Below are 111,556 nucleotides of genomic sequence, written 5' to 3'. Positions count from 1 at the left end.
GTTCCACGAGGTCGCCGACCAGACGTCCGCCCTGACGTTCCACTCCTCGGCGAGGAGCCGCTGGGCCTCCAGCGCCCACGGCACCGCGACACCGGACGCCATGATCTGCGCCGGGACCGAGCCGCCGGTGCCCTCGCTCAGCTTGTACACGCCCTTGACGATGCCCTCGACGTCCACGTTCGCCGGCTCGGCCGGGTGCTGGATGGGCTCGTTGTAGACGGTGAGGTAGTAGAAGACGTCCTCGCCGTGCGGGTGCTCGGCGTCGCCGCCGTACATCCGGCGCAGGCCGTCCTGCACGATGTGCGCGATCTCGTAGGCGTAGGCGGGGTCGTAGGCGACGCACGCCGGGTTGGTCGAGGCGAGGAGCTGCGAGTGGCCGTCCGCGTGCTGCAGACCCTCACCGGTCAGGGTCGTACGCCCCGCGGTCGCGCCCAGTACGAATCCGCGCGCGAGCTGGTCGGCCATCTGCCAGAACTGGTCGCCGGTGCGCTGGAAACCGAACATCGAGTAGAAGACGTACACCGGGATCAGCGGCTCGCCGTGCGTGGCGTAGGCGGAGCCGGCCGCGATCAGGGAGGCCGTGCAGCCCGCCTCGGAGATGCCGTCGTGCAGCATCTGGCCGGTCGGCGACTCCTTGTACGCGAGCAGCAGATCACGGTCGACCGCCTCGTACTGCTGGCCGAGCGGGTTGTAGATCTTCGCGCTCGGGAAGAACGAGTCCATGCCGAACGTGCGGTACTCGTCCGGCGCGATCAGCACGAACCGCTTGCCGATCTCCTTGTCCCGCATGAGGTCCTTCAGCAGCCGCACGAACGCCATGGTCGTCGCGATGGACTGCTGACCGGTGCCCTTCTTCACGGTCGCGTACGCCTTGTCGTCCGGCAGTGCCAGCGGCTTCGAGCGGACGACCCGGGTCGGCACGTATCCGCCGCACTGCTGGCGCCGGTCGTGCATGTACTGGATCTCCTCGGAGTCCCGCCCCGGGTGGTAGTACGGCGGCGCGCCGGACTCCAGCTCCTTGTCGGAGATCGGCAGGTGCAGCCGGTCGCGGAAGCGCTTGAGGTCGTCGACCGTCAGCTTCTTCATCTGGTGCGTGGCGTTGCGGCCCTCGAAGTTCGGGCCCAGCGTCCACCCCTTGACCGTCTTGGCCAGGATGACCGTCGGCTGGCCCTTGTGCTCCACGGCCGCCTTGAACGCCGCGTAGATCTTCCGGTGGTCGTGACCGCCGCGGCCCAGCATCAGGATCTGGTGGTCGCTCATGTTCTCGACCATCGCGCGCAGCCGGTGGTCGTCACCGAAGAAGTGATCCCGGATGTACGCGCCGGTCTCGGTCGCGTACGTCTGGAACTGGCCGTCCGGCGTGGTGTTCATCCTGTTGACCAGCACGCCGTCCCGGTCCTGCGCGAGCAGTGGGTCCCAGGAGCGGTCCCAGATCAGCTTGATCACGTTCCAGCCGGCGCCCCGGAAGACCGACTCCAGCTCCTGGATGATCTTCCCGTTGCCGCGCACCGGGCCGTCCAGGCGCTGGAGGTTGCAGTTGACCACGAAGGTCAGGTTGTCCAGGCCCTCGCGCGCGGCGATGCTCAGCTGGCCGAGCGACTCGGGCTCGTCCATCTCGCCGTCGCCGAGGAACGCCCACACCTGCGACTTGGAGGTGTCGGCGATGCCGCGCGCCTCCATGTAGCGGTTCATCCGCGCCTGGTAGATCGCGCCGAGCGGGCCGAGGCCCATGGAGACCGTCGGGAACTCCCAGAAGTCCGGCATGGAGCGCGGGTGCGGGTAGCTGGACAGCCCGTCGGGGTACTTCGACTTCTCCTGCCGGAAGCCGTCCAGCTGCTTCTCGGTGAGGCGGTCGAGCAGGTACGCGCGCGCGTAGATGCCGGGGGAGGCGTGGCCCTGGAAGAAGACCTGGTCGCCGCCGTCGCCCTCGTCCTTGCCGCGGAAGAAGTGGTTGAAGCCCACGTCGTACAGCGAGGCGGAGGAGGCGAAGGTGGCGATGTGGCCGCCGACGCCGATACCGGGGCGCTGGGCGCGCGAGACCATCACGGCCGCGTTCCAGCGGGTCGCGTTGAGGATCCTGCGCTCGATCTCCTCGTTGCCCGGGAAGAACGGCTCGGCCCTGGTGGGGATCGTGTTGACGTAGTCCGTGCTGCGCATCTCGGGCACGGCCACGCGCCGCTCGCGGGCCCGCTCGATCAGGCGGAGCATGAGATACCGGGCCCGCTCCCGGCCGCGCTCGTCGACCGCGGCGTCGAGGGAGTCGAGCCACTCCTGGGTCTCTTCGGGATCGAAGTCAGGAACCTGACTCGGAAGGCCGCCAATGATGATCGGATTGCGATCGGATCCGGAAGCCACGCTGTTCCTTACCTGTCGGAGGGCCACTTTTTCACTCGTGCCTACACCGTTCCCCATCGTGTACCTCGGGAAGACGTACGTCATCTCTACCGTGGGGTAACCGGCACACAGGGTCGGTCAAAACGCAACGATACGCCCGGGGTGTGACAGGCTTGCCAAACTTGTTCGAGAGCCGTTCGGCCGGATGATTCCGAATGGAACAAAGCGGGCACAAGCGTGTGATGTGGGTCTCGACGAATCGGGATACGGTGCCAGGAGTTGCGCCGACACGGCCGGGATCGTCACCGTTTCGGCGGTCCGTACGGCCGGGTACTTGCGCGATCCGTCCCGCCCGTGTGGACTACGGCCAATGCTTCGCGCACGCGCGTGGCTGAGATATTCACCAAGACTGATCAGGAGGCAAACCGTGAGCGCGACCGCGGACCACGCGGAGGAGCGGACGAACCCTGCCGCCAGGCTGGGGTTCCAGCCCGGGCAGGTGGTCCAGGAGATCGGCTACGACGACGACGTCGATCAGGAGCTCCGCGAGGCCATCGAGGAAGCCGTCGAGGGCGACCTGATGGACGAGGAATATGACGACGTGGCCGACGCCGTCGTGCTGTGGCATCGCGAGGAGGACGGTGACCTCACCGACGCGCTCGTCGACGCCACGACGTACATCGAGGAGGGCGGCACCATCCTGCTGCTCACGCCGAAGACCGGCCGCAGCGGGTACGTGGAGCCGAGCGACATCTCGGAGGCCGCGACGACCGCCGGCCTGACCGCGTCGAAGAGCGTCAGCGTCGGCAAGGACTGGAGCGGCAGCCGTCTGGCGACGCCGAAGGCCGCCAAGTCGAAGAAGTGACCGTCGCCGGACCGGGCCCGAGGGCCCGGTCCGGCCGCCGCGTGCCCCCCGGTGATCGCTGCGTAGGGTGGAACCGAGCGCTTGCCGCGCTCTGACCCGAACGGCCCACCGAAGGGATGCACGACGATGGCGATCCAGGTCGGCGACAAGGCGCCCGATTTCGAGCTCAAGGACAACCACGGCCGCACCGTGAACCTCGCCGACTTCCGCGGCGAGAAGAACGTGGTGCTGCTCTTCTACCCCTTCGCCTTCACCGGCGTCTGCACCGGCGAGCTGTGCGAGCTGCGCGACAACCTGCCGAAGTTCGCCGACCGCGACACCCAGCTCCTCGCCGTCTCCAACGACTCCATCCACACCCTGCGCGTCTTCGCCGAGCAGGAGGGCCTGGAGTACCCGCTGCTGAGCGACTTCTGGCCGCACGGCAACGTCTCGCGCGCCTACGGCGTCTTCGACGAGGACAAGGGCTGCGCCGTCCGGGGCACCTTCGTCATCGACAAGGAGGGCGTCGTGCGGTGGACCGTGGTCAACGGCCTGCCGGACGCCCGGGACCTGAACGAGTACGTGAAGGCGCTCGACACCCTGTGATCCTCCGGGTCCAGGGCCTGCGGAGAGCGGGAACCCGTCACTAGGATCGGCACGTTGATCCCATATCCGAAGCACGACGGGGCTTCCCGCCCCCGAACACCACATGGAGGACCCGTGGGAGTCAGCCTCAGCAAGGGCGGCAACGTATCGCTGACGAAGGAGGCCCCGGGCCTGACCGCCGTCATCGTCGGTCTGGGGTGGGACGTGCGCACCACGACCGGCACGGACTTCGACCTCGACGCCAGCGCGCTGCTGCTGAACAACGCCGGCAAGGTCGCGAGCGACCAGCACTTCGTCTTCTTCAACAACCTCAAGAGCCCCGACGGCTCCGTCGAGCACACCGGTGACAACATCACCGGTGAGGGCGAGGGCGACGACGAGCAGATCAAGATCAACCTGGCGGGCGTCCCGGCCGACGTCGAGAAGATCGTCTTCCCGGTGTCGATCTACGACGCCGAGAACCGCCAGCAGTCCTTCGGTCAGGTCCGCAACGCGTTCATCCGCGTGGTGAACCAGGCGGGCGAGCAGGAGATCGCGCGCTACGACCTCAGCGAGGACGCCTCCACCGAGACCGCGATGGTCTTCGGCGAGCTCTACCGGCACGGCGCGGAGTGGAAGTTCCGCGCCATCGGCCAGGGGTACGCCTCCGGCCTGCGCGGCATCGCGCAGGACTTCGGCGTCAACGTCTGACACGTACGACAGCACCGGCGTCAGGCGCCGCACGGTTCCCGTGCGGCGCCCGGGGGTGCCCCCTTTGGGGGAGTGCACGACAACCAAAGAAGCACCACTAGGGGAGGACCAGCATCATGGGCGTCACGCTCGCCAAGGGAGGCAACGTCTCCCTCTCCAAGGCCGCACCGAACCTCACCAACGTCATGATCGGGCTCGGCTGGGACGCGCGCTCCACCACCGGCGCCCCCTTCGACCTGGACGCCAGCGCCCTGCTGTGCGGCGCCGGGAACCGGGTGCTGGGCGACGACTGGTTCGTGTTCTACAACCAGCTCACGAGCCCCGACGGCTCGGTGGAGCACACCGGCGACAACCTCACCGGTGAGGGCGAGGGTGACGACGAGTCGATCCTGGTGGACCTGACCAAGGTCCCCCTCCAGTGCGAGAAGATCATCTTCCCCGTCTCGATCCACGCCGCCGACGAGCGCGGCCAGACCTTCGGCCAGGTCTCCAACGCGTTCATCCGCGTGGTCAACCAGGCCGACGGCCAGGAACTGGCCCGCTACGACCTGAGCGAGGACGCCTCCACCGAGACCGCCATGATCTTCGGCGAGCTGTACCGCTACCAGAGCGAGTGGAAGTTCCGGGCCGTGGGCCAGGGGTACGCGTCGGGGCTGCGGGGCATCGCCCTGGACTTCGGAGTCAACGTCTCCTGAAGCCGGACGCGGCGCGTGCGCACAAGGCTTCCGGGTTCACCTCTCCCGCGCCCGTGATCTTCGAGGGGTCAAGGTGCGCTGACGGCACGAGGCGGGGACCTGCGGTGTTGTGACGGAGGTCCCCTCACCGCCCCTGATGGCGCAGTGCCCCTCTAGACTCGTGGTCAACATTTAGCAAAGCCGAGTACGGCGCGGGGGAAACTCTCCCCCCAGACATCGTCTGGGAGGTGCCCCCACAACACGATGGGGTAGCCAGTGCTTCTGAAAACCTTCGGCTGGTCGTTCGCGGTCACCGCGCTCGGCCTGGTCGCGGCCGCGTTCTACGGGGGGTGGACCGCCTTCGGGATCGTGGCGATCCTCGCCATCCTCGAGATCTCGCTGTCGTTCGACAACGCGGTGGTCAACGCCGGAATCCTGAAGAAGATGAACGCCTTCTGGCAGAAGATCTTCCTCACCGTGGGCGTCCTCATCGCGGTGTTCGGCATGCGGCTGGTCTTCCCCGTCGTCATCGTCGCGATCAGCGCCAAGATGGGCCCGATCGAGGCCGTCGACCTCGCGCTCAACAACAAGGACCGCTACCAGGAGCTCGTCACCGACGCCCACCCGGCGATCGCCGCGTTCGGTGGCATGTTCCTGCTGATGATCTTCCTCGACTTCATCTTCGAGGACCGGGACATCCAGTGGCTGCGCTGGATCGAGCGCCCGCTCGCCAAGCTCGGCAAGGTCGACATGCTGTCGGTCTGCATCGCGCTGATCGTCCTGCTCATCACCGCCTTCACCTTCGCCACCCACGCCCACCAGCACGGCGGCGCCCACGTCGACAAGGCGCAGACGGTCCTGATCGCCGGCATCGCCGGCCTGATCACCTACATGATCGTCGGCGGACTCTCCGGCTTCTTCGAGGACCGTCTCGAGGAGCAGGAGGAGCGTGAGCACGAGGAGGAGGAAGAGGCCGCGCGCGCCGGCAAGAAGCGCTCGCCGGTCGTCCTGGCCGGCCAGGCCGCGTTCTTCATGTTCCTCTACCTCGAGGTCCTGGACGCGTCCTTCTCCTTCGACGGTGTGATCGGCGCCTTCGCCATCACCAACGACATCGTCCTCATGGCGCTCGGCCTCGGCATCGGCGCGATGTACGTCCGGTCCCTGACCGTGTACCTGGTCCGCCAGGGCACCCTCGACGACTACGTCTACCTGGAGCACGGCGCCCACTACGCCATCGGCGCCCTGGCCGTGATCCTCATGGTCACCATCCAGTACGAGATCAACGAGGTCATCACCGGCCTCGTCGGCGTCGTCCTGATCGCCTGGTCCTTCTGGTCCTCCGTCCGCCGCAACCGCGCCCTCGCGGCCGCGGGCGAGGGCACCGACGAGAAGGCGGAGGTCTCCTCCGGGGTCTGACGGCCCTGGTGAGCCCCTGGGGGCCCGCGTCCGGATCGGACCGGTGGGCGCCCCCTACGGGCAAGATCAGGGACGTGACGGGGTGTGACGCCCCGCGCCGTGAGGAACGCTCTGATCGGGGCGGCCGACGTGGTCGGCCGCCCCGACGGCGTTCGAGACGAGTACCTGGGGGCGGGAATGGGATTCTTCGACGGGCTGCGCGGCGGGCGCACCGCCGAGTTCGACTCGGGCAGCGCCGCGAGCAACGCGATCGAACTGACCAGGCGGCACCAGCAGGTGTCCCTCACCAAACAGGACGCGGCCACCGGCCACCTGCGCGTCAACCTGACCTGGCGGATGCGGACCTCCGACTTCGACGTCAACCAGCGCACCAGCCTCTTCCGGCACCCCTTCCGGGCACTGAAACCACCGGAGGTGCTCGGCCACGGGGAGAGCATGGTCAACGTCGACCTCGACCTGGGCTGCCTGTACGAGCTGATGGACGGCACCAAGGGGGTCGTCCAGCCCCTCGGCGGCTACCTCGGCGACGTCAACGCACCGCCGTACATCAAGCTCAGCGGCGACGACCGGTTCGGCTCGGCGTCCGGCGAGACCATGTACGTCAACCTGGACCATCGGGACGCCATCAAGCGGCTGCTGGTGTTCGTGTACATCTACGACCGCACACCGGCCTTCGACCGCACGCACGCCATCGTCACGCTCTACCCCAGCAACGGCCCCCGCATCGAGATAGGCCTCGACGAACGCCACCCCCAGGCCCGGTCCTGCGCGGTCGTCATGATCGAGAACGTGAAGGGGGAACTGGTCGTCCGGCGCGAGGTCAAGTTCGTCTACGGCTTCCAGGGCGAACTCGACCGGCTGTACGGCTGGGGACTGACCTGGGGACGGGGCTACAAGTCGAAGGTGGAGCAGTAGCCCCTACCGGCCGATGAACTGCGGCCCCTGGGGCGGCAGCCGGAAGTCGGGGTCCAGCGGAGCCGCCGAAACCGGCTGCGGCTGGGCCTGCGGATAACCGTAGGCGGGCAGCCCCGAGGTCGGCTGCGGATAGCCGTACGCCGGCTGCTGGGGCGACGCCGTCTGCGGATAGCCGTACGCCGGCTGGGACGGCACCGCCGTCGTCGGCTGCTCCGGCGGAAGCGGCTGGGACGTCGTCTCCGGCGGAGCCTGCCGAGGCTCGTCCACCTCCGACTCGTCCACCGAGATGCCGAAGTCCGTGGCCAGGCCGCGCAGACCGTTGGAATAGCCCTCACCCAGCGCGCGGAACTTCCAGCCCTCGCCGCGCCGGTACAGCTCACCGCAGATCAGGGCGGTCTCCGCACCCGTCTCCGGCTTGATCTCGAAATGGGCCAGCGGCTCGCCGTCGGCGACGGCGGCGTCGTACAGCAGGATGCACAGCGCCGGCACCTGGTCGAAGGAGACACCGTCCGCCGAAGCGACCAGCAGCACCCGCCCCACACCCGGCTCCACACCGGCGAGATCGGACTGGATGGTGTCGGTCAGGCCCTCCGGGGCCCGCTTCTTGCCCAGCCGCCAGACCTTCCCCGAGGGGTGCCGGGGCTGGTTGTAGAACACGAAGTCCTCGTCGGAGCGCACACGGCCGTCCTGGCCCAGCAGCAGCGCCGAGGCGTCCACGTCCGGAACCCCCTGCCCGGGCGTCCAGCGCAGCACGGCGCGCACCGTGGTGGCCTCGAGCGGGACGTTGGACCCCTTCAGCATCGCGTGCGTCATGCGGTCATCCTGCCTTCTGGGTCCTGGCCACGACAATGCGGGGTGTGGTGGCGCCGATGCGGGCCGGTTACCGGAAGTTCATGCCCGGTGGGAACCCCCGACATCGATCCCTACGTACTATTACCGGCCACCCTTTACCGAATCCAGAGGTCCGACCCGGACCCCTAAGGAGCCGTATGCGTCATTTCGGGCACATCGCCCCCGAGGTGCGGAAGCGTCTCTTCCATCAGGAGCCGTGCGAGTTCACCGCCGACTCCCCGGCCCGGCTGCTCTCCGCGGCCCTGGGCGCCACGCTGTACAGCCCGGCCACCCGGCCGCAGCTGGCCGACGACATCGTCAAACAAGCCGGCAACGGCGTGGTCTCGATGGTGCTGTGCCTGGAGGACTCCATCAGCGACGCGGACGTCGCCGCAGGCGAGGAGAACCTCGTCCGGCAGTTCGCCGACCTCGACTCCCGTACGGGAACCGAACCGCCCCTGCTGTTCATCCGGGTGCGGGCCCCCGAACAGATCCCCGACCTCGTACGGCGTCTCGGACCGACCGTGCGGCTGCTATCCGGCTTCGTCCTGCCCAAGTTCACCGAGGAGAGCGGCAACCCCTTCCTGGAGGCCCTCGCCCGCGCCGAGAGCGAGAGCGGACGCCGGCTCTTCGCCATGCCCGTCCTCGAATCGCCCGAGCTGCTCTACCGCGAGAGCCGCGTCGACACCCTGGAGGGCATCGCCCGCGCCGTCGGCAGGTACCGCGACCGGGTCCTCGCCCTGCGCCTCGGCGTCACCGACTTCTGCTCCTCCTACGGCCTGCGCCGGGCCCCCGACATGACCGCCTACGACGTCCAGATCGTCGCCTCCGTGATCGCCGACGTGGTCAACATGCTGGGCCGCGCCGACGGCAGCGGCTTCACCGTCACCGGCCCCGTCTGGGAGTACTTCCGGGTCCCCGAGCGCATGTTCAAGCCACAGCTGCGGCAGAGCCCCTTCCTCGAGGTGCAGGCCGTCGACCTGCGCGAGAAGCTCATCGAACACGCGATGGACGGACTGCTCCGGGAGATCTCCCTCGACCAGGCCAACGGCCTGCTCGGCAAGACCTGCATCCACCCCTCCCACGTCCTGCCCGTGCACGCGCTGTCAGTCGTCAGCCACGAGGAGTTCAGCGACGCCGCGGACATCCTCCGGCCGGAACGCGGCGGCGGGGGTGTACTCCGGTCGGCCTACACGAACAAGATGAACGAAGTGAAACCGCACCGCGCCTGGGCCGAACGCACCCTGCTGCGCGCCGAGGTGTTCGGCGTGGCCGGCGAGGACGTCGGCTTCGTCGAACTGCTCACCGCCGGAATAACCGGCTGACCCCTCCCAACCCAAGGAACGCATGAACAACGCAGTGAACGACGGGGTCTGGTCCGGCAGCTGGGTCGCCGAGCGACTCGGAGTCGGACTGGAGGGCGACGACGGGCTGCCGGACCTGCTCGGACTCGCGCTGCGCCGCAACCCCAAGCGGGCCCACCTGCTGGTCTCCAACGTGCTCGGCAAACACGTACCCCAGTCACCCTCCGTGGTCTACGGCCACGGATTCCGGCTGGGCCGCCGGGTCCGCGCGCTGCTCGGCGAGACGGCGGCCGCCTCCGCCGTCGTCCTCGGCTACGCGGAGACCGCCACCGGCCTCGGCCACGCCGTCGCCGACGGCCTGGGCCTCGCCCCGTACCTGCACTCCACCCGCCGCCCCGTGACCGGCATCGCCCCCGCCGGCGGCTTCGAGGAGTCCCACTCCCACGCCACCTCCCACCTGCTGCTCCCCGCGGACCCCGCCCTGCTCGCCGGCGACGGCCCGCTGGTCCTGGTCGACGACGAGTTCTCCACCGGCAACACGGTCCTCAACACCATCACCGACCTGCACACCCGCCACCCCCGGGAGCGGTACGTGGTGGTCGCCCTGGTCGACATGCGCTCACCCGAGGACACAGCCCGCCTGCAGCGGTTCGCGGACGACATCGGCGCCCGCGTCGACCTGGTCGCCGCCGCCTCCGGCACCGTACGGCTGCCCGACGACGTCCTCGCCAAGGGCCAGGAACTGGTCGCACGGCACGAGACCGCCCGGCCCGACGAGACACCCGGACCGCCCCGCGGCCGCATCACCCGCGTCGACCTCGACTGGCCCCACGGCCTGCCCGACGGCGGCCGCCACGGCTTCACCCCCGCGCACCGCGCCCGCCTGGAAGCCGCCCTGCCCGCCATGGCGGCCCGGCTCGCCGAAGCACTGCCCACCGGCGCCCGGCACGTCCTCGTACTCGGCTTCGAGGAACTGATGTACGCCCCGCTGCGCCTCGCCCGCGAACTCGAACAGATCGCCCCCGAAACCCGGGTGCGCTTCTCCACCACCACCCGCTCACCCGTCCTCGCCGTCGACGACCCCGGCTACGCGATCCGCACCCGCCTCGTCTTCCCGGCCCACGACGACCCCGCCGACGGCTCCGGCGAGCGCTACGCCTACAACGTCGCGGGCGCCGGCTTCGACGCCGTCGTCGCCGTGGTCGACTCGGCCGCCGACACCCCCGCACTGCACGCCCCCGACGGCCTGACGGCCCGCCTCGCCGCCCACACCCCGCACGTCCTGCTCGCCGTCGTCCCCTCCCACGTCCCCGCGCCCGCCTCCACCACCCCCGAAAGGCCGGACATGCTGCCCGAGCCCCTCCGCGGCCCCGCCTTCTCCTCGTACCCGCCCGACGAGGTCGGCTGGCTGCTGCGGGACCTCTCGGACGTCACCCTCGAAGCACCGACCGAGGAGCGGGAGGAGGCCATCCAGAGCGGCGGCGCCCACTACGCCGAGTCGCTCCCCGTCGAGTACCAGCCCAGCGAGCAGTACCAGCAGCTCTTCCACGCCGCCCTGGACGCCTCGGCCACCCGCATCGCACACGCCGTCGGAGTCGTCACCGAGACCGTCCTCGACGAGCACTCACCCCGGCCCGTACTGGTCTCCCTCGCCCGCGCGGGCACCCCCGTCGGCATCCTGATGCGCCGCTGGGCCCGGTTCCGGCACGGCCTCGACCTCCCGCACTACGCCGTCTCCATCGTCCGCGGCCGCGGCATCGACGCCAACGCCCTGCGCTGGCTGGCCGCCCACCACGACCCCCGCGACGTCGTCTTCGTCGACGGCTGGACCGGAAAGGGCGCCATCACCCGCGAACTCGCCGAAGCGATAGAGGAGTTCGAGAAGACCGAGGGCATCACCGGCTTCAACCCCGAGATCGCCGTCCTCGCCGACCCCGGCTCCTGCGTACGCACCTACGGCACCCGAGAGGACTTCCTCATCCCCTCCGCCTGCCTCAACTCCACCGTCTCCGGCCTGATCTCCCGCACCGTCCTGCGCGCCGACCTGGTCGGCGCGCACGACTTCCACGGCGCGAAGTACTACCGCGAACTCGCCGGCGCCGACGTCTCCATGGCCTTCCTCGACACCGTCAGCGACCGCTTCCAGAACGTCACCGACACCGTCGACAGCGCCGTCAAGGAACTCAAGACCGAGGACCGCACCCCCACCTGGGCCGGCTGGCGGGCCGTCGAGCGGATCAGCGAGGAGTACGGCATCCACGACGTCAACCTCGTCAAACCCGGCGTCGGCGAGACCACCCGCGTACTGCTGCGCCGCGTGCCCTGGAAGATCCTCGCCAAAGCCGGCGCCGGCCCCGACCTCGACCACGTACGCCTGCTCGCCGGACAACGCGGCGTCCCCGTCGAGGAGGTCGCCGAACTGCCCTACACCTGCGTCGGACTCATCCACCCCAAGTACACCCGGGGCGCCACCGGCGCCGACGGCCGGGCGGTGAACGTCTGATGCCGGTACTCGTCGCCAGCGACCTCGACCGCACACTGATCTACTCCGCCGCGGCCCTCGCCCTGACCATGCCCGACGCACGGGCCCCCCGGCTGCTCTGCGTGGAGGTCCACGAGAGCAGACCGCTGTCCTACATGACCGAGACCGCCGCCCGGCTGCTCACCGACCTCGGCGACACGGCCGTCTTCGTACCCACCACGACCCGCACCCGCAAGCAGTACCAGCGCATCAACCTGCCCGGACCCCAGCCGGCCTACGCGATCTGCGCCAACGGCGGACACCTGCTGGTCGACGGGGCCACCGACCACGACTGGCACGCGCGCGTACTGGCACGCCTCGCCGACGAGTGCGCGCCGCTCGACGAGATCCGCGACCACCTCATGCGGACCGCCGACCCCGTCTGGGTGCGCAAGCACCGGATCGCCGAGGACCTCTTCGCCTACCTCGTCGTCGAACGCGAACTGCTCCCCGACGACTGGATGAAGGAACTGGCCGCCTGGGCGGAGAACCGCGGCTGGACGGTCTCCCTCCAGGGCCGCAAGATCTACGCCGTCCCCAAGCCGCTCACCAAGAGCGCGGCCGTACGCGAGGTCGCCCGCCGCACCGGAGCCGAGCTGACCCTCGCCGCCGGGGACTCCCTCCTCGACGCCGACCTGCTCCTCGCCGCCGACCGGGGCTGGCGCCCCGGACACGGCGAACTGGCCGACAGCCAGTGGACCGCGCCGGCCATCACCGCCCTGCCGGAACGGGGCGTGCTCGCCGGCGAACGGATCACCCGGGAGTTCCTGCGGGCCGCCCGGGGCGAAACACCGGCCGGCCCGTCCCGCTGATCAGCCGCAGCAGCCCCCGCCGCAGCAGCCGCCACCCCCGCCGCCGGCGTTCGGCGCCGCGGCCGGGGCGCCGGCCGTGCCGCCCACGGCCACCGTCGACAGCAGCTTCACCGTGTCGTCATGGCCCGCCGGGCAGGCGGCGGGGGCGGCGGACTCCGCCATCGGACGGCTCAGTTCGAAGGTGTCACCGCAGGTACGGCAACGGTACTCATAGCGAGGCATGCGCCCAGAGTAACCGGCACCCGCCCCGGAATCACCGCAGACCGGGACGGTCGGACCCGCCCTCCTCCTTGCCCGGCAGCGACTTCGCCACCGGCGTGCCACCCGCCCCGCGCTCACGCTCCGCGAATCCGGCGGCCGATTCGGGATGGCGCGCCCGGTAGTACGGATTGTCCGGCGGCAAGGTGGAACCGACCCGGCCGTACATCCCGAAGGTCATCAGCAGCAGCCCCACGATGAAACTGAAGAACACGTTCTGGATCCGGAACGCCAGGAAGTTGTACTCACCGTCCAGCAGGGCCAGGTTCAGAAAGCCGTTCAGCAGGAACAGCACCCCGAACACCATGTTCAGCGTCGACGCCACGTTCCCGCCGATCACCATGCCCGCCAGCAGGATCACCCCGACGACGATGGACAGCACACTCAGCGTGCCGTTGGTGTTCAGCCCGATGACCCTGTCACCGCCGGTGTTGAAGAAACCGATCTGGTCGATCAGCCCCAGAATGCCGAAGACGAGCAGGAACGCGCCGATCAGGGCCGCCCCGACGCGGTAGACCGTGTTCAGACGGTGATCGACGGGCAGATGCTCGTCGAACCGGATCCGCCGCTTCGTGTTGACTGCGTGTGTGGCCATGTCCGCTCCCTCCGGGCGCTAACGGAGGCCATCCATCCATCCAGCATCCGCCCGCCCACCCCGAACCGCCACCACACGAACCGGCACCCCGGAGCCACACCGAACACCCGGCACCTCGGCGACCCGCGGCCACACCGGGGACCCGCCTCAGCGGCCCGCGCCGCCCCCGCGCTCCTCACGGATCCGCGACACCACCCCGGCCACCGCCTGCCGCACCGCCTCCAACTCCGTCAGGAAGTGCCAGTAGTCCGGGTGCCGACCCTCCAGCGACCCCACCGCCCGCTCCAGGCGGCCCACCGCCTCGTCCAGCGGACGCGCATGCCGCAGCTCGGGCGTCGTACGCCCCGTCATGGCCAGCCGCTGGGCATCCCGGATCGCGAACCGGGTCCGCTCCGTCTCCGCCTGCGGATCCTTCTGCACCGCGTTCAGCCGGGCGAGCCGGTCACCGGCGGCCGACACCGCCTCGTCCGTACCGTTCAGCAGCGCCCGCACCGTCGAGAGCAGCGACGTGGCGTCCGCCCACCGCTGCGCCTCCCGCGCCGTCTGCGCCTCGCGCAGCTTCAGCTCGGCCTGCCGCACGTTCTCCGCGGCCTGCGCCGGCACCTGCTGCAGATCCTGCCAGCACGCCGCCGCGAACCGCCGCCGCAGCTCACTGAGGACCGGATCGACCTGCCCCGCCCGGGTGGTCAGCGCCTGCGCACGGGTGCGCAGACTGACCAGCCGGTGATCGATCTCCGCCGCCCGCTCCGGCAGCCGCTCCGCCTCGGCCCGGATCGCGGCGGCCTCCCGCTGCACCCGCTCGGCCCGCTCCAGCGTCGGCGCCACCCCGTGCTGCCCGGCCCCCTGATTCAGCCTCGTCAGCTCCGGGGACAGCGCCGCGAGCCGGGCGGCGAGATCGTCCGCCGCCAGCCCCTTCCCCCGTACGGTGTCCAGCGCGTTGCTCGCCCCCAGCAGCGCCTGCCGGGCCCGCTCCACGGCCGGCGCGAGGCGGGCCAACTGGGTCTCGGCCTTGCCCAGCAAAGGCCCCAGCGAGCTGCCGAAACGGTCCAGCTCCTGCTTGACCCGCACCAGCTCGTCCTTGGCGGCGGTCAGCTCGCTCCGCGCTCGGGCGGCCGTGGCGGCCTCCAGACCGTCGCGGTCCAGGTCGTGGGCGTCGACGGCCTGGATGTACCGCTGACTGACCTCGTCGATCCGCGCGCCCAGCGCGGCGAAGTCGGCGACCGCGCGCCGGGCGGCGGGGGAGTCGTCCACGGCCGTGATGGTCTCCACCGAGATCCGCAGATCCCGCTGGGCGGTGTCCAGTTCGTAGAACGCCGCGGCCGCGGCGTCCTTCGCGGCCTGCGCCTCGGCCCGCTGACTCTCCGCCCGCCCGCCGAACCACCGCCGGGTGCCGCCCCCGGCGAACGCGGCCGGCAGCACCAGCGCGACCATCACCGGCACACTCATCAGCGTCAGGACGTCATGCGCCCCCGCGAACCCACGCCGGGTCCGTCCGGTCGGCGACGGCGGGTACGACTGCGTGGATGGCGTGCCCGGTGTCGCCGTCACATCCCTCTCCCGTGCTGTGGTCCGCCCTACCTGGTGTCATTCTCCCACCTGTTGAAGACGAACACACGAGCCCGTCAGTTCGCCGGACGGTCCACGACTTTCAGTGGGAGGGCACGGGTTCCCGTTTCGAACGAGTGACCTTTCCGGCGAGCCGTCGTTGAAGGCGACAGGGGATTCTTCGAGGCCGGTCTTCTCAGGGGGGCGAGTGGGAGAGCTGCGGACGCCGGCGCGCCCGTTCGTCGTACCCGGCCCCACCGGCGTCTCGATCCGGACGCGGCTGCGGGTGACGCGGGCGGACGCCGCCGTGCTCACCGAGGTGGGCATGTTCCTGGGCTCGCTCGCGTCGAGGGACCTGGCGGAGAGGTCGCGGCGGGGATTGGGACGGGACGCCGCCGACCGGGCCGGGCGCAAGCGGGCGCTGACGGGGGACACCTCCGCGCGCTGGGCGGGCACCATCACCGGGGCGACGCACGATCAGTGGGCGCTGGCCCGGCGTGGGCAGGCCGAGGAGATGGCATGGCTGCGGGGTGAGATCAAGCGGATCGGGAGCCGGCTGGCCCGGCCGCTGGGTGCCGGGGCCGACAGACGGACCGGGGCCGTACGCGGATACGCCGGCCGTGCGGAGTGGCATGCGAAGTCCCGCCGTCTTCACGCTCTCAGGGACCGGCTGGGATCGCTGGAAGGGGATTGGACGGATGGCCGGGTGCGTGTGGTGCGCGGTGGCAAGAACCTCGCCCGCCTGCGTCACCACCTGGACCGGGCGGGCCTGAGCCGGCCGGCCTGGGGTGAGCGGTGGCGGGCCGCCCGTATGTTCCTGACGGCGGACGGGGAGTCCGGCAAGCGCTGCGGCAACGAGACCATCCGCGTCACCGGGACCGGGCAGCTCTCGATCAGGCTGCCCGCCGCCCTGAGTCACCTGGCCAACGCCCCGCACGGACGGTACGTGCTGGACGCCGCCGTGGCGTTCACGCACCGGGCCGGGGAATGGCGGGACCGCATCACCGTGCACCGCGCGGTCGCCTACCGCGTTCACCACGACGCCGCACGCGGCCGCTGGTACCTGACCGCCTCGTGGCAGCGCGCGGCAGCTCCGCGGTTGCCGCTCTCGGCAGCCCTCGCCCGTGGTGTGGTAGCGGTGGACATGAACGATGACCATCTCGCCGTCTGGCGACTCGACACCCGGGGCAACCCGGTGGGCGGACCCCGGCGCTTCCCCTACGACATGTCGGGTGGCGCGTCGCACCGGGACGCCCAGCTCCGGCATGCGCTGACCCGGTTGCTGCATTTCACCCGGCGTTGCGGAGCGGCGGCGATCGCGGTCGAGGACCTGCACTTCACCGACGGCGCGGGCCGGGAGCGGTACGGCGCGAACAAGCGGTTCCGGCGTCTCGTGTCGCGCTTCCCGACCGCGCGACTCAGGGCGCGCCTCGTATCCATGGCCGCCGAGCAGGACATCGCGATCGTCGCGGTGGACCCGGCGTACACCTCGAAGTGGGGAGCCCGGCACTGGCAGCGGCCGCTCACGACGGCTACCCGCAGAACGACTCGTCACGACGCCGCGGCCGTGGCGATCGGACGGCGCGCCCTCGGGCATCCGATCCGGCGACGGACGGCACCGCCCCCGCACGACCGGTGTGATCGTGCGGGGCATCGGACCGCCCAGGCCGGAGCGGAGTCCGGGAGTCGCGAGGGACCCCGCCCCCGTTCCCCCGGACCCCGGACAGGATCCGCGTGGCCCGGGAACGGAGCGAACGCGGGAGACCAGCGTGCCCAGGACCGCTCGGGGCACGCGGTTGAGCATGCGCCCTGGCCACAGGGGCCATGACCGCTCAACTTCCAGGAATGGCTGCGTGCTGTCTGCCCGCCCGCGCGGGCTTGCAGGGCAGGCGTCGGGACAATGTAGGCTGTCGAACTGTCCCGGGTGCGTAGCTCAGCGGTAGAGCGCCTGCCTTACAAGCAGGATGTCGGCGGTTCGAAACCGTCCGCGCCCACCACGAGGATGTGAGAAGGCCCAGTCCCCTCCGCGGAGGGGACTGGGCCTTCCGTCTTGGGTGGGGCTGTCGCCCGGGCGGGCCTCGGTGATCACCTGCGCGGGTCAATCGGCGCCTCGCCGGGGTGCGGGGGCCGCGCGGTGGAAGTGCGATGGGCCTGCGGGCCGTTCTGCAGTGCTCCCCAGATCTCCCCCCTCATGCTTCGCGACAGCTGTGGGCCCGCCGCGGGGAAGGATGACAACACGTGAACGGTCCGAACGTCACTGCCCGGCGGTCCGGTGTCCGCTGCCGGGTCCTTTTCGGCTCCGCCGCGACCGCGGCCGCGCTCGCCGGTCAGGTGCTGACCCTCTCGCCCGCCGCGCACGCGGCCGGCGGTCCGACGCCGAGTGCCGGCCCGGTGCTGCCCGAGGTCATCCACGGGGTGCGGGAGTACACCGTGAACGGCACCTTCACGCCGCCCCGGGGGGTGACCCAGATCCACGTCCAGGCCTGGGGGGCCGGTGGTGGCGGGGGAGGCGGAGGCGGTGCCGTCGGGACGCGGGCGGGCGGCGGTGGCGGGGGAGGCGGTGCCGGTGGGTTCACCTGGTGCGTCCTCAACGTCAACCCCGGTCAGCAGTACCGGGTGACCCTGGGCGTCGGCGGCACCCGCGGCAACGGTGGCGGCGCCGCGCAGGGCGGTACCAACGGCACCACCGGCGGCGCGACGACCTTCACCTCCACGAGCCACACCACGCTGCTGACCGCCACCGGCGGTGGGGGCGGCGGCGCCGGCGGGGCCGGCCTGACCGGCCCCGGCACACCGGGTGCCGGCGGCCCCGGTGGCAACGGTTACTGCACCAGCGCCGTGGCGGTGAACCGGACCGGCGCGAACGGGCGGTCCGGCTCCGGTTCGACCGGCGGCGCGGGCGGGGCCGCGGTCGACGGCATCGTCGCGCCTCCCGGGAGGGACGGCAGCGGCGGTGACGGCGGCAACGGCGGTGTCCCGGCGAGCAGCGCCGGCGTCAATGGCGTCAACGGCGGCAACGGCTACCTCGTGGTGTTCGCCTAGGCGGCCCGCTGACCCGGCTCGGCCCGGCCCTCCCGGGCCGTGACGTGGTGGGCCCCGGCGGTACACCCGCCGGGGCCCACCTGTGCGCACCGGCTGCCCGGGGCGCGTCAGCTCTGCTCCGTCCGCTCCTTCTCGGGCGTCTCGGGTGCGTGCTTCAGCCTGCTGCGGGCGTCCACCCGGTCCGGGCCGGAGAGGTCCGACCAGTAGCGGTGGGTGCTGACGAACACCGCGAGCTCGTGCTCTCGCTGCCGCATCTTCTCCACCTCCGCCTGCTCGTCCTCCGTCCACCCGGGGGACGCGGACCGCTCGATCCTGCGCCACCCGCTGTCGTCGCTGAAGCCGTCCAACGGCTCGACGGACCAGGGGAGCCGCTTCAGCAGGGCCGACAGCTCGGCCCGTATCTGGTGCAGCTCCTCCTGACCGGCGAGCAGGTCACTCGGAAAGTCATAGGACGTACCCACGCGGCAATGCTACGTCTGTTCGATTTTGAATGGCGAGGCCGTTCCCGAGGTTCAGTCGAACGGGTGATCGGCTCAGTGGCCGCTCTCGCGCAGCTTTGCGACGAGCCGCGCCGCCACCGGCACCGCCACGCCGTGCCGGTCCGCCGCGCGCAGCAGTGCTCCGCCGATGGCGTCGAGTTCGAGCGGGCGGCCCGCCTCGGCGTCGCGTTGCATGGAGGACCTGGTGGTGGCCGGGAAGGCGGCGTAGCGGGCCAGGGCCGCGGCCGGGTCGGCGGGGGCGCCGCAGGCGCGGCTGACGGCGGCCGTCTCGCCGACCAGTGAGCGCAGTTCGTCCTCGTGCCGGGTGCGCACCTCGCCGAGAGGGACGCCGTACCGCGTGGTGAGCAGGGCGAGGGGCGCGAGGAAGGCCATCTTGGCCCACAGTGCCGCCGTCTCGTCCTCGACGACCCCGGTGGTGGGGCCGGCGCCGGACAGGATCGCGGCGAGGGCGTTCAGGCGGGGCCGGGGCGCGGTGTCGCTCGCCAGGTCGATCTCGGTGAAGGGGCTGTCGTGCTCCAGCACGCCCGGCGCGGTCCGGGTCGCCTCCACCCGGATCACCGCCGGGGCCACGAGGCCGGGCTGGTAGCGGGCGCGCAGGGCCGCGGGGTGTTCGACACCGTTGAGGAGCGGTACGAGGAGGGCGTCGCCGAGCGCGGCGGGCGGGACCCGGGTGAGGGCGTCGTCCAGACCGGTGTGCTTGACGGTGATCAGGCAGGCGTCCACCGGTTCACGCAGTTCGGTGTCGGCCTCCACGGGTGCGGTGAAGTCGCCGAACTGGCGGCTGCGGACCCGGATTCCGCCGGTGCGCAGGGTGTCGGCCGTGTCCTCGCGGGCCAGGCAGACGACGCGGTGGCCGGAGCGGGACAGGAGGGCGGCGAGGAGGCCGCCGACGCCGCCGGGGCCCAGTACGGCCACGGTCCGCCTCGTGCGCTCCGGCTGCTCCGTCCGCTCGGCCTGTGCGGTCCTCGGGGTCTGCTTCGTCGTCATGAGGGAGTTCCTCTCGTCGGTCGGCCCCGGGGTTCGGTGGCCGCCTTCGGCGTGATCCTCGCAGGGGTGTGCGCGTTGCGTGAGACTGGGGGCATGTGCCGGAGTATCAAGACGCTGCGCCCGCCAGTACTGCCCGACGAGGCCACCGAGGACGACATTCACGCCGCCGCGCTGCAGTACGTGCGGAAGGTCTCGGGGTTCCGGGCGCCCGCCGCTCACAACCGCGAGGTGTTCGAGCGGGCCGTGGAGGCCGTGGCTGCGGCCACGGCGGAGCTGCTCGATGGGCTGGAGGTGCGGGGGCGGGCCGTGCGGACGGCGGCGGAGTAGGGCCCGCTCCCCGGGTGCCGGGGTGCCCCGGGCGGCAGGCGGGTCGCCGCTCGGGCGGGTCGTGCTGTCCCGTGCCGGTGCCGCGCCGCCTCTGCCGGGATGGGGTCGATGCCGTCGGTCTCGGGTCCGACAGAGATCTGATGGTTCGTCACATGACGCTGATCGCAAGGTAGTTGGCGCGGAGTTTGCCGTGTCCGGCGTGAGTCGAGTGGCGGCGACGGGTAGCTGTGCAAGGAGTGGATTCGGTCACACTTTCGGTCCGCGTCGCGGCGGCGAGGGCCCCGCTACGTGCGCTCGCGCCCGGAAGGGGGCCGTGAGCGGACGCGAAACCATGGCCAAATGTTGAACTTGCAAGCATCAATTAGGTTCACCTAACCTGGGTCTCCATTCGGTACCGCCGCCCCCACGACCGGCCCGTCCCCGGCCGGCCCGACCGAACCGAAGAGGAGACCCCCCTCATGTCCGCTCGTCTCAACTCCGCCCAGCCGTACGCCATCGGGCTGTTCCGCATGGTCGTCGGCCTGCTGTTCACCGTGCACGGCGCCGCCTCGCTGTTCGGCGTCCTCGGTGGCGCCATGGGCACCCACGGCGGAACCGTCGAGGCCGGCACCTGGCCCGGCTGGTACGCGGCCGTGATCCAGCTCGTCGCCGGCGGTCTGGTCCTGCTCGGCCTCGGCACCCGCGGCGCCGCGCTGGTCGCCTCGGGCTCGATGGCGTTCGCGTACTTCGACGTCCACCAGCAGGCCGCCCTGTGGCCCATCCAGAACGGCGGCGAGCTGTCGGTCCTGTTCTGCTGGTCGTTCCTGCTGCTGGTCTTCACCGGCTCCGGTGCCTTCGGCCTCGACCGGCTGGTGACCCGGCGTACGGCCACGACGCGCCGGCCCGCCGCCGAGCAGGCTCCGATAGCCGCCTGATCCGCTCGCCCGGGCCCTGCATCAAGGTGTCCTGGCAGGGCATACGGACACGGCGCCCCACCCCGCTCCCGAGCGGGGCGGGGCGCTGTCGGGCCCGCCGGGTGTGAAGGGCGTGAAAAACGGGGTGACGATCACGTGCGCCCCCTGAGAGCCTCCTGTCACACCCGCGGCGTACGCTGTATGGCTGTCATCGGGGGGAGTCACGGGGGAACGGGGAGCAGTCGTGTGGGAGAGCCTGGGGTCGCTGGCCGCCGGCCCATGGATCTACGTCATGGTGGCCCTGTCGGTGCTGCTCGACGTCTTCCTGCCGGTGCTGCCGAGCGGTGTCCTCGTCATCACGGCGGCCACGGCGGCGGCCGCGGGCTCGGGTGCCGCGACGGGGCAGGTCCCGCACGAGGTGCCGGACATCCTCGCCCTGATCCTCTCCGCCGCGACCGCCTCGCTCCTCGGTGACTTCGCCGCCTACCGGCTGGCCTGGCGCGGCGGGGACCGTCTGGACCGGGCGATCAGCCGCTCCCGCCGGCTGACCGTGGCGCAGGAACGTCTCGGCGAGGCGCTGTCCCGGGGCGGCGGGGCGCTCGTGGTGCTGGCCCGGTTCGCGCCGGCCGGCCGCTCGGTGGTGTCCTTCTGCGCGGGCGCGGCGCACCGCCGGGCCCGTGACTTCGTGCCCTGGTCCGCACTGGCCGGCCTGTCCTGGGCCGCCTACAGCGTCGCCCTCGGCTACTTCGGGGCCCGCTGGCTGGGTGCCACCTGGCTGGCCACCGGGGTTTCGGTGGCCGCACTGGTCGGCGCTGGTGCCGCGGCCGGGTTCCTGGTGCGGCGTCGGCCGGCGTAGCGGTCCGGGCACGCGGGCGCGGCCCCGGGGCGTGCGCTGACCGCCGCCCTCCCCGGCCGCCTGTTCGTGGCGGCCGGAGAGGGCTGTGGGGGGCCGGCGGTCAGCAGCTCGCCAGGTAGTTCGTCAGGGCGGACTTCTCCGCCGAGTCGACCGACAGGTCGTAGTAGTACTTCACCTGCACCCAGGCGCGGACGTACGTGCAGCGGTACGCGGTCCGGGACGGCATCCAGGTGGCCGGGTCCTGGTCACCCTTGGCCTGGTTGACGTTGTCGGTGACGGCGAGGAGCTGCGGGCGGGTCAGGTCGTTGGCGAAGGCCTGCCGCTGGGCGGTGGTCCACTTGCTCGCGCCGGAGTCCCAGGCCTCGGCCAGCGGCACGAGGTGGTCGATGTCGAGGTCGGAGGCGGCGGTCCAGGTGGCGCCGTCGTACGGGGAGTACCAGCTGCCGCTGGTGGCGGCGCAGGAGGAGTCGGTGACGACGTTCGAGCCGTCCCGCTTCAGGACCGTCTCGCGGGTGTTGCAGCTGCCGCTGATGGTGATCCAGAGCGGGAACAGGTCGCGGCTGTAGCCGGTGCGGTTCTCGGTGGCCACGGTCAGCTGGGAGAGGTAGCTGCGGGCCGTGGCGCCGCTGACCGGCGTGGGCAGGGCCGCGGAGGCGCTCGGCGCGTTGAGGAGGGCGACGGAGGCTACCAGTGCGCTGAGGCCTGCGAGTATGCTCAGTCGTCGACGCGCGTAGAACCGGGGCATGCGAACTCCCTTGTGGGGTGGGGGTGTTGGAGCGCGGGCGTGGGAATGCTCGCGCTGCCGTATTGCCGGTTGGTGAGCGCTCGGTTAGAAGTTAGTGTCGTGCGCATGACACGACAAGGTTCGGGGCTGAACTTTCGGTCCCGTACGATGGACGGTGCAGAAGGGGAGTAGCTCTTCGCCGGACCGTCGACATACTGCTCAGCGAGCCTGAGCCGGCGCCCGGAGGCGGATCCCGCGTGGACCGCCCAGCGAGACCTTCGGCAAGCAGTGCACGCCCGTGCCCCCGAGGCGCGGGCGCCGAGTGCGCTGCCGTGCCGAGGTGTCCTTTGTGAGGTACAGCACTCTCGGTGGGGCAGCCCCGACCGATTGAGGAACCTTGATCAGCATCACCGTGACGGCGATCGTCTTCGGCATCGTCTTCCTCGCCGAACTGCCGGACAAGACCGCGCTCGCCGGCCTCGTCCTCGGCACCCGCTACCGCGCCTCGTACGTCTTCGCGGGCGTCGCAGCCGCCTTCCTGGTGCACGTCGTGCTCGCCGTCGCGGCCGGCAGCGTGCTGACCCTGCTCCCGCAGCAGATCGTGCACGCGCTCACCGGCGTGCTCTTCCTCGGTGGAGCGGCGGTGCTGCTGCTGAAGAAGGACGAGGGCGAGGAGGAGATCAAGAAGCCCGCCGACCAGTCCTTCTGGAAGGTCGCCGGTACCGGTTTCATGCTCATCCTGGTCGCCGAGTTCGGCGATCTCACCCAGATCATGACCGCCAACCTCGCCGCCCGCTACGACGATCCGCTCTCCGTCGGCATCGGTGCGGTCCTCGGCCTGTGGGCCGTGGCCGGGCTCGGCATCGTCGGCGGAAAGGCCCTGATGAAGCGGGTGCCGCTGCGGCTGATCACGCAGATCGCGGCGCTGCTGATGCTGGGCCTCGGCGTGTGGAGCCTGTACGAGGCCGTCGCCGGCTGAGCGAACGGACGGTGAAGCCTCGCCGGCGGTGGTGGCGGTACCGCGACATGTTTTGTACCGTGGAGAAACAAAGTGGCTCCCGCCTGTTTTCCCTGACCGGCGGGCGGGGCCGTTTTGTCTTCCGCCCCCACCCGGTCCGGCCCCTTCACGCCTTTCCCGGGGAGCCCCAAGGAGGAGTCGCCGATGCCGGCCACCGACACGCCCACCGTCCTCACCGCCGGCGCCCTCCTGCTCGACATGGACGGCACCCTCGTCAACTCGGACGCCGTGGTCGAGCGCATCTGGCGGCGCTGGGCCGAGGAGCACGGGCTGGACGGGGACGAGGTCATGAAGGTCGTGCACGGGCGGCAGGGTCACGCCTCGATGGCGGTGCTGCTGCCCGGGCGGCCGGTGGAGCGGAATCTCGCCGACAACGCCCGGATGCTCGCCGAGGAGACCGCCGACATGGACGGCGTGGTCGAGGTGCCCGGAGCCGGTGCCTTCCTCGCCTCCCTGAGCGGGGTCCCGCACGCCCTGGTGACGTCCGCCGACGTCGCCCTCTCCACCGCCCGCATGGCGGCGGCGGGGCTGCCGCTGCCCGACGTGCGCGTCACCGCCGAGTCGGTGGGGGCGAGCAAGCCCGATCCCGAGGGGTTCCTCAAGGGCGCGGCGGAGCTGGGTGTCGACCCGGCGGACTGCGTCGTGTTCGAGGACTCCGGGGCCGGTATCGCGGCCGGACGGGCCGCGGGGATGCGGGTCGTCGGCGTCGGGCCGCGCGCGGCCTCGCACGGGCCTGACGTCGTGGTGCCGGACCTGACCCGGGTCCGGGTGGAGCCCGCCGGGAACGGAACGATCCGGCTCCACCTGACCTGAGCCGCCGCACCGGCTCGTCCCCCGAGGCTCCGATCGCTCGGCGTCGCACGCGTCCTGGGGCCGCAGCCGAGCGCTGCCGCACGTGCCCCGGGGCCACAGCCGCGCGGGGCCGTACGTGCCCCGTGCCTCCCGTCGCGAGGGCCCGGCCCTCGGAGCCCGCACCCCGCCCGAGGTGTACGTCCTCAGTGAAGGCGGGCCCGGCGCAGGGCGTCGCGGCTACCAGGTCTCCGACTCCAGCTTCGCCCGGGTGGCCGCGCCGTAGACCCCGAGTGTGTCGCCGCTGATGCCGCGGGCCAGCTGGTAGGTGCGTACGGCGTCCTCGACCGGGCGCGTGAACACGCCGTCGATGTGGTCGGGGTAGAGGTTCAGCGCGCTCAGCCTGGTCTGCAGGTCGATGACCTCCAGGCCCTGGTCGCCGCGGCGCAGGACCAGGGCCGTGGCGGCAGGGCCTGGGCTCCGCGTCGCCGTGCCCGAGGGGGCCGGACGGGAGGCGCGGGACGTCGAGGGGGTCGCCCGGGCGGGCGTGGAGGGCGAAGGGGCCGGGAGACGGGCGGCCGACGGAGACGCGGGCTCCGGCGAGAAGGCGGAACCCGGTGACGTCGGTGCCTCCTCCGGCACGCTCTCGCGCACCTGCGGCGCCGACCGGTCCCGGGTCGGTTCCTGGTAGGAGAACAGTCCGCCCGCGAGACCCACGGCGGCCACCGCCACACCGGCGCCCGCCACGCACAGCAGGGCCGTACGGCGCCGGCGGCCAGGGCCGGCGGGTCTGGACGGGGCCGGATACGGCTCCCCGCCGGAGTCCGCGAACGGCTGTAACTCCCTCGTACCGGGTCCGTACGACGCGACGCCCGCCTCCACCGCCGGTCCGCTCACCGGCGTGACCTTCGCCGAGGTCTCCTCGCCCGTGGGGGCCGTCCTGTCCGCGGGGGCCCTCAGGCCCGCCGCGGTCTCCTCTTCAGCGGTGACCGCCCTGTCCGCAGAGGCCCCCGGGCCCGCGGAGGTCGCCTCGCCCGCCGAGACCGGCCTGCCTGCCGAGGCACTCCGGCCCGCAGAGCGCCCCTCGTCGGCGGAGACCGTCCCGTCCGCGGAGCCCCCCGGGCCCGCCGATGCCTCCCCACTCGCCGGGGCCATCCCACCCGCCGGGGCCTCCGAGTCCGCCGAAGCCCTCCCTCTCCGCGAGGCCTCGTCCGGCGGGGTCTCCTCCTCCGACGGCTCGGCGGCCGAGCCGTCGGAGCCCCCCACCTCCACGTACGGCCGTATGCGCAGCGGGTCGAAGTCCTCCGCCGCGGCCGCCTCGGCCGTGCGCGTCTCGCGCAGTGCCTCGGACGCCCGCAGCGTGCAGTCGCACGACGGTGTGTGGTCCGGTCCTCTGGGCGCGCCGCACTCCGGGCAGGTGTGGCCGCTCGACTCCGTCATGTGTTCGCCCCGTCCCCTCGCGAGCTTCAGAGGATATGCAGACTTTCTCCACAACCACAGGAGTCAACGGGACAACCACGGGGCTCAACGGGCCATAAGTGGTGACACCGCTCAGGATGGATGGAGGCGCATCGAGCCCCGGGAGGTCTCCATGGCCCTGGACACGCACGGCACGGCGAAGGACGCGACGGCCGCCGAGCACGTCTCCGGCAACGCGCTCGTCTCGATCGGCGCGCTCCTGCTCGGGCTGCTGCTGGCCGCTCTCGACCAGACCATCGTGGCGACCGCGCTGCCCACGATCGTCAGCGACCTGGGCGGGCTCGAGCACCTGTCGTGGGTCGTCACCGCCTATCTGCTGGCCTCCACGGCCGCGACCCCGCTGTGGGGCAAACTCGGCGACCAGTACGGGCGCAAGAAGCTGTTCCAGGCCGCGATCGTCATCTTCCTCATCGGGTCCGCGCTGTGCGGAATGGCCCAGGACATGCCGCAGCTCATCGCGTTCCGGGCGCTGCAGGGGCTGGGCGGCGGCGGGCTGATGGTGCTGTCGATGGCGATCGTCGGCGACATCGTGCCGCCACGGGATCGTGGGCGGTACCAGGGTCTGTTCGGCGCCGTGTTCGGCGCCACGAGTGTGCTCGGACCGCTGCTCGGCGGGCTGTTCACCGAGCACCTGAGCTGGCGCTGGGTGTTCTACGTCAACCTGCCCGTCGGGATCGTCGCCCTCGTCGTGATCGCCACCGCCCTGCACATCCCGCGCCGGGCCGCCCAGCACGTCATCGACTACCTCGGCACCGTCCTGATCGCCTCGGTCGCCACCTGCCTGGTGCTGGTCGCCTCGCTCGGCGGGACGACGTGGGGCTGGAGCTCGCCGCAGACCATCGGGCTCGCGGTGCTCGGTGTCGTGCTCGCCGTCGCCTTCGTCGCGGTGGAACGCCGGGCCGCCGAACCGGTGCTGCCGCTCAAGCTGTTCGGCCTGCGCACCTTCACCCTGGCCGCCGTCATCAGCTTCATCGTCGGCTTCGCCATGTTCGGCGCGATGACCTACCTGCCGACCTTCCTCCAGGTCGTGCACGGCATCTCCCCGACCTTGTCCGGTGTCCACATGCTGCCGATGGTGGTCGGCCTGCTGCTGTCGTCCACCGTCTCCGGGCAGATCGTCAGCCGCACCGGCCGCTGGAAGGTGTTCCCGGTCGCCGGCACCGCCGTGACCGCCATCGGCCTGCTCCTGCTGCACCGGCTCGACGAGCACAGCTCGACCGCCGAGATGAGCTCCTACTTCTTCGTCTTCGGCCTGGGCCTCGGCCTGGTCATGCAGGTCCTGGTCCTCATCGTGCAGAACGCGGTGTCGTACGAGGACCTGGGCGTCGCCACCTCCGGTGTCACCTTCTTCCGGTCCATCGGCGCCTCCTTCGGCGTCGCCATCTTCGGCACCGTGTTCGCGAGCCGCCTCGCCGACAAGCTCGCCGACGCCTTCCGCGGCGTCCGGCTGCCGCCCGGTGCCACGCCCGACGCCCTGAAGGCCGACCCGCGCGGCATCGCCGCCCTGCCGGCCCCGCTGCGCCCGGCGGCCCTGCACGCGTACGCGTCAGCGATCACCGACGTGTTCCTGTACGCCGCCCCGGTCGCCGCCCTGGGATTCCTCCTGGCGTGGTTCCTCAAGGAGGACCGGCTGCGCGGCTCGGTCACCGCGCCGGACGCCTCCGAGACCATCCCGCCGAACCCGGTCGAACGCTCCTCCCACGACGAGGTGAGCCGCGCGCTGTCCGTGCTCGGCACCCGGGAGGGCCGCCATGAGGTCTACCGCCACATCACCGAGCGGGCCGGTTACGACCTGCTGCCCGCCGCGAGCTGGCTGCTGCTGCGCATCCGCAGGTACGGCTCGGTGGAGCCCGGTGTGCTCGCCGAGCGCTGTCCCGTGCCGCTGCAGGCCGTCCTGGCCGCCGCCCGGCAGGTCGAGGAGCGGCGCCTGGCCGAGCGGGAGGGACTGGACCTGGTGCTGACCGCGTCCGGCCGCGAGGTCGCCGAACGGCTCGCCGCGGCCCGCGAGCAGTCCCTGGCCGAACTGCTCGGCGACTGGTGGGCACCAGGCCGGTCCACCGACCTCACCCGGCTGGTGAAGGAGCTGACCGGCGAACTGTGCGGCTCGGAACGCGAGCGGCCGCACAACGGCTCCGTGCTCAACCCCGGTTGACGGGTTCCGGCAGTTCCTTGCGGAACCAGTGCTCGGCGTACCGGTCGTCGTTGTGCGGTGCCGTCTCCGCGTAGCCGAGCCGGGCGTACAGGGCGCGGGCCTCGACCAGGTCGCCGCGGGTGTCGAGGACCAGCGCCGTGGCGCCGAGGGCGCGGGCGGCCTCCTCGGCGGCGGCCACCAGGAGCGCCGCGCCGCCCCGGCCGCGCATCCCCTCCAGCACGAACACCCGGGTGAGTTCGGCGGTGTCCGGGCCGAGCAGCCGTACGCCCGCCGAACCGGCCGGCTCGCCGTCGTACCGGCCGAGCAGCAACTGCCCGGTGGGCGCGGCGAGTTCAGCTCCGGTGTGGGCCGCGATCTCCCGTTCCAGCTCGTCCGGAGCGGTGCGCCGCCCCTCGTGCAGCAGGTACCAGCGGTCGCTGACCTCCGTGTAGTACGCCCGCCACAGGGCGGCGGCGGCCGGGGAGTCGTACGGTTCCGGGGCGATCGTCCACGTCATGCCGGCGATTGTGCGCCGTCGGCGGAGGGAGGCCGCAACCTGATATGCGTGCGCGGCTTCGCCGTTGACCCACCGTTTGTGCGCTGACTTCCGGGTCACACGGAAGGAGAGCCGGCCAGCGGGGCCGGTCCGATTCCGGAAGGCAACCATGTCAACAGGCATGATCATTGCAGTGATCGTGGTCGTGGCGGCCCTGGTCCTCGCCGCCACCTTGATAATGCGCGGCCGCGGCCGGCAGGGCGGACCGGACCTGAAGCGGCGCTTCGGGCCCGAGTACCAGCGGACCGTGGCCCGGCACAACGGCGACGCCAAGGCCGCCGAGCGAGAGCTGACAGAGCGTCTGGAGCGCCACGGCAAGCTGCGTGAACGCCCCCTGGAGCCCGCCGAGCGCGAGCAGTACAGCGCTCGCTGGACGGCCGTGCAGGAGCGGTTCGTTGAGGCGCCCCGGGAGGCGGTTGCCGAGGCCGACCGGCTGCTGTCGGACCTCGCCGCCTTCCGCGGCTACCCGGAGGGCGGGCGCTACGAGGAGCAGCTCGCCGCGCTGTCCGTGCACCACGCCCACCACGTCGAGGGCTACCGGCGGGTGCACCGGGTGAGCCAGGCCGGACCGGGCGGCGGCGCGGGCGAGTCCGCCGCCGGAACCGAGGAGCTGCGTACCGCTCTGATGGACGCGCGTGCCCTCTTCGACGACCTGATGAACGACTCCGCCCGGGCGACCGGCCACCACTCCGAGGTCGCCACCGGTACCGGCGACGACACCCGGCACCAGCCGTCCGGCAAGCCGGGCATGTTCGGCAAGAGCCACCCGAGGGGAGTCTGACCATGGCGCGGAACAGCGATGCGGCGGCGGGTGCCGAGGGGTACCCGGCCGAAGGCGACGTCACCGGTGCCGGACGGCGCCCCGACGAACAGCGCCGGGTCGGTGAGCGGCTCACGGACGAGCCCGCGCGGGGAGAGTCGGTGCACCGCCCCGAGGGCGGAGCGGGCCTGCTCCGCGGCGAGGCCGGCGGCCGGGAGGGGCTGACGGGAGACGATCGCCTGCCGCGGGACGGCGCGGAGGCCCACCCGGGCGCGACCGCCGCCGGGACGGCGGGGGCCGCCGGCACGGGCGCGGCGGGCGTCGGCCGTACCGGGACCGGAACCCCGGGACCCGGAACCCCCGGGACGGGCACCCCTGACAGGGGCACCGTCGAGGCCGGTACCCCCGCCATGGACACCTCCAAGGCCGGTACCCCCGCGATGGGCACCACCGAGTCCGGCACCCCTGGAACCGGCACCCTCGGCACCGGCACCCTCGGCACCGGCACCCCCGGCACCGGCACCCCCGGCACCGGCACCCCCGGCACCGGCACCCCCGGCACCGGTACCCCCGGCACCGGCGCCGCCGAAGGCGCGGGCGTGGCGGGGCGGCGGGAGTTCGGGACGGGTACGCGCGGCGAGGGGGCGCTCGGCGCCTCCGGGGCGGGCGACCGGACGACCGGCGACAGGCACGCGGCACCGGCTCCGGGCGGGATCACGGGAGACGACGCGGCGACGGGCGGAGGCCTGACGGCCGGCACGGGTCACTCGGGGGCCGTCACTCCCCGTACGGACGACACCGGCCGGTCCCGGAACGAGGGCAGGGACTCCGGTGGTCACGCCCCGCTTCTCGCGGCCGAGGAGGCGGAGAAGTGGGAGGCGCAGCTGCGTCAGACGCTCGCCGGGTTCGTGGAGGAACCGCGCTCGGCCGTCGAGGAGGCCGACCGGACGCTGGAGGAGATCGCCGCGCGGTTCGGCGAGGCCGTGAACCGGCGCCGCAGGACGCTGCGCACGTCCTGGCAGAACGGCGAGGAGAACGTCCCGGGCCACGGGACGGACACCGAGCAACTGCGTCTGGCCCTGCGGGACTACCGCGAGCTGGCCGACCGCCTGCTCCACCTCTAGTGCTGCGACCGGAGAGGTTCACCGGCTCGCGACGCCCGGCCCGGCACCTCGCCGCGTTGTCGCATCACCCGAGTACATCCAGTACGCGGGCAATGCTCCGCCTTGCGATGCACCGCACCGGACGCCGCGAGCTTCCCGGCAAACCTTTCCGGCCACAGCACTGGGGGCCTTCGGTGTGATCCGCCGGACGGCCCGGAACCGGGCGCGGACCCCGGGCCCGGTTCAGCCCGCCGGGCCCGGTTCCGCGCGGGTGGTGGCGTTCCTGCGCTGCCGCCACTCGCGCACGACCTCCTCGACGTCGTACGGCTTCTTGCCCAGGAACGGCCCCGGCGGCGGCTTGAACATCATGTCGCGGATCTTCACGTTGACATCGTCGATGATCTTCCGGACCATCCGCTCCGTGGGCGCCGCGTAGGCCGCGACGAGCGCGTCCTCCGCCTCCTTGCGCAGGGCCAGCGCCGGCGGCAGTACCGCGAGACCCTCACGGGCCATCTTCCGCTTGACCCACCACAGTTCGTCGTACGTGGAGTCGAGGTCGGCGGGCAGCGGCTCCCCCGCGCCCGGCAGCCGTTCGAACTCACCGCGCCCCTGCGCGTCCCGGATCTGCTTGTCGACCCAGGACTCGAACGGAACACCCGGTGGCTTTCGCTCGGTCATGAACCCATTGTGCCGGACGCGGCCAGGCCGGGCGTTTTATCATGCGGCGGCGGTGCGGCAAACGGCCACCGCGCATGAACGTCTCCGACGTCGCCGCTCCTTCGACGTCGCAGCATCTCCAGGGGGAACGCACGTGCTCGAACTGACCATGGCCACCGTCTCCGGTGCCGACACGGGCGCCACCGCCGGCATGACGATGGCCGACGCGCCCAGCGAGCCGGGCGCCGTGCTGCGGGTGGGCCGGGACGCGTCCGTGTGCCGGCTGGTCACCCCCGAGGACTGGCTGTTCGTCTCCCGCGTCCACCTGGAGTTCCGGTGCGGCCCCGACGGCGCCTGGCAGCTCTCCTGGCTGCGCGGCTCGCAGACCGAGCCGTCCGCCGAAGTACGGCTGATCGTGGGCGAGTACGCGCAGACCGTCTCCTACGGCGCCGCCGTCACGCTGCCGCGCGGCGGCTCCGGCGAGGTCGTCGTCCAGGACCGCACCGCGCCGCGCAGCGTCAACGTCGGCTTCTACCACGAGGTCTGAGCCCCCGGGCGGGGCATCCGGCGGGCTCAGCCCAGGACCCGGGCCACCGCGAATCCGTCGTACCCCTTGCTGCCCACCGTCTGCACCGCCGTCCCGCTCAGCCTGGGGTGGGCGGCGATCAGCTCGACGGCCTCGCGCGTGCCGACCACGTCCGGCTCCCTGCTGTCGGCGTCGACGACCCGGCCGCCGCGCACCACGTTGTCCACCACGATGAGGCTGCCCGTCCGGCACAGCCGCAGCGCCCACTCCACGTAGTGGGCGTTGTTGGCCTTGTCGGCGTCGATGAAGACCAGGTCGAAGGGGGCGGGGTTCTCGTCGGCGAGCTTGGGCAGCGACTCCAGCGCCGGACCCACCCGCACCTCCGCGATCCGTTCGAGGCCGGCCCGGGCGATGTTGCGGGTCGCCACCTCGGCGTGCTTCGCGCTGTACTCCAGCGAGATCAGTCTGCCGTCGGCCGGCAGTGCGCGGGCCAGCCAGATGGTGCTGTAACCGCCGAGCGTCCCGATCTCCAGGACGGTCCGGGCGCCCTGGATCTCCGCGAGCAGCTGGAGGAACTTGCCCTGGGTGGCCGTCACGCTGATGTGTGGCAGCCCGGCGACCTCGCTGTCGCGCAGGGCCGCCTGGAGCGCATCGTCCTCCGGTGCGAGATGGCTGCTGAAGTAGAAGTCGACGTCGTCCCAGAGCTGCGAGCTCATGCGTCTGCTGCCTTTCCCGAGTGTCCGCCCGAGTCTCCGCCCGGGGCTCCTTGGGCCTTCCCCCGCATCGTCTCAGCCGAGGGGCTCGGACGGGGGGAGCGGCGGCGGGGCGGTCACCGGCGGCGGGGCGGTCACCGGCCGCCGGGAGTGGCGTACGACGAGCAGCGCGGCGGCCGCGAGGGCCGGCAGCAGTCCGCCGCCCACGGTCAGCAGCCACGCCGGGACGCCGGCCACCTCGCGCAGCCGGTCCTCGTAGAACACCTGCTGGACGGGGGTGTCGGCGGCCGCGCGGCGCAGCTCGTGGTCGCCGGAGATCCGGGCGGGCTCGGGGAACCGCTGGTCGAGGGCCGTCAGGTACGGGGTCCCGGCCGCTGGCCCGCCCAGCGCGCCGGACGGCCTGGCGAGGCGGCCGGCGAAGACCACCCGGGGCGGCGCGCCGCCGACCGCCGTGCGCGGTTCAGGGCCGGCAGCGGAGTCGAAGTCCGGGCGCGTCTCACGGGGCTGCAGACGGGGCCGGTGGGGGAACGGTTCCGGGACGCGGCCCGGCGCGGCGGCCGTGAGGGCCCCGGGTCCCGCCGGCCCCGGCGTCCGCGCGGCCCGGGACGCGAGCGGCCCCCGGGGCGCTCAACGCTCCGGGGGCCGCTCGAAGGTGACCGACGTCTACCGCTCCACCGAGGGGGCCGAGCCCGGCAGCGGGCGGCCCGCCGACTCGGACATCCGCCAGACGGCGAACCCGCCCACGACGGCCGCGGCCATCATGTAGTACGCGGGCATCATCATGTTCCCGGTGGCGCCGATCAGCGCCGTGACCACCAGCGGGGTCGTACCGCCGAACAGGGACACCGACACGTTGAAGCCGATGGACAGGGAGCCGTAGCGGACCCGGGTCGGGAAGAGCGCGGGCAGCGCGGCCGGCATGGCGGCGGTGAAGCAGACCAGCAGCAGGCCCAGCGCGCCCATGCCCAGGGCCACCGCGAGCAGGCTGCCCTGGCGGATCAGCAGCAGGGCCGGGACGGACAGCAGCAGGAAGCCCGCGCAGCCCGCGGCGATCACCGGACGGCGGCCGACCCGGTCGGTCAGCGCACCGGCGAACGGCTGGACGATCATCATCAGGGCCATCACGCCGAGCACGACCAGCAGCCCGTGGGTCTCGTCGTACTTCAGCTCACTGGTCAGGTAGCTCGGCATGTACGACAGCAGCATGTAGTCGGTGACGTTGAAGACCAGCACCAGGCCCATGCACAGCAGCAGCGCCTTCCACTGGCCCGCGACCATCTCGCGCAGCGGCACCTTCGGCCGGGTGGCCTCCGCCTTCTCGACCTCGGCGGCGAACGCCGGCGTCTCCTCCAGGCGCATCCGCAGGTACAGGCCGATGATGCCCATCGGGCCCGCGATCAGGAACGGGATGCGCCAGCCCCAGGCCAGCAGGTCGTGCGTGGACAGCAGGGCCGTCATGAGGGTGACCAGGCCCGCACCGCCGATGTAGCCGGCCAGCGTGCCGAACTCCAGCCAGCTCCCGAAGAAGCCGCGCTTCTTGTCCGGCGCGTACTCCGCGATGAACGTCGAGGCGCCGGCGTACTCGCCGCCGGTGGAGAAGCCCTGCACCAGGCGGGCGGCCAGGAGCAGCAGCGGCGCACCGACGCCGATCGAGGCGTACGACGGGATCAGGCCGATCGCGAACGTGCCCGCCGCCATCATGATCATGGTGAGGGCGAGGACCTTCTGGCGGCCCACGCGGTCGCCCAGCGGGCCGAAGACCATGCCGCCCAGCGGGCGGACCAGGAAGGCCGCGGCGAAGGCGCCGAACGTCGAGAGCAGCTGCGCGGTCGGGTTGCCCGACGGGAAGAAGACCTTGCCCAGGGTGACCGCGATGTAGCTGTAGACACCGAAGTCGAACCATTCCATGGCGTTGCCGAGCGCGGCCGCCTTCACGGCGCGCTTCACCATGGCGGAGTCGGTGACGGTGACGTCGGCGTGGGCCTTGGTGGCCCGCGAGGTCTTCAGATGCGGGGGGACTGCAGTGGCGGTCGCCAAAACGGAGCTCGCCTACCTTTCGACGGGGACAGGGACAGGGCCCGGGCGACGGCGGTGTCGGACAGCAGGCCGAAAAACGACGATAAGCGGACTTCGCCTGCTTACGTCACGTACGCGAGTCGATGCATAGTGCAGCTAAAGGGCGCGTATGCAGGTACTCCTGCCCGATCGGAGCGGGTCATGCCGGCCCGGCGCTGTGATCCTTCTCGCGCCCGATCGGGGCAACCGGAGCCCGTTCGCCGGTTCGCCGCTCGCACGAAAGAGGGGGGTATGTGACATTTGAGGTCTTTGCGTTCTGGTGTCGGTGCCGGTGCCGGTGCCGGTGCCGGTGCCGGTGTCAGTGCGGTCGTGAGTGCTCACTCCCGTCCCGAGGTCACCGCCGCCAGCACCCCCGAGACCGCCGCCGCGATCAGCAGGGGGACGCCCAGGCCGTGGTGGAGGACCAGCCAGGCGCCCAGGCAGGCGCCCGCGACCATGGCGACCACCGCCGCCGTGCGGCGCGGCGAGCGGCGGCCGGTGGCGTCGCCGAGCCGGGACTCGGAGGCCAGGCCGGTCAGGGTCATCGTGAGGACCGTGGTGGTGAGATCGGGGATGCCCAGCTTGCGGACGGTCGCGTTGCGCAGGCCCAGCGCGAAGGCGGTCAGGGCGATCAGCGCGTACCGGGTGGCGGTCGTGCCCGGCCAGGCGAAGGCGACCGCGGCCGATCCGCCGAGCAGCACCGCCTCCGTCGCCAGGATGCGGCGGGCCCACCCGCGCCGGGAGCCGCCGCCGAAGCGTGCCGCCGCCCGGCCGCCGGCCACCGCGCCCAGCAGGAAACAGGCCAGGGAGGTCGCCGTGAGCGGGACCGAGAAGCCGGGGGCGCCCGCGGCCGCGAAGCCCAGGACCACCACGTTGCCCGTCATGTTGGCCGTGAAGACCCGGCCAAGGCCCAGGTAGCTCACCGCGTCGATCAGGCCGCTCACCACGGTCAGCGCCAGCAGTACGGTCACCAGCCGCACCCCTCGCGTCTCCGGCTCCGGCGCGTGGGGCGAGGGCGCGGTCATGCTTCCTCCGGTCGGCCGGACTGATGTCAGGCCCACCATGGTCACCCGGTCGGCGGGCGCCTTCCGTGAGGCGCCGCGGGAGGTGCGGACACGCGCGCGCACCCTCGCCGGGCGGGGCGAGGGTGCGCGCGTGCGGTGCGGGTGCCGCGGGTGGCTCAGTACCAGCCGTTGGCCTGCCAGAAGCTCCAGGCCTGGGCCGGGCTGCCGTAGCGGGAGTTCATGTAGTCCAGGCCCCACTTGATCTGGGTGGCCGGGTTGGTCTTCCAGTCGGAACCGGCGGAGGCCATCTTCGAACCGGGCAGGGCCTGCACCAGGCCGTAGGCGCCGGAGGAGCTGTTGGTGGCGCTGGGGTTCCAGCCGCTCTCGTGCTCGACGATCTTGCTGAAGGCGTTGTACTGCGTCGCGTCCGGGATCATCTTGTGCGCGATCGTCTGGGCGGAGGAGACCGAGTCGGTGGCGGCCTGGGCGGGCGCCGCGGACAGTGCCATACCGGCGGTGGCGGCGGCCACGGCGACGGTCGTGAGGGCCTTCTTCGGGGAGGCGATGCGGCGGATGAAGGAGACGGACACGGAGAACCTCTTGCGTCGGGGACGGGGGATCGCCCGTATGCCGGGGCCACCCGCCGGGCGGGAGGCCGCGTACGTCGGCGCCCCTGCCCTTTCGGGCTGTGGCGCCTGGCGACGTCGTCCAGAGAAACAGCCGCGAGGGGTGTCCGCAATGACCCCTTTTACTAGTTGTGGCCGGAACGGCGGGGTCGCGCGCCCCTGTGGTCCACGCCGCAAAGTGCAGGTCGGAAGGGGTGCACGAGGGGACGTATCGGACAAATGACCGTACTACCCCGGATCGTAGGTGACCTGCGTCATGTGGGGTGCTTCACCGGAGGCCTGACGGTCCGGATACGTGTCCTCACCCAGCGGGAGCGTCGAACGTGACCGCGGTCTCGAAAGCGGCGCGCCGCGTGGCCCGGCGCAGCGCCCGCAGCAGCACCGGACCGAGCGCGAGGGTCAGTACGACCGTGCACAGCGCCCGTCCCAGGTCCCAGCCGAGCGAGGTGGCCAGGCAGTAGGCGGCGAACCGGGCCAGGTTGGCGGCGACCGAGGCATGCGCGTCGAAGGCGATGTTCGAGGTGCCGGAACCCATGAAGGGCCAGCCGGCCAGGTTCATGACCGTGCCGTAGGCGAACGCCGCGCAGAAGCCGTAGGCGGCGAGCAGCAGAAGTTCGGCCCGGCCGCGCAGCCGGGTCTGCCCCGGCAGCAGCCCGGCTCCCATGGTGAACCAGCCCATCGCCAGCATCTGGAACGGCAGCCACGGGCCGACCCCGCCGGTGAGCAGCGCGGAGGCGAACATCGTCACCGAGCCGAGGACGAAACCGAAGCCGGGGCCGAGCACCCGGCCGCTGAGCACCATCAGGAAGAACATCGGCTCGATACCCGCCGTCCCCGCGCCCACCGGGCGAAGGGCCGCGCCGGTCGCGGCCAGCACGCCCAGCATCGCGACCGCCTTGGGGCCGAGGCCGGACTCGGAGATCGTCGCGGCCACGACCGCGATCATCAGCAGCAGCAGACCGGCGAACAGCCAGGGGGCGTCCTCGGCGTGCGCGCTCAGCCGTGAGGCGGGCGGAGCGAGGAACGGCCAGAAGAAGGCCACCACACCGACCGCGCTGACCAGGCCCAGTGCGGCGACGGACCGCGGTCCGAGCCGCACGGCCCGGACCGGGCGGGGAGCGGGAGAGGGGGTCATACGAGGGCCTCCCGGACCTCGGACACCGTCAGCCATCGCTGCGGGGCGAGGATCTTGGTCACCTGCGGGGCGAAGGACGGCGACGAGACCACGATCTCCGCGGTGGGGCCGTCGGCGATCACCTCACCGTCGGCGAGCAGCACCACCCGGTGCGCGATCTCCGCGGCCAGTTCCACGTCGTGCGTGGCCAGGACGATGGCGTGCCCGTCGGCGGCCAGTGCGCGCAGTACGGCGACCAGCCGGGCCTTGGCCGCGTAGTCCAGGCCGCGCGTCGGCTCGTCGAGCAGGAGCAGCGGAGGGCGGGCGGCCAGCACGACCGCCAGGGCCAGGGCCAGGCGCTGCCCCTCGGACAGGTCCCGGGGGTGGGTGTCGTCGCTGATGCCGGGCAGCAGTTCGGACACCAGCGCCCGGCAGGTGCCCGGCTCGGCGCCCGCGTCCCGGTCGGCGGCCGCGCACTCGGCGGCGACCGTGTCCGCGTACAGCAGGTCCCGCGGCTCCTGCGGGACCAGGCCGACCCGGCGGACCAGTTCCCGGGGCGGGGTGCGGTGCGGGACGGCTCCGCCGACGCGCACCGAGCCGGCGGTGGGCTCCACCAGACCGACCAGCGAGCCGAGCAGGGTGGACTTCCCGGCACCGTTGCGCCCCATCAGCGCGACCGTCTCACCCCGCGCCACGCTCAGATCGACGTGCCGCAGCGCGGTGACCGGCCCCCGCCGGACTCCGAGTCCCCGGACCTCGGCGACCCGCGGGACGGCGGAGCCCGATCCGAGGGGTGCGGAATCACGCCGGAAGAGACGGCGCCGGGGGGCGGGAAGGGCGGGGGACGCTTCGGGGGCGGGCGCGTGGGCCGGGATGCCTCGCCCGGACGCCGGGGCGGCGCCGGTGCGCCGCGGTTCGTCGGCGGGCAGTGCCGAGCCGCTGTGCCTGCCCGGGGCGGGACGACGGAGCGGCTCGGCTGCGGCCCGCCGGAAGAGGCCGCGCCTGGGCGAGGGGAGCTGAGCGGGGGGATTCGCGGGCGCGCCACCGGAAGCCGGGGCCTCCGGCTCGGGGGGCGGAGCGTCGGCGCTGGGCGTGTCGGCCGGTTCGGCCGCCTGGGCGGGGGAGCCGGCCGGGCTGTTCGGCTCGGATGCGAGGCGCTGGGGGCCGGTCGGCCGGGGTGGCGGGGTGTCGGAAGCCGGGGCCTTCGCCACGGGCGACGGGGCCTTCGCCACGGGCGACGGGGCGTCGGCGGCGGGCGTGTCGATCGGCAGGGTGTCGGCGCCGGTTGGTGTGCCCGGAAGGGGGTGGTCGGCCGGGGGCTCGGTCGGCGGTTCCCCGGTGTGGGGGTGCCGGGGGCCGGTGAGGCGGTCGCGCAGGGGGGCGGCGCGGCGGCGGGCGTCCCGGACCGTGAGGGGCAGCGGAGACCAGCCCGCCAGCCGGCCCAGGCCCACCACCGGCGGGTACACCGGGGACACGGCCATCACCTCGGCCGGGTCGCCGTGAAGCGGGGCGGCGCCGGGGGCGGGCAGCAGGACGACCCGGTCGGCGTACTGGATCACCCGCTCCAGCCGGTGCTCGGCCATCAGCACCGTCGTACCGAGGTCGTGGACCAGACGCTGCAGCACGGCCAGCACCTCCTCCGCGGCGGCCGGGTCGAGTGCCGAGGTCGGCTCGTCCAGGACCAGGACCCGGGGATGCGGGGTGAGGACCGAGCCGATCGCGACCCGCTGCCGCTGCCCGCCCGAGAGCGTGGCGATCGGACGATCGCGCAGGTCGGCGAGGCCCAGCAGGTCCAGGGTCTCCTCCACCCGGCGCCGCATCACCTCCGGAGCGAGCCCCAACGACTCCATGCCGTAGGCGAGTTCCTCCTCCACCGTGTCCGTGACGAAGTGTGCGAGCGGATCCTGGCCCACCGTGCCGACCACGTCGGCGAGTTCGCGCGGCCGGTGGGTGCGGGTGTCCCGGCCGGCGACGGTGACCCGTCCGCGCAGGGTGCCGCCGGTGAAGTGCGGCACCAGCCCGCTGACCGCGCCCAGCACGGTCGACTTGCCGACCCCGGACGGGCCGACGAGCAGCACGAGTTCGCCCTCGGGCACCTCGAAGTCCACGCCCCGGACGGTCGGTTCGCCCACGCCCTCGTACGTGACGCTGACATCCTCGAAGCGGATCACGACGGCTCCTCGACGGGCTTGGGTACGACGAAGGCGGGCAGCAGCGCGAGCAGTACGGCCGCGGCCGGCCACAGGGGGAGGGTGGGCGCCACCAGCGGGACCACTCCGGGGTGCAGCGCGTCCGGATCGCGTACGGCGGCCAGCGTGAGCAGCGCCGCGACCCCGGCGCCCGAGCCGGCGACCAGCCACGCCCGCACCCCCCACGGATCCGGCCGGTACCGGGTGCGCGGGGAGCGGCGGCCGCCCAGGCGCAGGCCGGCCAGCGCGGCGGCGACCCCCGCGCCCAGCACCGGCACCCCGTACGTGCCGCCCTCCGCGGTCAGCAGCCCGTACGTTCCCGCGCACACGCCGAGCAGCCCGCCCAGGGTGAGCGCGGTCGTCGTACGGCGCACCCGGGCCGGGACCTCGGCGGTACGGCCGTAACCGCGGGCGTCCATCGCGGCGGCCAGCGCGACCGAGCGCTCCAGCGCGCCCTCCAGCACCGGCAGTCCGACCTGGAGCAGGCCGCGTACGCCCCGGTCCGGACGGCCGCGCAGCCGGCGGGCGGCGCGCAGCCGCTGGACGTCGGCGATGAGGTGGGGCGCGAAGGTGAGCGCGACGACCACGGCCACGCCCACCTCGTACAGCGCGCCGGGCAGCGACTTCAGCAGCCGGGCCGGACTGGCGAGGGCGTTGGCGGCACCGACGCAGATGAGCAGGGTGGCCAGCTTCAGTCCGTTGTAACCGGCGAAGAGCAGCGCCTCCGCGGTGACCCGGCCGCCGAGCCGGATGCCCTGGGCCCAGTGCGGGAGCGGGATCTCGGGGAGGGCGACCAGCACATGGGTGCCGGGGATGGGGGAGCCGAGGGCGACGGTGAACGCGAGGCGGATGAGGAGCACGGCGACGGCGAGCTTGGCGAAGGCGGCGTAGGAGCGGGACCAGGGGGAGGGGGAGCGGTGGGACGCCACCACATAGCCCGTGGCGGCTGTCAGCAGGGCGAGGAGCAGGGGGTTGGTGGTGCGGGTGGCGGCGGTGCCGAGGCCGAGGGACCAGAGCCACCAGGCGCCCGGATGCAGCGGCGCACGGCCGTGCCGGGGCCGGAGGGGGGCGGCCTGCGTCCGCCGGCCCTCCCTCGCCCCGGCCGCGTCCGGCCGCACCGTCCGGGCGGCACGGCTGCCCGCGGCGGGGGCGGGGTCGCCTCCCGCGCTCGTGGCGGCACGGCCCTCCGCGGCTTCGCCGGTGCGGCCGGCGTCCCGCGCGGTGGCCGCGGTGGCGGTGCTGACGCGGCTACGCATTCCCGCGCCGCCGCCGGGACTGCCACACCGCCGCCCCGGCCAGCACCGCGACCACGCCGACACCGATCGGCAGCCCCAGCGAGGGACCGCCGTCCGGCTCGGGCTTCTCCGTGGCCTTCGCCGGCTTCTCCGCCGCCGACACCTGCTCCCCGCATCCCTTGTGCGGGTATCCGGCGATCGCGCAGAGCAGGGCGTTGGAGTCGTAGCGCAGGGGCTTGGCGGCCGAGGCCAGCGCCTCGGCCGTCGTCGCGTCGGGGGAGACCCGGGCGCAGGCCGTGCGGCGCGCGGGCGGGGTCTCGCCGGAGGGGGCGTCGGCCGGCGTGCCGAAGTCGATGACCAGGGCCACCCGCTTCGTGCCCGCCTTCGCGGGCGTGCCGGCGCAGATCGTGGCGAAGTCCGCCGTGCCGCGCGGCCGGGTCGCGTCCTGCGAGTCCTCGCTCACCGCGAAGCGCAGGCCCTGGACGGCGCCGTCGTCGGGACGGGCGGTCGAGGGACCCTCGGTGGCGTACGACCAGTGCCCGCCGGTCCGCTCCCAGAACGACCAGTAGCGGTACCCGGCGGCCTCCGCCTGCGCCGCGCCGGCCAGGACGGCGAACGCGGCGATGAGCAGGACGGCGGCACGGCGGACGGCGGTCACGGCTGCTGCTTCTTCCGGCGGCCGCTCAGCAGGAACCCGATGCCGATGCCGGCCACGAGACCGACGCCGACGATCCACCAGACAGCGGTGTTCGAGTCGTCCTCGGCCCGCTTGCCGGGCGCCTCGGCGCGGGCCGCCGCGCGGGGGGCCGGACCGGTGGCGTTGAGCGACCGCACCAGGTCGGTGCCGCCGAAGTGCCGCGCGTCCGCGCCGACCGCGTGCGCGGCGAGGATGAGCTGGGAGTAGGCGGCCGGGCCGCTCTGCCGGGCCCAGCCGGCCGCGTTCTTCTCCAGCCAGGCGTACGGCTTCTTCGCCTGCGCGCTCCAGCCGTCCGCCGCGAGCGCGACGACCGCGTCCGCGGTGTTGCCGAAGTCGGGCTGGTCCTCGGCGCCGGGCAGCGCCGACTTGAGGTGGCCGGACCCGGCGACGGCGTGGGTGAGGTAAGCGGCGGCGTTGTCCGCGACCCGGGTCTCGGTGGCCTTGCCGGAGGAGGAGCAGGCGGGGGCCTTGGCGCGGGCCTCGGCGGGCCCGTTCACGAACCCCTTGCCGAGGGCGCCCAGTACACCGGCCGCCGTGGCGTCCGCGTTGGCGACCAGGCGCCCCTTCTTGTCCGGCTGGTAGGCGAGCGCGCCACCGCCGTCCTCGTCGCAGGCGAGCGCCCGCGAGCTCAGCAGCTCGTACGGGGTGCCCTTGTCGGCGCGCAGCTTGGCGGGGTCCTCCCCGGCCCCGGCGAAGGCGCCGACGACGACCGAGGTGGAGTTGGTGTCGCTCGGGCTGCCCGGCGTGTAGCCCCAGCCGCCGTCCTGGTTCTGCGCGTTCTTCAGCCAGACCAGGGCGCGGCGTGCCTCGGCGTCGTGTCCGCCGAGCGCCTGCAGGGCCTGGACGGCGGCGGCCGTGCTGTTGGTGTCGGGCTGGGCGCCGCCCTTGCCCTCGCAGGGCTTGGCCGTGTCCGCCCGGAACGCGGCGAAGCCGCCCTTGGCGCACTGCTGTCCCACCAGCCAGTCGACGGCCGAGGCGGCCGGCCGGTAGCCGAGGGTGCGCTGGGCGAGCAGGGCGAGGGACTGGCGCCACACGCCGTCGTACGTCGGGTCGGACTTGCCGAACAGCCCCGACGGGACCGCCGCCTTGGGCGAGGCGGAGGGGGACGTGTCGGCGGCCGTGGCGGGTGCGGCGGCGGCCAGCACGCCTATGGCGGCGAGAGCCGCGGCACTGCGGCGGACGTTCATGGTCGGCGACTGCCTCTCCTGCGGGGGGAACCGGCAGCGCACGGGAAACACCCCGGGCGGCTCGGCCCCGTAGACCTCGACGGTGCCGTGCGCGGCGGGCCGCCGCGCACGCGAGCCGGTCAACGTTCCGTACGAGGCGTTCCGGCTCACCGTCGGAGGAACGAACGGCTCACGGTTGCGGGTCAGCGCCGGAATTGCACCGGCTTCCCCCCGTACGGGTGTGATGACGACGCCGCCACTTTACCGGCAGCCCCGCGGGGGCCGATGAGTGGCCGTGAGCACACGGGCCCGGTGACCGGGGTCACGGCCGTTTCGCGCTCCGGAGTGTTCCCGGGAACCGCCCTCAGTGCCCCCTCGGACCGGCCTCCCGCTCCGTCAGGTCCATCAGCCGGCACACCGTTTCGATGTCGACCTTCACCTGGGCGATGGAGGCGCGGCCCGACAGCCAGGTGATCAGGGCCGAGTGCCAGGTGTGCTCGATGACCCGGACCGCGGAGAGCTGCTGCGGGGTCGGGTGGTCCAGGCCCATCGCGTCGAGGATGATCGCCGTCGTCTGCCGCGAGACCTGGTCGACCTCGGGGGAGACGCTGCGGTCGGCGAAGGTGAGGGCGCGGACCATCGCGTCCGCCAGTTGCGGTTCGCGCTGCAGGGCCCGGAACGCCCGCATCAGGGTCTCCGCGACCCGCTCGGCCGCCGAGTCGCCCGCCGGGGGCTTCTTGCGGAGGGTGCCGTGCATGTGCTCGAGCTGGTCCTGCATGGTGGCGACCAGCAGGTGCACCTTCGACGGGAAGTAGCGGTAGAGGGTGCCGAGGGCGACCTGCGAGGACTCGGCGACCTCCCGCATCTGCACGGCGTCGAAACCGCCCCGGCTCGCCAGTTGCGCGCTCGCGTGCAGGATCCGGCGGCGGCGGGCCTCCTGCCGCTCGGTCAGCGGCGCCGTGGGGGGCCGGACACTCCCGGCTTCCAGCTTGGATTCCGCAGGCATGGGTCCCGCTCCGTGACAGTCGGTGAGGACATCTGTAGGACACGTGATCATCCAGCATGGCGGGAGGTTCGCGCCGTGGCGTGAATCACCTGATCCACTGCTGTCAGGGCTCCTACCTGCCGGTAGATTCAGAGCCTCTTGAACGATCAAGTCTGAAACTTGTTCTAGATTAGCGTCCCGTCATAGTGTCGCGGGAGAGTGCAGGCAGAAGGGGGCCCGGAGTGACCGCTGAGGCCAGTCAGGCGGGGCCCCGACCGGAGCTCGCAGCAGACGGCGGGCGACCGCTGCGCATCGCGCTTCTCACCTATAAGGGGAACCCGTTCTGCGGTGGCCAGGGCGTCTACGTCCGGCACCTCTCCCGCGAGCTGGCCCGCCTCGGCCACCGCGTCGAGGTCATCGGCTCCCAGCCCTATCCCGTGCTCGACGAGGGACATGAGGGCCTGAGCCTCACCGAGCTGCCGAGCCTCGACCTCTACCGCCAGCCCGACCCCTTCCGCACCCCCGGGCGCGACGAGTACCGGGACTGGATCGACGCCCTCGAGGTCGCCACCATGTGGACCGGCGGCTTCCCCGAGCCGCTCACGTTCTCGCTGCGCGCCCGGCGCCATCTGCGCGCCCGGCGAGGCGAGTTCGACGTCGTCCACGACAACCAGACGCTCGGCTACGGCCTGCTCGGCGACGTCGGCGCCCCGCTGGTCACCACGATCCACCACCCCATCACCGTCGACCGGCAGTTGGAGCTGGACGCGGCCGGGAGCCGGCAGCGCCGGCTGTCCGTGCGCCGCTGGTACGCCTTCACCCGGATGCAGAAGCGCGTCGCCCGCCGCCTGCCCTCGGTGCTCACCGTCTCCGGCAGCTCCCGCCAGGAGATCGTGGACCACCTCGGCGTCCGCGACGACCGCGTCCACGTGGTCCACATCGGCGCCGACACCGACCTCTTCGCGCCGAATCCCGCCGTCGCCGAGGTCCCCGGCCGGATCGTCACCACCTCCAGCGCCGACGTCCCCCTCAAGGGCCTGGTCTTCCTGGTGGAGGCGCTCGCCAAGGTGCGCACCGAACACCCGGCCGCCCACCTCGTCGTCGTCGGCAAGCGCCCCACGGAGGGCCCGGTCGCCCAGGCGATCGAGCGCTACGGCCTCGAGGACGCCGTCGAGTTCGTCAAGGGCATCTCCGACGCCGAGCTGGTCGACCTGATCCGCTCGGCGGAGGTCGCCTGCGTGCCCTCGCTCTACGAGGGTTTCTCGCTGCCCGCCGCCGAGGCCATGGCCACCGGCACCCCCCTGGTCGCCACCACCGGCGGCGCCATCCCCGAGGTCGCCGGACGCGACGGCGAGACCTGCCTCGCCGTGCCGCCCGGTGACGCCGGAGCCCTCGCCGTCGGGCTCGTCCGGCTGCTGGGCGACCCCGCGCTGCGCGCGCGCCTCGGCCGCGCCGGCCGCGAGCGGGTGCTGAGCCGCTTCACCTGGGCCCGGGCCGCCGAGGGAACGGTGGCCCGCTACCGGGAGGCCATCGCCGGCCGCGACGGCCGCACGGACGCCCGGGACCGGCGCGGCACCCCGCCCGCCGCCGTCATCCGCGAACCACTCGCCTCCGACCGCGCAACCTCCGACCGCGAAAGCAGGGCCACGTGCTGACCGTCGACTTCTCCCGGTTCCCGCTCGCCCCCGGCGACCGTGTCCTGGACCTCGGCTGCGGGGCCGGCCGGCACGCCTTCGAGTGCTACCGGCGCGGCGCGCAGGTCGTGGCCCTGGACCAGAACGCCGAGGAGATCCGCGAGGTCGCCAAGTGGTTCGCGGCCATGAAGGAGGCCGGCGAGGCACCGGCCGGCGCCACCGCCACCGCCATGGAGGGCGACGCCCTGGCGCTGCCCTTCCCCGACGAGTCCTTCGACGTCGTCATCATCTCCGAGGTGATGGAGCACATCCCTGACGACAAGGGCGTCCTCGCCGAGATGGTGCGCGTGCTGCGGCCCGGCGGCCGCATCGCCATCACGGTCCCCCGCTACGGGCCGGAGAAGGTCTGCTGGGCGCTGTCCGACGCCTACCACGAGGTCGAGGGCGGCCACATCCGCATCTACAAGGCCGACGAACTGCTGGGCAGGGTCCGCGAGGCCGGCCTGCGGCCGTACGGCAGCCACCACGCACACGCCCTGCACTCGCCCTACTGGTGGCTGAAGTGCGCGTTCGGCGTGGACAACGACAAGGCGCTGCCGGTGCGGGCGTACCACAAGCTGCTGGTCTGGGACATCATGAAGAAGCCCCTCGCCACCCGGATCGCCGAGCAGGCGCTGAACCCGGTCATCGGCAAGAGCTTCGTCGTCTACGCCACCAAGCCCCACCTCCCGCGGGTGGACGAGACCTCCGAGGCGGCCGCCAAGTGACCACCCCCCGGACAGAACACCTCGTCCTGCCCGGGGTCCTCACCGCCGAGCAGGCCGCCGCGACCGTACGCGGCATCCTCGCCGTGCAGCGGGAGGACGGCGCCATCCCCTGGTTCCGCGGGCACCACCTCGACCCGTGGGACCACACCGAGGCCGCGATGGCCCTGGACGCGGCCGGCGAGCACGAGGCCGCCGAGCGGGCCTACGGCTGGCTCGCCGCCCACCAGAACGAGGACGGTTCCTGGTACGCGGCCTACGCCGACGGCGCCCACGACGACGTCACCGACCGCGGCCGCGAGTCCAACTTCGTCGCCTACATAGCCGTGGGCGTCTGGCACCACTACCTGTCCACCGGCGACGACACGTTCCTGGACCGGATGTGGCCCACCGTGTACGCGGCGGTCGAGTGGGTGCTGCGGCTGCAGCAGGCCGGCGGCCAGATCGGCTGGCGCCGCGACGACGACGGCACCCCGACCGCCGACGCCCTGCTCACCGGCAGCTCCTCCGTGCACCACGCGCTGCGCTGCGCCCTCGCCATCGCCGAGCAGCGCGAGGAGTCGCAGCCGGACTGGGAGCTGGCCGCCGGGGCGCTGCGCCACGCCATCCAGCGGCACCCCGAGCGCTTCCTCGACAAGGAGCGCTACTCGATGGACTGGTACTACCCGGTCCTCGGCGGCGCGCTCACCGGCGCCGAGGCCAAGGAGCGCATCGAGGCGGACTGGGACCGCTTCGTCGTCCCGGGCCTGGGCGTGCGCTGCGTCGTCCCCAACCCCTGGGTGACCGGCGGCGAGTCCTGCGAACTCGCCCTGGCCCTGTGGGCGATGGGGGAGTCCGACCGGGCGCTGGAGATCCTGCAGTCGGTGCAGCACCTGCGGGACGCGGAGAGCGGCCTGTACTGGACGGGCTACGTCTTCGACGACGACGCCATATGGCCGCGCGAGCTCACCACCTGGACGGCGGGCTCACTGCTGCTGGCCGTCGCCGCGCTGGGCGGCCACGACGCCACCTGCGCGGTCTTCGGCGGGCAGTACCTGCCGTCCGGGCTGGACCCCGACTGCTGCGACTGACGCGGGCGACGGCACGCCGGGTCGCCGTACGGTCACGCGGCGTGCCGAATCCGTGGGGGATGCGTGTGTTGCGCGAAATGCCCATGTTTCGGATGAGGTGCGTGAGGTCACACGGCTCCACGGAGCACACGGACCGAACGCGACACCTCCACGGGAGGACACCGTGCCCGTACCGATACGCCACATCGCCGTGGCCCTCACCCTCTGCTGTGCCCTGCTCGCCGGTTCCACGGCCTACGCCTCGAGCCACGGCACCTCGCAGCGCAACCCGACGGCCGCCGTCGCGGCGGCCGAGCCCAGCCCCAGCACCTCCGCCGAGAAGCAGAAGTTCGCCAAGACCCGGTTCGTGGCGAACGCGGGCCTCGCGGCCGGAGCCGTCTACCAGTGGATCTACAAGCCCTACAAGGCGGGGAAGTTCAAGAAGGGCGCGCACGGCCGCAGGCTGACCCTCGTCAAGGCGGGCCTCGCGGGCGCGTTCGCGTACAACCGCCTGAAGGCGGCGGCGCGCAACGCCAAGGGCGATCCCACCCTCTCCAAGGCCATCGCACCGATCACGGCGGGCATCGAGTCGCTGAAGAACCTGCCCGCCAAGCTCCGCAAGGGCGACGGCGGGGCGGCCAACGACTTCAACGACATCATCAACCAGGTGAAGGACGCCGGGAAGAACGCGGGCGCCGAGGTCAAGAACAAGGTGCCGTCCCTGTCCGAGGTCAAGAACGGTTCCTAGGGCGGTCGTTCACCGGCGACACCCGGCTCCGTCGCCGAGACCCCGTGATTGACGACGCGTCACATATGTCGCGGCGCAGGGCCGTACGGCGACGGCCCCCCACCCGTGAGGGTGAGGGGCCGTGCGTGCGGGGTGGGGCGGCGGTTCAGCCGCGCTGGATCCCCGAGGTGTCCTGCAGGACGCCGCGGCGGCCGTCCTGGGTCTGCGCCACCAGCGCGGCACCGCGCTGCTCGACGGCCAGGTACCAGGTACCGGGCGCCAGTTCGGCGATCGGCGCCGCGCTGCCGTCCTCGGCGAACAGCGGGCGGGTCGCCGGCACGGCGAACCAGAACGGCGAGAAGTCCCCGCCGGCAGGCTGCGGCGCCGCGGCCGCCGGAGCTGCGGTCTGGCCGTACGGCTGGCCCGGCTGCGGCTGCGCGCCGTAGGGCTGACCCGGCTGCGGCTGGGCACCGGGGTAGCCGTAACCACCGGGCGGCTGGGCGCCGTAGGGCTGCGGGGCGGCCGGCTTGGGAGCCGGGACCAGCGCGGCCTGCAGGGGCGGGACGAGGGGCGTGGCGATGGCGGCGGCGGCCAGCAGCAGCGCGGCGATGAGGCCGAGGATGAGGCCGGCGCCCGCGCCGACGTCGAGCCTGTCGAAGCTGTCGCTGAACGAACCCAGCGGGTCGATGATGGTCCAGAACGAGGTCCACGCGGCGAATACCGTGAGCGCGACGCCGACCTGGCCGAGGTCGAGCCCGATCACCTTGCGCGGCTGCGGGAGCGCCCGGGCGACGACGACAAGGACCGCGCCGGCGATACCGCCGACGTACATGCTCATCACCAGGCCGAGGTTGTCCCAGGCGTTCGGGGCGCCATCGCCGGACTTGTCGAACGTGTCGAGGAACGACGCGATGAACAGCAACACCGCTGCTCCGATCACCACGCCGTCGCCTCGAGTGAGGGAGCGGATATTCACTTCAGCAGGTCCTTCGTAGGTCGTCTCGTCGTCGGAGGAGGCGTCGCTGTCACCAAGTCGTTTCCAGGTCCCGGTGTGAAGCGCAGGGGTGGCCCCTCATCGTAGGGACGACACTATCGCCCGCACGATCACACTGTCCGCCCGGATGGACCTGCCGATCGCTACCCGCGCAGGAAACTCACGATTCCCTCAGAGATTCCCTGCGCCGCCTTCTGCCGCCAGGCGCCGCTGGTCAGCAGCGCCGCGTCCTTGGTATCGCGCATGTTGCCGCACTCGATGAACACCTTGGGAACCGTTGACAGATTGAGACCGCCCAAGTCCTTCCGGGTGACGAGACCGGTGCCGTCGCCGACGTAGTTGGAGGGCGGCTCGCCGGTGAGCCGCAGGTAGCGGCCCGCGATGCGCGTGCCCAGGTCCTTGGAAGGGCCCACGATGGGGCGGGTGTCGGCGCCACCCGCGTGCACGGACGCGGGCAGGATGACGTGGAAGCCGCGGTTGCCCTCCGCCGAGCCGTCCGCGTGGATGGAGACGGCGGCGTCCGCGCGCGCCGTGTTGCCGATGCGGGCACGTTCGTCGACGCACGGGCCCCAGGGCGGGGAGTCGCCGTCGTGCGTCAGTTTCACGGTGGCGCCCTGCCGCTCCAGCAGGGTGCGCAGCCGGTGCGCGACGTCCAGCGTGAACCGGGCCTCCGGATAACCCGAGTTGGTGGAGGTGCCGGTGGTGTCGCACTCCTTGCGGTTCGTGCCGATGTCCACCTGGCGGTTGATCTCGGTGGGGTGCTGGAAGTTGCCCGGGTTGTGGCCCGGGTCGATGACGACGACCTTGCCCTTGAGCGCGCCGGAGACCGCGGGGCCCGAACTGCCCGCCGCCGGGCCCGGATCCTTGGCGTCGTGGGCGGAGTCGCCGGTCCGTGAGGGCGCGGCCGGCGGTGCCGACCGCGCCGACGCGCCGGCGGAGGAGGCGGCGGGGGAGGCGGAGACCGCGCCGCCGGAGGACCCGCCCGAACCGCCCACCGTCTCGTACACGAGCCAGCCGAGCAGTGCGCCGGGCACGAGGGCGGCGAGCGCGACGGTCAGCGGGCCGCGCCGGGGCCGGCGCGGCTGCGGGGGATCGAAGTCCGGTCCTACGTACGACACGTCTGCCACCCTAACCGCCGTGCGGGACGCTCACATGGCGGTGGGTCCCAACGGGCGAACGCCCCGGTGCCGCCCGGGATCCCGCCGGGTCAGATCCCGGGGCCGGTCCGCCGCAGCACGCGCAGCGACCCGGTCACGGCGGTCTCGGTGAACGCGCCCGACTCCAGGGCCCGCAGGTAGACCCGGTACGGGGCCTGTCCGGTGAACTCGTCCTCGGGGTGCGGGAAGACGTCGTGGATGACGAGGAACCCGCCCTCCGCGACGTGCGGCGCCCAGCCCTCGTAGTCGGCGGTGGCGTGCTCGTCGGTGTGGCCGCCGTCGACGAAGACGAGGCCGAGCGGGGAGTTCCAGATCGCGGCGATCTGCGGGGAGCGGCCGACGAGGGCGACCACGTGCTCCTCGAGGCCCGCCCGGTGCAGGGTGCGGCGGAAGGTGGGGAGCGTGTCCATGAGACCGATCTCGGGGTCGACGGTCTCCGCGTCGTGGTACTCCCAGCCCGGCTGCTGTTCCTCGCTGCCCCGGTGGTGGTCCACGGTCAGCGCGGTGACGCCGGCCTCGCGGGCCGCGTCCGCCAGCAGGACGGTGGACCGCCCGCAGTAGGTGCCGACCTCCAGCAGCGGCAGCCCGAGCCGCCCCGCCTCGGCGGCGGCCGCGTACAGCGCCAGCCCCTCGTCCGCGGGCATGAAGCCCTTCGCCGCCTCGAACGCGGCCAGGATCTCGGGCTTGGGTGCCGCGGGCATGGGGATTCCTCTCGGTCGTACTCGGTGCGTCGTGCTGGACGCGTCGTGCCGGACGCGCCGGACTCGGGTGCGGTCGTATCCGGTCCACCCGGCCGTGGGGTCTTTGGGCGCCCCATGCTGCCGCACCCCCTGCCGGCTGACGACAGGGGGTGCGGGTACGACGTGCCTCTCGGGCGTCCGGGGCCTTTCCGGCGTCCGCGTCAGGCGCCGGCCGCGCCGGCCGGCAGGGGCAGGTCCAGGTCGACCGGGCGGTCGTCGCCGGCGTGCGTCGCGGCCGAGGCCAGCGGCCCGTGCCCGGCGGCCCGGGCGGCCAGCACGTACGGCCCCTCGGTGGGCACCGCGAGCGCGTAGGAGCCGTCCTCCCCGGAGAGGGTGGCCCCCGCCTGGCGGCCCCGGCGGTCGATCAGGGTCACCTTGGCGCGGGCGACCGGGGTGCCGGCGGCGTCCAGCACCCGGCCGCGGAAGCCGCGCAGGACCTCCTCGGCGTGCCGGATGCCGGCCTCCTCCTCGCTGCTCGCGCGCAGCTGGGTGTGCTGGGCCGGGCGGGGCGCCCTGGGCAGGAACACCGCGAGCAGCAGGCCCACCGCCACGGCGGCCGTGGCGATGAGGAAGGAGACGCGGAAGCCGTGCATGGTGGGGATCGCGACGCCGCCCACGTCGTTCGCCGTGTTGGCCAGCACCATGCCGATGACGGCGCTGGAGACGGACGTGCCGATGGACCGCATCAGGGTGTTGAGCCCGTTGGCGGCGCCGGTCTCCGAGGCCGGGACCGCGCCGATGATCAGCGCGGGCAGGGAGGAGTAGGCGAGGCCGATGCCGGCGCCGAGGACGACCGAGGTGACGATCGTCTGCCAGGCGGCGTCCATCAGGCCGAGACCGCCGCCGTAGCCGATGCCGATGATCAGCAGACCGGTGATGAGCGTGGTCCGCGGGCCGTACCGGGCCGACAGGCGGGCGTAAACCGGCGCCGTGAACATCATCGTCAGGCCCAGCGGGGCCACGCACAGGCCCGCGACCACCATGGACCTGCCGAGGCCGTAGCCGGTGGCGCTGGGCAGTTGGAGGAGCTGGGGCAGGACCAGCGAGACGACGTAGAAGCTGACGCCGACCATGATCGAGGCCAGGTTGGTGAGCAGCACCTCGCGGCGGGCGGTGGTGCGCAGGTCGACCAGGGGCGCCTGGACGCGCAGCTCGTACAGGCCCCACAGGACGAACACGGCGACGGAGGCGCCGAACAGGCCGAGCGTCGTACCGGACGACCAGCCCCAGTCGCTGCCCTTGGTGACGGGCAGCAGGAGCAGCACCAGGCCGGCGGACAGGCCGAGCGCGCCGAGCAGGTCGAAGGAGCCCTTGGCGCGCATCGGGGACTCGGGCACGACGAGCAGGGTGAGGGCGATGGCGAGCGCGCCGAGCCCGGCCGCGCCGTAGAACAGGGCGTGCCAGTCGGTGTGCTGGGCGACCAGGGCGGCGGCGGGCAGGGCGAGACCGCCGCCGACGCCGATGGAGGAGCTCATCAGGGCCATGGCCGAGCCGAGCCGCTCGCGCGGCAGCATGTCCCGCATCAGGCCGATGCCCAGCGGGATCGCGCCCATGGCGAAGCCCTGCAGGGTACGGCCGACGATCATGGTGAGCAGCGTGCTGGTCACGGCGCTGACCAGGGCGCCCGCCACCATCACGGCGAGGCTGAGGACCAGCATGCGGCGCTTGCCGTAGAGGTCGCCGAGCCGGCCCATGATCGGGGTGGCCACGGCGCCGGACAGCAGGGTCGAGGTGAGGACCCAGGTGGCGTTGCTGGGAGCGGTCGCCAGCAGTTGCGGCAGGTCCTTGATGACCGGTACCAGCAGGGTCTGCATCACCGCGACCACGATGCCCGCGAAGGCGAGCACCGGGACCACGGCCCCGCTCGCCCTCCGGCCGGGCTGGTCGGTCGTTGTGTGCGTCATTGAGTTCGGCCTCCCGGGTGACATGAGTGCCGGGTAAACCTCGTATGCACGGGCAACTATTCCGTTGCTTCGCGCCCCTAACGAATCCTTGACCCACCCATGGGTTTCTGACCCCCCGTCAGCCGTCGGAAGTGAGCCACCGCACCTCGGGGGCTCTCGCGCGGCTCACAGCCACCCCTGCTGCCGGGCCTCCCGGACCGCCTCCGCGCGGTTGCGGGTGCCGGTCTTGCCGATCGCCGAGGACAGGTAGTTGCGGACCGTCGACTCGGACAGATGGAGCCGGCCGGCGACGTCGGCCACCGTGGCCCCGTCGGCCGACGCCGTCAGCACCTCGCGCTCACGGGCCGTCAGCGGATTCGGCCCCGCGCTGAGCGCGGCCGCGGCCAGCGCCGGATCGACCACGGTCTCCCCGCCCAGCACCCGCCGGACCGCCGCGGCCAGCTCCTCCACCGGTCCGTCCTTGACGAGGAAACCGGCCGCACCGGCCTCCATGGCCCGGCGCAGATAGCCGGGCCGGCCGAAGGTGGTCAGGATCAGCACCCGGCAGCCGGGCACCTCCTCCCGCAGCGCGGCCGCCGCGTCCAGGCCGCTGATGCCGGGCAGCTCGATGTCCAGCAGGGCCACGTCGGGCCGGTGCAGCAGCGCCGCCTCCACGATCGCGTCGCCGGCCGACACCTGGGCGACCACCTCGATGTCGTCCTCCATGCCGAGCAGCAGGGCGAGGGCCCCGCGCATCATGCCCTGGTCCTCGGCGAGCAGGACTCGGATGCCGTTCACGGGCCAAGGATAGCCAGGGCCACCCATAAAGGCTCCACCTCGTTCGTCACCAAAGGGGTTGACGGGCCCTCAGTAATGCGCAAACAATCGCCTCTGCATTTCAGGTAATTGTTCGGTATTTCGACGGCCGAATTGGTTCGGTATTTCGGTCGAACGATGTCCGGTATACCGACCGGTCGATCGCGCACCACCGCTCACCAGGTACGGAATCCGCACTTTCCCCACAACCGACCGAGGTGCACCCGTGTCCCCCACTCCCGCGCGCCCCCGACCCCGACGGCCGAGAAGCGCCGCGTTCCGCGTCCTCGCGGTGTGCGCCGCCCTCGCCGCACTGCTGCTCGGCACCGGCGCCCCGCCCGCAGCCGCCGCGACTTCCCTGCCCTGCGACGTCTACGGCGCCGCCGGCACGCCCTGCGTCGCCGCGCACAGCCTCGTCCGCGCCCTGTACTCCTCGTACAACGGCCCGCTGTACCAGGTGCAACGGGCCAGGGACGGAGCCAGGGCCGACATCGGCCTGCTGACCGCGGGCGGCTACGCGGACGCGGCCGCCCAGGACGCCTTCTGCTCCGGCACCACCTGCGTCATCACCGAGATCCACGACCAGTCCCCGCGCCACAACGACCTCACGATCGAGGGCGCGGGCGGGGCCGGGGCGGCCGACGTGGGGGCGCCCGCGGACGCCCTTCCGGTGACGGTCGGCGGCCACCAGGTCTACGGCCTGGAGATCTCCGCCGGCATGGGCTACCGGGACAACTCCACCTCCGGCGTGGCCGTGAACGGGCAGGCCGAGGGGATGTACATGGTCACCTCCGGCACCCACGTCAACAACCGCTGCTGCTTCGACTACGGCAACGCCGAGACCAACAACACGGACACCGGCAACGGCCACATGGACGCCATCAGCTTCGGCACCGAGTGCTGGTTCGCGCCCTGCTACGGACAGGGCCCCTGGGTGCAGGCCGACCTGGAGAACGGGCTGTTCCAGTCGGACGCCGGGTACAGCAGGAACACCTCGAACACCGGCACCGGACCCGTACCGTTCGTGACCGCGCTGCTGAAGAACAACGGGCAGAACCATTTCGCGCTGAAATACGGCAACGCGCAATCCGGCGGACTCACGACCACCTATTCCGGCGGTGAGCCCACCGCCGGCGGTTACTCCCCGATGCACCAGGAGGGCGCCATCGTCCTCGGCACCGGCGGCGACAACAGCAACGGCTCCATCGGCTCCTTCTTCGAGGGCGTGATGACCTCCGGCATCCCCACGGACGCCGCCGACGACGCCGTCCAGGCCGGCATCGTCTCCGCCGGCTACGGCGGCCCGACCGGCAGCACCGGGGCCCTGACGCCCGCCTCGGAGATCTCACTGCGCGCGACGACCTCGTGCTGCACCACCGAGTACGTCCGCCACCGGAACGACGCCGCGGTCATCTCGGCGGTGGCGCCGGGCAGTTCCAGCCTCGACAGGAACGACGCGACCTGGATCGTGCGCCGGGGACTGGCCGACGCCGCCTGCGTCTCCTTCGAGTCGCGGAACTACCCCGGCGACTTCCTGCGCCACTTCGACTACCGGCTCCGGCGGCAGCCCATGGACGGCACCGCCCAGTTCCGGGCCGACGCCACCTTCTGCCCGCGCACCGGCAGGAGCGGCACGGGAACCTCGTTCGCCTCGTACAACTACCCGACGCGGTATCTGCGCCACTACGACCACGACCTCTACATAGCGAGCGACGGCGGTTCCAACGCCTGGGACAGCGGCACCTCGTGGAGCGACGACGTGAACTGGGCGGTCAGCCCTCCCTGGGCGCCGTAGCCGCCCCGACGGCAGCCGTCCCGGCCGGCTCCAACGGGAGTTCGGCGGAGACCGTGAAGCCGCCGCGCGGCGACGGGCCGGCCCTGAGGGAGCCGCCCGCCGCCGCGAGGCGCTCGGTCAGACCGGTCAGTCCGGTGCCGCCGATGCCCTCCGCGGCGCGCGGGGCGGCCCCGCCGGTGCCGTTGTCGGTGACGGTGAGCCGCGCCTGCTCGACGGCGCCCTCGACGCTGATCTCGCAGCGGGTGGCGTCGCTGTGCCGGACGACGTTGGTGACCGCCTCGCGCACCACCCAGCCGAGCAGTGCCTCGGCCGCCGGGGTGAGCGGGGTCCCGGACCGGCGCACCTCCGGCTCCACGCTCGCCGCCAGCAGCGCCGAGCGGGCCCGGGCCAGTTCGGTGGCCAGGCTGCCCTCGCGGTAGCCGGTCACCGCCTCCCGGATCTCGGTGAGGGCCTGCCGGCCCACCGACTCGATGTCGCCGATCTGGCCGAGCGCCGCGTCCATGTCGCGCGGGGCCAGCCGCCGGGCCGCCTCGGACTTCACCACGATCACCGACAGGGTGTGGCCGAGCAGGTCGTGCAGATCGCGCGAGAAGCGCAGCCGCTCCTTCTCCACCGCCCGCCGGGCCAGCTCCTCCCGGGCGGCGCGCAGTTCCCGCACCGCCTCGGACAGACCGAGGATCGCGGCGGTCACCATGCTGGACAGGAACGTCGCGTAGGCGATGTTCGCGGCGTCCGACCAGCCGTCGCGGACGGCGGAGACGGCACCCGCGTACACCGTGAGGAGCAGACCGACGCGGCCGAGCCACGGACCGCGCAGGGTGGCCCCGGTCGCCAGCCCGAGCAGCGGGAAGAACATCAGCCAGCTCCCGCCGTACCCGAGCCCGAGGGCCGTGGTCAGCAGGCCCATCAGCACCAGCGCCGCCCGGGTGGAGGGCGCCCGGCGCCGGTCCCGGTCGAAGGACCGGAAGGTGACGTAGACGTACAGGGAGTTGAAGGCGAGCAGGCCCAGGCCGCCGATCCACGGGTTCGGGGTCTCGCCCTGGAGCAGGTTGGAGAAGGAGCCGAGGCCCATCAGCAGCCAGGGCAGCAGGGAGAAGCCGGTGGGCGGCGGGCCCGGGTGGTCGACGGCCGCGTCCACGCCGTTCCTCCGGTCGGCCCGGCAGCGCGCGATGTCCGCCCGGCGACGGGACCGCGCCCGGCCCCGCTCCCGCAGTACGCCTCTTGTCCGCGCCCACCACGACATGTCTCTCGTCCCCCGATCGAACGGTCACCGCCCCGCGGCGGTACGACGGCCAGCGTACGAACCGGGCGCCCGCGCACGGCAGGTCCGCGCGTACGGACTCGGGCGGGACAAATGTCACGGGTGCCGGTCCGGCCCGGCATCCGGAGCCTTCACAACCCATGGGCGCTCGGCTATACAGAGGGCGCCGCACTGGAACGCGTTCCACTCCGGCCGGCCGACCTCAGCTCAGGAGTCCCATGCCCATCGACGCAGCCAAGGCCCTCGCCGCCGAGCCCCGTTCCGGCGAGATCACCTGGACCGCGAAGGACGTCCTGCTCTACCACCTGGGCATCGGCGCCGGCGTGCCCGCCACCGACCCCGGCGAGCTGCGCTACACCCTGGAGTCCCGGCTGCAGGTCCTGCCGAGTTTCGCCACCGTCGCGGGCGGCGGACCGCCGGGAGTGATCAGCGGCCTGTCCACCCCGGGCATCGAGGTCGACCTGGCCCGCGTCCTGCACGGCGGTCAGTCGCTCACGGTCCACCGCCCCGTCCCGGCGCGGGGCACCGCCACCGCGACCTCCCGCGTCGCCGGCCTGTACGACAAGGGTCACGCGGCCGTCCTCGTGCTGCGCACCGACGCCGCCGACGCCGACGGCCCGCTGTGGAGCGGCGACGCCCGGATCTTCCTGCGCGGCGAGGGCGGCTGGGGCGGCGACCGCGGCCCCTCGACCCGCTCCGACCCGCCCGAGGGCCGGCCCGACCGGACCGTCGACCTGCCGGTCCGCGAGGACCAGGCCCTCCTCTACCGCCTCTCCGGCGACTGGAACCCGCTGCACGCCGACCCCGGGTTCGCCCGGGCCGCCGGGTTCGAACGGCCCGTCCTGCACGGCCTGTGCACCTACGGCATGACCCTCAAGGCGGTCGTCGACACGCTGCTCGGCGGCGAGGCGAGCCGGGTGCGGTCGTACGACACCCGGTTCGCGGGGGTGGTCTTCCCGGGGGAGACCCTGCGGATCCGCATGTGGCGGGGAGAGGGCGCCGTGCGGGTGGCCGTGAGCGCCGCCGACCGGGACGAGGCACCCGTCCTCGCCGACACCGTCGTCGGACACTCCTGAGGGTCCGAAGAGGTGCACGCCGGAGAACGAAGAGGGGCTCTCCCCGGGAACGAAGGAGGGGCTCCCCGTCGTGCGACGGGGAGCCCCTCCTCATCCACTGCCGTCAGGCAGCCGCCTCGGCGGTCTCCTCGGCCGGCTTGCGGTGACGCCCACGCGGAGCCATGTCACCGTCCCGGGCCGCGACCGGGCCCCGGTGACGGCCGTGGCCGTCCGCGTCCTGAGAGTCGGCAGGCAGCGGCTGAGTCGTGCTGGTGTCGCTCATCGGAAGAATTCACCCCGTCAACATGATCTTTTTACAGCCGGGCGAGTGTAACCAACCCACCCACGGCCGGATCCAGGCGGGCACGCCGACCGGCACTACTTCGTTACAAGACGTCCAAGCGGTGCCTCCCGCAGGGGAACCGGACGGACCGTCACCGGTTCCGGAGGCTCCGGAACCGGCGTCCGCCGGGGCACCTCGAGCGCCTCGCCGGCCGTGCCGTCCCGGACCGGAACCCCCGACCCCGCCGCCCCCGTCTCCCCCCAGGGCGCCGTCAGCTCCGCCACGCCGCACGGGACCTCCCCCGTGGCGTACGGCAGCCGCAGCACCCCGTCCCGCGTCCACAGCCCGCACCCGGTCAACCACCCCTGAGGAGCCGGGAGATGGCACACCCGCCGCTCGGCCGGCCGCCAGACGCCGACCCAGCCGCCGGACGTTCCCTCGACACGCAGCGCCACCGCGCAGCTCTCCGGCATCAGCACCTGCCCCGGCTGGATCGCGAACGGCGACACCGAGCAGTCCGGGACCCGCAGGCACTCCGGGAAGCGCACCGGCAGCGTGCTGCCCAGGACCCCCCAGCCCAATCGTTCCTGCCCGGGCGAGGGCGCGTCCGAGGAGATCAGCAGCAGCCCGCTGTCCGGATCGGCCAGCAGCAGCCGGTCGTCGCTGCCCTCCGTGATCTGCAGCAGGGGCGAGACCTCGCCGCCGCGCCCCAGGTCCACCACCACCGTCTTGGTGCGCCCGTCCAGTTCCCGGTCCAGCGCGAGCAGCCGCCCGGTGGCGTCCAGCCAGACCCCGCCCGAGCAGCGCCCCGGAACCTCGGTCAGCCGCTCGGGCCCGGGCGCGCCGCCCGCCACCAGCCACACCGCCGTGGCCCTGGGGCCGACGGCCAGGGCGTACGCCCGCTCCCCGCCCGGAGCCGGGGGCAGCAGCGTGAGCCGGGTGCCGGGCTCCGGGCACTCCACCGCGCCCAGCGGCAGCTCGCCGGTGCCCGGCCCGGTCGGGTACAGCAGGCCGAAGGTGTGCCGGTGCTCCTCCACCAGCCGGTGGATCAGCACCCGTCCGTCGCCCATCGGCTGCACCCGGGTGCCGGGCTCCTCCGGCTGGTGGCCGGGCAGCGGCACCGCGTACGGCTCCGGGCCGTCCAGCGTCCAGCGCTCCGGGAACCAGGAGTCACCGTCCGGCGCGAGACGGGCGGCGTACGCGCCGTCCGCCGTGATGGCGCACCCCGTCCCCGGCGCACCGTCGCCCTCGCCGGACCGGTCGGTCGAAGGGGGTTCGATCGCACAGGCCGTCATCGTTCGGTCACCTCCGGCGACGAAGCTAGTTTCGTACGCACGGGCGGGGGACCGGTGGACGTCGGCTTCACACATACGGGTGGCGCAGAAGCGATTCAGCTGAGGGTGCGGCGGCGCCTGTGCTGAGCGGGCCCGGCCGGGGCGGAGGCGGTACATCCGCACAGAACGGCCAGGTAGCCTTTTCCCCGTGCCCCGTCTGTCTGAAGTCATCGCCGCGCTGGAGAACCTGTGGCCCGCCGAGCGGGCCGAGTCCTGGGACGCGGTCGGCACGGTGGTGGGCGATCCCGACCAGGAGGTCCACCGGGTCCTGTTCGCCGTCGACCCCGTACGGGAGATCGTCGACGAGGCGGTGAAGCTCGGCGTCGACCTGCTGGTCACCCACCACCCGCTGTACCTGCGCGGGACGACCACGGTCGCGGCGTCCACCTTCAAGGGCCGCGTCGTGCACACGCTGATCAAGAACGACATCGCGCTGCACGTGGCCCACACCAACGCCGACACCGCCGACCCCGGTGTCTCCGACGCGCTGGCCGGCGCGCTCGACCTGCGGGTCGTCCGCCCCCTCGTGCCGGACCCGACCGACCCGGCGGGCCGCCGGGGCCTGGGCCGCGTCTGCGAACTCGACCACCCGCTCACCGTGCGCGAGCTGGCCGCCCGGGTCGCCGAGCGGCTGCCGGCCACCGTGCAGGGCATCCGCGTGGCCGGCGACCCCGAGGCCGTCGTCCGCACCGTCGCCGTCAGCGGCGGTTCCGGCGACAGCCTCTTCGACCAGGTCCGAGCGGTCGGCGTGGACGCCTTCCTCACCGCCGACCTGCGCCACCACCCGGTTTCCGAGGCGGTGGCCCGAAGCCCTCTGGCGCTGCTCGACGCGGCGCACTGGGCCACCGAGTGGCCCTGGTGCGAGCTGGCCGCAGCCCAGCTCGACGAGATCTCCGACCGTCACGGCTGGGACCTCAGGGTCCATGTCTCCAGGACGGTCACCGACCCCTGGACCGCCCACGCGGCGTCCACCGTCAACACTAGCCACATGGGAGCCCCCAACTGAACGCCGCGCCCGCCGACCAGATCCGACTCCTCGACGTCCAGGCCCTGGACGTCCGCCTGCAGCAGCTCGCGCACAAGCGGAAGTCACTGCCCGAGCACGCCGAGATCGAGTCGCTGAACAAGGACCTCACGCAGCTCCGCGACCTGCTGGTGGCCGCGCAGACCGAGGAGAGCGACACCGCCCGCGAGCAGACCAAGGCCGAGCAGGACGTGGACCAGGTGCGCCAGCGCGCCGCCCGCGACCAGCAGCGCCTGGACTCCGGCGCGGTCACCTCGCCCAAGGACCTGTCCAACCTCCAGCACGAGATCGCCTCCCTCGCCAAGCGGCAGGGCGACCTCGAGGACGTCGTCCTGGAGGTCATGGAGCGCCGCGAGTCCGCGCAGGAGCGGGTCGCCGAGCTGACCGAGCGGGTCGGCTCCGTCCAGGCGAAGATCGACGACGCGACCGGCCGCCGGGACGCCTCCTTCGAGGAGATCGACGGCGAGGCCGCCTCCGTCACCAAGGAGCGCGAGGTCGTCGCCGGGTCCGTCCCCGCCGACCTGCTCAAGCTGTACGACAAGCTGCGCGGCCAGCAGGGCGGCATCGGCGCGGCCAAGCTGTACGCCCGTACCTGCCAGGGCTGCCGCCAGGAGCTGGCGATCACCGAGCTGAGCGAGATCCGCGCGGCGGCTCCGGACACGGTGGTCCGCTGCGAGAACTGCCGCCGGATCCTGGTGCGCACCGCCGAGTCGGGTCTGTAAGGAGTCGGCGCGGTGCGGGAGTTCATCGTCGAGGCGGACGGCGGGTCACGGGGCAACCCGGGGCCCGCGGGCTACGGCGCCGTGGTGAGCGACGCGGTGACGGGGGAGACCCTGGCCGAGACCGCCGAGTACCTCGGCGTCGCCACGAACAACGTCGCCGAGTACCGGGGCCTCCTGGCCGGCCTCCGCGCCGCGCACGCCCTGGACCCCACCGCCCGGGTGCACGTCCGGATGGACTCCAAGCTGGTCGTCGAGCAGATGTCGGGGCGCTGGAAGATCAAGCACCCCGACATGAAGCCCCTGGCGGCACAGGCGAACCGCGTCTTCCCGCCCGGCCAGGTCACCTACGAGTGGATCCCCCGCGCCCGGAACACCCACGCCGACCGGCTCGCCAACGAGGCCATGGACGCGGGCGCACGGGGCGAGCAGTGGTCCGCGACCGGCGACGACGTCGAAGCCGAGGCGATGCGCGAGGCGACGGGCACGGCGGCGGCACGGGTGGCGGCGGCCACCGGCGAGGCAGAGGCGGGCGCGGTCGGCGACGCCGCCGCCGCGGGCGGTCGTGCCATCGGGGCGGCACGGGTCGGCGATGAGGGTCCTCCCGCCCGGCCGGATCCCGGAGCGGGGGAGACACGGGAGGCGCCTTCCGGCGCGGACCGGCCCGCCGCCGGTGAGCGGCGCCCATCCGGCACCACCGGGCAGCAGCTCCCCGGCACCACCACGCCCCGCCCCTCCGGTTCCGCTTCCGCTTCCGCTTCCGCCGAGCAGTCCCAGGCGCTCGGCTGGAGTTCCGCCCCCGACCTCGGCGCCCCCGCCACCTTCGTCCTGCTGCGCCACGGCGAAACCCCTCTCACCCCCCAGAAGCGGTTCTCCGGCAGCGGCGGCACCGACCCCTCCCTCTCGGACGCGGGGCGGGAGCAGGCCCGGCGGGTCGCCGAGGCACTGGCGAGGCGCGGCACCGTCCAGGCCGTCGTGGCGTCACCGCTCGCCCGCACCCAGGAGACCGCCCGCATCGTCGCCGCCCGCCTCGGCCTGGACGTGACGGTCGAGGAGGGGATCAGGGAGACGGACTTCGGCGCGTGGGAGGGACTCACCTTCGGCGAGGTCCGTGAGCGCCACCCGGACGACCTGAACGCGTGGCTCGCCGACCCGCAGGCCCACCCCACCGGCGGCGGCGAGAGCTTCGCGGAGACCGCCGTCCGGATCGCGGCCACCCGGGACAAGCTGGTCGCGGCCCACGCCGGCCGCACGGTCCTGCTGGTCACCCACGTCACGCCGGTCAAGACCCTGATCCGGCTCGCCCTGGGCGCCCCGCCGGAGTCCCTGTTCCGCATGGAACTCTCCGCCGCGTCCCTCTCCGCGGTGGCGTACTACGCGGACGGCAACGCGAGCGTACGGCTGTTCAACGACACGTCCCACCTGCGTCCCTGAGCCCCGCCGCGGCCCGCGCCAGCTCCTCGATCCGCCCCCAGTCCCCGGCCGTCACCGCTTCCGCCGGGAGCATCCAACTGCCGCCCACACAGCCGACGTTGGGCAGGGACAGGTACTCGGGCGCGGTGGCCGGGCCGATCCCGCCCGTAGGGCAGAAGCGGGCCTGCGGCAACGGCCCCGCCAGCGACCGGAGATAGGCCGCGCCGCCGGCCGCCTGCGCCGGGAAGAACTTCATCTCCCGCACCCCGCGTTCCAGCAGCGCCACGACCTCCGAGGTGGTGGACACCCCGGGCAGGAACGGCACCCCGGACCCGCGCATCGCCTCCAGCAGCGCGTCCGTCCACCCCGGACTCACCAGGAACCGCGCCCCGGCCGCCACGCAGTCGTCCACCTGCTCCGGCGTCAGGACCGTACCCGCCCCGACCACCGCCTCCGGCACCGCGCCGGCGATCGCCCGGATCGCGTCCAGCGCGGCAGGCGTCCGCAGGGTCACCTCGATGGCGGGCAGCCCCCCGGCCACCAGCGCACGCGCCAGCGGCACGGCGTCGGACACGTCCGACACCACCACGACCGGTACGACGGGCGCGAGATCCAGCACGGAGGCAGCCGAAGCGGAGGGCAGCGGTGAGGTCATTGCCTCATCGTGCCCAGCGGTGCCATCCTCCGCAACGATCGTTGCGCATGATGCAACGGCAGCTCAAACGGTCGTACTCAGTGGACCTCGTCCACCAGCACGTCCAGCGCCCACGGCTTCCCCGCCGCGCCCGGCGCCTCCGCCTCCACCACGTATCCGAGGTCCCGCAGCGCCGTCACCAGCTCGGCGGGGTCCTTCGGGGCGGCACCGGCCGTCAGCAGGCTCCGCACGATCCGGCCCTTCGTGGCCTTGTTGAAGTGGCTGACGACCTTCCGGGTCGGCGCGTGCAGCACCCGTACGGTCGCGGTCCGCCCGGCGACCTCACCCCTGGGCCGCCAGGCCGCCGCGTACGCGGCGGAGCGCAGGTCGAGCACCAGGCCCCGGCCGGCCGCCTCGGGCAGCACCTCGGCCATCGGCGCCCGCCAGTGCCCGGCCAGCGCGCCGAGCCCCGGCAGCTTCACGCCCATCGAGCAGCGGTAGGAGGGGATGCGGTCCGTCACGCGCACCGCGCCCCACAGCCCCGAGAAGACCAGCAGCGAGCGCGCCGCCCGCTTCCTGGCCGCCGTGTCCAGCGAGGCCAGGTCCAGGGCGTCGTACAGCACACCGGTGTAGATCTCCCCGGCGGGCCGGGCCCCGGCCGTACGCAGCCCGGCGTTCTTCGCCACCTCGCCGCGCAGCCCCTCGCTGAGCCCCAGTACCTCGCGCGCCTTCTCCTCGTCGGCGGCGCACAGCTCGACCAGTTCCGCCAGCACCGCCTCCCGCGCCTCGGCCAGTCCCGGCAGGGACAGCGACTCCGGCTTCAGCGGGGCGCCACGGCCCGAGGACGCTTTTCCTTCCGAGGGCGGCAGCAGGACAAGCACGCGTACTCCTTCTCATCGGTTCAGCGCCAGCGTACGGGGTGCTGCGCACGCCCCCTCGCCCTACGCTCGACACATGCCCCGCCGCAGGATCCGGCTGACCGGCGCCCCCGAGGCCCCGCTGCGGGCCGCCCTCGTCGCGCTCCGCGCCGAACTCGGCATCCCGGAGGAATTCCCGCCCGAGGTGCTCGAGGAGGCCGGGCGTTCGGCGAAGAACCCCGTGCTGCCCCCGCACGACGCCACGGAGCTGCCCTTCTTCACCCTCGACCCGGCCTCCTCCACCGATCTCGACCAGGCGATGCACCTGTCCCGGCAGGGCACCGGCTACCGGGTCAGGTACGCCGTCGCCGACGTCGCCGCCTTCGTCGCCCCCGGCGGCGGCCTGGACGCGGAGACCCACCGGCGGGTGAACACCCTCTACTTCCCCGACGAGCGGGTCCCGCTGCACCCCACCGTGCTCGGCGAGGGCGCCGCGAGCCTGCTGCCCGACCGGACCCGGCCGGCCGTGCTGTGGACGGTCGACCTCGACGCGGAGGGCCGAACCGTCGCCGTCGACGTGCGCAGGGCCCTGGTCCGCAGCCGCGCCCGGCTCGACCCCGCGGGCGTCCAGCGGCAGATCGACGGCGGCACGGCGGAGGAGCCGGTCGCGCTGCTCAAGGAGATCGGACGGGCCAGGCAGCGGCTGGAGACCGAGCGCGGCGGCATCTCCCTCGACGTCCCCGAACAGGAGATCACCGAGCGGGACCACGCCTGCCTGCCGGCCTACCGCACCCCACTGCCCGCCGAGGGCTGGAACGCCCAGCTCTCCCTGCTGGCCGGAATGGCCGCCGCCGACCTGATGCTCGCCACCGGCACCGGCATCCTGCGCACCCTCCCCGCCGCACCCGACGATGGGGGTCCCCCCGCTCGAGCGAAGTCGAGAGTGGGGGACGTGGCCCGGCTGCGCCGCACCGCCACCGCCCTGCGCGTCGACTGGCCGCACCACGTCTCCTACGCGGCGCTGCTGCGCACCCTCGACCCGCGCGAACCGCGCCACGCGGCCTTCCTCCAGGAGTGCACCACCCTGCTGCGCGGCGCGGGCTACACGGTGTTCCAGGACGGCGACCTGCCCCCGATCACCACCCACGCCGCCGTGGCCGCCCCCTACGCCCACTGCACGGCCCCGCTGCGCCGCCTGGTCGACCGCTACGCCTCGGAACTCTGCCTCGCGGCCGTCGCCGGCGAGCCCCCGCCCGCCTGGGTGCGCACCGCGCTCGACGCCCTGCCCCGGCGGATGGCCGAAGGCGCCCACCGCGCGGCCACGGTCGAGCGCGAATGCGTCGACCTCGTCGAGGCGGCCCTGCTCAAGGACCGCGTCGGCGACGTCTTCGAGGGCTTCGTGGTCGACCTCGCCGACCGCCACCCGGACATCGGCACCGTGCAACTGGAGTCCCCGGCGGTCGCCGGCCGCGTGGAGGGCGACCGGCTGCCCCTCGGCGAGCGTCTCCGGGTCCGCCTCACCCGGGCGGACCCGGGCACGTCGAAGATCCTCTTCACCCCCGCCTGAGCCTTTCGGCGCGGGCTCGCCGAGCGAACGGCCCAGCGCCTGACGAGGGCCCCGCTCCTGTGCCACGATCGAGGGAACGGTTCCCGATCTCTCGGACAGGTGATCTTGGGATGTCCCACTCTGGCGACCGACCCAAGGAGGGGCGTGACATGACCGCCGTGGCACATGAACCCACCACGCCGGCCGAAGGCCTGCTGGACATCTTCCTGTCCCTCGACACCCCGGAGGGCTTCCGGGCCGAACTGATCGAGGGGGAGATCGTCGTGACACCGCCGCCGGACGGGGACCACGAGGACTACATCAATCGGATCATGAAGCAGGTGATCCGGAGGTCCACGACCGACATGGATTTCTCGGGCAACAAGGGCCTGAAACTGAAGAGCGGAGGAGCCTGCCCGAAGAACCACGTGATCCCGGACGGCACCTTCGCCCCCGCGGCTCTGCGCCTGTACCGGGGAGCGGAATCGTGGATGCCCTGCGACGGCGTCGCCATGGTCCTCGAGGTGACGTCTACCAAGCCCCGGATCGACCGCGAGGCGAAGCGCCGCTGCTACGCGCGCGGCGGTATCCCCCTCTACCTGCTGGTGGACCGTGAGGCGTCCTCGCTCACCCTCTTCGGCGAGCCGGAGAACGACGACTACCGGCAGCACTGCACGCTGCCGTTCGGCAAGCCCCTGACCCTCCCGGAGCCCTTCGCCTTCGACCTGGACACCGCGGAATTCGTCTGACCGGCGGCGGGATCGGGCGCCCCGCGCGCCCGGTACCATGGTCGGCACGGCAGACGAGCCGGGCGGGCGGCCGCGTGAAGTTCCCGAAAGGGGCTTCCCGAGGAACGTCCGGGCTCCACAGGGCAGGGTGGTGGCTAACGGCCACCCGGGGTGACCCGCGGGACAGTGCCACAGAAAGCAGACCGCCGGGGACCTCGGTCCTCGGTAAGGGTGAAACGGTGGTGTAAGAGACCACCAGTGCCCAGGGTGACCTGGGCAGCTAGGTAAACCCCACCTGGAGCAAGGTCAAAAGGAGCGCCGTCAAAAGCGCTCTGCGCGGACGTTCGAGGGCTGCCCGCCCGAGTCCGCGGGTAGACCGCACGAGGCCGGTGGCAACACCGGCCCTAGATGGATGGCCGTCGCCCCGGGGCCCGCGAGGACCCCGGGGAACAGAACCCGGCGTACAGCCCGACTCGTCTGCCCCCACCGCCCGGCGCGGCCGACGGCCCGCGGGCGCCCTTGCGACCCGCCTCCGCCGTGCGTGCCGTCAGCACCAGCGGGTGTGCGGGCAGTTCCAGTCCCGGTCGTCGTCGCCGGACGAGCCTGCGGAGCCGTCCGAGCCGCGCGGGAGGCCGTTCGGGAAGGTGCTGTCGCGGTTCCGGTCGCCGGGGAACGGGTCGTGGTAGTCGGGGTCGCCGTCGTCGTCACGGTCCGGCAGGCTCGGCCGGTCGCCGTCCTCCCGGTCCGACTTCGGGCAGCCGTTGCGCGGGTCGGTCAGTCCGAGGGTCACCCAGGCGTCGAGGGTGACGTCCGAGTCCGCGGACGGGTCGGTCACGCACACCCGCCAGGCGTCGTAGTCGCCCTCGTCGGGCAGCGTGTCGTTGACGTACGCCGTGTCCGCCAGCACGTGGTCGGCCGGGACACCGAGGTCCACGACCTCCTTCCGCGCCGTCTGCCACGTCTTCCACACCAGGTCCGGCATCTTCGGCCAGGGGACGGCCCCGCCGTCCTCCTCGGGACAGGGCGCGCCGGTCCGCACCGCGCCGAAGTCGATCGTCTTCGTGTCGGACCAGGTCCAGCCGGTCTTCTGGAAGCACACGGTCCAGTTCGACCGCATCCAGATGCTCTTGCCGTCGTCGGACGCGTTGTGGTCGCCCACACCGAACCCGGCGGCCTCCGCCTTCTCCCGCGCCTTGTCCAGCCGCAGGCCCCGGTAGTCGGCCGCCCGCGGTCCGGGCTTGGCGGTCGGGGAGGGCGAGGGAGACGCGCTGTTCACCGCGTCGACCGCACGCCCGTGCGCCGTGCCCTTCCCGTCCGCCCGCGCCACGGTGCCGCCGGCGTCCCTTTTTTGCGGGTCCGGGACGACCGCGCCGAGCAGGGCCGTGGCCGCGATGGTGGCGACCACCTTCGCGGCCTTCTCCCAGGGGTTGTCCTTCCAGATCAGGATGATGGCGAGGACCAGCACGAAGAACCCGAGGAACTGGTTCACCAGGCCCAGCAGCGGCACGGCGAGCACGAAGCCGACACGGGCCCGGCTGGTCAGCCACCAACGCGGGTGGGGAGAGGTCGGCGGAGCGGGCGGGTGGCTCATGCGCGGTGTTCTCTTTTGGTCAGGGCCATGGCGGGGCGCCCGGGGGGGGCAACTCCCGCTGTACGTCGTGTCGGGCGACGGCATCGTACAGAGCGCGCGACCGTGTCGATGACGGCGGATGTGGCGAACTTCCGGGCTTGGGCCTGTTCGCCGGAGGTGCGGACGCCGACGCCGGCGCCGAATAGCGGGCGGGCAGGGGGAGTTGGCGTGCGCGCTCAGGCCGGCGGCTCCAGCGGCCGCTCCCGCACCCGGGTCAGGTGCCGCTCGAAGACCTCCCGGGCCTGCGGGGTCAGGGTGCGCAGGGCGACCAGGGCGGTGATGGCCACGTCGCAGAGTTCCGACTGGACGTCGTCCCAGGTGTGGGTGACGCCCTTGCGGGGGTTCTGGCCGGTCGCGCCGATGACCGCCTCGGCGACCTCGCCGACCTCCTCGGAGAGTTTGAGGATGCGCAGCAGTACGCCTTCCGGGCCCGGGACCGTGCGGGTGGCCTCCAGGCGCGAGTGGAGTTCGTCCACGGCCGGCCAGAGGCCGGGGGTGGGGTCGGCGGTGACGGCGCTACCGGGGGTGTCCTGATGGGTCATGTCGCGCAGACTGCCATGCCGTCGCACGGAGTTGCCCGCTCCTGCGCCGACAGCGCCCCGAACTCCCGGGACGGAGCCCCTACTCCTCGAACAGGGCCTCCTGCTCGCCCTCCTTGCGCTGCCGCAGCCGCCGGTTCCGGGCGCCCACCACCACGGCCGTCGCCGCCGCCGTCACGCCGAGGGCCACCGGAACCATCCAGCCGCGGTCGAAGACGTGGCCGAAGGCGTGGTCGAGGGAGAGGCGGCCGGGGCCGGTGACGGCGAGGCCGGCCGCGGTCAGACCCAGGGACGCCGCGTGCTCGTAGCCGCCCTCCTGGGCGAAGAAGCCGTTGGGCGCGTGGACCGCCGCCGCCCCGGCCATCGCGCCGGCCGCCGCCGCGCCCGCCGCCGGGGTCGCCAGGCCCAGCGCCAGCAGGGCGCCGCCGCCGGCCTCCGCCAGGCCCGCCGCCGTAGCGCTCGCCTTGCCCGGCGCGTAGCCGATGGACTCCATGAACTGGCCGGTGCCCTCCAGGCCGTGCCCGCCGAACCAGCCGAACAGCTTCTGCGCGCCGTGCGCGGCCAGCACCCCGCCGGTCCCCAGCCGGAGCAGCAGCAGGCCCACGTCGCGTCGGTCGTAACAGGTCACGGTGACTCTCCATCAGCAGGCGACAGGTCCCCTCCGCGTTCCCACCGTCGCACTCCTCACCCCACCGGGCGCGTCCTGGGCGGCGTTCGGGTGGCGGCGGCGGGGGACCGGTGTGAGCCTGGCGCCATGACCATTCAGCCAGCCAAGCTGCGCGATCCGGCGGTCCGGGCGTTCGTCCACGCCGTCAACGCCCACGACCGCGAGAGCTTCCTGTCCCTCCTCGCGCCCGACGCGACGATGGCCGACGACGGCTCGGACCGCGACCTCGCCGACTGGATCGACCGGGAGATCTTCTCCTCCCACGGCCACATGGAGGTCGACAACGAGTCCGACGGCGGCCACACCCTCCTCGCCCGCTACCGCAACGACACCTGGGGCGAGATGCGCACCAGGTGGACCTTCACCGTCGGCGACGACGGGCGCATCTCGCGGTTCGAGACCGGACAGGCCTGAACACCCGAAGGGCCGCTCGTCATCACGGAGCCCGCCGAGGCGGCGGCCTGCCGGGGTGACGAGCGGCCCTTCGGGCCGTCCGGCGGATCGGCGGCCGTCAGTGGCCGTGTGCGCCGAACCGCTGCTCCGCGTAGGGCTGTCGCCGGGCGTCATCCCGGCTTGCGCCCGCCTGCTCCGTCAGCGTGATCCGGCCAGCCTCGATGGTGGCCGGGCGCGGGGCGCGGCGGGCTGTGGAGGAGTCGTGGGTGACCATGACGAAGGTCAGCCCGTGCTCCCGCCACAGGCCCTCCGGCAGAGCCATGACGTCGTCGCGGGTGCCCTCGTCGAGGTTGCCGGTGGGCTCTAGGGAGGAACCTTTGCGGGGGCCTGGGTAAAGGATGTGCAAGGGCTGGGAACGCGGGTGACTCACCGGATTCTCATGGGACGGCAAATTCCGGTCGTCCCACCGGCTCCTGTGGACAAACCCCTGTTCGACGCGGTGTACGGTCCCGGGGTGCGTGATAGTTCCCGGCTCAGCCGGCGTGCCGTCCTCGGGCTGACGGCCGCCGCCCTTCCCCTCTCCGCGGCCTCACCGGCCGCCGCCGCCACGGTCGTGGGCGGTGAGCGGCTGGCGCGTGGCGGAGTCCAGGTGCTCGGCGCCTCGAAACCGCCCAGGAAGCTCGACGCCCGCGCGTGGCTCGTCGCCGACGGCGAGAGCGGCGAGGTGCTCGCCTCGTTCAACGCGCACCGGCGCCTCGCCCCCGCGTCCACGCTGAAGATGCTCTTCGCGGACACCGTGCTGAAGAAGTTCGACCGCGCCGAGCGGTACAAGGTCACCGACGAGGACCTGGCCGACGTCCCGGCGGGTTCCAGCCTGGTCGGAATCAAACCCGGAATCACCTACACCGTCGAGCAGTTGTGGCAGGGGGTGTTCCTGCGCTCCGGCAACGACGCGGTGCACGTGCTGTCGCACATGAACGGCGGCATCGCGAAGACGGTCGCCGAGATGCAGGCCAGGGCGGAGGACCTGCAGGCCCTGGACACCCGGGTGGTGAGCCCCGACGGCTTCGACCACAAGGGGCAGCTCTCCTCGGCGTACGACCTCACGCTGTTCGCCCGGCACGGCCTGCGGGACGCCGACTTCCGGGGCTACTGCGGCACCCGGACCGCCGACTTCCCGGCGGGCGGCAGGAAGACCTTCCAGATCCAGAACACCGACCGCCTGCTGACCGGGGCATGGGGTCTCGACGTGTACGAGGGTCTGATCGGAGTGAAGAACGGCTACACCAGCCACGCCGGGAACACCTTCACCGGTGCGGCCACCCGCGGCGGCCGTACCCTCCTGGTCACCGTGATGCACCCCCACGTCGGCGGCAACGCGGTCTACGAGCAGACCGCCGCGCTGCTCGACTGGGGCTTCGAGCACGGCGGTTCGGCGCAGGCGGTGGGCGCGCTGGTGGAGCCGCTCAGCGCGGGCGGGGCGAGCGCGAGTCCGGCGCCGGGTACGGCCCGGAGGGCGGCCCGGGCCGGGGCGGGCGCTCCCGGCGCGGCGTCCGGACACCCCTCGTCGTGGCGGCTGCTGGAGGGCGCCGTCGGGTCCGCCGCCCTGCTGGGCGGGGGTGCCTGGGCGCTGCGCCGGCGGCTGACCCGGGGCAGGGCGGCCACGGCCGAGGCCGAGGAGCGGCCCGAGAGCGGAACCGGCGGACGCCGGCGGCTCTGAGCCGCCGGAACGCGAAGGGGTCGTGCGGTGGAGCGGTCTGCGGCAGCCGTTCCACCGGCCGGTGCGTACCCCGCGGTCACCCGCGGGACCCACCCCCAACCTGCGGCCGGCGGAACGGCTGCCGTCCCCCCTCGGTATGGCTTCGGAATCCCCGTACTCCAAGTGTGAAGCTCTTGTGGAGAAAAGTTGACCATATGCGGCCGATCGGCCGCAATACCGCGGATGTTCGAACTGCGCCCGCCCAACCTGCCTCAGCCGCGCCCGATGTAGGGCATCGCGGTCGCCAGTACCGTCGCGAACTGCACGTTCGCCTCCAGCGGCAGCTCGGCCATGTGCCGCACGGTGCGCGCCACGTCCGCCACGTCCATCACGGGCTCGGGAACGGTCCGCCCGTCGGCCTGGAGTGCGCCGGTCTCCATCCGGGCCGTCATCTCCGTGGCCGCGTTGCCGATGTCGATCTGGCCGACGGCGATGCGGTACGGCCGCCCGTCCAGCGACAGCGACTTGGTCAGGCCGGTCAGCGCGTGCTTGGTCGCGGTGTAGGCGACCGACATCGGCCGGGGCGCGTGGGCGGACACGGAACCGTTGTTGATGATCCGGCCGCCCCGCGGGTCCTGCTCCTTCATCCGCCGGTACGCCGCCTGCGCGCACAGGAAAGCCCCGTTGAGGTTGGTGTCCACCACGTGCCGCCAGGCCTCGTAGGGCAGGTCCTCGACGGGGACCCCGCCGGGCCCGAAGGTGCCCGCGTTGTTGAACAGCAGGTCCACCCGGCCGAACCGCTCGACGGCCGCCGTGAAGAGCGCGTCCACGTCCTCGGGCCGGGACACGTCGGTGCGCACCGCGAGCCACGGGCCCCCCGGCGCCCGCGCGGCCGTCTCCTCCAGCGTCTCCGTGCGCCGGCCGGCCAGGACCACCGACCAGCCGGCGCGCAGCAGTTCCACGGCGACGGCCCGCCCGATGCCGGAACCGGCGCCGGTCACCACCGCGATCTTCGATTCCCTGTCAGTCATGGCTCCGCAGCGTAGGCGGCGGCTCCGCCATGCGGAATCGGCTGTCCGCCATACGGCTGGGGCAAGGGAGGGCGAGGCGGCGCACGGCCGGACGGGAGCCGTGCGCGAGACGGCAGGTCCTAACCGGCGACCGCGGCCGCGGTCACGGCCTCCCCGGGGTACCGCACACCGATCCGCTCCCGGATCGCGTCCAGCGTGCGCATCACCGCGAGGCTGCCGGCCAGCGGCACCAGCGGCGACTCCCGCTCGCCCGCCCGCAGTGCCCGCATCACCTCGACCGCCTCGTGCCGCAGGCTGGTCCGTGGCCCGTCGGCCGGGTCCGCGGTGAACTCCTCGCCGTCGCGGCCGTCCCGGTGCAGCACGAACCGCTCGGGGTGGAAGAAGCCTGCGGGGATGTCGATCCGGCCGAGCGAGCCGGTGACCGAGGCGGTGGTCCCGGTGCCGCCGGCGATGGAGCAGTGCAGCGAGGCCAGCGCGCCGCTCTCCCAGGAGAGCAGGGCGCCGGTCTGGAGGTCGACGCCCTCGGCCGAGAGCACCGCGCTCGCGGCGACCGCGTCGGGCTCGCCGAGCAGCAGGTGCGCGAACGACACCGGGTACACCCCGAGGTCCAGCAGCGACCCGCCGCCGAGCGCCGGGTCCCGCAGCCGGTGCGCCGCCGGGAACGGACCCGCGAGACCGAAGTCGGCCTGCACCGTGCGGACTTCGCCGATCGTCCCGTCGTCCACCAGCGCCTTCAGCCGCCGCACCAGCGGATTGCAGTACATCCACATCGCCTCCATCAGGAAGCGGTCGTGCTCCTTGGCCAGGGACACCAGCTCCCCGGCCTCGCGGGCGTTGAGCGTGAACGCCTTCTCGCACAGCACGTTCCGCCCCGCCGTCAGGCACAGCCCGGCCGCGGCCCGGTGCGCCGCGTGCGGGGTGGCGACGTACACGACATCGATGTCCGGGTCCGCGGCCAGCGACTCCCAGTCGCCGTAGGCCCGGGTCACCCCGAACCGCTCGGCGAACGCCTCCGCGGACTCCTGCCTGCGCGAGGCCACGGCGACGATATCCGCGTCCGGCAGATCCACCAGATCCGCCGCGAACGCCGCCGCGATCCCACCCGTCGCCAGGATCCCCCACCGCACGCTCTGCTGCCCCATCCCGCCCCGCCCTCGCTCATGTGTGCCTCGGCAGTGTGTACGAGCTGAGAGCATAGGTGCCGGGACAGCACGAGAGGGAGGGACGCATGCGCGAGGACACGGCGGCATCGGCACCGGAATCGGCGCACCCGGCCGCCGCCGCGCCGGTCGCGCCCGCCCGGCCCGCCGGCCTGCTCCTCGTGCTCCTGCTCGGCGGCCTCACCGCCACCACCCCGCTGGCGATGGACATGTACCTCCCCTCGCTGCCGGAGGTCACCCGCACGCTGCACGCCCCCGCCGCCACCGTCCAGCTCACCCTCACCGCCTGCCTGGCCGGCATGGCCCTCGGGCAACTGGTCGTGGGGCCGATGAGCGACCGCTGGGGGCGCCGCCGGCCGCTGCTGGCCGGACTCGCCGTCTACCTCGTCACCACCGCCCTGTGCGCGCTCGCGCCCAACGTCGAGACCCTGGTGGCACTCCGGCTGGCGCAGGGCCTCGCCGGCTCGGCCGGCATCGTCATCGCCCGCGCCGTCGTGCGCGACCTGTACGACGGCCTGGCCATGGCCCGCTTCTTCTCCAGCCTGATGCTGGTCTCCGGGGTCGCCCCGATCGTGGCGCCCCTGATCGGCGGCCAGATCCTGCGGGTGACGGACTGGCGGGGCGTCTTCGTCGTCCTCACCGTGGCCGGCGCCGGGCTCACCGCCCTGGTCTGGGCGCGGCTGCCGGAGACCCTGCCGCCCGCCCGCAGGCACCGGGGCGGCGTGGGGCAGGCGCTGCGCGCGATGCGCGGCCTGCTCGCCGACGGGCCGTTCAGCGGCTACCTGCTGGCCGGCGGCTTCGCCTTCGCCTCGCTGTTCGCCTACGTCAGCGCCTCGCCGTTCGTCGTGCAGGAGATCTACGGCGCCTCCCCGCAGACCTTCAGCCTGCTCTTCGGCCTCAACTCGGTCGGGCTCATGGTCACCGGCCAGATCAACGGCAAGCTGCTGGTCGGCCGGGTCGCCCTGGACAAGGTGCTCGCGGCCGGCCTCGCGGTGACCGTGCTCGCGGCGGCCGCCCTGCTGCTGATGTCCGCCGGGGTCTTCGGCGAGACCGGCCTGGTGCCGGTCGCCGCCGCGCTCTTCGTGCTCATGTCGGCGATGGGCCTCACCCTTCCCAACGCCCAGTCCCTCGCCCTGCTGCGCACCCGGCAGGCCGCAGGCTCGGCCTCCGCGCTGCTCGGTACCTCCTCCTTCCTGATCGGCGCCGTCGCCTCCCCGCTGGTCGGGGTCGCCGGGGAGCACACCGCCGTGCCGATGGCGGTCGTCCAGCTGGCGGGTGCGTTGGTCGCGGTGGCGTGCTTCGTGGGACTGTGCCGTCCGTGGAGGGCACGTACGGTGCCGGAGGGAGACCAGAACTGAGCACGCCGAGACTGCGCCCCGGCACACCCGAACGAGCCGGGCTCGACCCCACGGAACTCGGGCACCTGGCGGACGAGGTGCACGCCCTGACCGCCGGAGTGCGCCCCTGGGCGGCGGGTGCCGTCGTGCTGGCCGGACGCGGGCCCGTGGTCGCCGTCGCCGAGGCCGCCGGCTGGGCGGTGCGCTACGCCTCCTACGACGCCGGGACCGGCACCGGGGTCGAACTGCCGCCCGCCGAGCGGGTCCCGGCCGGTGTCGGCACCCCCTTCGACCTGGCCTCCCTCACCAAGCTGTTCACGTCCGTCGCCGCCGTCCAGCAGATCGAGCGCGGCACCCTCGGCATGGACGCCCGGGTCGGCGCCTACCTGCCCGAGTTCACCGCCGCCGCCGAACACGGCATCACCGTCCGGCAGTTGCTCACCCACACCTCCGGGCTGCGCCCCGAACTCCCGCTGTACGAACGGCCGGACACCGCCGCCCGGCTGGCGATGCTGCGGGCCGAGGCGCCCGCCGCCGCTCCCGGCACCTACCTCTACTCGGACCTGAACATGATCCTGCTCCAGTTCGTCCTGGAGCGGATCACCGGCCGCACCCTGGACGTGCTGATCGAGGACGGCATCACCCGGCCGCTCGGGATGGCGGCGACCGGCTTCGGACCGTGCCCCGGCGCGGCGGCCACCGAGGACCAGCGGCTGCCGTGGGCCAAGGCCGACCGGGGGATGCTGCGGGGCGTGGTGCACGACGAGAACGCCTGGGCGCTCGGCGGGGTCGCCGGCCACGCCGGCCTCTTCTCCACCGCGCCGGACCTCGCGGTCTTCTGCCGGGCGCTGCTGGGCGGCGGCGCGTACGGCCCCGCCCGCATCCTCGGCCCCGACTTCACGGAACTCCTGCTGACCGGTCCCGGCCTGGGATTCGCCGTGGACCAGCCGTGGTTCATGGGCGAGCTGGCGGGCCGGGGAGCGGCGGGCCACACCGGCTTCACCGGCACCTCCCTCGTCCTGGACCCCGCCACGGACACCTTCCTGGTCCTGCTGGCGAACACGGTGCACCCCCGCAGACGCCTGCCGGACAGCAGACCGAGGGCGACCATGGCGACCCACCTGTCCCGGGCCGTCCGCGGCGCGTGAGCGCGGGCGGCCGGCGTCGCCGCCCACCGGGACCGGCCCCCTCCCGACCCTGAGAGAATCGCGGGGTGAACGCCCCAGTCTCCCCAGCCGACGCCCTGCGTGCCTCCGTCACCGCGCTGCTCGACGGGCTTCCGCCCCGGCAGGCCGCCGGGGCCGTGGAGCGGCTGATCGCCAGCTACCGGGGCGACACCCCCACCCACGCCCCGATCCTGCGCGACCGCGCCGACGTGGCCGCGTACGCCGCCTACCGGATGCCCGCCACCTTCGAGGCGGTCCGCTCGGCGCTGGCGGCGTTCGCGGACACCGTGCCCGGCTGGGCGCCCGGCAGCCATGTGGACGTCGGCGGCGGCACCGGAGCGGCGACCTGGGCGGTGACCGCCACCTGGGACGGGACCCGGCCGGTGACCGTGCTCGACTGGGCCGAACCCGCGCTCGCCCTCGGCCGGGAGATCGCCGCCGCCAACCCGGCCCTGCGCGACGCCCGCTGGGAACGCGCCCGGATCGGCACGGCGCTCACCCTCGGCCCCACCGACCTCGTCACCGTGTCGTACGTCCTCAACGAACTCGCCGAGACCGACCGCGCGGCCCTCGTGGACGCGGCCGCGGCCGACGCGCAGGCCGTCGTGATCGTGGAGGCCGGTACGCCCGCGGGCTACGAGCGCGTCATCGAGGCCCGCGACCGCCTCGTCCGCGCCGGCTTCCGGGTGGCCGCGCCCTGCCCGCACAGCGCCGCCTGCCCCATCGTCCCCGGTACGGACTGGTGCCACTTCTCCGCCCGGGTCAGCCGCTCCTCGCTGCACCGGCAGGTCAAGGGCGGCTCCCTGCCCTACGAGGACGAGAAGTTCAGCTACGTGGCCGCCACCCGGCTCCCCGCCGAGCCGGCTTCGAACCGGGTGGTCCGGCGCCCCCAGATCCGCAAGGGGCAGGTGCTGCTGGACCTGTGCGAGGCTGAGGAGCGGCTGGGCCGTACGACCGTCACCAAGCGTCACGGCGCCCTGTACCGGGCGGCCCGGGACGCCGACTGGGGCGACCCCTGGCCGCCCCAGGACCCGCCCGCGTAGCCGTCCCGTGGCTTGTTAGCGTCAGCCCATGGTCCAGAAGCCCGCCCCCGACGCCGCCCGGCGCAGTGAGAAGTCCCGCCGGGCGATCTACGCCGCCGCCCTCGCCCTGGTCGGTGAGACCGGCTACCGGAAGACCACCGTGGAGGGGATCGCCGCCCGCGCCGGGGTCGGCAAGCAGACCATCTACCGGTGGTGGTCGTCCAAGGCGGACGTCCTGCTGGAGGCGTTCCTGGACCTCGGCGAGCAGGCGGCACGGGCGGCGGGCCAGCAGCCCCACGCCCTGCCCGACACCGGAGACCTGGCCGCCGACCTCAGGACGGTGCTGCGGGCCACCGTGGACGAACTGCTCGACCCGCGCTTCGAGACGCCCGCCCGCGCACTGGCCGCCGAGGGCCTGGTCGACGAGCAGCTCGGCCGCGAGTTCGTCGACAAGCTGCTGCGGCCCCAGCTCCAGCTCTACGTGGAGCGGCTGCGCTCGGCACAGCGGACCGGCGCGGTGCGCCCCGACCTCGACCCGCGCATCGCCCTGGAACTCTTCGTCTCCCCGCTGGCCCAGCGCTGGCTCCAGCGCACCGGCCCGATCTCCTACGAATACACGGACACCCTCGTGGACTACGCCCTGCACGGTCTGGCCCCGCGCTGACCTCCTGTGAGGCGCGTCTCGTCCGGTTTCTCCGGATGGCCCGGGTGACACCCCGAAGCGCAGGAAGATGGGACGATGAGGCATGCTGTCCGCACCAGGCGAGAGGGGACAGATGAGCGCGACGTTCGGCGGCCGCGGCGGCCGGCAGGGCAAACTCTCCCAGTGGCTGCGCGGACGCCGCCCGAAGGAGACCGCCGATCCCGGCGGCCGTGAGGCCCTGCTGCTCGCCGCCGCGGCCGCGGGTCTGCCGCTCGCACCCGCCGCGCACCCCGGGACCGGCTACGGCTGCTCCTGCGACCGCGTCGGCTGTCCCACCCCGGCCCGGCACCCGGTGTCGTTCGCCTGGCAGACCCAGTGCACCACCGACCGTGCCCAGATCGAGCGCTGGGCCCGGCACCAGCCGCAGGCCAACTTCATCACCGCGACCGGCATGGTGCACGACGTCCTGGACGTCCCCCTGGAGGCCGGCCGGGAGGCGCTGGAGCGGCTGCGCGACGCCGGTGTGGAGGTCGGGCCGGTCGCCGAGAGCGACGACGGCCGCATGATGTTCTTCACCCTCACCCGGGGCACCCCCGAGGACGAGGACGAGTGGTGGCCCTGCGAGCTGGACTGCCACCCCGAGACCATGGACGAGCACCCGGGCCTGCGCTGGCACTGCCGGGGCTCCTACGTCCTCGTACCGCCCGCCCGGCTGCCTGGCGACGGGGAGCGCGGGCTGCGCTGGCTGCGCGGACCGGAGCACCCGCTGCCCGAACCGCTGAGCCTGCTGGAGACGCTGACCGACGCCTGCGCCCGCCACACCGGCGACCCCGCGGGCGCCGCCTGGCCCCTGGGGCACTGAGCCCGCCCGGGCACCCGGCCCCCGCGCCGGCTACTCGCCCTGCGCCGCCGTCAGCCCCTGGACCCGCCCCAGCACCGACACCCGCCCGCCGCCCGCCGGGTCGAGGGCGGCCTCGTTGGCGATGATCTCCAGCGTCAGCGACTGCTTGATCTCGCCCTTGGTCAGGGCCTGCACATCCCGATTGGGGGTGGGCACCGACGTGCCGGCCGCGGCGGTCTGCTTCTCGTAGTGGTGCGTGGTGAAGAAGACCAGCGCCCCGCCGTCCGCCGTGCGCAGCGCGAGCGGCGCGTAGTCGCCGCTCGTCAGCGGCTCGTCGATGAACTGCCGGACCAGACCCGGCCGCTTCGCCAGCTTCTGGCGGTTGGCGCGCAGGGTGCTGGTGTAGGGGCCGTCCGCGAAGGTGTTCCCGCCGCTCTTCAGGTGGCTCGCGTACCCCTTGCTCAGCCCGGCGGGCGGCACGGCCAGTCCCGTGGAGCCGGCCGGCACGGCCTCGGCCCAGCCGTCCGCGTCCTTCTTGAACTCCGGTACGTCCCCTGCCGCCACCAGCGTCAGATACGCCACCTGCCACGGCTCACCGAGGCCGTCCCGGGTGAACACCAGCAGCCAGCGGGCGTTGCCGCCCTTGTTGCCCTTGGCGTCCGCGACGAACCAGCGCGGCCACCCGGCCTTCTTCGGGATCGTGAACTTCGCGTCCGTCAGCTCCAGCGGGGAGTGGTTCGCGTTGCCCGACGGGCTGTTGGCGTGCCCGGCCTTCAGCCGGGCGCCGTCGATGTCGGCGAGGGCGCCGGTGACGTACTTCGCGTCCAGGGAGCGGTCGTAGGCCTCGTCGGCCCTGTTGTAGGCGTCCGTGAACTGCCGTAGGGCCTTGGCGGCCTCGGCGCGGCCGGCGGAGGGAAGCACCTCGCGCTCCCCGTGCACCACGACGCATCCGCTCGCCGTCAGCGACAAAGCGGTCAGCGAGGCCGCTACGAGTGCGTTCCGGTCCCGCCTGCGAAGCCCGCGACGACTGCGATCCCTGCTCATGAGGTGCCTTCACCCTCCCCTTCCCGGAGGCGAACCCTACCGGGACGGGAAGGCGCGCGGACGGCCGGTTCCCCTACTGTGCCGTCCCGTTGTCCGGCGGGCCGGTCACTCGGACGCCGGCACCTTGCCGCCGGCGGGAGCCGCGGTGCCCCGCCCGCTGCCGCGCAGCCGGGCGCGGAACTCCGGGGTGAGCAGGAAGACGGCCAGCGTCGGGACCAGGTAGAGGGCCCACACCGTGAGCTGGACGACCGTCGGGTCCGGCTGGAAGTTGAACACGCCCTTGAGCAGGGTGCCGTACCAGCTGTCCGGCGGGATCGTGCCGCTGATGTCGAAGGCCAGGCGGTTGATGCCCGGGATCCAGCTCGCCTCCTGCAGGTCGTGGAAGCCGTACGCCAGCACGCCCGCCGCGACCACGACCAGCATGCCGCCGGTCCAGGTGAAGAACTTGGCCAGGTTGATCCTCAGGGCGCCCCGGTAGAACAGCCAGCCCAGCAGCACGGCCGTGGCCAGGCCCAGCGCCACGCCGATCAGCGGGCGCGGGGTGCCGTCGCTCGCCGCGTGCACGGAGGCCCACACGAACAGGGCGGTCTCCAGACCCTCCCGGCCGACGGCCAGGAACGCGGTGGCGACCAGCGCGCCCGTGCCCATCGCGAGCGCCGCGTCCAGCTTGCCGTGCAGCTCCGACTTCAGGTGCCGGGCGGTGCGCCGCATCCAGAACACCATCCAGGTCACCAGGGCGACGGCGACGACGGACAGCGAGCCGCCGAGCGCCTCCTGCGCCTGGAACGTCATCTCCTGGGAGCCGAACTCCAGGGCGCAGCCGAAGCCCATCGCGATGGCGACGGCGATGCCGATGCCGATCCAGATCGGCTTCAGGGCGTCCCTGCGGCCGGTCTTGACCAGGTAGGCGATCAGGATGCAGACGACGAGCGACGCCTCCAGGCCCTCGCGCAGACCGATCAGGTAGTTGGAGAACACGGGCTACGCCTCCTTCTGGAACAGCGAGCGTCCCCACCAGTCGCCGGTGTCCCGGACGCCCGGGGGAACCGCGAAGACCGCCGAACCCACGTGCTGGATGTACTCGTTGAGCGCGTCGTGCGCGGACAGCCTGCGCTGCAGCGGAATGAACCCCTTGCGCACGTCGCGCTGGTAGGCGAGGAAGAAGAGGCCGGCGTCGAGCCGACCGAGGCCGTCGGTGCCGTCTGTGAAGGAGTAGCCGCGGCGCAGGATCGTGATGCCGTCGTTGGAGCCGGGGTGCGCGAGCCGCACGTGCGAGTCCGGCTTCATCGCCTTCAGGAACGGCTCGTCGTGCTCCTTGGCCTTGCCGACCGGGGCGCCCTCGCGCTTGTCGCGGCCGAAGACGTCCTCCTGCTCCTGCAGCGAGGTCCGGTCCCAGGTCTCGACGTTCATGCGGATGCGCCGGGCGACCAGGTAGGACCCGCCGGTCATCCAGTCCGGCCCGTCCCCCTCGCCGGCCCACACGAACTTCTTCAGGCGGTCGTCCTCGGTTCCTGCGATGTTGCGGGTGCCGTCCTTGAAGCCGAAGAGGTTGCGCGGGGTCTGGGCGCCCGGGGTGGTCGACGAGGTCTTGCCGAAGCCGAGCTGGGACCAGCGGATGGCGACCTTGCCGAAGCCGATCCGGGCCAGGTTGCGGATGGCGTGCACGGCGACCTGCGGGTCGTCCGCGCAGGCCTGGACGCACAGGTCACCGCCGGTGCGGGCCCTGTCCAGGTTGTCGCCGGGGAAGGCGGGCAGGTCGGCCAGGGCCGCCGGCCGCCGGTCGTGCAGGCCGAACCTGTCGAAGAACGACGGCCCGAACCCGATGGTGAGCGTCAGCCGGGACGGCTTGAGCCCGAGGGCCTCGCCGGTGTCGTCCGGCGGCGCCTCGGCGAGCCCGCCGTAGGCGCCCTCACCGACGGTCCTCCCGGCGGTCATCCGCCGGGCCGCGTCCGTCCAGTCCTTCAGCAGCTGCACGAACGCTTCGCGGTCGTCGGTCTTCACGTCGAACGCGGCGAAGTGCAGCCGGTCCTGTACGGGGGTGGCGATGCCGGCCTGGTGGGTGCCGTGGAACGGCACCGCCCCGCCCGCCTCGGCGGAGGCGGGGTCGACGTCGTCGCCCACCTTGGCCATCGCCATCCCGCCGCCGGCCGCGGCGGCCCCGAGCGCCAGCCCGGCACCTCCCCAGCCGATCAGCGCCCGGCGCGACGGACCGCCGTCGCGGGACTCCTGGGTCTCCCGGGTCTCCTGGGTTTCCTGGGTCTCGGTCATCGCCTTGTTCCCCCTGCTCACTTGACGACGGCGGCGGCGAGCTTGGACAGCGGCTCGGCGAGCGCGTTCACCGCGTCCGACAGCTCCTTGCGCTGCTCCCCGGTGACCTTGTCGTAGGAGGTGAACTCGTAGGAGTTCTTGTCGGAGCGGTACTGGTCGAGCACGGTGTTCAACGCCGCGAACTGCTTGTCCAGCTCCTTGGCCAGCGCCGGGTCGTTCTTGGCGGCGACCGGCTTCAGCAGTTCGTAGGCCTTCTGCGCGCCCTCGACATTGCCCTTGAAGTCGACCAGGTCGGTGTGGGCGTAGCGGTCCTCCTCACCGGTGACCTTGCCGGTCGCGACCTCGTCCAGCAGCTCCTTGGCGCCGTTGGCCATGGAGGACGGGGTGATCTCCGCCTTGCCGACCCGGTTCTGCCAGTCCTTGAGGTCGGTGACGAGCTGGTCGGCGATGGTCTTCTCCTCGGCGCCGATCTTCCCGTCCTTCCACAGGGCCTTCTCCAGCCGGTGCCAGCCGGTCCACTTCTGGCCCTGCTCGAGCCCGTCCTCGCGGACGTCGACCTTCGGGTCGATGTCGCCGAAGGACTCGGCGACCGGCTCGGTGCGTTCCCAGCCGAGGCGGGAGAGCGGGTAGGCCTTCTTGGCGGCCGCCACGTCGCCGTCCTTGACGGCCTTCACGAAGGTCACCACCCGAGGCACCGTCTCGTCGGCCTGGTCCAGCGCGTACTGGCGGTAGTCGGCGACCGCCTCGTCCAGCCTGGGGTCGCGCCGGGCCGTCTTGCCGCCGCCGGTGACGGTGAGCTTCTGCCGGACGCCGTGGCCCTTCATGCCGGGGCGGCAGGCGATCTCGTACGTGCCCGCCTTCACCTCGGCGGTCAGCGTGTACTTGGTGCCCGGGCCGATGTTCTCCTTCTCGGAGACGATCCGGTCGTCCGGGAAGACGATCTCGACCTCGGTGGCCTTGGAGCCCTTGTTCGCTATCTTCAGCGTGACCTGGCCGGCCGGTACGGACTTGGCCGAGGTGTCGCACTTGGAGTCGGCGGCGGTGACCTCGATGGCCTTGCCGTCCTCGGCATCGCTCTTCGCGGTGCAGGCCGAGAGGGCGGTCAGAGCGGCCACGGCGGTGGCGGCGGTGACGGTCAGTCGGACGGCTCGCATGCAGGCTCCAAGACGGATCTGGTGTGGTGAGGCTGACCTAACATAACTGAGGCTTACCTGAGCGATACACACCAGGGTCGTGATTCGGCTCACGGAAGGATCACGGACACGGCTTGGTCTCGGCGCTTCAAAGGCGGCGCCGGCACAAGGTAAAGGGGAGGTCAAGGGGTGATTCAATCATCTGGTGACTGACTACGACGTGCTCCGCGTCTTCTGCGGACCGGGCGGCGGCTACGGCAACGAGCTGGGCGTCGTCCGGGACGGATCGGTGCTGCCCGGGCGGGACGACCGGCAGGCGCTGGCCGCCAAGCTCGGCTTCAGCGAGACCGTGTTCGTGGACGACCCCGAGCGCGGGCTGATCGACATCTACACGCCCACCCTGCGCCTGCCCTTCGCCGGGCACCCCTGCGTCGGCACGGCCTGGCTGCTGGACGTGCCCGAGCTGGTCACGCCCGCCGGGCCGGTGGGCGCCCGGCTGGACGGTGAGTTCAGCTGGATCGAGGCCCGCGCGGAGTGGGCTCCGCCGCGCACCCTGCGCCAGTACGGCACCGCCGCCGAGGTAGACGCCCTCGACGTGCCGCCGCCCGGCGAGTGGATCTACGCCTGGGCCTGGGAGGACGAGGCGGCCGGACGGGTCCGGGCCCGCGCCTTCCCCGGCCGCGGCGACGGCATCGACGAGGACGAGGCGACGGGCGCGGCCGCGCTGCTGCTCACCGAGCGGCTGGGCCGGGCGCTGAACATCACCCAGGGCAGGGGCTCCCAGATCCTCACCGCGCCCCAGCCGCACGGCTGGGTGGAGGTCGGCGGCCGGGTCCTCCTCGAGCGCTAGCAAGACGCCCCCGGGCCGTTCGAGGCACGGCGGCGGGCGGGCGGCGCGGGGCGCCGGCCGTCAGGCGCTCCGGGCGAACTCCTCCCCCAGGGCCTCGAAGACGGCGGTGTTCAGGGCGAACGCCCGCTTGCACTCCGTCACGATGCGCTGCCGCTCCAGCTCGTCCGCGTCGACCGCGTCCAGGTGGGCCCGGTAACTCCGCTTGAACGCGGCCGGGTTGGGGATCTCCTCGAAGACGTAGAAACGGACGCCGTCGCCCTTGCGCGCGAAGCCCCAGGTCTTCTCCGCCCGGTCCCGGATGATCTGGCCGCCGGAGAGGTCGCCGAGGTAGCGGGTGTAGTGGTGGGCGACGTATCCGCCGGGCCAGCGCTCGGCGCACTCCCGGACGCGGTCCGCGTACGCCCCGGTCGCGGGCAGGGCGGACACCTCCGAGCGCCAGCGCGGGCCGCGCAGATGCGCCAGGTCCCGCTCCAGCGCGGGCAGCCGCAGCAGCTCGGACCGGACGAAGGGCCCGGCCACCGGATCCGCCGCGAGCCGCCCGGCGGCGCTCTCCAGCGCCTCGTAGACGAACCACAGCTGCTCGGTGTAGCGCGCGTACGCGGCCACCCCCAGCCGGCCGCCGAGCAGGTCGCTCATGAACGACGAGGTCTCCGCCGCCACGTGCTGCTGGTGCGACGCGGTGCGGATGACGGTCGAGAACGACTCCATGGACTCTCCCCGGACTCGGGTGCGCGGTGGTTCGCCGGCCTGCTGCCGGAAAGTTTACCGACAAGATGTCGGGAAAACACCGGGGGTGGGCGGGACGGGCAGTGGAAGGCCCGCCCCCACCGGGGTGGGGCGGGCCTTCCGCGGGGCGTCCTGGGTCAGGGCAGGGTCAGGATGTCCGCGCCCGTCTCGGTCACCACCAGCGTGTGCTCGAACTGCGCCGTCCGCCTGCGGTCCTTGGTCACGACGGTCCAGCCGTCGTCCCACATCTCGTACTCGTACGTCCCCAGCGTCAGCATCGGCTCGATGGTGAAGGTCATCCCGGGCTGCATGACCGTCGTCGCGTGCGGGCTGTCGTAGTGCGGGATGATCAGGCCGGAGTGGAACGACGAACTGATGCCGTGCCCGGTGAAGTCCCGCACCACTCCGTAGCCGAAGCGCTTGGCGTAGGACTCGATGACCCGCCCGATGACGTTGATCTGCCGCCCCGGCCTGACCGCCTTGATCGCGCGGTTCAGGGACTCCCGGGTCCGCTCCACCAGCAGCCGCGACTCCTCGTCCACGTCCCCGACGAGATAGGTGGCGTTGTTGTCGCCGTGCACCCCGCCGATGTACGCGGTCACGTCCAGGTTGACGATGTCGCCGTCGTTGAGGACCGTCGTGTCCGGGATGCCGTGGCAGATGACCTCGTTGACGCTGGTGCACAGCGACTTGGGGAAGCCGCGGTAGCCGAGCGTCGAGGGGTAGGCGCCGTGGTCGCACATGTACTCGTGGGCGACCTTGTCCAGCAGGTCGGTGGTCACTCCGGGTGCGATGTGCTTCGCGGCCTCCTCCATCGCCCGCGCGGCGATGCGGCCGGCGCGGCGCATCGCCTCGACGGTCTCGGGCGTCTGCACCTCCGGACCGGTGTACGCCGCCGGCGCGGGCTTGCCTACGTACTCGGGGCGGCGGATGTTTCCGGGTACCGAACGGGTGGGGGAGATCTCCCCTGGTGCGAGCAGCGACTGGCCAGACATGCCAGCGAGTTTAGGCCCTCCCGCGTGGACCACGCCGGGTCCGCGGGTCCGGCCCGGTCCGCACGAAAGCGCCTAACCAGCGGCCATGGGGGAATATGTGCGTGGCGAGAGGAGCTGTCCATGGCCTTGTTCAAGAAGCGCACCGCCGGCAAGCCGGGTGAGTGGTACTACTGCCTGGAGCACAAGAAGGTCGAGGAGGGCCCGGACTGCCCGGGCAAGGACCGCTTCGGCCCGTACGCCAGCCCGCAGGAGGCGCAGCGCGCGATGGAGACCGCGCAGGAGCGCAACCTCGAATGGGAGACCGACCCCCGCTGGCACGACGCCCCGGCGGGCGGCCGGGACACCGACGAGGACTGAGACTCACACCGGCGCGGACGCGGTGGCGGCGCGCTGCTCGCGCAGCCGCACCGCGTGCTCGCTGGTCCGCGCGTCGTACGTCATCAGCCCCGGCAGGCACAGGGCCAGCAGCCCCATCGCGCCCACGCACAGCACCCCGCCCGACCAGACGGACGTCCGTACGCCGGCCCACGCCGCGACGCCGCCGGAGCGGACCTGCCCGAGCTGCGGGCCCACCGAGTACGACAGCAGCTCGATGCCGGCCAGCCGGCCGCGCAGCTCGTCCGGGATCGTCTGGTTCCACATCGCGCCCCGGAACACCCCGCTGACCATGTCGCAGCCGCCCGCGACGGTCAGCAGGAGCAGCACCAGCCAGACCTCGCCGGCTACTCCCGCCGCCGCGACCGCCAGGCCCCACAGCGCGGCCGCCAGCACCACCATCCGGCCGTGCCGGTGCACCCGTGAGGTCCAGCCGCTGGTCAGGCCGACGAGCAGCGCCCCCAGCGGGAAGGTCGCGTACATCAGGCCGAGCGACCACTCGGCGTGCAGTTCGTCGGCCAGGAACGGCAGTACGGCCAGCGGCATGGCCAGGAACATCGCCGCGAGGTCGACCGCGTACGTGCCCAGCAGTTCCTTGCGTCCCCAGGCGTAGCGGGCACCTTCCGCGACGGCCCGCAGGTCCGGCTTCGCCGCCTCGTGCGAGGCGGGGGAGGGGGCGATGCGGGCGACGAAGACCAGCGACACGGCGAAGGTCAGCAGGTCGGCGGCGTATGCCCAGCCGAGGCCCGCGTAGGCGACGACCACGCCCGCGACCGCGGGACCGGCCACTCCGCCGACCGTCCAGCGCAGGGAGTTCAGGGAGGCCGCGGCCGGGAGGTGGTCGTGGGCGACGATCCGCGGGAGCAGCGAGTCCAGGGCCGGCCGCTGGACGGAGACCAGCGCGGAGGAGAGGGCGGCGACCAGGTAGAGCGGCCAGACCGCGGGGCGCGGCAGGAGCGCGTCGACGAGCAGGGCGGCACTCAGCAGGCCCTGACCGGCCTCCGTCCACACGATCAGCCGGCGCTTGTCGACGGCGTCGGCGAGGGCACCGCCGTACAGGCCGAAGACGATCAGCGGCACCAGTTCCGCGGCGCCGATCGCACCGACGGCCGCCGCGGAGCCGGTGAGCTCCTTGAGCTGGACGGGGAGTGCCACGAAGGTGAGGAAGCTGCCGAAGTTGCTGATCAGGCCGGAGGCCCAGAGTCTGCGGAAGTCGGCGGAGGCCTTCCAGGGGGCGAGATCGGGGAGGAGAGCATGGGCCACCCGGGCATGCTGCGCCGGGCCGGTCCGGCGGGCAACCGGTTTTCCGCGGGCCCGGCCCCCCGCACCGAGGAGCGGCGGGTCACCAGGGGGCGGCGGGCGGCGCCGTCAGGATGTCCGCGAGCCGGGACAGGCGGTCCCGGAACCCCCGCCGGGCCCGCGGTGAGCTGTTCTCGCCGGCCGCCGCGCTGACCAGGTGCTGCACGCTGTCCAGGTCCAGCTCCGCGCCCTCGGGCACGGCCAGCGCGTCGTGGGCCATCGCGGCCAGCTCGCCGCCGCCCGCGCCCAGCGCCAGCACCGTCACCCCGGCCCGGCGGGCCCCGTGCACCCGCTCCAGCAGCTCCGCCGGCTCCTCGGGGGCGACGACGAGCAGGGTCTCACCGCGCCGCGCCGCCTCGATCCGGCCGGGCCCGACGGCCAGGTGCGCGGGATCGACGGGGCGCGCCCGGTGCCGCACCAGCGTGGGCGCCAGCTCGGGGGTGCCCGACCAGGCGGCCTCGTCCACCAGGTGCGCGGCCAGGTGCCAGGGCTCGTACTCGGGCGTGCCCACCAGCAGCAGCCCGCCCCCGTGCGACACCACCGACCCGCGCAGCACCCCAGCGAACCGCCGGGTGGCCCCCAGCCACTCGGTCCCGGCGAGCACTTCCCGCAGCAACGCGACACGTACGGCGTCCATGCGGCCGCATCCTGCCGCAACCGATCGTCCGTGGCCCGGAGTTCACGCCGAATTCGCCCGACCCGGGGACAGCGCGGCCGGGCAGCCTTTCCGGGCTCACCCGACCCGCTGCCGCCACACCCGCGGACGTAGAGTCGGCCCATGACCTCTACCGACAGCGCACAGACTCCCGCCAAGGCCCCCGCGAAGGACCCCTGGGACCTGCCCGACGTCTCCGGGCTGGTCGTCGGCGTGCTCGGCGGCACCGGCCCGCAGGGCAAGGGCCTCGCCCACCGGCTCGCCATGGCCGGCCAGAAGGTGATCATCGGCTCGCGGGCCGCCGAGCGCGCGCGGGCCGCCGCCGAGGAGCTGGGCAACGGCGTCGAGGGCGCCGACAACGCCGAGACCGCGCGCCGCAGCGACATCGTGATCGTCGCCGTGCCCTGGGAGGGCCACGGCAAGACCCTCGAGTCGCTGCGCGCGGAGCTGTCCGGCAAGCTCGTCGTGGACTGCGTCAACCCGCTCGGCTTCGACAAGAAGGGCGCCTACGCCCTGAAGCCCGAGGAGGGCAGCGCCGCCGAGCAGGCCGCCGCGCTGCTCCCGGACTCCCGGGTCACCGCCGCCTTCCACCACCTGTCGGCCGTGCTGCTCCAGGACCCGGAGATCGAGCGGATCGACACCGACGTGATGGTGCTCGGCGAGGACCGGGCCGACGTGGAGACCGTGCAGGCGCTCGCCGGCCGCATTCCCGGCATGCGCGGCGTCTTCGCCGGGCGGCTGCGCAACGCCCACCAGGTGGAGTCGCTGGTGGCGAACCTGATCTCCGTCAACCGCCGGTACAAGGCGCACGCCGGGCTGCGCGTCACCGACGTGTGAGCCGTAGCGGGCGATGGGGGACACTGGTCGGTGAAGCAGTACCGAGCAGTGTCCCCCGACAGGAGCCCAGCCCCATGCCCCGCATCGCCCTCTACACCCTGATCGTCTGCGTCCTCGCCGTCGCCGCCGCGGTCGTCTCCTTCGCCCGGGGCAGCTGGCTGGGGATCGTCTGGGTGCTCCTCGCGGGCCTGGCGTCCAACATGACCTGGTACTACGTCAAGCGCGGCCGCGCCGCCGCGGGGCAGGGCAAGTCCGTCACGGGCTGATCGTGCACACCTCCGGGGTCTCCCGCCAGAAGCGGTAGAGCTCGTGGCCGCACGCCTGGGAGAAGTCGTCGACGCCCAGGCCGCGCAGGATCGCGTCGATGGCGTCGAAGAACGCGATGTTCACCGACGGCACCCACAGCAGCGCGAACACGAACAGCAGGCCGAACGGAGCGAACGGCTCCACCTGACGCTTCACGTTGTACGACAGCCACGGCTCGATCACGCCGTAGCCGTCCAGGCCCGGCACCGGCAGGAAGTTCAGGATCGCCGCCGTCACCTGGAGCAGGGCGAGGAACGCCAGCGCGTACCGGAAGTCGCGGGGCACGCCGTCGAGGGCGTGCAGCCAGAACGGCGCCGTGCACACCGCGGCGAACACCACGTTCGTCAGCGGCCCGGCCGCCGAGATCAGGCTGTGCCGCCAGCGGCCCCGGATCCGGCCGCGCTCGATGAACACCGCGCCGCCCGGCAGACCGATCCCGCCCATGATCACGAAGACCACGGGCAGCACGATGCTCAGCAGCGCGTGCGTGTACTTCAGCGGGTTGAGGGTGAGATAGCCCTTCTCGCCCACCGAGATGTCCCCGGAGTGCAGCGCGGTGCGGGCGTGCGCGTACTCGTGCAGGCACAGGGAGACGATCCAGGCCGCCGTCACGAACAGGAACACCGCGACACCCGGCTGCTCGGCGAAGCCGGTCCAGGTGGCCCAGCCGGTCACCGCCGTCACGGCCAGGATGCCGACGAAGACGGGACTGACGCGGCGGTCGCCACGGCTGGTGGTGACGGTGGTCATGGGGCGGCTCCTGTGGACGGGGCGGTCGGGAAGGCCGACCGTACCGGGCGGCGGACACGCCGGGAAAACGCTTAGCGGTGGCCGTCCGGTTCCTGGATGGTGGGGGAATGGCACTGAAGAGGGTGTTCTACGAGGAATGGCAGATGGGCTGCTGCGGTGCGCCCTTCTCGGTGGGCGACGAGATCGACTGGCCGCTGGTCGACCTCGACGAACGGCAGCTCCGCGACGGGGACTGCCACGGCGCCGAGGCCTGGGTGGAGAACCACTCGGACACCACCCGCCCGACCACCGGCCGGGTCCGTGCCATCGACCTGGTGCACCAGGAGTACACGGTCGACCTGGACCTGCGTGATCTCGGGCGCACGGCACCGCCCTACGGGAAGGTCACGCTCCTCCCCTCGGGACGCTCCCCGCGGCCGGTGCCCGGCTCCGTGACGCTCGAGCCCGTCGACCACTGCCCGAAGTGGTTCGCGGAGGAGGACTACGCACCGCCGCAGGGTCCGCACCGGGTCCGCCGGGTCCACGGCGCCCTCGTCACCCTGGAGGTGCCGGACGGCGCACCGCGCGAACCCGGTGACCGGCGCTGAGCGCTCCGGAGAGAATGGACCCCGTGCGCTATCGCCTCCTCGGAACCACCCAGGCCCACCGCCCCGACGGCACGCCCGTCCCGGTCGGCGGAGCGCGGCTGCGCGCCCTGCTCAGCGTGCTCGCGCTGCGGGCCGGCCGGACCGTCCCGGCGGGCGTCCTGGTGGACGAGGTCTGGGGCGCCGACCCGCCCGCCGACGCGGCCGGCGCGCTGCAGGCGCTGGTCGGCCGGCTGCGCAGGGCACTCGGCGCCGGCGCCGTGGCCTCCGCCGAGGGCGGCTACCGGCTCGTCGCCGCCCCCGACGACGTCGACCTCACCCGCTTCGACCGGCTGACCGGCGAGGGGCTCGCCGCGCTGTCCGACGGCGACCCGGCGAAGGCCGCCGTCGTCCTGGACGACGCGCTCGCCCTGTGGCACGGCCCCGCCCTCGCCGACCTGCCGGACCGCACCGCCGAGGCGGTCCGCTGGGAGACCCGCCGCCTGGACGCCCTGCGCGCGCGGCACACCGCCGCCCTCGCCCTCGGCCACGCCGAGCGGTCGCTGCCCGAGCTGGCCGCGCTGTGCGACAGCCACCCCCTGGACGAGCCGCTGCAGGCGCTGCGGCTGCGGGCGCTCAGGGACCTGGGCCGCCCCGCCCAGGCACTGGCCGCCTACGACGAGGTACGGCAACTGCTCGCCGACCGGCTCGGCTCCGACCCCGGTCCCGAACTGCGCGCGCTCCACGGTGAGCTGCTGCTCGCCGAGGCCACGGATCCCGCACCCGGCACGTCCGCCGCTCCGGCCGCTCCGGAACCTGGGCCCACGCCCCCCGCCGCCGTCCTCGGCAACCTGCCGGCCCGGCTCACCTCCTTCGTCGGCCGCGAGCCGGACCTCGCGGCGATCGGCGCCGACCTCGGTGCCGCCCGGCTGGTCACCCTGCTCGGACCCGGCGGGGCCGGCAAGACCCGGCTGTCCCAGGAGGCCGCCGAGTCGGTGCGGCACACCGCCCGGGACGGGGTGTGGCTGGCGGAACTGGCGCCCGTGGACGACCCGGACGCCGTACCGCAGGCCGTGCTGACCGCGATCGGCGCCCGCGAGACCGTGCTGCACGGCGCCGGCGCCGAGAGCATGCGCGCCGTCGCCGACCGGCACGACGACCCGGTCGAGCGGCTGGTGGAACACTGCGCCCGGCGCCGGATGCTGCTCGTCCTGGACAACTGCGAGCACGTCGTCGAGGCCGCCGCCCAGCTCGCCGAACGCCTGCTGGCGCACTGCCCGGAGCTGACCCTCCTCGCCACCAGCCGGGAACCGCTCGGCGTGCCCGGGGAGGTGGTGCGCCCCGTGGAGCCGCTGCCCGAGCCGGTCGCACTGCGGCTGCTCGCCGACCGGGGCGCGGCGGCCCGGCCCGGCTTCCGGGTCGAGGACGATCCCGAGGCGTGCGCCGAGATCTGCCGGCGGCTCGACGGCCTGCCCCTCGCCATCGAGCTGGCGGCCGCCCGGCTGCGCATGCTGACGCCCCGCCAGATAGCGGACCGGCTGGACGACCGCTTCCGGCTGCTCACCAGCGGCAGCCGCACCGTGCTGCCCCGCCAGCAGACCCTGCGCGCCGTCGTGGACTGGTCCTGGGACCTGCTCGACACGGACGAGCGCGACGTCCTCAGTCGGCTGTCGGTGTTCGCGGGCGGCTGCGACCTGGCCGCCGCCGAGGCCGTCTGCGGCCCGTTCGCCCTGGACGCGCTCGGCTCCCTGGTCGACAAGTCCCTGGTGGTGGCCGCCCCCTCGGCCGACGGCCAGATGCGCTACCGCCTGCTGGAGACCGTCGCCGAGTACGCGACCGAGCGGCTGGACGAGACCGGGCGCCGTACCGAGGCCGAACGCGTCCATCTGACGTACTACCGCGAACTCGCGCGCACCACCGACCCGTTGCTGCGCGGCACCGGCCAGCGCGCCGCCGTCGACCGGCTCCAGCTCGAGTACGAGAACGTGCGCACCGCCCTGCGGCACGCCATCGCCGGCCGAGACGAGCAGGAGGCGCTCTGCATCATCCACGCCCTCGTCTGGTACTGGCAGATGCGCGATCTGCGCGTCGAGGCCCGCAACCTGTGCCGGGAGGTGATGGCGCTGGGCCCCGACCCGTTCGAGGAGCCCGTGCGCCGTGCCGCCCCCGTGTGGCAGCGCTGCACGGACATCCCGCCCCCCTACACCGGCGAACTGCTCGACGAGGCCCGGCGCGGGCTGCACCTGGCCCATCTCGCCTGCATGGACACGGAACTCGACACCTGGCAGACCCCGGCGGCCCAGGCGAAGCTGCGCGCCATCACCCGGGTCTACGAACCCGGGATGCCGCAGACCTGCCGTGCCCCGGGCATGCTCTGGTTCTTCGCCGAGCTGCTGACCAGCGGCGTGGACCGGCTGCGCACCATCCTCGACTCCTGCGTGCGCACCTGCCGGGAGACCCCCGGATTCGAGTGGGAGCTGGCCGGCACCCTGCAGATGCGCGCGAACATCCTCGCCAACCGCACCGAGTGGGCGGGCGACGCCACCCGCGACGCCGACGAGGCACTGGAGATCTTCGAACGCCTCGGGGACTCCTGGGGGGCCGCCGAGGCGCTCTCCGCGCGCGGCGAGTCGCGCGAGCGCAAGGGCGAGTACGCGGCGGCCGCCGCCGACTTCCGGGCGGCCATCGCCCACGCCGAGCGCCTCGGCGCCCGCGCCCAGACGTCGGTGCTCGCCATCCGCCTGGGCGTCGTACTGCTGGAGACGGGCGAGCCGGAGCAGGGTGAGCGCCTGCTGCGCGAGGTCATCGAGCGCACCGACGGCAGCAACAGCGAGGCGCTGCCCATGGCACGGCTCTTCCTGTCCTCCCGGCTCTGCCTGACCGGCCGGGTCGCGGAGGCCCGCGAACAACTGCGGCTGCTGCGCGAGGGTTTCGGGATCGCGCACTTCGTCGTCTTCGACGCCCTCATCCTCGGCCAGGAGGCCTGGGTGGACATCGTCGACGGCCGTGTCGAGGAGGCCGTGCACAAGATCCGGCGGGCGCTGGAGCGCTCCAGCGATCCGCTGTCCCTGGCCATCGCCCCGCATCTGCAGCCCCTGTACCTGACCATCGCGGCGGCCGCCCTCGCCGAGGTGGACGGCGGCAGCCACGCCGCGGACGCCGCCCGCTGCCTGGGCGCCGCGCGCGCCCTGCTCCCTCCGGGGCATGTCGCGGCGACCGTCGAGCGGGCGACGCTCGAGCACGCCGAGGGGGCGGTCCTCGCCGTGCTCGACCGGGCGGCGTTCGACGCCGCGTACGCCGAAGGCGGTGGCCTCTCCCTCGCGGAGGCCACCGCCCTGGTGTGACGCCGCCCGGCGTCAGGCCTTGGTGCGGAACTTGTGGATGGCGACCGGGGCCATCACCGCGGTGAGCCCCACCGACCAGATCAGGGTCACCCACAGGTCGTGCGCCACCGGGCCGCCCTCCATCAGGCCGCGCGCGGTGTCGGCCAGCGCGGAGAGCGGGTTGTAGTCGGTGAAGCTCCGCAGCCAGCCCGGCATCGACGCGGTCGGCGCGAAGATCGAGGAGCCGAACTGCAGCGGCATCAGCACCAGGAAGCCCATCGCCTGCACGGACTGCGCGTTCTTCATCACCACGCCGAGGGTGAGGAACACCCACATCAGCGCCGAGCCGAACACCACGGACAGGCCCACGGAGGCCACCAGACCGCCCCAGTGGTGGACGTCGTAGCCCACCAGGAAGGCGACCAGCATCAGCACCGCGGTCGCGAACAGCATCCGCATCAGCTCCACCGCGATCTTGGCGAAGAGCACGGAGCCGCGTCCGATGGGCAGGGACCGGAACCGGTCCATGACACCGGAGTTGAAGTCCTGGTTGAAGCCGGTGCCCACCCCCTGGGCCATGTTCATGCCCATCATGGCCATCAGGCCCGGCACGACGTACTGGACGTACTGGTCCTGACCGCCGCCCAGGGACTTGCCGATCGAGCCGCCGAAGACGTACACGAACAACAGGGTGAAGATCACCGGGAACAGGATGGCGTCGAACATCGACTCCGGGTCCTGCCGGATCCACAGCAGGTTGCGGCGGATGAGCGCACCGGTGTGCCGCAGGTGCGCGCGGACCGGGATCGGGGTGTCGCCCTCGAGCCGGGCCGGCTTCGTCAGGGTGTGCGGAGGGGTGGCGCGGGGCGCCTCGTCCAGGGTGGCGGTGGGAGACGGGTGGGCGCTCATGCGGCGGCCTCCTCGAGGGCGTCGGCGGGCGTGGTGTCCTGCGGGGCACTGGCGCGGTGGCCGGTGAGGGAGAGGAACACCTCGTCCAGGCTGGGCAGTTCGGTGGTGATGGAGGAGATGGTGATGCCGCGCGCGGTGACCGCGCCGACCACCGCGGTGAGCTGCTCGTCGCTGAGGATCGGCACCAGCAGCGTGCCGGTCTCGCCGTCGACGGTGGTGCCGGCGAGGCCGGTGATGCCCAGCTCGTCCAGCATGTCGGCCAGCGGCCGCAGTTGCAGCGGGTCCACCGGCCGCACCCGCAGCGAGCGCCCGCCGACCCGGGCCTTCAGCTCCTCGATGCCGCCCCTCGCGATGACCTTCCCGCGGTCCACGACGGTCAGCTCGGAGGCGAGCTGCTCGGCCTCCTCCATGTACTGGGTGGTCAGCAGCACGGTGACCCCGTCCCCGACCATGGCCTTGACCTCGTCCCACACCTCGTTGCGGGTGCGCGGGTCCAGGCCGGTGGTCGGCTCGTCCAGGAAGAGCACGGCGGGCCGGCCGATCATCGAGGCGGCGAGGTCCAGCCGCCGCCGCATACCGCCGGAGTAGGTCCCCGCGGGCCGCCGCGCGGCCTCCGTCAGCGAGAACCGCTCCAGCAGCTCGTCGGCCCGGGCCCGGGCGTCCTTGCGGGACAGGTCCAGCAGCCGTCCGATCAGGTACAGGTTCTCCCAGCCCGGGAGCTTCTCGTCCACGGAGGCGTACTGCCCGGTCAGCCCGATCACCCGCCGCAGCTGCCGGGGCTGCCGTACGACGTCGTAGCCGGCCACGACGGCCTCTCCGGCGTCCGGCGTGATCAGGGTGGACAGGATCCGTACCAGGGTGGTCTTCCCGGCGCCGTTCGGCCCGAGGACCCCCATCACGGTGCCCGGCCGGACATTCAGGTCGACCCCGTCCAGGGCCTTGGTCTCGCCGTAGTGCTTGACCACTCCCCGCACGGTCACGGCGGAGCGTCCGCCGGCAGGGTCGTCATCGATTCGCGTCATGGGCAAGACAGTGACAGCCGCCACCGACAAACCACCGACAGCCGGCCCCCGGGTACCGACACGCCGCCGACACGGGGACGTGATCACGGAAGGCGGCAGGGTCGTCTGCCTTGGGTGAGCCGGCCGGGAAGAGGGGCGGCCCCGTCGACGGGGGGGATCGACGGGGCCGCTCTGGTGCCGGACTGGCTCTCGGGGGACGGGGACGTCAGTGGACGGAGTGCTCCTCCAGCGGGAACGTCCCGCCGACGACGTCCTCGGCGAACGCCTTCGCCGCGTTGCCCATGACCTCACGGAGGTCCGCGTACTTCTTGACGAACTTCGGCACCCGGCCGGACGTGAGACCGAGCATGTCGGTCCACACCAGCACCTGCGCGTCCGTCTCCGGTCCGGCGCCGATGCCGACGGTGGGGATCTGCAGCACCCGCGTCACCTCGGCCGCCAGCTCGGCCGGGACCAGCTCCAGGACGACCGCGAACGCGCCCGCGTCCTGCACCGCCTTCGCGTCCCGCAGCAGCTGCGCCGCCGCCTCCTCACCGCGCCCCTGCACGCGGTAGCCCATCGCGTTGACGGACTGCGGGGTCAGCCCGATGTGGGCCATGACCGGGATGCCGGACTCCACCAGCAGCCGGATCTGGTCGTGCGAGCGCTCGCCGCCCTCCAGCTTCACCGCGCCGACCCCGGCCTCCTTCACCAGCCGGGTCGCCGAGCGCAGCGCCTGCACCGGACCCTCCTGGTAGGAGCCGAACGGCAGGTCGGCGACGATCAGGGCGCGCTGGGTGCCGCGTACGACGGCCGCCGACAGCACGGCCATCTCGTCGAGGGTGACGGGCACGGTGGTCTCGTACCCGAGGTGACAGTTGCCCGCCGAGTCGCCGACGAGCATCACCGGGATGCCGGCCTCGTCGAACACGGACGCGGTCATCGCGTCGTAGGCGGTGAGCATGGGCCACTTCTCGCCGCGCTCCTTGGCGAGGGCGATGTCGCGGACGGTGATGCGGCGGGTGCCCTTCCCCCCGTACAGCGCCTTGCTGCCGTCGGAAGGCTTGGTGTGGGCAGCCGAAAGCTGCGTCATGACAACGGCTCCTTCGGTCATCTCGAGGCGCCCTGACGGCGTCCCCGGATCGCCTCCATGGTGGCACTTGGTGCCGCCGAGGGCCAGGGGACCCCCTGTGATCCCTCCGAAAAGCGCCGTCCGGACGGAACGGAAGACTCCGGTGCTTAAGGTCTAGGTAAAAAAATAAGATACGAGACGGTTCCGTATTGGAATGGCCCTAGGCTCGGACACATGACAACTTCCGTCCCTGCCTCCCGGATACCGGAAGCGGTGCACCGCCGCCGCTGGGCGATCCTCGGCGTGCTGATGCTGAGCCTGCTCATCGTGGTGCTCGACAACTCCATCCTGAACGTCGCCATCAAGACCATCTCGACCCCGGCGCCCACCGGCATCGGCGCCACCCAGAGCGAGATCGAGTGGGCGATCAACAGCTACACCCTGGTCTTCGCGGGCCTGCTGTTCACCGCGGGCCTCATCGGTGACCGGCTGGGCCGCAAGAAGGTGCTGCTCGGCGGCATCATCGTCTTCGGCATCGGCTCGGCCCTGGCCGCCGAGTCCGGCTCCCCGAACGAGCTCATCGCCTACCGCGCGGTGATGGCCCTCGGCGCCGCCTTCGTGATGCCGGCGACGCTGGCCGTGCTGATGAACGTCTTCGAGCGCGAGGAGCAGCCCAAGGCCATCGGCATCTGGGCCGGCGGCGTCGGTCTCGGCATCGCCATCGGCCCGATCACCGGCGGCGCGCTGCTCGACCACTTCTGGTGGGGCTCGGTGTTCCTCATCAACGTGCCGATCGTGATCCTCGCGGTCGTCCTGATGGTGTGGCTGGTGCCCGACTCCCGCGACCCGAAGCCCGGCCGTCTCGACCCGGTCGGCGTGGTCCTGTCCGTCGTCGGCCTGGTGCTGCTCGTCTACGGCATCATCAAGGGCGGCGAGCTGGCCGACTTCACCGACGCCAAGGTGCTGGCGACGATCGTCGCCGGTCTCGCCGTGCTCGCCGGCTTCGTGATCTTCGAGAAGCGCAGCGACCACCCGTCGCTGGACGTCACCTACTTCAAGAACAAGGTCTTCTCGGCGGCCATGGCCGCCATCGCGCTGGTCTTCTTCGCGCTGATGGGCGTCACGTTCTTCTCGGTCTTCTACATGCAGAGCGTGCGCGGCTACTCGCCGCTGGAGTCCGGCGTGATGATGCTGCCGCTGGCCGCCGCGCAGATGATCTTCGCGCCGCGGGCCCGGCTGGTCGTCGACCGGTTCGGCAACAAGGCCACCACCACCGCCGGGCTGGTGCTGATCGCGGCGACCCTGGCCGCGTTCGCCACCTTCGAGACCGACACGCCGATCTGGCTGCTGGAGGTCGTCTTCTTCCTCATGGGCACCGGCATGGCGCACATCATGACGCCGACCTCGGTCGTCATCATGCAGGCCCTGCCCCGCGAGAAGGCCGGCTCCGCCTCCGCGCTCAGCAACACCTTCCGCCAGGTCGGCGGCGCCCTCGGCATCGCCGTCCTCGGCTCGGTGCTCTCCACCGCGTACCGCAACGGCGTCGAGGGCAAGCTCAACATGCTGCCCCCCGCCCTGCGGGACACGGCCGGCGAGTCGATCGAGGCCACCCTGGGCATCGCCGAGAAGCTCGGCCCGCGCGGACAGGCCCTGGTCACGCCGGCCAACGACGCCTTCCTGCACGCCATGCACGTCACCGCCCTGTGCGGTACGGGTGTCGCGCTCGTCGGCGCCGTGGTGGTGGCCCTGTTCCTGCCGGGCAGGCCGCAGGCCGGTCAGCAGGGCGAGCGGGAGCCGGAGTTGGTGGCGGCCGCGGACTGACCGGGCACGACAGGGACAGCGGTTCCACGGGGGAAGGAGGCGGCTGCGGGACAATTCCCGCAGCACAGTGGAAGGACGGACGACGTGAGTCTTGCCGACAGCCGGCCGCGACCGGACGGACCCGTACGGGGCCGCCCGCGCAGTGAGGCCGTGGAACGCGCCATCCTCGAGGGAGTGATGAAGCTCCTGGAGGAGGGCGTTCCCCTCGCCGAACTCTCCATCGAGCGCGTCGCGCGCACGGCCGGGGTCGGCAAGGCCACGATCTACCGCCGCTGGAGCGGCAAGGAGGAACTGTTCGTCGACGTCATCCGCGCCGCCGAACCCCCCGACCCCGAACTCCCCGGCACCTCCATGCGCGACGACCTCGTCGTCCTGGTGGAGGCGCTGCGCCGGCGCGGCCTCGTCAGCCGCTCCTCGGCGATCCTGCACAACGTGTACGCGCAGATGAAGTCCAGCCCCAAGATCTGGGCCGCGTACCACGCGAGCGTCATAGCGCCCCGGCGCGTACTGGTCATGGACGTGCTGCGGCGCGGGCAGGAGAGCGGCGAACTCCGGCCGGACATCGACCTGGAGCTGGCCAACGACATGTTCGCCGGCCCCATGCTGGTCCGCTCCGTCATGCGCCCCGAAGCCGACCTGCCCGAAGGGCTGTCCGAGCGGATCGTGGACACGGTCCTGGAGGGCCTACGCCCCGTCAGCCCCGCGGTTCCGCCGGTCTAATGTGCGCGTTTCGTCACAGAGCCCACCCGTCCGGGGGGTAACCGGAACCTCGGGCGCCGCCTCGTTCGTCCTCGTCTTCCGTACGGCCGTCATGGGACGGCGGGAACGAGCCGATCATCCCCTAGGGTCGTGAGAAGCGCGGGGGAACGACGGCGTGCACGGCAGGCAGTGAGGCAGACGGTATGGCGCAGCAGGCGTACATGACGGAGACGGACAACGGCGGCTCGGGGCCCGAGCGACCCGGATCCCGGCTTCGGCGCCTCGCGCACCGCCTCGTCACCGGCTGGCGCGGCGACCCACGCGTCTGGCGGCGGGGCGTGGTGCTCGCCGCCCTCGCCCTCCTGCTCGCCCTGGTCATGGTGGTGCACTCGCGCGTCCCCAACCGGCTGGGCAACCTCGGCAGCCTCACCGAGACCTTCCTGCCCTGGCTGGGGCTGGCCATCCCGGTGCTGCTGGTCCTCGGCCTGGTCCGCAGGTCCGCGACGGCCCTGATCGCGGTGCTGCTGCCGGCGATCGTGTGGCTGAACCTCTTCGGCGGCCTCGTCTTCGACAAGGCGGGCGAGGGCGGCGACCTCATGGTGGCCACCCACAACGTCAACGCCGACAACCCCGATCCGGCGGCGACCGCCCGGGACGTCGCCTCCTCCGGCGCGGACCTGCTGGCCCTGGAGGAGCTGCCCGCCCCGGCCGTCCCGGTGTACGAGAAGGCGCTGGCGGCGACGTACAAGTACCACGCGGTCGTCGGCACGGTCGGGCTGTGGAGCAAGTACCCGATGACCGGCGTCGAGGCCGTCGACATCAAGCTCGGCTGGAAGCGCGCGATGCACGCCACGGTGGCGACCCCCGAGGGCCCGGTCGCCGTCTACGTCGCCCACCTCCCGTCGGTGCGGGTCAAGGTGGAGGCCGGTTTCACCGCGCGCCAGCGGGACAAGAGCGCCGACGCGCTCGGCGAGGCCATCGCCGACGAGCCGCTGAAGCGGGTGGTGGTGCTCGGCGACCTCAACGGCACCATGAACGACCGCGCGCTGAACGCCGTCACCTCCCAGGTGCGCTCCACCCAGGGCGCGGCGGGCAGCGGCTTCGGGTTCAGCTGGCCGGCGTCCTTCCCGATGGCGCGGATCGACCAGATCCTGGTCAAGGGGGTCCAGCCGGAGAGCTCCTGGACCCTGCCGCGCACCGACAGCGACCACCTGCCGATCGCCGCCCGTGTGAAGCTCGACACGTCCGCGTAACCCGCTGGAATACCGGGCCCGGGAGACTTTGTTCCGCACGAGAACATACGCTGCAGAGGAACTCCGCTCTCCCTTCGAAAGGCACAGGCTCTTCATGCCCCTGGCCCTGCTCGCACTGGCCGTCGGCGCTTTCGGTATCGGCACGACCGAGTTCGTGATGATGGGGCTGCTCCCCGACGTCGCGAACGACCTGCACATCTCCATCCCCGCCGCGGGCCACCTGGTCTCGGCGTACGCGCTGGGTGTGGTCATCGGCGCGCCGCTGCTGGCCGCCGTGACCGCGCGCATGTCCCGGCGCACGGTCCTCATCGCCCTGATGGGCCTCTTCGTGGTGGGCAACGCGCTCTCCGCCCTCGCCCCCGGCAACGACTCCCTGCTCGCCGCCCGCTTCCTCAGCGGCCTGCCGCACGGCGCGTTCTTCGGCGTCGGCGCGGTGGTGGCCACGAACCTGGCCGCTCCGGAGCGCAAGGCCCGCTCGGTGTCCCTGATGTTCCTCGGCCTGACCGTCGCCAACGTCGCGGGCGTCCCCGCCGCCACGCTGATGGGCCAGCACCTCGGCTGGCGGGCCACCTTCCTCGGCGTGAGCGCGATCGGCCTGGCGGCGATCGCCTCGCTGGCCCTGCTGATCCCGCACGACCGGGCCGCCGCCCCCGCGACCGGCCTGCGCGGCGAGCTGGCGGCGCTGCGGTCGGTGCCGGTGTGGCTGGCCCTGGGCACGACGGTGGCGGGCTTCGGCGCCCTCTTCGCCGCCTACAGCTACATCACCCCGATGCTGACGGACGCGGCGGGCTTCGCCGAGACCCGCGTGACGCTGCTGCTGGCCCTGTTCGGCGTCGGCGCGACGGCCGGCAACCTCCTCGGCGGCCGCCTCGCGGACCACTCCCTGCGCGGCACCCTCTTCGGCGGCCTGGTCTCGCTGGCGGCGGTGCTGCTGCTGTTCCCGCTCCTCATGCGGGCGGAGTGGAGCGCGGCCCTGGCGGTGACGCTGCTGGGCACGGCGGCGTTCATCACCGGCTCCCCCCTCCAGCTCATGGTCATGGAGAAGGCCACGGCGGCCCCCTCCCTCGCCTCCTCCGCCAACCAGGCGGCCTTCAACCTGGCCAACGCCGGCGGCGCCTGGATCGGCGGCCTCGCCCTGGCGGCGGGCTTCGGCGTGACCTCACCGGCACTGGCGGGTGCGGCGCTGGCGGTCCTGGGCCTGGGCGTGGCGGGCGCGGCGTACGCGGTGGACCGGCGCCGGGAGGTCACCCACGAGGGCCGCGTGGTTGCCACGCACGTGCCTGAGCAGGCGGGGGTGCTGCACCGCTGAGCCAGCGGCTCCGCCTCCTGGCAGGCAAGGGTCCGTACGCACGGCGTACGGACCCTTGCCTGTACCGACCTGCCGGAACTCAGCTCAGGTTCCGACGGCACTCATCGAGTGCGAACGCCCCGAAATTGTCCGCGATCTTCTCAATCCCCCCGCCCTCCGGAACGCCCGGGTTCCACGCGAACACCGGATACTCACCGTCCTGGTCCGGCCGAGAGGTGTCGAGCACGACGACCCCGAGGACGTCGTCGTGCATGACGACCAGGAAGTGGTGCGGTAGGCCGAGCTGAGCCCGGTCCTCAATCGTGTACGCGGACGAACCCAGGAGCTCTTCCCCTCTGGCGGGCGTTTGGAACACACCAGGGAACTCGACGGGCGGCACCTCCCACGTGCCGAACTCCTCGATCAGGCGCCGATACGAGGGAGGGAAGGCGAGCCCCATCTCGGCCTCCGCGCGTGCGATCACCTCGGGGGTGCAGCCGTCACCATGATGAGCCAGGTCCTCGCTCGCACGCACGAGGCCGATCACCTGCTCGGCTGCCTGCAGGCCGTTCGTCATTCGAAATCCTTCGCTCTGCTCTTCCAATATTCCTTCTTCCATCTTTCGAACTCGGGTCGATCGATCCCGCTGGGAATCTTTGTGCCCGACTTCCAGTGCAGTTTGCCGTAGTTGTCGAAGTGCATGGCATCTGTCACCTCGGCAATGGGCCCGTCCTGTGTCTGAAGCATGTGATGGAGATTCAGAGGCTTGTCCTTCCCGCCGCTTGCAGTCCTGCCCGTGCCCATTGGAGCAAACCCCTGCTGCATCCGCTTCAGGTTGGTCCGACCGTAAGGATCGTCGGGTGAAACGTAGTCCGGCTTGATCAGGTCGTCCCGTTGGTATACGCGCTGACCTTGGAAGTCGGTCAACTTCCAGAATCTACACGGGGGTCCTGAGGCTGCCGCAACCCATGAGCGCGTTGCAGCGCCAGATGCAACCCGCGGCATGGTGGCTGCCTCGCAGGCGACCTGGATGTCCTGCTGGTACGCCTCAACTGTGCGAGAGATATTGGCGAGCGTGGCGGGATTTACCTTGTCCAGGGTTCTGAGTGCCCGAAAGGCATCTTCGATCCCGATTCCCGTGCGCAATGCGGCGTCAACGGCTTTAATGGCGTCGGCGACAGCCTTGATGGCCTTACCCGCAAAGAGGGAGGCTATGTCGAATGTCGCCCAGGCGCAGTCGCCCCAACTGCCGCCATTGCCCGTCAACTTCTCGCCGCACCCGATGAAATCGTGCAGGACGATTTCCACGGGGTCGATGCTCTCGTTGAACTCGACCATCGAAATGGTGCGCTCGACGGTGTTGTACTGATCCGGGATGATCTGCGTGTTCAGAAAGAGCGTTTCCCATGCCGGGCAACCGGTCATCGGAAGTTCTTCCAACGTGCACAGATAGATATCCAGCTTCACATTGAAGTGGATCTTCGCGGTAATGATGCAGTTTCCGACGTGAAACGGCTCGCAGTTTTTCTTGTCGAGGACCTCCGGCTTCCCGATCGGTTCGATCTTCTCGTCCCAGAACACGCTGCCGATTCCGGAGATCCCGCCGTCGGAAATCCGCTTGCTGTTCCTTGCCCGTTCGGTGCGGTCGGCCGCGTTTTGAGCTTCCGTCGCGTACTTGGCGGCGTCCTTCGCCGCCTCTTCGGCCTCGGTCGCCGCCGCGTCGGCGCGGTCGGCCGCTGTCCGGGCGTCCTTCGCGGCCTGTTCGGCCTGGGCGGCAGCGGAGCGGGCCGCCGCGGCGTCGAGTTCGGCGGCGTCGGCGGAGTCGCGGGCGTCCTTGGCGTAGCCCTCGGCCTTTCCTGCCGCCTTGTCGGCTGCCGCGGCGTCCTCCGCCGCCTGCTTGTCGTACGCGACGGTGCGGGCCAGGGATGCGGAGGCGGCTGCCGCGGCCTTGGCGGCGCCGGCGGCGTAGCCGAGGGCCTCCTTCGAGTAGGTGCGGGCGTCGGACGCGTACTGGGCCGCGTTCGCCGCGTGCTGGTAGGCCTCCTTGGCGTCGCCCTTGGCCTGGTCGGCGGTGTCCTTGGCGGCGGCGGCCTCCTGCTGCGCGTTCCTGGCGTGCGCGTCGGCGACGGCCTGCTGCTGGTCGGCGATGGTCTTCGACGCCTGCCCGGTCAGGACGACCAGTCCGGCGGCCGAGTCGGAGTCGACGTAGGGGGAGCCGAGCTGGACGGCGTCGTTGGCGGGCCGGGTGACCTGCTGTGCCGCCTTGCCGGCGTCCACGGCGGCCTGCGCGGTGACGTGGGCGAATCCGGCGGCCCTGGCGGACGCGGCGACCGCTTTGCCGGCCTCCTTGTCGGCGCCGTCGGCCTGGGTCTTGGCGTCCTTGGCGTGCTGTTCGGCCTCGTCGGCGAGCTTGACCGCGGTCTTCGCCTCGGTGGCGGCGTCCTGGGAGGCCTTGATGGCGTCGGCCACCGCGCTGGTCGCGGTCCTGACGGCCGCGTCCGCCTTCAGCTTGTCCGCCTGGGCGGCGTCGGCGTCGGAACGGGCCCGCTTGGCGGCCGCTTCGGCGCGGGTGGCCGCGGCGTCGGCGTCGGCTGCCGCCTTGGTGGCGGCGTCGGCCTCGGAGCGTGCCTTCGTCGCGGCGGCCTCGGCGTCGTCGGCGGCCTTGTCGGCGTCGTCGGCCGCTGCGCGGGCCGCGTCCGCGGCGTCCCCGGAGTCCAGGGAGTCGGCGTAGGCGTCCTTGGCGTCGGCCTTCGCGCGGGCGGCGTCGGCCTTCTGCTCGGCGTCCCAGGCGTCGTCGCGCAGGTCCTTGGCGTGGCCGCTCGCCTCGACCGCGTCGTCGCGCTTGCCTTCGGCGCTCTTCTCGGCGGTCTCGGCCCTGTCCTTGGCGTCCTTCGCCTTCGTCGCCTGCGTCTCGGCGTTCTTGCGGTGGTCAGCGGCCTCGGCGCGCTTGGCGGCGGCGTTCTCCTTCTCCGCCTTGGCGGTCTTCTCCTCGGCCTCGGCGGCGAGCCGCTTGGCGTGGGCGTCGGCGGCGGCCGCCTTGGCGTCGTCCTCCGCCTTCACCGCGACCGCCAGCTTGGCCTCGGCCGTCTCCTTGTCCTTCTTGGCGTTGTCGCGGTGGATCTTCGCCGCGTCGGCGGCGGCCTTCGCCTGCCACTCGGCGGCCTTCGCGGCCTCCTTGCGGAACTCCGCCTTCGACTGAGCGGCCTGAGCCAGCGCGCGCTGCGCGATGGTCCCGCTGTCACCGGCGGAGGCACGAGTGGCGGCCTCGGCGGTCTCACCGGCCTTCACCAGCGCCTGCAGCGCGGCGACCGAACCCTTGGTCACCTGGTCCTTCTGCTGACCGACCAGCAGACCACGGCCCCGCGGCGCGCCGTTGGCGTCCGCGATGCCGTAGGCGGTCTGGATCGCCGTGTCCGACGCGGTCGCGGCCTTCTGCGCGGACGCCAACTGCGCCTTCACGACGGCGAGCTGCTTCTTCGCCTCCGTCTGCGCGCCCGTGACGGCCGCCTTGGCCTTGTCCACGTCGGCCTTCGTCGCGGCGGTGCCGGTGTGGGTCTTGGGGACGATCTTGAACTTCTGCGCGGTGGAGCCGTTGCACGTCGACAGCACGGCGTCCTTGCTGTTGTCGAACGTCGGCAGGTGCAGGCACTTGCCGGTCGCCGCGTTCGTCAGCGGCCCGGCGCTGCGCACGCCGAACTTCCACTGCTGGGCCTTGTTGCTGCCGCAATCCCGGATCTGGATCTTCGTGCCGTCGGCGCTGTTGCCGTTCAGCACCTCGAGGCATTTGAAGGAGTTCGGATTGACCAGGGTGTAGCCGCCGGGATAGGAGCCCATCAGCTGCCACTGCTGGGAGGCTCCGCCGTTGCAGGTGTAGACCTGGACCGGCGTCCCGTTGTCCTTCTTCCCGCCCTGCACGTCCAGGCACTTGCCCGCCGCGCCCGGTACCTGGATCTCCAGCCGGCCGTCACGGATCCAGCTGATGCCGCCCTCGGTGTAGTAGTCCAGCCAGCGGGTGGCGTAGTCGGCGATCCACGACTGACCCAGTATCTTGCCCAGGGCGAAGGCACCCTCCTGCAAGGCCTTCGTGCTGGTGGCGCCGGCGGCGAGGATCTGCTGCCGCTGCGTGGCCTGCGACGCGATCTCCTGCTGCCATTCGGCGGACGCCTGTGCCACCTCCTTGCCGAGGACCCGGTTGGGGTCGATCGGGTCGTGCCACGCGCATGAGGCGAACCTGGCCTTCAGGTCCTCGACCGCGACGCGGAACTCCGGCGTGTCCGGCTCCGGGGCCGTGCGGGCGAAACCGCCCGAGGACAGGAAGATGCGGGCGTCGTCGGCGAACACCCTCGGTACGAAAAGCTGGTTGGGCTCGATCTTGCCGGAGTTCTTCTTCCACAGCGCCCATGCCTGCTGCTCGGCCGGCGTTCCGCCAGTGGTGTACAGCGGGTCGCCTATCGCGAGCGCGGCGGCCTTCGTACGGTCGTCGGTGGTGGGCGACGGCTCGTAGAAGGGGGAGAACAGGTCGATCGACTTGAAGTACGACTGGTACAGCCACGGAAGCAGTCCGACCTGGTCGAAGATCTTGTCCTGTCCCTGCGGTGCGCCGGGGTAGGAGTCCAGACCGCTGACGGGGCCGTACCATGCCTGCTTCTGCGCGTCCACCTTCTTGACCCACTGGTCGCTGCCGGCCTCGTCGGCGTCGTACGCCTGATGCAGCGGGTTGCCGGTGTCGTAGAGGTCCCGGTCGAGCTTCTGGTGGAGCTGGTCGGGCGGCAGCCCCACGGAGTTCTGCGCGAGGGCGAACATGCTGGGTCCGCCCTTGCGCAGGGCGTCGACGGCGACGCACTGGTCTCCGCGCAGCCGTTCGGCCGCTTTGGTGTCGTAGCCGTCGTACGAGTCCCCGACCGGGGCCGAGTCGTCCCGGTCCGTGAGGCCGGCGAGGTCTGGCCGGACGGTGAGGCCGGCGATGACCGCGGCGGCGGTCACCAGGAGGATGATCCGGGCGATCAGCCCCGATCGTCCGGGTCTTGGCATGAGAAACCCGGGTAATTTGGCGCGCAAAGGAGCAGCCCTTTCTTCTTCAGGGGCACGAGACGAGCGGTCGGCCGTGGAGCCGGGCGCCATTGGGCGCACAGGCCCCTGAGGAAGGCTCAGGTATGGCGATACCTGGCTGGGATTTCGCGCATGGACGGCCGTACTGACGGCACGGCGACGCGAACCCTCCCCCGTGAGCGACGACGTTCCCCCGGTCGCTGGTGATGGTGTGCGCGAGCGGGGACTGGTCAGGTCCCGCTGGTGCGCGGCGACACCTTAGGCACATCCGGACAGTCCCGTACAGGTGTTCACTTTCCGGCGGAGAAGAGTCGTGGCGCGAATCTTTCCGCTGGTCAGCCCATCGGAGGGGATGAGCCACCGCCCGCCTGTCGTGAAGTACCTGTGTTCATTGTGTGTCCTGGCTGTGGACACAGTCGACCGGTGAGGTGCGAGGGCTGATCGGAGATGGCCGATGTTCGACCCCGGAAACCGGTGCCGGTGCAGTGCGGCGTTCGAAAACCAGTGGAGCGGTACCCCTGGTCTTCACTAGCGTGCTGCCGGGTCCAGTCGTCTGGGTAAGGACGTGCCGTTGTACACCGTGTGAGACACCCCGAGTGCTGATTGGTCGCGCGTCGCGCCTTTGCGCCGCGCTGCTTTTTGCTGCGGATTTCTCACTGAAGACGGTGTACTTCTGTGCTCAATCGCTGGGTGGTCATGCCCACCTGCCTGCCCCTGGTTCTCCGGCGCTGCCACGGCTGTGCGTCCGAACGCTTCCGGACGAGCGGCAAGTTCCGGGTCAACGCGAACCACAAGCTCATCGACGTCTGGCTCCTCGCGCTCTGCACCGCCTGCGGGGAGACGACGAAGATAACGGTCCTGGAGCGGGCGAACGTGCGCTCCGTACGGTCCGACCTGCTGGACCGGGCGCACGACAACGACCCCGGTCTGGCTGCCGAGTTGCTTCAGGATCCCGTCCTGCGGCGACGCAATCGCATCGCCCTCGACTGGGACGGCGCCTGGCGGCTCGACACCGGCGGTTCGGACCACCTGGACCGCGAGGTGATCGACGTCTCGGTCCGCTTCGCGGCCCGGATCCCGGTCCGGCCGGTGCGGCTGATCGCCGAGGGCTGCGGTCTTTCGCGGGCCGAGGTCGAGAGGCTGGTCGTGGGCGGGAAGCTCGTCTCGGCCGTCCGGCTGAGCGGCAGGCTCTCCGGCGACTTCACCTTCACGCTCAAGCGCTGAGCCCCACCTGGGCGCAGGGGCCTGCCCGACGGGAACCGCCGGGCAGGCCCCTGCGTGGCATCGAGGTGTGGAGTCCGGTTCTGCGCAGCGAGTCCGACCGGGCGGCCGGGACCGTCCGACGCTGCCGAGGCGGCGAACCGGCTCAGTGGGCGCTTCGTTCGGGGATCTTCGGGAGGACCTTCTCGGCGATGTCGAGGAGAGCTTCGTCGTTGGGCAGGGCGCCGGTCTCGCTCCACACGGTGAGGTCGTAGTAGCCGCCCTTGTCCTTGCGGTCGAGGGCCACGGACAGCGTCCTGGCCAGCGGACCCTGCTGGGACGGCACGCCCTTCTGGTCACCGCCGAGGTTGATCTCGAACTTCATGGTGTGCTCCGAGGAGAAGACCGCGGGCCTGCCGAGCACCTGGGCCGTCTTCATGTCGCTCGCGATCCTGTCACCCGCCATGTCGATCAGCCTGACGTACTGGGCGGTCGACATCGTGCCGTAGGTGGCCGAGAGCTTCACGGTGTACGTGTCGAACGTGATCTGGGCGTCCGGCTCGGCGACCTTCCCGTCGCTCAGGAGCGCGGTGCCGCTGCTGCCGGAAGCCGACTCCGCCATCTCCTCGGGGGTTCCCAGGAGGCGGGCCAGGTCAGGACGGTTGAGGGCCTTGCACAGGTCGTCACCGGTCACGGCGCGGGGCGTGTTCGCGTACGCCTTCGGCAGTTTCTCGTGTTCCGTGTCCGAACAGGATGCGGGCTGCGCCGTGTCGGCGTCGGCCGGCAGCAGGCGGTCACCCCACCACACCGCGGCCGCGAGCGCCCCGAACACGGCGAGGGCCGCGACGGCCTGGCCCCACGCGTTGTGGTCCTTCTCCGGCTTGCCCGGGCCGGGACGCGGTCCGGCCCCGTCACCGGCTTCGGGACGGCCTCCGGCCGGGGCCGGGAGCGGAGTTGGGGTCGGCACCGGGGCCGGGGTCTGGACGGGAGTCGGAGCCGGGGTCGTGGTCGAGGCCCCGGCCGGCACCGGGACCGGGACCGGGGCGGCGGTACCGGTGACCACACCGCCGGCGGCGGACACCGAACGCTGACCCCGGTTCCGGCGCGCGCGAAGTGCCCGGGCCACCGTGTGGACGCGTATCGCCGTGAACACGAGGAACACCGCTCCGATGGCGGCCGCGACCCGGTCGGTGTCGCGGACGGCGAGGTACATGATGCGCAGGCCGAAGACGGATCCGACCACGATGAGCAGGGGTTCGCGGACCCAGAAGGGCAGCACGCGCAGGAGTAGACCGAGCATCCGGTGATCTCACCAGGTACATGACCATATTCGCCGTGGTGGAGGCCACAGTTCCGGGAACGATGCGGTTCTCACGGGGTACGGGTGCGCAGCCGGTCGATCTCGGCGAGCACGAGGTCCGCATGCGCACGGACCTGTGCCCGCAACTCCTCGCTCCACCTCTCCTCGGAATACCGGCAGTCGAGGTACAGGTGCCTGGCGTGCGCGAGGACGGGGCGGTGCTCGGGCGGGAGACGGGCCAGAGCCCAGTCGGCGGCCTCGTCCTTCGACGCGATCCTTCCCGTGGCCATCGTGGTCCAGATGCGGGCGAAGGTCAGCAGGACGTTGCGGGTGTCACCCGCCATGTTGTCGATCAGGCCGGGGATGCCCGCCAGACTCGCCCGGACCAGGTCTGCGTGCGGGACGGGGGCCAGAACCCGTGCCGGACGGGGCCCTGTGAGCGGGTGGTCGCCGGCCAGCGTCATGCTGATCGACAGGGCCAGGTCCGGCATCGGCTCCGGCTGGGGGACCTGCCCGGCGTCGTACTCGGCGCGCAGCCACTCGCCGTACAGGAAATCGCAGGTCGGTGCGTACCGCCACGGCCGGACCTCGGACTGGACGACCACGGTCAGCTCGACCGGACGAGCCTTGTTCCGGGACCCGGAGAGCCGGAGCAGCCCACCGAGGAGTTCGAGCCGCTCCCGCTCGCCCAGCGACCGCCGTGACACGGCCAGTACGTCCACGTCGCTGGCCGGCCTGAGGCCGCCGAGCACCGCGGAACCGTGGAGGTAGGTGCCGACGGCATCTCGGCCCAGCACGCCGTCGAGCAGCTTCGCGATCTCGTGCACCTGATTCACCGCGCAAGTGTCCTCGCTCGCCCGTCCGGCCGCACGGCGTTTTCCGCGACCGGCGCTCCGAGCCGGTGCCCTCCCGCGGGCAGCTCGCACCAGACCGTCTTGTGCTCCGGGCCCTGGTCGACGCCCCAGCGCTCGGCGAGGGCGTCGATCAGGGTCAGGCCGCGGCCGGACTCGGCGGTGTCGGTGGCCGACAGGAGGACGGGGAGGGCGCGCGCGTCGGGGTCGGTGACCTCGACGCGGGTGTGGCCGTGGGGGGTGCCGGTCACCCGGACCGTGACCGGGGTGCCGTCGCCGAGGTGGTCGATGACGTTGGTCAGTAACTCCGTCGCGCACAGGCGCACTTCGTAGTCGAGGGCGCTCAGGCGGTGGCGCAGCTCCGGTACGGCCTTGGGGGTGGCGAGCAGGTCGAGTTCGAAGGTCATCCCTCCGCCGCCGTCCTGCGCAGGGCGGCGGCGAGCGCCTGGGCCGTGGCCGTGTTGCAGTTCCCGAGCGCGACGAGCCCGGCGGGCGGCGTGTACGTACCGGCGAGGCTCGGCAGGTCCGCCCGGAGCGAGGGCAGCGTGATGTCGTGCAGGGCGAGGGCGGTGCGCAGGTTCTCCACGCAGAGCGTGACGTCGTAGGCGGTGGGGGAGTGGTCGGGCATGGGGGGCTTCGGCCTTCTGTGCGGTGAGTTACGAACACCTCACAGAGTGTCGCCCGCCTCGCTACCGTGGAAGAGAGTTCGCGTCCGCGACGCGAGCGGCGGAAACGGCGAAGTGAGTTACGGCGGTGAGCACGTGGTCCGACGCAAGGACATCGACGGTTCGGTCAGCGTCCCCGACTTCTACGGCAAGGAGCTGAGGTGGCAGCGGGAGGCCGCAGGACTCTCGCTGGAGCGGTTGGTCGAGGGCAGCTTCTACGGCAAGTCGCACCTCAGCGACATCGAACACGGCAAGCGGCGCATGCCGATGGATCTGGCCCGGCACGTGGACCGAGTGCTGGGCACCGACGGCTACTTCGAGCGGCACTGTGAGGATGTGCGGAGGGCGCGGCGGGGGCCGCACGCCGCCTACTTCGAGCGAGTTCTGGAGGCGGAGAAGCACGCGGAGTCCATCGAGGAATGGTCTCCCAGTACCTTGCCCGGGCTGCTTCAGACTGCTCCGTACGCGCGGGCCCTGGTCAGGTCCGCCCATCCGGCCGCTTCCGATGAATGGGTCGAGGAGAAGGTGCAAGCACGGCTCGACCGCGCGCGCCTCTTCGAGGACGACCATTCCGTCCCGGAGTACTGGGCGATCCTGCATGAGTCGCTGCTGACCGACGCCATCGTGTCGCCGGAAGGGATGGGTGCACAGTTGGAGCGAGTGGTGGAGCTGGCCAAGCGGCGTCGGATCACTCCGCAGATTGTTCCGCGGAAGTGCGGCCCGCATCCCCTCATGGCGGCATCCATCAAGGTCATGACGTTTTCCGATGCCCCACCGTTGATCTACACGGAGGCGTCTTACAGCGGTGACACCATCGATGATCCGGCTCTCGTGAAGCAGTACCGCAAGGCATACGATCGGCTCAGGGCCGTCGCGTTGTCACCAGACACGTCCCTGGCCATCATCGAGGCAGCGGCAGAGGATTACCGAAATGGCGAGCAACCGCACCGACTTGAGTGACGCTCTCTGGTGCAAGAGCAGCTACAGCAACGGTGACGGGGGCGACTGCGTCGAAGTCGCCCCCAACATCCCCGGCCTCATCCCCGTCCGAGACTCCAAGCGCCCGGACGGCCCCGCCCTCCTCATCGGCGCGGCCGCCTGGGCTCCCTTCGTCGACGCGCTCAAGTCGTAGGGTCGTCGAAGCGGGCCAGGTCCCGCAGCCAGGCGCGCGCGTTGCCGTCGGACGGGGCGCGCCAGTCGCCGCGCGGGGAGAGGGAGCCGCCGGCCGAGACCTTCGGGCCGTTCGGCATGGCCGAGCGCTTGAACTGCGCGAACCCGAAGAAGCGACGGCAGAAGACCTCCAGCC

The 111,556-nt window shown here is 72.6% G+C and carries 107 protein-coding genes, 1 tRNA gene, 1 other RNA gene, 1 pseudogene and 1 riboswitch (2 of these 111 cut by a window edge); of the genes and pseudogenes, 53 read left to right on the top strand and 57 right to left on the bottom strand.

Translation table 11 applies throughout. The annotated features are described in order from the left end of the window. A protein-coding gene (aceE, locus tag ACWCPN_RS01045) for a pyruvate dehydrogenase (acetyl-transferring), homodimeric type (RefSeq protein ID WP_365123381.1) crosses the window boundary here: on the bottom strand, positions 1-2,355 show its 5' portion. The gene continues 393 nt to the left of window position 1, outside the view; the window shows 2,355 of its 2,748 coding nt (coding positions 1-2,355); the start codon lies at positions 2,353-2,355; its stop codon lies off the left edge, out of view. 406 nt (positions 2,356-2,761) lie between these two features. On the opposite strand from aceE, the gene ACWCPN_RS01040 reads away from it, so the two are divergent. The 6 genes from ACWCPN_RS01040 to ACWCPN_RS01015 all read left to right on the top strand — a co-directional run bounded on the left by ACWCPN_RS01040 (position 2,762) and on the right by ACWCPN_RS01015 (position 7,479). Next, positions 2,762-3,199 carry a DUF3052 domain-containing protein gene (locus ACWCPN_RS01040; RefSeq protein WP_199210388.1) on the top strand — a complete coding sequence of 146 codons (438 nt, stop codon included), beginning with the start codon at positions 2,762-2,764 and terminating at the stop codon, positions 3,197-3,199. 126 nt (positions 3,200-3,325) lie between these two features. Beyond that, the gene (locus ACWCPN_RS01035; RefSeq protein ID WP_199210387.1) at positions 3,326-3,784 is read left to right on the top strand and encodes a peroxiredoxin; all 459 of its coding nucleotides are present in this window, start codon (positions 3,326-3,328) and stop codon (positions 3,782-3,784) included. Between the two features lie 114 nt (positions 3,785-3,898). Next, positions 3,899-4,474, top strand: coding sequence for a calcium homeostasis/redox stress adaptation protein (locus tag ACWCPN_RS01030; RefSeq protein WP_199210386.1), 576 nt, complete (start codon positions 3,899-3,901; stop codon positions 4,472-4,474). 116 nt (positions 4,475-4,590) lie between these two features. After that, the gene (locus tag ACWCPN_RS01025; protein ID WP_358927190.1) at positions 4,591-5,169 is read left to right on the top strand and encodes a TerD family protein; all 579 of its coding nucleotides are present in this window, start codon (positions 4,591-4,593) and stop codon (positions 5,167-5,169) included. Between the two features lie 255 nt (positions 5,170-5,424). Further along, positions 5,425-6,564, top strand: coding sequence for a DUF475 domain-containing protein (locus tag ACWCPN_RS01020; protein WP_199210384.1), 1,140 nt, complete (start codon positions 5,425-5,427; stop codon positions 6,562-6,564). Positions 6,565-6,741: 177 nt separating this feature from the next. Beyond that, on the top strand, positions 6,742-7,479 hold the full coding sequence (locus ACWCPN_RS01015) for a TerD family protein (RefSeq protein WP_451202266.1): 738 nt from the start codon (positions 6,742-6,744) through the stop codon (positions 7,477-7,479). Positions 7,480-7,482: 3 nt separating this feature from the next. Here the strand turns inward: ACWCPN_RS01015 and ACWCPN_RS01010 are convergent, their stop codons facing one another. Beyond that, entirely contained in the window at positions 7,483-8,292 is an 810-nt protein-coding gene (locus tag ACWCPN_RS01010; protein ID WP_451201603.1) for a TerD family protein, read from the bottom strand. Between the two features lie 176 nt (positions 8,293-8,468). Between ACWCPN_RS01010 and ACWCPN_RS01005 the strand changes: the two genes are divergently transcribed. The 3 genes from ACWCPN_RS01005 to ACWCPN_RS00995 are packed head-to-tail and all read left to right on the top strand — an operon-like array spanning position 8,469 to position 12,947. Continuing rightward, a complete protein-coding gene (locus tag ACWCPN_RS01005) occupies positions 8,469-9,635 on the top strand; it encodes an HpcH/HpaI aldolase/citrate lyase family protein (RefSeq protein ID WP_451201601.1) in 1,167 nt (388 codons plus the stop codon). Positions 9,636-9,657: 22 nt separating this feature from the next. Further along, a complete protein-coding gene (locus ACWCPN_RS01000; protein WP_451201599.1) occupies positions 9,658-12,117 on the top strand; it encodes a phosphoribosyltransferase in 2,460 nt (819 codons plus the stop codon). Beyond that, a complete protein-coding gene (locus tag ACWCPN_RS00995) occupies positions 12,117-12,947 on the top strand; it encodes an HAD family hydrolase (protein WP_365123371.1) in 831 nt (276 codons plus the stop codon). The genes ACWCPN_RS01000 and ACWCPN_RS00995 overlap by 1 nt, the downstream gene beginning before the upstream one ends. Here the strand turns inward: ACWCPN_RS00995 and ACWCPN_RS00990 are convergent, their stop codons facing one another. The 3 genes from ACWCPN_RS00990 to ACWCPN_RS00980 form a co-directional block, all read right to left on the bottom strand. Beyond that, positions 12,948-13,169, bottom strand: a complete 222-nt coding sequence (locus ACWCPN_RS00990) for an FmdB family zinc ribbon protein (protein ID WP_199210381.1) — start codon at positions 13,167-13,169, stop codon at positions 12,948-12,950. A gap of 31 nt (positions 13,170-13,200) precedes the next feature. Next, on the bottom strand, positions 13,201-13,800 hold the full coding sequence (locus tag ACWCPN_RS00985; protein WP_451201597.1) for a DUF4383 domain-containing protein: 600 nt from the start codon (positions 13,798-13,800) through the stop codon (positions 13,201-13,203). A 147-nt stretch (positions 13,801-13,947) separates the two neighbouring features. After that, a complete protein-coding gene (locus tag ACWCPN_RS00980; RefSeq protein ID WP_451201595.1) occupies positions 13,948-15,348 on the bottom strand; it encodes a hypothetical protein in 1,401 nt (466 codons plus the stop codon). Positions 15,349-15,553: 205 nt separating this feature from the next. Here ACWCPN_RS00980 and ACWCPN_RS00975 point away from each other — a divergent pair, with 205 nt between their 5' ends. From ACWCPN_RS00975 to ACWCPN_RS00965, 3 genes are all read left to right on the top strand, one after another. Continuing rightward, positions 15,554-17,173 carry an IS200/IS605 family accessory protein TnpB-related protein gene (locus tag ACWCPN_RS00975; protein ID WP_451201593.1) on the top strand — a complete coding sequence of 540 codons (1,620 nt, stop codon included), beginning with the start codon at positions 15,554-15,556 and terminating at the stop codon, positions 17,171-17,173. Positions 17,174-17,267: 94 nt separating this feature from the next. Further along, positions 17,268-17,342 (top strand) — tRNA-Val (locus ACWCPN_RS00970). Positions 17,343-17,583: 241 nt separating this feature from the next. Beyond that, positions 17,584-18,387, top strand: a complete 804-nt coding sequence (locus ACWCPN_RS00965; RefSeq protein ID WP_451201591.1) for a glycine-rich domain-containing protein — start codon at positions 17,584-17,586, stop codon at positions 18,385-18,387. 107 nt (positions 18,388-18,494) lie between these two features. Here the strand turns inward: ACWCPN_RS00965 and ACWCPN_RS00960 are convergent, their stop codons facing one another. Both ACWCPN_RS00960 and ACWCPN_RS00955 read right to left on the bottom strand, forming a co-directional pair. After that, positions 18,495-18,848, bottom strand: coding sequence for a hypothetical protein (locus ACWCPN_RS00960; protein WP_451201589.1), 354 nt, complete (start codon positions 18,846-18,848; stop codon positions 18,495-18,497). Between the two features lie 72 nt (positions 18,849-18,920). Then, complete coding sequence (locus tag ACWCPN_RS00955; protein WP_451201587.1) at positions 18,921-19,874, bottom strand: ketopantoate reductase family protein; 954 nt, start codon at positions 19,872-19,874, stop codon at positions 18,921-18,923. Between the two features lie 93 nt (positions 19,875-19,967). Here ACWCPN_RS00955 and ACWCPN_RS00950 point away from each other — a divergent pair, with 93 nt between their 5' ends. The 3 genes from ACWCPN_RS00950 (at position 19,968) to ACWCPN_RS00940 (ending at position 21,950) form a co-directional block, all read left to right on the top strand. Continuing rightward, positions 19,968-20,201 carry a DUF2277 domain-containing protein gene (locus ACWCPN_RS00950; RefSeq protein ID WP_365123361.1) on the top strand — a complete coding sequence of 78 codons (234 nt, stop codon included), beginning with the start codon at positions 19,968-19,970 and terminating at the stop codon, positions 20,199-20,201. Positions 20,202-20,659: 458 nt separating this feature from the next. Continuing rightward, positions 20,660-21,115, top strand: coding sequence for a DoxX family protein (locus ACWCPN_RS00945; protein WP_451201584.1), 456 nt, complete (start codon positions 20,660-20,662; stop codon positions 21,113-21,115). Positions 21,116-21,338: 223 nt separating this feature from the next. Beyond that, positions 21,339-21,950: a DedA family protein gene (locus ACWCPN_RS00940; RefSeq protein ID WP_365123358.1), complete on the top strand. Its 612-nt coding sequence runs from the start codon at positions 21,339-21,341 to the stop codon at positions 21,948-21,950. 100 nt (positions 21,951-22,050) lie between these two features. Here ACWCPN_RS00940 and ACWCPN_RS00935 read toward each other — a convergent pair whose 3' ends face one another. Then, entirely contained in the window at positions 22,051-22,695 is a 645-nt protein-coding gene (locus ACWCPN_RS00935) for an HNH endonuclease family protein (RefSeq protein ID WP_451201582.1), read from the bottom strand. 376 nt (positions 22,696-23,071) lie between these two features. On the opposite strand from ACWCPN_RS00935, the gene ACWCPN_RS00930 reads away from it, so the two are divergent. Both ACWCPN_RS00930 and ACWCPN_RS00925 read left to right on the top strand, forming a co-directional pair. Beyond that, entirely contained in the window at positions 23,072-23,653 is a 582-nt protein-coding gene (locus ACWCPN_RS00930; protein ID WP_451201580.1) for a TMEM165/GDT1 family protein, read from the top strand. Positions 23,654-23,836: 183 nt separating this feature from the next. Further along, positions 23,837-24,505: an HAD-IA family hydrolase gene (locus tag ACWCPN_RS00925; protein WP_451201578.1), complete on the top strand. Its 669-nt coding sequence runs from the start codon at positions 23,837-23,839 to the stop codon at positions 24,503-24,505. 216 nt (positions 24,506-24,721) lie between these two features. Here ACWCPN_RS00925 and ACWCPN_RS00920 read toward each other — a convergent pair whose 3' ends face one another. Further along, positions 24,722-25,228, bottom strand: coding sequence for a peptidoglycan-binding protein (locus ACWCPN_RS00920; RefSeq protein ID WP_451201576.1), 507 nt, complete (start codon positions 25,226-25,228; stop codon positions 24,722-24,724). An 844-nt stretch (positions 25,229-26,072) separates the two neighbouring features. On the opposite strand from ACWCPN_RS00920, the gene ACWCPN_RS00915 reads away from it, so the two are divergent. After that, positions 26,073-28,112 carry a DHA2 family efflux MFS transporter permease subunit gene (locus ACWCPN_RS00915; RefSeq protein WP_451201574.1) on the top strand — a complete coding sequence of 680 codons (2,040 nt, stop codon included), beginning with the start codon at positions 26,073-26,075 and terminating at the stop codon, positions 28,110-28,112. Here the strand turns inward: ACWCPN_RS00915 and ACWCPN_RS00910 are convergent. Then, the gene (locus tag ACWCPN_RS00910; protein ID WP_451201573.1) at positions 28,099-28,608 is read right to left on the bottom strand and encodes a GNAT family N-acetyltransferase; all 510 of its coding nucleotides are present in this window, start codon (positions 28,606-28,608) and stop codon (positions 28,099-28,101) included. The two genes, ACWCPN_RS00915 and ACWCPN_RS00910, sit on opposite strands and share 14 nt — an antisense overlap. Positions 28,609-28,756: 148 nt before the next feature. Between ACWCPN_RS00910 and ACWCPN_RS00905 the strand changes: the two genes are divergently transcribed. Both ACWCPN_RS00905 and ACWCPN_RS00900 read left to right on the top strand, forming a co-directional pair. Continuing rightward, the gene (locus ACWCPN_RS00905; protein ID WP_451201571.1) at positions 28,757-29,428 is read left to right on the top strand and encodes a hypothetical protein; all 672 of its coding nucleotides are present in this window, start codon (positions 28,757-28,759) and stop codon (positions 29,426-29,428) included. Between the two features lie 2 nt (positions 29,429-29,430). Then, complete coding sequence (locus ACWCPN_RS00900; RefSeq protein WP_451201569.1) at positions 29,431-30,531, top strand: hypothetical protein; 1,101 nt, start codon at positions 29,431-29,433, stop codon at positions 30,529-30,531. Between the two features lie 222 nt (positions 30,532-30,753). On the opposite strand, the gene ACWCPN_RS00895 is transcribed toward ACWCPN_RS00900, so the two are convergent. After that, the gene (locus ACWCPN_RS00895) at positions 30,754-31,188 is read right to left on the bottom strand and encodes a DnaJ family domain-containing protein (RefSeq protein WP_365123338.1); all 435 of its coding nucleotides are present in this window, start codon (positions 31,186-31,188) and stop codon (positions 30,754-30,756) included. A 133-nt stretch (positions 31,189-31,321) separates the two neighbouring features. Between ACWCPN_RS00895 and ACWCPN_RS00890 the strand changes: the two genes are divergently transcribed. After that, positions 31,322-31,714, top strand: coding sequence for an FHA domain-containing protein (locus tag ACWCPN_RS00890; protein ID WP_392291459.1), 393 nt, complete (start codon positions 31,322-31,324; stop codon positions 31,712-31,714). A gap of 26 nt (positions 31,715-31,740) precedes the next feature. Here the strand turns inward: ACWCPN_RS00890 and ACWCPN_RS00885 are convergent, their stop codons facing one another. From ACWCPN_RS00885 to ACWCPN_RS00835, 11 genes are all read right to left on the bottom strand, one after another. Then, positions 31,741-32,409, bottom strand: coding sequence for an O-methyltransferase (locus ACWCPN_RS00885; RefSeq protein WP_451201567.1), 669 nt, complete (start codon positions 32,407-32,409; stop codon positions 31,741-31,743). Positions 32,410-32,481: 72 nt separating this feature from the next. Continuing rightward, a complete protein-coding gene (locus tag ACWCPN_RS00880; RefSeq protein ID WP_451201565.1) occupies positions 32,482-32,832 on the bottom strand; it encodes a hypothetical protein in 351 nt (116 codons plus the stop codon). Positions 32,833-33,069: 237 nt separating this feature from the next. Next, positions 33,070-34,443, bottom strand: a complete 1,374-nt coding sequence (proP, locus tag ACWCPN_RS00875; protein ID WP_451201563.1) for a glycine betaine/L-proline transporter ProP — start codon at positions 34,441-34,443, stop codon at positions 33,070-33,072. 356 nt (positions 34,444-34,799) lie between these two features. After that, entirely contained in the window at positions 34,800-35,486 is a 687-nt protein-coding gene (locus tag ACWCPN_RS00870) for a YoaK family protein (RefSeq protein ID WP_451201561.1), read from the bottom strand. 155 nt (positions 35,487-35,641) lie between these two features. Then, entirely contained in the window at positions 35,642-36,055 is a 414-nt protein-coding gene (locus ACWCPN_RS00865) for an aggregation-promoting factor C-terminal-like domain-containing protein (protein ID WP_392291456.1), read from the bottom strand. Between the two features lie 337 nt (positions 36,056-36,392). After that, the gene (locus ACWCPN_RS00860) at positions 36,393-37,226 is read right to left on the bottom strand and encodes an ECF transporter S component (RefSeq protein WP_451201558.1); all 834 of its coding nucleotides are present in this window, start codon (positions 37,224-37,226) and stop codon (positions 36,393-36,395) included. Beyond that, a complete protein-coding gene (locus ACWCPN_RS00855) occupies positions 37,223-39,376 on the bottom strand; it encodes an ATP-binding cassette domain-containing protein (RefSeq protein ID WP_451201557.1) in 2,154 nt (717 codons plus the stop codon). Before ACWCPN_RS00855 ends, ACWCPN_RS00860 begins: the two co-directional genes overlap by 4 nt. Then, the gene (locus tag ACWCPN_RS00850) at positions 39,373-40,650 is read right to left on the bottom strand and encodes an energy-coupling factor transporter transmembrane component T (protein WP_451201555.1); all 1,278 of its coding nucleotides are present in this window, start codon (positions 40,648-40,650) and stop codon (positions 39,373-39,375) included. Before ACWCPN_RS00850 ends, ACWCPN_RS00855 begins: the two co-directional genes overlap by 4 nt. Beyond that, a complete protein-coding gene (locus ACWCPN_RS00845) occupies positions 40,643-41,287 on the bottom strand; it encodes an SCO2322 family protein (RefSeq protein ID WP_451201553.1) in 645 nt (214 codons plus the stop codon). Before ACWCPN_RS00845 ends, ACWCPN_RS00850 begins: the two co-directional genes overlap by 8 nt. Further along, positions 41,284-42,513, bottom strand: a complete 1,230-nt coding sequence (locus ACWCPN_RS00840; RefSeq protein WP_451202265.1) for a prenyltransferase/squalene oxidase repeat-containing protein — start codon at positions 42,511-42,513, stop codon at positions 41,284-41,286. Before ACWCPN_RS00840 ends, ACWCPN_RS00845 begins: the two co-directional genes overlap by 4 nt. Positions 42,514-42,609: 96 nt before the next feature. Then, positions 42,610-42,723, bottom strand: a riboswitch (cobalamin riboswitch). 133 nt (positions 42,724-42,856) lie between these two features. Then, complete coding sequence (locus ACWCPN_RS00835; RefSeq protein ID WP_451201551.1) at positions 42,857-43,498, bottom strand: TetR family transcriptional regulator; 642 nt, start codon at positions 43,496-43,498, stop codon at positions 42,857-42,859. Between the two features lie 221 nt (positions 43,499-43,719). Between ACWCPN_RS00835 and ACWCPN_RS00830 the strand changes: the two genes are divergently transcribed. The 4 genes from ACWCPN_RS00830 (at position 43,720) to ACWCPN_RS00815 (ending at position 47,672) form a co-directional block, all read left to right on the top strand. Next, positions 43,720-45,132 carry a glycosyltransferase family 4 protein gene (locus ACWCPN_RS00830; RefSeq protein WP_392402389.1) on the top strand — a complete coding sequence of 471 codons (1,413 nt, stop codon included), beginning with the start codon at positions 43,720-43,722 and terminating at the stop codon, positions 45,130-45,132. Further along, on the top strand, positions 45,126-45,878 hold the full coding sequence (locus tag ACWCPN_RS00825) for a class I SAM-dependent methyltransferase (RefSeq protein ID WP_365123304.1): 753 nt from the start codon (positions 45,126-45,128) through the stop codon (positions 45,876-45,878). Before ACWCPN_RS00830 ends, ACWCPN_RS00825 begins: the two co-directional genes overlap by 7 nt. Then, on the top strand, positions 45,875-46,945 hold the full coding sequence (locus ACWCPN_RS00820) for a prenyltransferase (protein ID WP_451201549.1): 1,071 nt from the start codon (positions 45,875-45,877) through the stop codon (positions 46,943-46,945). The genes ACWCPN_RS00825 and ACWCPN_RS00820 overlap by 4 nt, the downstream gene beginning before the upstream one ends. Positions 46,946-47,108: 163 nt before the next feature. Continuing rightward, positions 47,109-47,672, top strand: a complete 564-nt coding sequence (locus ACWCPN_RS00815; RefSeq protein WP_451201547.1) for a hypothetical protein — start codon at positions 47,109-47,111, stop codon at positions 47,670-47,672. A gap of 145 nt (positions 47,673-47,817) precedes the next feature. Here the strand turns inward: ACWCPN_RS00815 and ACWCPN_RS00810 are convergent, their stop codons facing one another. The 5 genes from ACWCPN_RS00810 to ACWCPN_RS00790 all read right to left on the bottom strand — a co-directional run bounded on the left by ACWCPN_RS00810 (position 47,818) and on the right by ACWCPN_RS00790 (position 53,250). Continuing rightward, positions 47,818-48,627, bottom strand: coding sequence for a hypothetical protein (locus ACWCPN_RS00810; protein ID WP_451201545.1), 810 nt, complete (start codon positions 48,625-48,627; stop codon positions 47,818-47,820). A gap of 161 nt (positions 48,628-48,788) precedes the next feature. Then, on the bottom strand, positions 48,789-49,763 hold the full coding sequence (locus ACWCPN_RS00805) for an N-acetylmuramoyl-L-alanine amidase (protein ID WP_451201543.1): 975 nt from the start codon (positions 49,761-49,763) through the stop codon (positions 48,789-48,791). Between the two features lie 89 nt (positions 49,764-49,852). After that, complete coding sequence (locus tag ACWCPN_RS00800) at positions 49,853-50,503, bottom strand: class I SAM-dependent methyltransferase (protein ID WP_451201541.1); 651 nt, start codon at positions 50,501-50,503, stop codon at positions 49,853-49,855. Between the two features lie 200 nt (positions 50,504-50,703). After that, the gene (locus tag ACWCPN_RS00795) at positions 50,704-52,446 is read right to left on the bottom strand and encodes an MFS transporter (RefSeq protein WP_392291446.1); all 1,743 of its coding nucleotides are present in this window, start codon (positions 52,444-52,446) and stop codon (positions 50,704-50,706) included. 165 nt (positions 52,447-52,611) lie between these two features. Further along, a complete protein-coding gene (locus ACWCPN_RS00790) occupies positions 52,612-53,250 on the bottom strand; it encodes a response regulator (protein ID WP_451201538.1) in 639 nt (212 codons plus the stop codon). Between the two features lie 217 nt (positions 53,251-53,467). On the opposite strand from ACWCPN_RS00790, the gene ACWCPN_RS00785 reads away from it, so the two are divergent. Then, on the top strand, positions 53,468-55,036 hold the full coding sequence (locus ACWCPN_RS00785) for an alpha-L-arabinofuranosidase B (RefSeq protein WP_451201536.1): 1,569 nt from the start codon (positions 53,468-53,470) through the stop codon (positions 55,034-55,036). Here the strand turns inward: ACWCPN_RS00785 and ACWCPN_RS00780 are convergent. After that, a complete protein-coding gene (locus tag ACWCPN_RS00780; RefSeq protein ID WP_451201534.1) occupies positions 55,014-56,279 on the bottom strand; it encodes a sensor histidine kinase in 1,266 nt (421 codons plus the stop codon). The genes ACWCPN_RS00785 and ACWCPN_RS00780 overlap by 23 nt on opposite strands. Before the next feature lie 236 nt (positions 56,280-56,515). Here ACWCPN_RS00780 and ACWCPN_RS00775 point away from each other — a divergent pair, with 236 nt between their 5' ends. Then, positions 56,516-57,373 carry a MaoC/PaaZ C-terminal domain-containing protein gene (locus ACWCPN_RS00775; RefSeq protein WP_451201532.1) on the top strand — a complete coding sequence of 286 codons (858 nt, stop codon included), beginning with the start codon at positions 56,516-56,518 and terminating at the stop codon, positions 57,371-57,373. Positions 57,374-57,476: 103 nt separating this feature from the next. Here ACWCPN_RS00775 and ACWCPN_RS00770 read toward each other — a convergent pair whose 3' ends face one another. Together ACWCPN_RS00770 and ACWCPN_RS00765 are read right to left on the bottom strand one after the other, a co-directional pair. Then, on the bottom strand, positions 57,477-57,635 hold the full coding sequence (locus ACWCPN_RS00770; protein WP_451201530.1) for a hypothetical protein: 159 nt from the start codon (positions 57,633-57,635) through the stop codon (positions 57,477-57,479). A 95-nt stretch (positions 57,636-57,730) separates the two neighbouring features. Continuing rightward, positions 57,731-58,930 carry a hypothetical protein gene (locus tag ACWCPN_RS00765; RefSeq protein ID WP_451201528.1) on the bottom strand — a complete coding sequence of 400 codons (1,200 nt, stop codon included), beginning with the start codon at positions 58,928-58,930 and terminating at the stop codon, positions 57,731-57,733. A gap of 187 nt (positions 58,931-59,117) precedes the next feature. Here ACWCPN_RS00765 and ACWCPN_RS00760 point away from each other — a divergent pair, with 187 nt between their 5' ends. Genes ACWCPN_RS00760 through ACWCPN_RS00750 form a run of 3 tightly spaced genes read left to right on the top strand, consistent with a single transcriptional unit; the run spans position 59,118 to position 62,146 of the window. Further along, a complete protein-coding gene (locus ACWCPN_RS00760) occupies positions 59,118-59,975 on the top strand; it encodes a Nif3-like dinuclear metal center hexameric protein (protein WP_451201526.1) in 858 nt (285 codons plus the stop codon). Continuing rightward, complete coding sequence (locus ACWCPN_RS00755; RefSeq protein WP_451202263.1) at positions 59,972-60,715, top strand: zinc ribbon domain-containing protein; 744 nt, start codon at positions 59,972-59,974, stop codon at positions 60,713-60,715. Before ACWCPN_RS00760 ends, ACWCPN_RS00755 begins: the two co-directional genes overlap by 4 nt. A gap of 12 nt (positions 60,716-60,727) precedes the next feature. Continuing rightward, complete coding sequence (locus tag ACWCPN_RS00750) at positions 60,728-62,146, top strand: bifunctional RNase H/acid phosphatase (RefSeq protein ID WP_451201524.1); 1,419 nt, start codon at positions 60,728-60,730, stop codon at positions 62,144-62,146. On the opposite strand, the gene eda is transcribed toward ACWCPN_RS00750, so the two are convergent. Together eda and yaaA are read right to left on the bottom strand one after the other, a co-directional pair. Continuing rightward, positions 62,118-62,780, bottom strand: a complete 663-nt coding sequence (gene eda, locus ACWCPN_RS00745; RefSeq protein WP_451201522.1) for a bifunctional 4-hydroxy-2-oxoglutarate aldolase/2-dehydro-3-deoxy-phosphogluconate aldolase — start codon at positions 62,778-62,780, stop codon at positions 62,118-62,120. The genes ACWCPN_RS00750 and eda overlap by 29 nt on opposite strands. Positions 62,781-62,857: 77 nt before the next feature. After that, complete coding sequence (gene yaaA, locus ACWCPN_RS00740) at positions 62,858-63,640, bottom strand: peroxide stress protein YaaA (RefSeq protein WP_451201520.1); 783 nt, start codon at positions 63,638-63,640, stop codon at positions 62,858-62,860. Positions 63,641-63,713: 73 nt separating this feature from the next. On the opposite strand from yaaA, the gene ACWCPN_RS00735 reads away from it, so the two are divergent. From ACWCPN_RS00735 to rnpB, 3 genes are all read left to right on the top strand, one after another. Continuing rightward, a complete protein-coding gene (locus tag ACWCPN_RS00735) occupies positions 63,714-65,183 on the top strand; it encodes an RNB domain-containing ribonuclease (RefSeq protein ID WP_451201518.1) in 1,470 nt (489 codons plus the stop codon). Positions 65,184-65,332: 149 nt separating this feature from the next. Further along, positions 65,333-65,911: a Uma2 family endonuclease gene (locus ACWCPN_RS00730; protein ID WP_451201516.1), complete on the top strand. Its 579-nt coding sequence runs from the start codon at positions 65,333-65,335 to the stop codon at positions 65,909-65,911. A gap of 54 nt (positions 65,912-65,965) precedes the next feature. Continuing rightward, positions 65,966-66,370, top strand: an RNA gene (gene rnpB / locus ACWCPN_RS00725) — RNase P RNA component class A. 67 nt (positions 66,371-66,437) lie between these two features. Here the strand turns inward: rnpB and ACWCPN_RS00720 are convergent. The 3 genes from ACWCPN_RS00720 to ACWCPN_RS00710 form a co-directional block, all read right to left on the bottom strand. After that, a complete protein-coding gene (locus ACWCPN_RS00720; RefSeq protein ID WP_451201514.1) occupies positions 66,438-67,481 on the bottom strand; it encodes a hypothetical protein in 1,044 nt (347 codons plus the stop codon). Between the two features lie 215 nt (positions 67,482-67,696). After that, on the bottom strand, positions 67,697-68,062 hold the full coding sequence (locus ACWCPN_RS00715) for a MazG-like family protein (protein ID WP_451201512.1): 366 nt from the start codon (positions 68,060-68,062) through the stop codon (positions 67,697-67,699). 79 nt (positions 68,063-68,141) lie between these two features. After that, positions 68,142-68,687 (bottom strand): DoxX family protein, encoded by a 546-nt coding sequence (locus ACWCPN_RS00710; protein ID WP_199210333.1) that lies wholly within the window; start codon positions 68,685-68,687, stop codon positions 68,142-68,144. Between the two features lie 126 nt (positions 68,688-68,813). On the opposite strand from ACWCPN_RS00710, the gene ACWCPN_RS00705 reads away from it, so the two are divergent. Beyond that, positions 68,814-69,140 carry a nuclear transport factor 2 family protein gene (locus tag ACWCPN_RS00705; protein ID WP_451201511.1) on the top strand — a complete coding sequence of 109 codons (327 nt, stop codon included), beginning with the start codon at positions 68,814-68,816 and terminating at the stop codon, positions 69,138-69,140. 97 nt (positions 69,141-69,237) lie between these two features. Here ACWCPN_RS00705 and ACWCPN_RS00700 read toward each other — a convergent pair. Beyond that, positions 69,238-69,483: pseudogene (locus ACWCPN_RS00700) on the bottom strand (ABC transporter ATP-binding protein); the annotation flags it as partial. A gap of 75 nt (positions 69,484-69,558) precedes the next feature. Between ACWCPN_RS00700 and ACWCPN_RS00695 the strand changes: the two are divergent. Next, entirely contained in the window at positions 69,559-70,839 is a 1,281-nt protein-coding gene (locus tag ACWCPN_RS00695; RefSeq protein WP_451201510.1) for a D-alanyl-D-alanine carboxypeptidase family protein, read from the top strand. A gap of 251 nt (positions 70,840-71,090) precedes the next feature. Here the strand turns inward: ACWCPN_RS00695 and ACWCPN_RS00690 are convergent, their stop codons facing one another. Then, entirely contained in the window at positions 71,091-71,849 is a 759-nt protein-coding gene (locus ACWCPN_RS00690) for an SDR family oxidoreductase (RefSeq protein WP_451201509.1), read from the bottom strand. 119 nt (positions 71,850-71,968) lie between these two features. Continuing rightward, a complete protein-coding gene (locus ACWCPN_RS00685; RefSeq protein WP_451201507.1) occupies positions 71,969-72,991 on the bottom strand; it encodes a Gfo/Idh/MocA family protein in 1,023 nt (340 codons plus the stop codon). 86 nt (positions 72,992-73,077) lie between these two features. Here ACWCPN_RS00685 and ACWCPN_RS00680 point away from each other — a divergent pair, with 86 nt between their 5' ends. From ACWCPN_RS00680 to ACWCPN_RS00660, 5 genes are all read left to right on the top strand, one after another. Further along, positions 73,078-74,367 carry a multidrug effflux MFS transporter gene (locus ACWCPN_RS00680; RefSeq protein ID WP_451201505.1) on the top strand — a complete coding sequence of 430 codons (1,290 nt, stop codon included), beginning with the start codon at positions 73,078-73,080 and terminating at the stop codon, positions 74,365-74,367. After that, positions 74,319-75,494, top strand: a complete 1,176-nt coding sequence (locus ACWCPN_RS00675; protein ID WP_451201503.1) for a serine hydrolase domain-containing protein — start codon at positions 74,319-74,321, stop codon at positions 75,492-75,494. Before ACWCPN_RS00680 ends, ACWCPN_RS00675 begins: the two co-directional genes overlap by 49 nt. Before the next feature lie 65 nt (positions 75,495-75,559). Further along, on the top strand, positions 75,560-76,555 hold the full coding sequence (locus ACWCPN_RS00670; RefSeq protein WP_451201500.1) for a small ribosomal subunit Rsm22 family protein: 996 nt from the start codon (positions 75,560-75,562) through the stop codon (positions 76,553-76,555). 28 nt (positions 76,556-76,583) lie between these two features. Next, the gene (locus ACWCPN_RS00665; RefSeq protein WP_451201499.1) at positions 76,584-77,198 is read left to right on the top strand and encodes a TetR/AcrR family transcriptional regulator; all 615 of its coding nucleotides are present in this window, start codon (positions 76,584-76,586) and stop codon (positions 77,196-77,198) included. A 112-nt stretch (positions 77,199-77,310) separates the two neighbouring features. Next, complete coding sequence (locus ACWCPN_RS00660) at positions 77,311-78,039, top strand: bifunctional DNA primase/polymerase (protein WP_451201497.1); 729 nt, start codon at positions 77,311-77,313, stop codon at positions 78,037-78,039. 30 nt (positions 78,040-78,069) lie between these two features. On the opposite strand, the gene ACWCPN_RS00655 is transcribed toward ACWCPN_RS00660, so the two are convergent. The 4 genes from ACWCPN_RS00655 to efeO form a co-directional block, all read right to left on the bottom strand. Continuing rightward, positions 78,070-79,062 (bottom strand): hypothetical protein, encoded by a 993-nt coding sequence (locus ACWCPN_RS00655; protein WP_451201495.1) that lies wholly within the window; start codon positions 79,060-79,062, stop codon positions 78,070-78,072. A 105-nt stretch (positions 79,063-79,167) separates the two neighbouring features. Then, positions 79,168-80,040 (bottom strand): iron uptake transporter permease EfeU, encoded by an 873-nt coding sequence (gene efeU, locus ACWCPN_RS00650; protein WP_451201494.1) that lies wholly within the window; start codon positions 80,038-80,040, stop codon positions 79,168-79,170. Between the two features lie 3 nt (positions 80,041-80,043). After that, positions 80,044-81,330 (bottom strand): iron uptake transporter deferrochelatase/peroxidase subunit, encoded by a 1,287-nt coding sequence (efeB, locus tag ACWCPN_RS00645; protein WP_451201492.1) that lies wholly within the window; start codon positions 81,328-81,330, stop codon positions 80,044-80,046. A gap of 17 nt (positions 81,331-81,347) precedes the next feature. Next, a complete protein-coding gene (gene efeO, locus ACWCPN_RS00640; protein WP_451201489.1) occupies positions 81,348-82,484 on the bottom strand; it encodes an iron uptake system protein EfeO in 1,137 nt (378 codons plus the stop codon). Positions 82,485-82,668: 184 nt separating this feature from the next. Between efeO and ACWCPN_RS00635 the strand changes: the two genes are divergently transcribed. Beyond that, positions 82,669-83,313: a PhzF family phenazine biosynthesis protein gene (locus ACWCPN_RS00635; RefSeq protein WP_451201487.1), complete on the top strand. Its 645-nt coding sequence runs from the start codon at positions 82,669-82,671 to the stop codon at positions 83,311-83,313. Between the two features lie 60 nt (positions 83,314-83,373). Here the strand turns inward: ACWCPN_RS00635 and ACWCPN_RS00630 are convergent, their stop codons facing one another. Together ACWCPN_RS00630 and map are read right to left on the bottom strand one after the other, a co-directional pair. After that, positions 83,374-84,021 (bottom strand): biliverdin-producing heme oxygenase, encoded by a 648-nt coding sequence (locus tag ACWCPN_RS00630; protein WP_199210321.1) that lies wholly within the window; start codon positions 84,019-84,021, stop codon positions 83,374-83,376. Positions 84,022-84,176: 155 nt separating this feature from the next. Then, a complete protein-coding gene (gene map / locus ACWCPN_RS00625) occupies positions 84,177-85,034 on the bottom strand; it encodes a type I methionyl aminopeptidase (RefSeq protein ID WP_199210320.1) in 858 nt (285 codons plus the stop codon). Between the two features lie 120 nt (positions 85,035-85,154). On the opposite strand from map, the gene ACWCPN_RS00620 reads away from it, so the two are divergent. After that, a complete protein-coding gene (locus ACWCPN_RS00620) occupies positions 85,155-85,391 on the top strand; it encodes a hypothetical protein (RefSeq protein ID WP_451201486.1) in 237 nt (78 codons plus the stop codon). Between the two features lie 3 nt (positions 85,392-85,394). On the opposite strand, the gene ACWCPN_RS00615 is transcribed toward ACWCPN_RS00620, so the two are convergent. After that, positions 85,395-86,672: an MFS transporter gene (locus ACWCPN_RS00615; protein ID WP_451201484.1), complete on the bottom strand. Its 1,278-nt coding sequence runs from the start codon at positions 86,670-86,672 to the stop codon at positions 85,395-85,397. Between the two features lie 79 nt (positions 86,673-86,751). Then, complete coding sequence (locus ACWCPN_RS00610) at positions 86,752-87,345, bottom strand: hypothetical protein (protein WP_451201481.1); 594 nt, start codon at positions 87,343-87,345, stop codon at positions 86,752-86,754. A gap of 141 nt (positions 87,346-87,486) precedes the next feature. Between ACWCPN_RS00610 and npdG the strand changes: the two genes are divergently transcribed. Both npdG and ACWCPN_RS00600 read left to right on the top strand, forming a co-directional pair. After that, the gene (gene npdG, locus ACWCPN_RS00605; RefSeq protein ID WP_365123225.1) at positions 87,487-88,200 is read left to right on the top strand and encodes an NADPH-dependent F420 reductase; all 714 of its coding nucleotides are present in this window, start codon (positions 87,487-87,489) and stop codon (positions 88,198-88,200) included. A gap of 74 nt (positions 88,201-88,274) precedes the next feature. Then, positions 88,275-88,466 (top strand): hypothetical protein, encoded by a 192-nt coding sequence (locus ACWCPN_RS00600; protein ID WP_199210317.1) that lies wholly within the window; start codon positions 88,275-88,277, stop codon positions 88,464-88,466. On the opposite strand, the gene ACWCPN_RS00595 is transcribed toward ACWCPN_RS00600, so the two are convergent. Beyond that, positions 88,456-89,256 carry a site-2 protease family protein gene (locus tag ACWCPN_RS00595; protein WP_199210316.1) on the bottom strand — a complete coding sequence of 267 codons (801 nt, stop codon included), beginning with the start codon at positions 89,254-89,256 and terminating at the stop codon, positions 88,456-88,458. The genes ACWCPN_RS00600 and ACWCPN_RS00595 overlap by 11 nt on opposite strands. A gap of 107 nt (positions 89,257-89,363) precedes the next feature. Here ACWCPN_RS00595 and ACWCPN_RS00590 point away from each other — a divergent pair, with 107 nt between their 5' ends. After that, positions 89,364-89,843: a DUF6578 domain-containing protein gene (locus tag ACWCPN_RS00590; RefSeq protein WP_392291411.1), complete on the top strand. Its 480-nt coding sequence runs from the start codon at positions 89,364-89,366 to the stop codon at positions 89,841-89,843. 14 nt (positions 89,844-89,857) lie between these two features. Beyond that, positions 89,858-93,163, top strand: coding sequence for a BTAD domain-containing putative transcriptional regulator (locus ACWCPN_RS00585; protein WP_451201478.1), 3,306 nt, complete (start codon positions 89,858-89,860; stop codon positions 93,161-93,163). 12 nt (positions 93,164-93,175) lie between these two features. On the opposite strand, the gene ACWCPN_RS00580 is transcribed toward ACWCPN_RS00585, so the two are convergent. From ACWCPN_RS00580 to panB, 3 genes are all read right to left on the bottom strand, one after another. Then, a complete protein-coding gene (locus ACWCPN_RS00580) occupies positions 93,176-94,051 on the bottom strand; it encodes an ABC transporter permease (RefSeq protein ID WP_451201475.1) in 876 nt (291 codons plus the stop codon). After that, on the bottom strand, positions 94,048-95,073 hold the full coding sequence (locus ACWCPN_RS00575; protein WP_451201474.1) for an ATP-binding cassette domain-containing protein: 1,026 nt from the start codon (positions 95,071-95,073) through the stop codon (positions 94,048-94,050). Before ACWCPN_RS00575 ends, ACWCPN_RS00580 begins: the two co-directional genes overlap by 4 nt. A 205-nt stretch (positions 95,074-95,278) precedes the next feature. After that, on the bottom strand, positions 95,279-96,145 hold the full coding sequence (panB, locus tag ACWCPN_RS00570) for a 3-methyl-2-oxobutanoate hydroxymethyltransferase (protein ID WP_199210313.1): 867 nt from the start codon (positions 96,143-96,145) through the stop codon (positions 95,279-95,281). A 213-nt stretch (positions 96,146-96,358) separates the two neighbouring features. Here panB and ACWCPN_RS00565 point away from each other — a divergent pair, with 213 nt between their 5' ends. The 4 genes from ACWCPN_RS00565 to ACWCPN_RS00550 all read left to right on the top strand — a co-directional run bounded on the left by ACWCPN_RS00565 (position 96,359) and on the right by ACWCPN_RS00550 (position 101,206). Then, positions 96,359-97,945, top strand: coding sequence for an MFS transporter (locus ACWCPN_RS00565; RefSeq protein ID WP_451201472.1), 1,587 nt, complete (start codon positions 96,359-96,361; stop codon positions 97,943-97,945). Positions 97,946-98,029: 84 nt separating this feature from the next. Further along, positions 98,030-98,665 carry a TetR/AcrR family transcriptional regulator gene (locus tag ACWCPN_RS00560; RefSeq protein WP_451201470.1) on the top strand — a complete coding sequence of 212 codons (636 nt, stop codon included), beginning with the start codon at positions 98,030-98,032 and terminating at the stop codon, positions 98,663-98,665. A gap of 182 nt (positions 98,666-98,847) precedes the next feature. Beyond that, complete coding sequence (locus tag ACWCPN_RS00555; protein ID WP_451201469.1) at positions 98,848-99,897, top strand: endonuclease/exonuclease/phosphatase family protein; 1,050 nt, start codon at positions 98,848-98,850, stop codon at positions 99,895-99,897. A gap of 94 nt (positions 99,898-99,991) precedes the next feature. Further along, positions 99,992-101,206 carry an MFS transporter gene (locus ACWCPN_RS00550; protein ID WP_451201468.1) on the top strand — a complete coding sequence of 405 codons (1,215 nt, stop codon included), beginning with the start codon at positions 99,992-99,994 and terminating at the stop codon, positions 101,204-101,206. 79 nt (positions 101,207-101,285) lie between these two features. Here ACWCPN_RS00550 and ACWCPN_RS00545 read toward each other — a convergent pair whose 3' ends face one another. Then, on the bottom strand, positions 101,286-101,762 hold the full coding sequence (locus tag ACWCPN_RS00545; RefSeq protein ID WP_451201466.1) for an SMI1/KNR4 family protein: 477 nt from the start codon (positions 101,760-101,762) through the stop codon (positions 101,286-101,288). Beyond that, on the bottom strand, positions 101,759-106,216 hold the full coding sequence (locus tag ACWCPN_RS00540) for a ricin-type beta-trefoil lectin domain protein (RefSeq protein WP_451201465.1): 4,458 nt from the start codon (positions 106,214-106,216) through the stop codon (positions 101,759-101,761). Before ACWCPN_RS00540 ends, ACWCPN_RS00545 begins: the two co-directional genes overlap by 4 nt. 693 nt (positions 106,217-106,909) lie before the next feature. Between ACWCPN_RS00540 and ACWCPN_RS00535 the strand changes: the two genes are divergently transcribed. Then, positions 106,910-107,458, top strand: a complete 549-nt coding sequence (locus ACWCPN_RS00535; protein ID WP_451201463.1) for a DUF1062 domain-containing protein — start codon at positions 106,910-106,912, stop codon at positions 107,456-107,458. A gap of 142 nt (positions 107,459-107,600) precedes the next feature. Here ACWCPN_RS00535 and ACWCPN_RS00530 read toward each other — a convergent pair whose 3' ends face one another. The 4 genes from ACWCPN_RS00530 to ACWCPN_RS00515 form a co-directional block, all read right to left on the bottom strand. Continuing rightward, positions 107,601-108,734, bottom strand: coding sequence for a DUF6215 domain-containing protein (locus tag ACWCPN_RS00530; protein WP_451201461.1), 1,134 nt, complete (start codon positions 108,732-108,734; stop codon positions 107,601-107,603). A 71-nt stretch (positions 108,735-108,805) separates the two neighbouring features. Continuing rightward, the gene (locus tag ACWCPN_RS00525) at positions 108,806-109,570 is read right to left on the bottom strand and encodes an aminoglycoside adenylyltransferase domain-containing protein (RefSeq protein ID WP_451201459.1); all 765 of its coding nucleotides are present in this window, start codon (positions 109,568-109,570) and stop codon (positions 108,806-108,808) included. Next, on the bottom strand, positions 109,567-109,992 hold the full coding sequence (locus tag ACWCPN_RS00520; protein WP_451201457.1) for an ATP-binding protein: 426 nt from the start codon (positions 109,990-109,992) through the stop codon (positions 109,567-109,569). Before ACWCPN_RS00520 ends, ACWCPN_RS00525 begins: the two co-directional genes overlap by 4 nt. Then, entirely contained in the window at positions 109,989-110,213 is a 225-nt protein-coding gene (locus ACWCPN_RS00515) for a hypothetical protein (protein WP_451201456.1), read from the bottom strand. The genes ACWCPN_RS00520 and ACWCPN_RS00515 overlap by 4 nt, the downstream gene beginning before the upstream one ends. A gap of 133 nt (positions 110,214-110,346) precedes the next feature. Between ACWCPN_RS00515 and ACWCPN_RS00510 the strand changes: the two genes are divergently transcribed. Beyond that, the gene (locus ACWCPN_RS00510; protein WP_199210308.1) at positions 110,347-111,210 is read left to right on the top strand and encodes a helix-turn-helix domain-containing protein; all 864 of its coding nucleotides are present in this window, start codon (positions 110,347-110,349) and stop codon (positions 111,208-111,210) included. Next, positions 111,182-111,382 carry a DUF397 domain-containing protein gene (locus ACWCPN_RS00505; RefSeq protein WP_199210307.1) on the top strand — a complete coding sequence of 67 codons (201 nt, stop codon included), beginning with the start codon at positions 111,182-111,184 and terminating at the stop codon, positions 111,380-111,382. The genes ACWCPN_RS00510 and ACWCPN_RS00505 overlap by 29 nt, the downstream gene beginning before the upstream one ends. Here ACWCPN_RS00505 and ACWCPN_RS00500 read toward each other — a convergent pair. Then, a protein-coding gene (locus ACWCPN_RS00500) for an NAD(+) synthase (RefSeq protein WP_451201454.1) crosses the window boundary here: on the bottom strand, positions 111,372-111,556 show its 3' portion. It continues 1,864 nt past the right edge of the window; 185 of the gene's 2,049 nt are visible here — the last part of the coding sequence; its start codon lies off the right edge, out of view — the gene reads right to left on this strand; the stop codon is at positions 111,372-111,374. The two genes, ACWCPN_RS00505 and ACWCPN_RS00500, sit on opposite strands and share 11 nt — an antisense overlap.

The organism is Streptomyces sp. NPDC002386 (assembly GCF_053593175.1).
The sequence above is the reverse complement of the archived record's forward strand: the minus strand, read 5'-3'. Positions and strand labels throughout refer to the sequence as shown.

Bases quoted from the DNA above. Each gene is read 5' to 3' on its own strand.
- ACWCPN_RS01035 (WP_199210387.1), top strand. From the start codon at position 3,326: ATGGCGATCCAGGTCGGCGACAAGGCGCCCGATTTCGAGCTCAAGGAC.
- ACWCPN_RS01025 (WP_358927190.1), top strand. From the start codon at position 4,591: ATGGGCGTCACGCTCGCCAAGGGAGGCAACGTCTCCCTCTCCAAGGCC.
- ACWCPN_RS01015 (WP_451202266.1), top strand. From the start codon at position 6,742: ATGGGATTCTTCGACGGGCTGCGCGGCGGGCGCACCGCCGAGTTCGAC.
- ACWCPN_RS01010 (WP_451201603.1), bottom strand. From the start codon at position 8,292: ATGACGCACGCGATGCTGAAGGGGTCCAACGTCCCGCTCGAGGCCACC.
- ACWCPN_RS01005 (WP_451201601.1), top strand. From the start codon at position 8,469: ATGCGTCATTTCGGGCACATCGCCCCCGAGGTGCGGAAGCGTCTCTTC.
- ACWCPN_RS01000 (WP_451201599.1), top strand. From the start codon at position 9,658: ATGAACAACGCAGTGAACGACGGGGTCTGGTCCGGCAGCTGGGTCGCC.
- ACWCPN_RS00995 (WP_365123371.1), top strand. From the start codon at position 12,117: ATGCCGGTACTCGTCGCCAGCGACCTCGACCGCACACTGATCTACTCC.
- ACWCPN_RS00990 (WP_199210381.1), bottom strand. From the start codon at position 13,169: ATGCCTCGCTATGAGTACCGTTGCCGTACCTGCGGTGACACCTTCGAA.
- ACWCPN_RS00985 (WP_451201597.1), bottom strand. From the start codon at position 13,800: ATGGCCACACACGCAGTCAACACGAAGCGGCGGATCCGGTTCGACGAG.
- ACWCPN_RS00955 (WP_451201587.1), bottom strand. From the start codon at position 19,874: ATGACGACGAAGCAGACCCCGAGGACCGCACAGGCCGAGCGGACGGAG.
- ACWCPN_RS00950 (WP_365123361.1), top strand. From the start codon at position 19,968: ATGTGCCGGAGTATCAAGACGCTGCGCCCGCCAGTACTGCCCGACGAG.
- ACWCPN_RS00945 (WP_451201584.1), top strand. From the start codon at position 20,660: ATGTCCGCTCGTCTCAACTCCGCCCAGCCGTACGCCATCGGGCTGTTC.
- ACWCPN_RS00935 (WP_451201582.1), bottom strand. From the start codon at position 22,695: ATGCCCCGGTTCTACGCGCGTCGACGACTGAGCATACTCGCAGGCCTC.
- ACWCPN_RS00925 (WP_451201578.1), top strand. From the start codon at position 23,837: ATGCCGGCCACCGACACGCCCACCGTCCTCACCGCCGGCGCCCTCCTG.
- ACWCPN_RS00915 (WP_451201574.1), top strand. From the start codon at position 26,073: ATGGCCCTGGACACGCACGGCACGGCGAAGGACGCGACGGCCGCCGAG.
- ACWCPN_RS00910 (WP_451201573.1), bottom strand. From the start codon at position 28,608: ATGACGTGGACGATCGCCCCGGAACCGTACGACTCCCCGGCCGCCGCC.
- ACWCPN_RS00905 (WP_451201571.1), top strand. From the start codon at position 28,757: ATGTCAACAGGCATGATCATTGCAGTGATCGTGGTCGTGGCGGCCCTG.
- ACWCPN_RS00900 (WP_451201569.1), top strand. From the start codon at position 29,431: ATGGCGCGGAACAGCGATGCGGCGGCGGGTGCCGAGGGGTACCCGGCC.
- ACWCPN_RS00895 (WP_365123338.1), bottom strand. From the start codon at position 31,188: ATGACCGAGCGAAAGCCACCGGGTGTTCCGTTCGAGTCCTGGGTCGAC.
- ACWCPN_RS00885 (WP_451201567.1), bottom strand. From the start codon at position 32,409: ATGAGCTCGCAGCTCTGGGACGACGTCGACTTCTACTTCAGCAGCCAT.
- ACWCPN_RS00870 (WP_451201561.1), bottom strand. From the start codon at position 35,486: ATGACCGCGCCCTCGCCCCACGCGCCGGAGCCGGAGACGCGAGGGGTG.
- ACWCPN_RS00860 (WP_451201558.1), bottom strand. From the start codon at position 37,226: ATGACCCCCTCTCCCGCTCCCCGCCCGGTCCGGGCCGTGCGGCTCGGA.
- ACWCPN_RS00850 (WP_451201555.1), bottom strand. From the start codon at position 40,650: ATGCGTAGCCGCGTCAGCACCGCCACCGCGGCCACCGCGCGGGACGCC.
- ACWCPN_RS00840 (WP_451202265.1), bottom strand. From the start codon at position 42,513: ATGAACGTCCGCCGCAGTGCCGCGGCTCTCGCCGCCATAGGCGTGCTG.
- ACWCPN_RS00835 (WP_451201551.1), bottom strand. From the start codon at position 43,498: ATGCCTGCGGAATCCAAGCTGGAAGCCGGGAGTGTCCGGCCCCCCACG.
- ACWCPN_RS00800 (WP_451201541.1), bottom strand. From the start codon at position 50,503: ATGCCCGCGGCACCCAAGCCCGAGATCCTGGCCGCGTTCGAGGCGGCG.
- ACWCPN_RS00795 (WP_392291446.1), bottom strand. From the start codon at position 52,446: ATGACGCACACAACGACCGACCAGCCCGGCCGGAGGGCGAGCGGGGCC.
- ACWCPN_RS00790 (WP_451201538.1), bottom strand. From the start codon at position 53,250: ATGGGTGGCCCTGGCTATCCTTGGCCCGTGAACGGCATCCGAGTCCTG.
- ACWCPN_RS00780 (WP_451201534.1), bottom strand. From the start codon at position 56,279: ATGTCGTGGTGGGCGCGGACAAGAGGCGTACTGCGGGAGCGGGGCCGG.
- ACWCPN_RS00775 (WP_451201532.1), top strand. From the start codon at position 56,516: ATGCCCATCGACGCAGCCAAGGCCCTCGCCGCCGAGCCCCGTTCCGGC.
- ACWCPN_RS00770 (WP_451201530.1), bottom strand. From the start codon at position 57,635: ATGAGCGACACCAGCACGACTCAGCCGCTGCCTGCCGACTCTCAGGAC.
- ACWCPN_RS00765 (WP_451201528.1), bottom strand. From the start codon at position 58,930: ATGACGGCCTGTGCGATCGAACCCCCTTCGACCGACCGGTCCGGCGAG.
- eda (WP_451201522.1), bottom strand. From the start codon at position 62,780: ATGACCTCACCGCTGCCCTCCGCTTCGGCTGCCTCCGTGCTGGATCTC.
- ACWCPN_RS00735 (WP_451201518.1), top strand. From the start codon at position 63,714: ATGCCCCGCCGCAGGATCCGGCTGACCGGCGCCCCCGAGGCCCCGCTG.
- ACWCPN_RS00730 (WP_451201516.1), top strand. From the start codon at position 65,333: ATGACCGCCGTGGCACATGAACCCACCACGCCGGCCGAAGGCCTGCTG.
- ACWCPN_RS00720 (WP_451201514.1), bottom strand. From the start codon at position 67,481: ATGAGCCACCCGCCCGCTCCGCCGACCTCTCCCCACCCGCGTTGGTGG.
- ACWCPN_RS00715 (WP_451201512.1), bottom strand. From the start codon at position 68,062: ATGACCCATCAGGACACCCCCGGTAGCGCCGTCACCGCCGACCCCACC.
- ACWCPN_RS00705 (WP_451201511.1), top strand. From the start codon at position 68,814: ATGACCATTCAGCCAGCCAAGCTGCGCGATCCGGCGGTCCGGGCGTTC.
- ACWCPN_RS00695 (WP_451201510.1), top strand. From the start codon at position 69,559: ATGGGACGGCAAATTCCGGTCGTCCCACCGGCTCCTGTGGACAAACCC.
- ACWCPN_RS00690 (WP_451201509.1), bottom strand. From the start codon at position 71,849: ATGACTGACAGGGAATCGAAGATCGCGGTGGTGACCGGCGCCGGTTCC.
- ACWCPN_RS00685 (WP_451201507.1), bottom strand. From the start codon at position 72,991: ATGGGGCAGCAGAGCGTGCGGTGGGGGATCCTGGCGACGGGTGGGATC.
- ACWCPN_RS00680 (WP_451201505.1), top strand. From the start codon at position 73,078: ATGCGCGAGGACACGGCGGCATCGGCACCGGAATCGGCGCACCCGGCC.
- ACWCPN_RS00665 (WP_451201499.1), top strand. From the start codon at position 76,584: ATGGTCCAGAAGCCCGCCCCCGACGCCGCCCGGCGCAGTGAGAAGTCC.
- ACWCPN_RS00660 (WP_451201497.1), top strand. From the start codon at position 77,311: ATGAGCGCGACGTTCGGCGGCCGCGGCGGCCGGCAGGGCAAACTCTCC.
- ACWCPN_RS00655 (WP_451201495.1), bottom strand. From the start codon at position 79,062: ATGAGCAGGGATCGCAGTCGTCGCGGGCTTCGCAGGCGGGACCGGAAC.
- efeB (WP_451201492.1), bottom strand. From the start codon at position 81,330: ATGACCGAGACCCAGGAAACCCAGGAGACCCGGGAGACCCAGGAGTCC.
- efeO (WP_451201489.1), bottom strand. From the start codon at position 82,484: ATGCGAGCCGTCCGACTGACCGTCACCGCCGCCACCGCCGTGGCCGCT.
- ACWCPN_RS00630 (WP_199210321.1), bottom strand. From the start codon at position 84,021: ATGGAGTCGTTCTCGACCGTCATCCGCACCGCGTCGCACCAGCAGCAC.
- map (WP_199210320.1), bottom strand. From the start codon at position 85,034: ATGTCTGGCCAGTCGCTGCTCGCACCAGGGGAGATCTCCCCCACCCGT.
- ACWCPN_RS00620 (WP_451201486.1), top strand. From the start codon at position 85,155: ATGGCCTTGTTCAAGAAGCGCACCGCCGGCAAGCCGGGTGAGTGGTAC.
- ACWCPN_RS00610 (WP_451201481.1), bottom strand. From the start codon at position 87,345: ATGGACGCCGTACGTGTCGCGTTGCTGCGGGAAGTGCTCGCCGGGACC.
- npdG (WP_365123225.1), top strand. From the start codon at position 87,487: ATGACCTCTACCGACAGCGCACAGACTCCCGCCAAGGCCCCCGCGAAG.
- ACWCPN_RS00600 (WP_199210317.1), top strand. From the start codon at position 88,275: ATGCCCCGCATCGCCCTCTACACCCTGATCGTCTGCGTCCTCGCCGTC.
- ACWCPN_RS00595 (WP_199210316.1), bottom strand. From the start codon at position 89,256: ATGACCACCGTCACCACCAGCCGTGGCGACCGCCGCGTCAGTCCCGTC.
- ACWCPN_RS00590 (WP_392291411.1), top strand. From the start codon at position 89,364: ATGGCACTGAAGAGGGTGTTCTACGAGGAATGGCAGATGGGCTGCTGC.
- ACWCPN_RS00585 (WP_451201478.1), top strand. From the start codon at position 89,858: ATGGACCCCGTGCGCTATCGCCTCCTCGGAACCACCCAGGCCCACCGC.
- ACWCPN_RS00580 (WP_451201475.1), bottom strand. From the start codon at position 94,051: ATGAGCGCCCACCCGTCTCCCACCGCCACCCTGGACGAGGCGCCCCGC.
- ACWCPN_RS00575 (WP_451201474.1), bottom strand. From the start codon at position 95,073: ATGACGCGAATCGATGACGACCCTGCCGGCGGACGCTCCGCCGTGACC.
- panB (WP_199210313.1), bottom strand. From the start codon at position 96,145: ATGACGCAGCTTTCGGCTGCCCACACCAAGCCTTCCGACGGCAGCAAG.
- ACWCPN_RS00565 (WP_451201472.1), top strand. From the start codon at position 96,359: ATGACAACTTCCGTCCCTGCCTCCCGGATACCGGAAGCGGTGCACCGC.
- ACWCPN_RS00555 (WP_451201469.1), top strand. From the start codon at position 98,848: ATGGCGCAGCAGGCGTACATGACGGAGACGGACAACGGCGGCTCGGGG.
- ACWCPN_RS00550 (WP_451201468.1), top strand. From the start codon at position 99,992: ATGCCCCTGGCCCTGCTCGCACTGGCCGTCGGCGCTTTCGGTATCGGC.
- ACWCPN_RS00545 (WP_451201466.1), bottom strand. From the start codon at position 101,762: ATGACGAACGGCCTGCAGGCAGCCGAGCAGGTGATCGGCCTCGTGCGT.
- ACWCPN_RS00540 (WP_451201465.1), bottom strand. From the start codon at position 106,216: ATGCCAAGACCCGGACGATCGGGGCTGATCGCCCGGATCATCCTCCTG.
- ACWCPN_RS00530 (WP_451201461.1), bottom strand. From the start codon at position 108,734: ATGCTCGGTCTACTCCTGCGCGTGCTGCCCTTCTGGGTCCGCGAACCC.
- ACWCPN_RS00520 (WP_451201457.1), bottom strand. From the start codon at position 109,992: ATGACCTTCGAACTCGACCTGCTCGCCACCCCCAAGGCCGTACCGGAG.
- ACWCPN_RS00515 (WP_451201456.1), bottom strand. From the start codon at position 110,213: ATGCCCGACCACTCCCCCACCGCCTACGACGTCACGCTCTGCGTGGAG.
- ACWCPN_RS00505 (WP_199210307.1), top strand. From the start codon at position 111,182: ATGGCGAGCAACCGCACCGACTTGAGTGACGCTCTCTGGTGCAAGAGC.